Below are 115,343 nucleotides of genomic sequence, written 5' to 3'. Positions count from 1 at the left end.
AATTTGGAATTTTATGAATTTGAAGCAGAAATACTAGATGGAACTTCAGTATCGACTGTAATAGAAATGTATAAATCGAACTTCCAGTCAGCGATCGATGATGTGTATAAATAATAACTCAAGCTTAAAATTTTTTCAGAAATAATCGTTTACATTAGCTATCGACGTTCTTACTAATCAAGTCCTTGTTATTGTGTAAATAGCTATACCAATGCCTACTCTGAAACTAGCGGACAAAATAGGAGGGCCGACACCTACGGGATGAAAAGGAGTTCATTGAAAAACTATCATTATAAGATTGTGAACGTTCTTCAATTATTTAAGTCCGAACGTTAGCGGAAGGAGAACCCGAAGACTCCTGCGGAACAGAGCGAGTCTGAAGACATCGAAGTGGTGGTTTTCCACTTCGAGGGCTGAGGCCGTTCCCGCGGAAAGCGAAGGGTTCTCCTGTAGCGGCGCCATTCAGCTCATTCTTACATGACTTTTTCAGTGGTCTCGATAAAAAAGTTCATTTAGATAAAAGGGCATAGCCCGTTAGCTCAGGTACTCCCGCGGTAAGCGTGCCCCCTATTTTGGTAGCGACGGTCGAAGAAAGGAATAATGAGTCGCCCTCTATCCATAAAACCCTCAGGAACATTTACACATAAACTTGGACACATTCATTGAGCTTGTAACAATGCAACTATGTCAGATGAAATCTTGTTAAGCAAAAGGGGGTAAAAAAGTGTACATATTAAAAAAGAAATATGTACGAGTCATTATTATCATTACGATACTTTTTTCTTCCATTTACACCGTGCATGTAATGAATTCCCCAGACTCACAACTCTCGCATGCCATGGCGGAATTTGAAGCAATTACAAGTAGTGAGAGAGAAGGAGATTACGCTCACTATTTAGAAGGTTTGCCCTCATTACCTTATCCAGAAGATGTGATTAGAGTAGAAGGTGAGCATTATGTAACGGTTGATGGTGACGGATTTGAAGTCGTGGAGGATGCTGATGGAATAGATGGGAGTGCCATAATCACTCCTGAAGAAGGTTCAATAAGCTGGGAGGTATCTATCGAGAATCCCGGTTTATACAATATGAGAGTTCATTATTACCCAATGGAAGGTAAGAGCTCTGCCATTGAAAGAGAATTGGAGATAAATGGAGAAGTCCCTTTTGATGGTGCCCGCTTTATTCTATTTGATCGATTATGGGATAACGAGCATGACGATTTTAAGCGTGATAATCGAGACAACGATTTGCGGCCTCGTCAAGTAGAGAGACCAGATTGGTTAGAAGCTCCTTTCCGAGATAGTGAGGGTTATTACAATGAACCCTATTTTTTTCACTTTGAAGAAGGGGTTCAAACATTCACACTAACCTCAAAGCGGGAACCGATGATGATAGATTACATTGAATTATACCAGCATGTTCCAGCTACCAACTATCAAGAAAAGAAAGCGGAGTATGAAGCAAATGGTATTGAACCGACAGAGGGTCAATATATCAAGGTGCAGGCAGAGGATGCTGTGGCGAAATCATCCCCAACCCTTTTTCCATTAACAGATCGCTCGAGTCCAACTGTTCAGCCTTATCATGTGTCGAAATTAAGAGTGAATACGATAGGCGGCGTGAATTGGAAGCAGCCAGGACAGTGGATTGAATGGGAAGTTGATGTAGAAGAAGAAGGCTTATATCAAATTGCTCTTAAAAGTAAGCAGGATCAGCTTCGAGGGTTGTACGCATCACGAAGTATAACCATAAACGGGGAGCAGCCTTTTGAAGAGTTAAATAACATGAGGTTTAACTATAATCTAGATTGGCGAACGGACGTCCTTGGTGATGATGAGGATACGTATCTATTTCATCTTGAAGAAGGAACAAACCGCATTAGGATGACCGTTACCCTTGGGGATATTGCGCCTCTGTTACGAACGATTGAATCCAGTGTACTTGAGTTAAATGATATGTATCGAAACATTATTATGATTACTTCCAACACACCAGATCCACTAAGGGATTATCAGTTGGATCGACGAATTCCCGACATGATCGACGTGTTTGAAGAGCAAGCAAGTACGATCCAGGAAGTTGCGGAGTACCTTGAAGAATCAACGGGCGAGCGAAGTGACAAAGTGGCCGTGTTGCACTCTACAGTGACTCAATTAGAGGCGATGATAAAGGACCCTGATACGATTGCAAGAAGGTTAGAATCCTTTAAGTTAAACGTTGGGGGCTTAGGGACTTGGATCCAAACTGTTCGTGAACAACCTCTTACTCTAGATTATCTAGTTGTTTCTTCCCCTGGAGAAGAACTGCCGAGGGCTGAAGCAAACACCATTGAGAGGACGCAGCATGAAGTAGGTGCTTTCTTTGCTTCTTACACGGAAGATTATGACACGATTGGAAACGCGGAAGATGAGGAAGATTCATTGACTGTTTGGATAACCACTGGGCGTGACCAAGCACAAATATTAAAAGGGTTGATTGATGACACGTTTGCACCAGAGACTGGTATTTCAGTCAATCTGCGACTTGTTCCACCGAATATCCTTTTACCAGCAACACTAGCAAATGAAGGACCAGACGTAGCTTTACAAATGGGCGAGGATGTACCGATTAACTACGCGATGCGGAGTGCCTCGGCTGACCTTACTGTGTTTCCTGATTTTGATGAGGTGGCGACTCGGTTCAGAGAAAGTGCCCTTGTACCCTATGAGTTTGATAATGGGGTGTATGCATTACCTGAAACGCAAATGTTTCCAGTTATGTTTTATCGAACAGATATTTTAGAGGAATTAAATTTGGATGTTCCGGAAACGTGGGAAGACGTGTATAGCATGATTTCTGTTTTGCAGAGAAACAACTTAGAGTTTTACTTGCCGATTGATGATCCTATGGCGCAGGACAATCAAGTACTAGTTCCTAATCCAGCTTTTTCGATGCTTCTTTATCAGAACGAAGGAAGCTTCTATGAAGAGGATCACATGTCAAGTGCATTAAACTCGGAAACGTCAATTGAAGTCTTTAATCAATGGACCGAATTCTATACCAACTATAAATTCCCTTTAATGGCTGACTTCCCGAACCGTTTTAGAGTCGGAGAAATGCCAATCGGAATCGCTGATTACGCAACCTACAATATGCTTTCCGTGTTGGCTCCAGAAATAAGAGGATTATGGGAGTTTACGATGGTTCCTGGGACAGAGATGGAGGACGGATCCATTAGACACGACGTTTCTAGTTTTACTACTGCTGCCATGATGCTTGAGAACTCGACAAAGAAAGACGAGTCTTGGGAATTCTTAAAATGGTGGACAGATGAAGAAACGCAAATTTCATTTGGTCGTGAAATGGAAAGCTTGCTAGGAGAAGCAGCAAGATATCCAACGGCAAATATTGATGCGCTTGAGCAGCTACCTTGGCCAGTGGAAGACTATAACAACTTGGAAAGCCAGTGGCAGTGGGTTCGCGGAATCCCGCAAGTTCCTGGTGGGTATTTCACGGGCAGACATTTAGATAATGCGTTTAGAAGAGTCGTAAACGCAAGTGAAAATCCGCGTGAAGCCTTAAATGATTATATTCGCTATATTGATGATGAAATTGAAGTGAAACGAAGAGAATTTAATTTACCGTATTAGGATCGGGGGTGAGGAAGATGTCGATTCAGGCAGGGGAACAAACTGTCGATAAAGTAATCCATTCGAAGAAGGAAACACGATTAAGCAAATTGAAGCGAGAATTAAAAAGAGGGAAACATTATTATATTTTGATGGCACCATACATGATTATCTTTACATGCTTTACGATTATTCCCGTTGTCATTTCATTTGTTCTTAGTTTCTTCTCATTTAATATGTTGGAATTACCTTCGTTTGTTGGATGGGAAAACTATGCCAGATTATTTTTAAGTGATGACGTCTTTATGACCTCTTTAAAAAACACGTTAATTTTCGCTATCATAACCGGACCTGTGAGTTATGTTGCTTGTTTCCTTTTTGCTTGGATTATTAATGAACTTTCTCCTAAAGTCCGAGCTTTTATGACGGTTATCTTTTATGCACCATCTATCTCAGGAAATGTGTTTTTTATCTGGTTAATTATCTTTTCTGGTGATACGTATGGGTATTTAAATGGATTTCTGATGCAAACGGGCTTTCTACTAGAACCTATTCAATGGTTAAGGGACGAACAGTATATTCTAGGAGTCGTTATCTTAGTTCAACTCTGGTTAAGCTTAGGGACCGCTTTTTTAGCCTTCATTGCGGGACTACAAACCATTGATAAATCACTGATTGAGGCGGGAGCCGTCGATGGCATAAAGAATAGATGGCAGGAGCTTTGGTTTATCACGCTGCCATCTATGAAGCCTCAATTATTATTTGGAGCCGTATTACAAATTACCATGGCCTTTGCTGTGGCCGATATCTCCATGGCATTAGCAGGCTTTCCAAGTGTGAACTATGCTGCACACACTGTTGTTACTCACTTGATCGATTACGGTACCATTCGATTTGAAATGGGATACGCTTCAGCCATTGCAACGGTGTTGTTCATTATCATGGTAAGTACAAACTTATTAGTGCAAAAAGTACTTAGAAGGGTGGGGACGTGATTATGCAGTTAAAAGGAAAAAAGTTATTTAGAATTGAAAAAAAACTGAACCGCTCCCTACCAGTTAGTATCATGCTGTTTTTGTTTTTGGTTGTGTTCGGGATGTTTATGGCCATTCCTTTGGTCTATGCCATTAATAACGCCTTTAAACCTCTTGATGAATTATTTATATTTCCACCTAAGTTTTTTGTTAGAAATCCCACCTTGGATAATTTCTTTGATTTAGTTGCCGTTATGGGAGACTCTTGGGTGCCGCTCTCAAGATATTTTGCAAATACGATTATTATTACGTTATTTGGAACAGTAGGCCATATCCTTTTAGCTTCCATGGCCGCCTACCCTTTAGCGAAATACAAGTTCCCAGGCTCCAAGCTGATCTTTTCTGTTGTTGTATTATCCTTAATGTTCTCTCCTCACGTAACAGCGATACCAAATTATATGGTGATGTCAGGACTTGGCTGGATCGATTCTCATGCATCTCTCATTATTCCAGCAATGGCGTTTCCGCTAGGTTTGTTCTTAATGAAACAGTTTATGGAACAAATTCCCGATTCAATCTTGGAAGCGGCCAAAATAGATGGAGCAAGTGAGTACCGTATCTTCTGGTCCATTGTCATGCCCAACGTCAAACCAGCGTGGTTAACCCTTTTGATTCTTCAATTTCCGATTCTCTGGGGAACAAATGGCGGGGACTTTGTTTACAGTGAAGAATTAAAAACCTTAAATTATGCTCTAGAACAAATTACACTTGGCGGGATCGCTCGAGCTGGAGTTGGAGCTGCAGTCGCATTAATATTGATGGCGGTACCGATTACTTTATTTGTTATATCCCAAAGTAAAGTAATCCAGACGATGTCAACTTCCGGTATGAAAGATTAGAAGGGAGCTGATCACAAATTGAAAAAAATACTGAAGCAATGCACTGTTTCTCTGTTAGCTGTGCTGTTACTTTCGGTACCGATTGTGGGTGGTGTCCCTACGGCGGAAGCTACAACGTATACACCAAAATCTTATAATTACTCCTACTGGGGGGATTCGGTCCCATCTCCTGAAGCCTACTCAGCAACAAACTTAGTAGATGGCGAGAGCCTAGGAGTAGGGGCATTCGCTGAACCAAGCGACATGCATGTTACCGAGAATCTAGATATCTATATATTAGATACAGGAAATAACCGAGTCGTTGTCTTAAATGAACAGTTAGAGTTAATTCATGAAATTGATTCTTTTTCATTAGATGGGCAAAGCAGTACTTTTGCTAACCCAAGAGGAATCTTTGTAAACAACGATGATCATATATTTATCGCAGATTCTGGTAATCGCCGCGTGGTACACCTGGACCAAAATCTTGAACTGGTCAAAATAATCGACAATCCTGAGTCCGAATTGCTAGGTGAGAACTTTACGTTTACTCCCGTGAAAGTGGTCGTTGACTTTGCTGATCGAGTATTTGTTATGGCAGACGGGGTATTTGATGGGTTTATGGAATTTAGTGTGGACGGTCAATTTACAACATTTATTGGTGCAAATAGAGTAAGAGTGGATCCGATCGAATACATTTGGAAGCGTTTTGCTACAAGAGAGCAACGTAGTCAAATGGTGATGTATGTTCCTACTGAATTTACAAGTCTTGATATTGATGAGAGAGGATTTGTTTATGCAACAAATGCAGATAATTCAGAGGACGTCATCAAAAAAATAAACGCAAGAGGGGATGACATTCTCCGAAGAGAAGGCTACTTTAGCCCATTCGGCGACGTTTTATATACCCGTAGCTCGGGACCCTCTCGTTTAGTTGATATTAGTGTGGCTGACAGTGAAATCTATTCTGTGCTTGATGCGAGAAGGGGAAGGATTTTCACATACAACGGTGATGGCCATCTGATGTATGTATTCGGGGGGTTAGGAAACAAGGTTGGTGAATTCCACACACCGATAGCCATTGAAAGAAGTGGGGATCAATTTCTTGTATTAGACAGAGAGCTTGGTGAAATCTCCATCTTTGCTGCAACAGAATACGGACAGACTTTAAATGAAGCGGTCCGTAGCTATGAAAGCGGCGATGAAGAAAGAGCCCAGCAGCTCTATAGTGAAGCCGTCCAAATGAACATGAATTTAGAGTTTGCATATACGGGAATTGGTAAGGCGCTGTTACGGCAGGATGATTATGAAGCAGCGATGAATCAATTCGAGAGAAGCTTGGACCAGACGAATTATTCAAAGGCTTACTTACTTTTCAGAAACCAGGAGCTACGCCAACATTTTTCTTTCATCATGACAGGCGTATTTATTTTGGTAGTAGGCTTTACAAGCTTTGTTATCTATCGCAGGTCTACTAAAAGAAATAGGGGGGTGTCGGTTTGAATAATGAGACGATGAAATATCCATTTTATTTATCTGTTCATCCCTTTGATGGTTTTTGGGAATTAAAGTATGAACTTAACAAACGTATTAGTGTTCTTGTTTCGTTCATTATTCTGTTTTTGCTCATTGTCACAAATGTGTTGAGCAGTCAGTACAGTGGATTTGTGGTTAATTTGTACAATCCAAATGAAATGAATAGCTTAATGGAGATTGTGTATGTTGTGGTACCGGTGCTTTTCTGGTGTGTTGCGAACTGGTCATTAACCACTTTGTTGGACGGAGAAGGAAAATTTGTAGATATCTTTATTGCCACGTGTTTTGCTTTAGTTCCGTTGGTGATTATTAATTTTCCGTGGATCTGGTTAAGTAACTTCATTTCATTACAGGAAGCAACATTCTACTATTTATCACAAAGTATCGCAGTTGTTTGGTTTCTATTTTTAATGTTTGTTGGCAATATGACTGTGCACCAATTTAGCCCTTCTAAAACATTAGTAACAATCTCTTTAACGATTGTTGCAATGGGATTTATGGCGTTCCTTTGTCTCTTGTTCTTTAGTTTAATCCAAGAGGTCATCGCGTTTATTAGCGTCATCTATCAAGAAATTGTTTTTAGGTATTAGGGGAGGAGTGTAAATCCTAATGACAAACGTTTATTCAGTACGTCTACTTGCATTCTTTCTTGTGCTTATCATTCTCTCGGGTTGTTCTGAAAACACTAGCTCTGGTGAAGATGATGAAAAAGATTTGGCAGAAATAACGGTTACACAAGAAGAGCCATTACAAGGGAAGTTTGAAGATAGTCGTCTTGAACATATGAAAGGTATGGCTGAAAATGAGAGCTTACAATTGTTCGTAGAAGAAGAAACGGCAAACATGGCTGTCCACAACAAAAATAGTGGGGAAATCTGGTATAGTAACCCCCCTGAAAGAGATCAGGATTCGATTGCTTCTGGAGTGAATGCTGATTTACTATCTTCCCAGCTTCAGATGCAGTTTTTGAATCAATTTGGTCAAGGGAGTACGCTCAATACATTTTCAGATAGTATCGCACACGAACAATATCGTATTGAAGAGATTCCAGACGGCATTCGAGTCGTCTATCAATTCGGTCAAGCGGAACAATCAGCAGGGGATCTGCCTTTAATGTTAAGTCAGGAAAGATTTGAAGAACTAACAGGCTTATTAGATAGCACAGGTGAGCGAGCTTTAATGATAGCGTATACACAAAATAGAGAGACTGGTATCTATGAACGAAATGATAGTGCATTAAATGGCCTTCAGCTTCAACGAGCATTGGATGCCTTTGAACAAACGGGATACTCAGAGGAAGACCTAGAACAAGATATGGCTGAGCTAAATTTCACACAAGAATCCGAAGCTGGGAGAGTGTTTCTAGCAGCTATTGAATATACATTAGATGGCGATAGTTTATTAGTAAGAGTACCTGTTTCAGATATACAGTTTTCTGAACAATTCCCTGTGCACCAAATTGCCATGATGCGATTTTTTGGAGCAGCAGATAGTGAAGAAGAAGGCTCGATATTTGTTCCTGACGGGTCAGGAGCGTTGATTCACTTTAATAATGGGAAAACGCGACATCCATCCTATCAACAATCTGTGTTTGGCACGGACCTCTCTACTGTATTAACGACTGAAACAAGGACAGAGGAAACGGTTAGGCTCCCAGTATTCGGATTAATAAGGGATGAAAGCGAAGCCATGTTAGGAATCATTGAAGAAGGGGCTTCGGTGGCAAGAATTAATGCAGATATCAGTGGAAGATTAAACAGCTACAACTCTGTTTATCCGACATTTACTGTGGTTGGAAAAGGAGATGTAACGTTAGAGGCAGACCAACAGGAACGTACGATTCCGCGGTTCCAAGAGGAAGCCATGAAGTCAGATTTTGCGGTTCGTTATGTGTTTTTAGATGGGGAAGATGCGACATACACTGGGATGGCTTCCTATTATCGTGATTATCTCGTCCAACAAGATCAGTTGCCACTGAAAGCAGAGGCTACTGGGGAAGAGGATATTCCATTCTTCTTGCAGTTAATTGGAAGTGCTACAAAACAAAAGCATTTCGCCGGAGTGCCATACCGATCACTAGAATCACTAACAACATTTGAACAAGCGGAACATATCATTGAAGAAATGAAAGCAGAACAAATAAATAACATCCAGCTTAATTACACTGGGTGGTTTAATAAGGGTGTTCATCATAAAGTCGCTGATTCTATTAGTGTAGATCGTTCAATAGGTGGCAGACGTGGACTGGATGATTTCATTGACTTTACAGAAGCGCAAGGAGTGGAACTTTACCCAGAGGTAGCGATGTTAAATGTCCATTCAACTTCAGGGTTCAGTACTCGAAGTGAAGCTTCTAGAACGTTAACCAGTGTCCCTGCGACAATTTATCCATTAAATTTAGCATTGAATTCGAGAGATCGAACGCAAGATCCGTCTTATGTTTTGTCTCCACGTTTAGTAGAGGAATATACAGCAAGCATGTTACATGATTTTTCTAGGCACAATGCATCTGGTGTTGGTCTTCGAGACCTGGCAGATTCACTAAACAGTGATTTTAGAAGGAACGAACAGCTGGACCGAACGGAATCAGAAGCCATTTCCAAAAACGCATTAGAGCTTATCCAAAGCGAGAACCTAAACATGATGGCAAGTGGGGGGAATTCCTATGCCTTGCCTTATCTAAAAAATATTATTAATGCACCGATGAGTAATAGTGGATTCAAGCTGCAGGATGAAGCCATTCCTTTCTATCAAATGGTTATACGTGGACATATTGATTATTCTGGGGCGCCATATAATTTGTCAACAAACCTCAGTGACAGTGATTATATTTTAAAAGCATTAGAATACGGTGCAAATGTTCACTTTAAATGGATGTATGAGCCAAATGAAACGTTAAAGGATACAAGTTTCAATTATCTTTATGCTGTGAATTATAACCAATGGTTTGACCAAGCTGTGGATCTATATCATGAAGTGAATGATGTGTTAAAAAACGTGGCGAATCAATCAATCACTTCCCATCAAAAACTGGATGATGGGGTGTTTGAGACAATCTATGAGAATGGGGTCTCCATCATTGTTAACTATAACCACGAACCAGTTACTGTCGAAGGAGAAGCAATAGAAGCACAAGGCTATCTCGTTGGAGGTGATAAATAAATGAATACCTTAAAAAAAGCAGGTTTGTCATTTCAAACGTATGAAGGTCAAAAGAGATTGTGGGGTATTCTATTTGTTGCACCTTGGTTGCTTGGATTTGTATTCTTCTTCATGGTTCCATTAGTGAATTCTTTGCGATACAGCTTAAGTAATATCGAAGCTAGCTCTGAAGGAATTCAAGTAACGTATATCGGATTTTCTAATTTTATTGAAGCGTTGACGGTTAATTCCAGCTTTAATCGTCAATTGTTAGAATCGATTATGAACATTGTCATTAATGTACCACTTATTCTCATATTCAGCTTGTTCTTGGCAGTGTTGTTAAATCAACAGTTTTTTGGGAGATCGGTTGCTCGTTCGATCTTTTTCCTGCCAGTCATATTGGCGTCAGGAGTTATTTTAAGCTTAGAGCAAACAAGTCTCGTACAAGAAATTAATCAACAGAACGCGACCTCTGGAGGACTAGCAAACGTAATGGGCTCCTTTGAACTGCAACGAATCATGCTAAGAGCAGGCGTCAATGAATACATTGTCGTCTACCTTACAGGAGCGGTTGATCGAATATACGAAATCGTAAGTCAATCGGGGGTGCAGATCCTCATCTTCCTAGCAGGCATTCAGACGATTTCGCCGCAATTGTATGAAGCCTCCAAAATTGAGGGAGCTACGGGATATGAGGCATTTTGGAAGATTACACTACCCATGGTAAGTCCACTTATATTAGTGAACCTGGTCTATACAATTATTGATTCTTTTTCTCGAAGTCCAGTCACAGATCTGGTCATGTCTGTCGGATTCGATAACTTTAACTTCGGGTTAAGCTCTGCTATGGCATGGATTTACTTTCTTTCAATTATGATTATCCTGCTCACCAGCGTGTTTTTAATCTCTAAGAAGGTATTTTATCAAGAGTAGTTGACTACAGACTGTTTTCTTACGGCACCATTAGATTGCTTTTGATGGAATAAATATGAAGGGGTGAATGTATTGACCTTACTACGAATGTTTACGTTGGAAAGAATGAAGAATTGGCTATGGTCATTTGTGAGGTTTGTGTTAATAGCTGGCCTTTCGTTTATTATTCTATATCCAATCCTTCAAAAAATTTCAACAGCCATTAAACATCAAAGTGACTTATATTCCCCAATAGTTGTTTGGATTCCTGAGACGTATACACTTGAGAATTTCAGGAATGCGATGTCGATCATGAATTATTGGGACACTCTATTAAATACATTTCTTTTAGCAGGGGTAACAACCATATTAACAGCTGCTTCCTGTGCTCTTGCAGGCTATGCATTTGCAAGATTATTAAAATCAAGGTGGAGCAAACTATTATTTGCTGGTGTGATCTTAACGATCTTAGTTCCGCCTACAACGATATTAATACCGATGTACATGAATTTAAGGGAATTTAGTATGTTCGGGTTGATTCCATTATTAACAGGGGATTCTGTGAATTTATTAGATTCTTATTGGCCATTTATTTTAACTTCCATGACCGCTAATTCATTAAAGGCTGGATTGTTTATTTTTATCTTTACTCAATTTTTTAGAGGTATTCCTAAAGCAATTGAAGAGGCTGCTTACATTGATGGCGCAGGAGTTGGCACAACGTTTTTTCGGATCATGTTACCGAACGCCGTCCCAGCCATTGTTACGGTTATTTTATTCTCCTTTGTCTGGCAATGGAATGATAGCTTCTATACGACAACCTATTTAACATCTAGTAATGTCATGGCTACGCAGCTATCATCCTTACCGTATAATTTATCGATGTTTTTGGACGGTGGAGAAACGGCAAGTGCAGATCCATTTTATTTAAGTATGGTTCAAGATACGGGCATCTTATTATCAATGTTACCTCTCATCATTATGTATCTATTTGTTCAGAAATACTTCGTACAAAGTATTGAACGTACAGGAGTTGTTGGATAAGGTTTGTACAATTAAAATACAATTCTCCCTAAAGAAAGCAGGAGATTGGATCAAGAAGAAAGAAAGTATATCAAGGGAATGAAAGCGCTTTAAAATTATGAATGGGGTGTTTTTTAATATGGTACATTCGACGATTAAACAGCATCAACAATTACGTGATATGTTCGCTGACGATTTTTACATTGGAGCGGCTGTCACTCCTTTCACCATCCAAAAGCAGGAAGGGCTTATTACCCATCATTTTAATAGTGTGACGGCAGAGAATGAAATGAAATTTGTAAGTGTTCATCCTACAGAAGATGAGTACACATTTGAGAAGGCAGATAAAATTATGTCATTTGCTAAGGAAAATAATTTAAATGTAAGGGGGCATACATTAGTTTGGCATAACCAGACCTCTGATTGGATCTTTGAGAATGAGGATGGATCTACACCTACTAGGAATCAATTATTAGAACGAATGAAATCGCATATAAACACAGTAATGGGTCGATACAAAGGACAGATTTATGCTTGGGATGTCGTAAATGAAGCGATCTCTGATCAAGATGGAGAATTTTTACGACCATCTAAGTGGTTAGATATCATTGGGGAAGACTTCATTGCAAAAGCATTTGAATTTGCGAGGGAAGCGGATCCAAACGCATTGTTATTTTATAATGATTACAACGAGGTAAATCCCGAAAAGCGTGATAAGATTTATAAGCTTGTAAAGTCATTACTAGATCAAGGGGTGCCTATTGATGGCATCGGTCTCCAAGGTCATTGGAATGTGTATTCTCCTTCCATTGATCTTATTCGTGAAGCAATTGAGAAGTATGCAAGCTTAGACGTGAAGTTACATATCACAGAATTAGATATCTCCGTCTTTGCTCATGAAGATAAGCGCACAGATCTAAAAGAGCCAACAGAAGAGATGATGACACTTCAAGCGGAAAGATATAAGGAGATTTTTCAAGTATTTAAAGACTATCGAAAGCATCTTACTTCTGTGACATTCTGGGGCGTAGCTGACGATTACACGTGGCTAGACAATTTTCCAGTAAAGGGAAGAAAAAACTGGCCATTTTTATTTGACGAAAATCATTCACCAAAGCAATCATATCAGGAATTAACGAGGCTTCACGATTCATAGAGGAGAAATGTTTTGTAGGAGGAATAAGAATGAGTCCGATTACAGTAAGGAATCCAATAATATGGGCGGATGTCCCTGATATTAGCGTCATCCGAGTAGAAGATACCTATTATATGGTAAGTACAAGCATGCATTCTATGCCAGGCTGCCCCATATTAAAGTCAAATAATTTAAGAGACTGGGAGCTTCATAGCTATGTGTATGAAACCTTAGAAGCAAATGACGCTCATGAATTAAAAGGTGGTTCACACATTTACGGAAAAGGAATGTGGGCAGCTAGCTTACGTTATCACAATCATATGTTTTATGTATGTTTTTCGGCGAATGATACGAAACAGTTTTATATTTATACGACAGACGATATTGAATCTGGAAACTGGGATAGGCATGTGATAGATGGCTTAAGACATGACCCGAGTCTCTTTTTTGATGAAGAACACACATATGTCATTCATGGAAATGGTCGTATCATGATCACAGAATTAACTGCAGATGCCACGGCCTTAAAGCCTAACGGAATCAATCAACTGTTGCTTGAGACAGAAAAAGAAGGAATGGGACTTCGTGCAGAAGGCTGCCATGCATACAAAATGAATGGATATTATTATTTATTTTTTATTGAATGGCCAAGTGTTGGAAATAAAAGAAGAAGAGAAGTGTGTTATCGTTCAGAAAGCTTATTCGGACCTTATGAATCTAGAATTGTACTTGATGATGATATGAATTTCTATAATAATGGCGTCGCTCAGGGTGGTATTGTGGATACACCAGAAAGAGAATGGTATGCGGTTTTATTTCAAGATCGTGGAGCGGTAGGGCGAGTTCCTATCCTAGTTCCTATGCATTGGTCAGACGATTGGCCCGTTTTAGGGATTGATGGCAAGGTGCCAGAAGAATTTGAAGCCAAATTGCCAGAGGGAGAAAAGAAGCCGTTAACCATAAGTGATGATTTTCAGTCGGCTGAACAGCACTTACCACTTCAGTGGCAGTGGAATCATAATCCTGATCATGAGCTATGGTCATTAACGAAGAATAAAGGGTATCTCACATTAGAAGCGGGGCATGTCACAAAAAGTGTAGAGTTTGCTCGGAATACATTAACACAACGAACGGAGGGTCCGTGGTGTAGTGCATCGACTAGCTTAGATATTAGTGAAATGATACCAGGTAATCGAGCGGGGTTAGTTGCGTTACAACACGATTTTGGGGCTGTGGGAGTTGAAATCTCTTCAAATGGCAAGGCGTTTATTACATTGTATATCAGAGGAGAGGACGGTTCAGATAAATGTATCGAATCCATTCCTTATGATGGGAACACCATTGTCTTAAAAGCTGATTTTAACTTTCATCAGCTTCAGGATACAGTAGATTTTTATTACTCATCAGAAGGTAATGAATGGAATAAAATAGGAGAAAGACTACAATTGAAATACACGCTAACCCATTTCATGGGGGTTAGAATCGGGTTATATCATTTTGCAACGGAACAAATCGGTGGTGTCGCTAAATTTGAATATTTTCAATATGATACGTCCGAAACTGCAGCAGACTCAATCAATGAAAAGTAAACAATGATGATTAATGCCATTCTCATTCTTACCTATAAAGGAAAAGGGGATGGCTTTTTACTACTAGATCAATGATTGGGCAGTATTTGGAACATGGGTAACAAAAAAGATGAGGTGGATACGTTGGGTAAATGGCGTGGAAACAAGATTGTTTTTAGCGTTACGTTGCTCTTTGGCTTTTTGTTAGGGTGTTCTGAAACTCAAAACACAGATGACGAACCAATCGTCATAGAAGATGGTGGCAAATACGAAGATATAGGTTTAAGTAAATTTGATTCAAATATAGATGTCTCCTTTGTTAGAGGAACAACTGATAATGTAAGACAGCTAGAAAATCGATTTCCCAATGATACATTAGTAGAAAATCGTTGGACGGAATTATTTTATGATGTACTAGGAATAAATGTTCAATTCAAGTGGGTAGAGGAAGATATCGTTTATCATAAAAAGCTAGCGAACGATCTGATGTCTGGTGATTTAGCAGACATTGTTAGAGTCAATCGGCAGCAATTAAGAGAGCTTGAAAGAGCCAACCTCATTGAAGATTTAACGGAAGTGTACGAAACTTATGCGACCCCCTTAACTACACAAGTGATGAAACAAGATGAGGAAAATCCTTTTGAAGCAGCAATGATTAATGAGAAATTAATGGGGATTCCTGTGATAGGGTCTTCTGTAGATATAGCACAGTATATCTGGATTCGCACGGATTGGCTTGAACAGCTAGAACTAGAGCCTCCTGAGACAATGGATGATGTACTGGAAATTTCGAAAGCGTTTACACATAGGGATTTAAATCAAAATGGAAATGCAGATCATCAGTTTGGATTAGCTATCTCAAAGTTTTTATGGGATCCAATTATGAGCCTTACTGGTTTTATGGCAGGTTATCAAGCATATCCTACGATTTGGCTTGAGGATGAATCGGGCAACTTAATGTATGGAGGAATTCAGCCTGAAGTAAAAGATGCATTGCTTGTCCTCCAACAGATGTATCAAGATGGGCAGATTGATGAAGAATTTTTCTTGAAGGATGGATCAAAAATAAAAGAACAAATCAATAATGGAGAAGTAGGGATGCTCTACGGGGAGCAATGGGCACCATTTTTTGTTCAGGGAAGTAAAGAAATTGATTCTAATGCAGAGTGGAAAGCCTTCCCCATCGTTTCTAGTAATGAGGAACTCCCCTATGTCCCTATTAAAAATCAAAGCGAATATTTTTGGGTAGTAAAAAGCGGATTTGATCACCCTGAAGCTCTCGTCAAAATGATTAATTTGTATCTCGAAAAAAATTGGGGCGAGACCGCAGAGTATGAAACATATTACAGTACGCCTCATCCTATATGGCAATTGGCGCCCATTTCACAGTCCCCTCCACTGAAAAATTATCACGCATTTTTAGATATTCAAGAGGCACAGAGGAATGACACATTAGATGAGTTAGTGGGAGAGGCTAGAGCCATTCAGGGTAAAATCACTGATTATGTAGAGAACAATGACATGGATGGTTGGGGTTGGTATTTAGCTTATGGTGAAGAAGGGGCATATTCCATCCTCGATTCCTATCAAGCTAACAATCAGCTTTTACATGATCAAATGGTTCATGCACCAACAGATGCAGTCGTTGAGTACATCCCTATTTTATATAATCTACAACTGGATGCCTATAAGAGTATTATCATGGGGACTCCCATCGATAATTTTGATGAGTTTGTGGAGAATTGGAAGAGGATAGGCGGAGATAAAATGACAGACGAGTTAAACGAAGTTCATCATCAACGTTGATATGGAAAAGGTTTAGTGGATCAGGTTCTTATTATTGTGTAATGAGTCATTCTGATGTCTAGCCTAAAACAAGCGGACAAAATAGTAGGGCAACACCTGCGGGAAGTAAGTGCCCCTTATTTTGGTAGCGACGAGGAAGAACTTATCAGGAGTCGCGCTCCATCCTTAAAATCCCCGGATACACATAATCTAAGACACTGTCTAGTGGGATGGCCCCATCTTTACAACGAATTGCCGGAGGAATGTAACATGGACAACGAACCTGTTCACTCATTACGTAAGAATTTATTCGTTCGCTTATTAGTCATGTATCATATCGTCATTCTTCCCATCGTTTTATTAGGATTGTATTTATATATATGGAGTTACAACAACGCAAGTGAAGAAATATCTAAACATACGTCTATACAGCTACACTCATATCTAGAGCATTTAGATAGAGAAATAGAGTGGATTGAGGGACAAAAATATGACCTACTTCATGAGGATGCATTACGACAAATCGCCCTCATATGGAATAAGATGGATGGAGTAGAGAAGAATACACACATCAATTATATAACGAATCGATTAGTTTCTATTACAAACACTAGTCCCTATATTGAAGATATTTACATCCATATCCCCTCTATTTCTAAAACAATTTCCGCGCTAAACGGAGTAGATGATTTTAATGATGAAAATTATCGAATAAATCAACTAAATATTCAACATACAAGCAGGTACATTATTAATCAAAACGATGCCTCTTTATACTTGAACTCGGTCATTATGAATAAAGATATTGATGGTCAAGAACTCTATTCTCTGCAAATTGTATTAGATAAAGAGGAATTAGTGCATTCACTAGATTTAATCAATATGTATGAAGAAAACGAAACGGTCTTATTTTCAGGGGACAGGCAAGTGTTGTGGGCATCGAGTGAGGCATCTGAAGAGATGTTACATGAATATGTATCAAGTGTGAATGATCGATCTGATTTAGATTCTAAGGTCATCGAAATGGCAGGTGTGGAGTATCGCTTTGACGGTGTCTATTCAGAGGGTCGTGATCTTATTCTCGTTAGTTATTTGCCTGATGAAATGGTCAAAAAACCTTTGAATATCTTTCGGAATTGGGTATGGGTATTTGGTTTATTTACGGTCATTGCAATTATTATCTATTCCTATTTTACGTACAAACATGTTCATCAACCATTGTTACATCTTGTGGATGGGTTTAAGCATATTGAGAAGGGAAACCTCGATCAAACGATAGAACATAATAAAACAGATGAATTTGGGTTTATATATAATCGTTACAACGAAATGATAGTAAAGTTAAAAACGCTTATTGATCGGGATTATAAGCAGAAGCTCATGTTCCAGAAGGCAGAGCTAAAGCAGCTCCAATCTCAAATTAATCCCCATTTTTTATATAATAGTTTTTTTATCATAAATTCTTTAGCTAAAACAGAAGACACAGAAAGAATAGAAGCATTTACAAAAATGCTAGGAGAATATTATAAATTTATTACTAGAAATGAAGATAATTTAGTTCCATTAGTTGAAGAAATGAAGCATGCACGAATGTATACAGATATCCAAAACATGCGATTCTCAAGAAGAATTCAGGTTCAGTTTGATGAACTGCCTGAGTCTATTGAACAAATGCTGGTACCAAAGCTTATTGTCCAGCCAATTATAGAAAACGCATATAAATACATCTTAGAAAAAATGACGCAAAAAGGTTTTTTGAGAATTACGTTTCAACATCAACAAAATGAAGTCCTGATTGTGGTGGAAGACAACGGAAATGTCTTAAGTGATGAGAAAATAAGGTCATTGGATCTTCGAGTGAAAAACACAGACAAACAGCAGGAGCTAAGCGGTTTAATGAATATCCATAGAAGGATTGAATTGCTCTATGAAAACGGAAGTGGCCTGTTCTTATCAAAAAGTGAGCTAAATGGATTAAAAGTAACGATCCGATTGCTAGGAAAGGAGGAGAATAAGGTTGTTTAGATTATTAATTGTTGATGATGAAGAAATTATTACGGATGCCCTATATGATGTATTTTGCCAGCTAATGCCTGAGCAGCTTGATGTATGTAAAGCATATTCAGGCGAAGAAGCATTAGATTGGTTATCTAGGACAAGAATAGATATTGTGTTAACAGATATATCGATGCCGGGTTTATGCGGCTTAAAGCTGGTAGAGCGAATTCAAGATTACTGGCCCAGGTGTAAGGTGATTTTTCTGACGGGATATAATAATTTCGAGTATATTTACCAAGCGATGCAAATGAATCATGTTCGATATTTGTTAAAAACAGAAGGCTTTGAAAAAGTGACGGAGACAGTAAAAAAGGTAATAAAGGAAATCAAACAAAATCATCTCGATCAATATTTAGTAGAGCAAACGAAGGAGCAAAAGTTAGCCTATGAATTAATGGCACAGGGTGACTTTATGAGACATGTCTTAAAAAAGAGCAAATTGATATGTGATTCCAGTTTGGGTTTAACCAATGAGTTCAAACAACTTAATATTCGGTTAAATCCCATGGAGGACATCTATCTTGTTCTCGCAAAAGTAGATTATTCGCCAGAAACAACATATACAGAGCGTAGTAATATGTTATATCGTGTTCGATTAATATGGGATCATCATTTATCAAAACAACTAGATAGTATTGGGATCGTAGACCGTTATGGGGGAATCGTATGGTTTATTCAGCCAAAGCGTTATAACCAAGATCAAATCAACCAGCTAGTGAAATATATGGAAGGGTCACTAGAGCTCATTCAAGAAGAATGCTCAGATTCATTGGATTTAAAAATTCATTTTACAATAAGTACAGAGCTAAGCAAGTGGGAAGATATTACGCAAAAATATGAAAAGCTACGCCAATCTCAATTATTAAAAGTAGGGGATGACTATAGAGAGATATTAAAAGAGTACGTTGAAGCGGAGCAAGACATAAAGCGAGGATTCAACTCTAATCAAAAGGTAGAATTATTAACCTCACATTTAGAAGCCAATCGAGAAAAAGAGTTTTTCGATGAAGTGAAAGAGGTGCAATCATATGCTGAAGATAGGAATTATTCACAGCAAATGGAGGCCTATTTTTCGATTGCCCTTGTCTTACACTCATTTATTAACTTAAATGGACTGCATAAAAAAATAACAAACGCTGAAAAATTATTAAAAATGGAAGAGCATTCGTACATGAACGAAGGCTATTCCTATCTCAACAAAGTGGCAAGGGACATCTTCCGCCTGAAACGCACAGAGAATAGAGATAGAGCAGCCGTTGTCATTGATCGAATCAGCAACTATATTGAAGAGCACTTAAGCGAAGATTTATCATTAGTTCGATTAGCTGAAATTCATTTTTTTAATCCATCCTATCTGTCACACCTTTTTAAGCAAGAAAGAGGCATTAATTTATCAGAACATATTGATAAATGTCGGGTGAGAAGAGCAAAAGAATTATTGCAGGATGGAAATCTAAAAATCAGGGAAGTAAGTAAGCTCGTTGGCTACCATACAGCCCACTCGTTTACTAGATTCTTTAAAAAGACCACTGGTATGACCCCGAAAGAATATCGTGAAGTGTTATCTCAGAAGCTATAGTTAAGGAAACCCGTACTTACAGCATTCTTGAAGCCACAAAAAAACATCAGTCGAGAATATGAGAGCTGTTCCTCAGTGGAGGGCAGCTTTTTTTGCGGAAGATGACCCGAGTGGTGCGGTGTTAGAGTTAGTATACGCGAGAGCAAGAAAGCTCAGTTTAGCAAACGTAATGCTCACAGCCCCGCGTATGGCAGGAAATGCGCGATAAGATGAAAAATGCGCTAAAAGCAAAGTGCCATGCTCGAAAACATCAGGTCAATGCGCGGAAAAGCGGAGTGAGCGCGCGGAAGCAGGTGAGCGCCACGTGGTGTGACAAACCACATCGCCTCAAATCCCCTCACCCCAAAAAAGCTCCCCCACCACACGCGGGGCAGCTTCTTCTTCTTTACATCAATGATGAAATCCGCCACTCATTGAATCTAACTCAAATGAATTTAGCACTTCATCATCTGGACCTATTATTTCAATGGTGTGTGAGTCATACCAGCTTTCGTCATTAGAAATAATGGATAGGAACGTCTGATTTTCGATTGGAACGGTCACGGTTTCGCCTGAGTAGATAATTTGTGCTTCAACGGCTTCAGGGATTGGCGTGTAACCGAATGTCACGTAAGTGTATCTATAATCCGGGTCATGCCAATTTCCTGATTCAAAGCGCTGGGTTTGGGTTCCGTTTGTTCCGGAGCGGCTATAGCCATTCTCTAGAACTAGGCCACTGACCGGAATTCTAATAAATGTTTCTCCCTCTACATCCAACCTCTCAAGACCTAAATCCGTGGCATTACTGTTGTAGATGGCTAGCGCCAGCTCATCGCCAACATCCTCCCAAAGCACTTCAATTTCGGAGCCTTCAGGGTGGCTAGCAGCAATGGCTTCCTCCACTGTTGGATAAGGTGTATCATCCACATAAATTTCACCTGGAGACAGTGAGTACATGGCTCCTCCATAGGATGAAACAAACAACAGCGCTAACATTAAGGATGGGGCCCATGTGTTTCTAGTTAACAATAATATAGCTAAGCCAGCGAGTAGAAAGATAATCCCGAGGTACAGAAAAATAAACCCTACTGGACCTGGTGAAAAGGTCAATAATTGGTATTGTGATAAAGGCTCTTGGATAAAAAATGCCGTGATTGGATTAACGGGTTCATATTCCAAGGTCCTCAATACCTCATGTGGCGGCTCTGTTTCAGACATGAAACCTGTGACGGCAAAAATAAAAAATGCAATCACAGATTCAGCGCGAAAGGATCGTCGAAGCTGTGGTTCAGATAATCTCGGTTTTTTTAAGCTCAGAAGCACGAGGTGCCGCAGCCCAAAGAACAGCAAGGGCACATAGAGCAAGTGTTTTACAAATAACAAATGACCATAGGTAATTAAAATGCCATTAAAATAATCCTCGGTCACGCGGGTTACCAAAAAAATGCCCGATAATGTAAGCAAGAGCACAGCTCCTGCGGCTACGGGAGAAAACCATTTATGAAGACTTTGGCTATCAGGTAGCTTTGAAGCAAACCAGCCCATTAAGAATAGTGGACCGATCCAAGCCACAATACTGGAGAAATGAATAAATGTAGAAATAACGCCCATCCAGCCATATAAGGAGGCACCATGACTAGCCCAGCTGGCCCCGAGCATAAGTAAGATCATGCCAAAAGCCAGAAGGTAAAAACGTATGGTTTCAGACATAGCTATGCGATGAACAACTAACATAACAACTGTAATCACGCTAACAAAAACTAAGGCCTGCCCAGTTGAATAAGTTAGCAGGACGGAACTTATAGCATCTCCCCAGTTTGCATTAAATCGATTAACAAGTGTGACGACCACATTCATAGTGCTAACGGCCATTAAAATAGGGATAGAAAGCAGGACGCTCTCAATGGTTGTTTTTTGTATGGTTAAAATGGCTTGAAAACGGTTAGGAATAAGGTGGAGAATATAATAACCACCTACAATGGTTAAAGCCATATATAAAAACAGATTGGATATTTGTACGATCATTTTGAACTGCCTCCGAACGGTTAGGTCTCATCTACATTGTAACCACCTAATTTAAAAAGAGACAAGCATCAGCACAAAAGTCAGGGTGATAAGCAAATGGTTTGTGACGAGCGAGTTCACAAAGCAGCAGGTTTGTTGTAAATAGTCATCATCATGTGATGACAGCTAAAGGACAAAGAGTTATCTTATAAGAGAGCAATAAGTGGTAAGAAGGGAAGTAGATGAAACGATGGTAAATAAATATAAACGTATGGTAATGGGGATTGCTACTGCAGTACTACTCTGTTTTATATACCCTGCAACAGCGAGCGCGCACTCGCAACTTGAATCCTCTGTACCTGAAGATGGTCAAACAGTTGAGGAAAGCCTAGATACGATTACGATTCATTTTAGCGGGGGAATTGAAGCGGCAAGCACAATGTCTCTAATAAAGGATAATGAAGAAGAGATAGCGCTTGAAATAGAAGTTGATGGATCCACACTAACAGCTCGTGTGGAGCAGCCGTTGGCAAATGGTGAATATGAAGCGATGTATACGATCTTGAGTGAAGATACTCACCCTGTAGAAGGAGCATTCTCTTTTACGGTTGCTACTGAGGAAGAATCTACGATAGAAGAGAAGCCTGATCAAACAGAGGCTCCACCAGTTGAAGAAGAGCAGGAGGAAGCGGTCGAAGCGCCTGATCAGCAAGCATCAGATGCTAATACCGAATCCGCAGGCCTAGGCATTGGCTGGATCATTGCTCTTGTTGCAATAGCTGGAATTCTTTCCGGGGTTGTCATGAGATTGGTTAAGCGTAAGTCATAAGAGGTCATTAAGAGCCGAGCAATGAAGTGATTCTATCAAATCACTTCATTGCTCGGCTCTTCTACGTTAGGTAATGATATAAAGATACGTTACCCACCGGAATATATTTAAATTTTCTCCTGGAGCGGTGGAAAGAGGCCCATTTCTAGATGACTTGTTCAGTGGTCTCAATTAAAAGATTCAATGAGATAAATCGAAGCAGTTGGGTTAACTCATGACCTTCCCTTGGGTAAGTACCCCTATTTTCGGGAGCGGTAGCCGAAGAGATAAAACTACTTTACACATAAACAAGGACTTTATCAATAATCGAAACAAGATCAGAATTCAGCAGTGAACATCTGCTTCGTAATTGGTAAGCTAACGCTATCCAATTACAAATCTTTGCTCCAAAGTAATGAATGTTCGTAGAAATAGCTCCCATAGGAACAAGACTTAAATCACGTTACACCAAATGAATTAAGGAGTAAGGCTTGAATTCAAAACAATTGAACAAAAGGTTCAGATATTTCAAATTGCGTAAACAAAAACCTCCTAGTATAGTAAAATCAACTAATTAAACCGATAGAATTTGTTGGTTTAGAGGAGGCATATATGCAAAAAAGACAGATGCATTTGGGCGTTTTTCTTATGGGGTTTGGCCATCATCTTGCCTCGTGGAGACAGGCAGATACGCCAGCTGATAGCCCGGAGGATATAGATTTTTATATTGATATTGCAAAAACAGCTGAGCAAGGTAAGTTTGATCTGCTTTTTGTCAGTGATGGCTTATCCTTTAATGAAAGGTCACACCCTTCTGAGCTTGTACGATTTGAGCCATTAACCTTACTTGGGGCACTTAGTATTGCAACAAAGTCGATTGGACTAGCAGCAACCGCCACAACGACCTACAATGAACCATTTCACTTAGCTAGAAAGTTCTTGTCATTAGACCACTTGAACAAAGGCAGAACGGGCTGGAATGTAGTCACCTCATATTATCAAGGAGAAGCGAACAATTTTAACCAGAATGATCATATGAAGCATGATGAACGTTATGTTCGTGCAGATGAATTTGTAGAGGTCGTCAAAAAGCTTTGGAATAGCTGGGAGACTGACGCTCTGGTTCGTGACAAGGCAACAGGCACGTATTTTGACCAGAAGAAGCTGCATGCCCAACATCATGAGGGAAGATATTTCTCTGTAGCTGGTCCTTTAAATACATCGCGCTCTAAGCAAGGAGAACCAGTCATTATTCAAGCTGGATCATCTGAACAGGGAAGAGCATTTGCGGCTAAGCACGCAGAGGTCATCTTTACTGCGCAGCAAACAATAGAAGAGGCACTGAAATTTGCAAATGATATTCAATCTAAGGCAGTGGAGCATGGGCGTGATCCAAGCAAGGTGAAAATTTTACCAGGAGTCATTCCAATTGTTGCATTAACAGAAGAAGAAGCATGGGAAAAGTATAATGAGCTGCAGGATCTCATTGTACCTGAAGTTGGACTTGAACTCTTAAGTGAATACATGGGTGGCTTTGACTTTTCTCAATTTGATTTGGATGGCCCGTTGCCAACCGAACTCCCAGAATACAATGGAAATCAAAGTAGGAAACAGCTCATTATTGATATGGCAAAGCGTGAGCAGCTCACCGTACGCCAGCTTTATCAGAAGATAGCAGGAGGGCGTGGTCACCGATTAATTATCGGTAATCCGGAGCAGGTAGCGGATGATCTTCAGCTTTGGTTTGAGTCTGGTGCTTGTGACGGCTTTAATTTACTTTTTGCTAGATATCCTGGAGGGTTAGATGACTTTGTAGAGTTGGTTGTACCTATCCTTCAAGAACGAGGAATCTTTCGTAAGCAGTACAGTGGAGAGACGTTAAGAGATCATTTAGGCTTAGACGTTCCGAGCTTTAGAACGGAAAAACAAGTATCTAATCAAACGTTTGTTTAACAAAAAGTCCGTTAAGAAATGTAACGGCGCCGTTGCAGGATAGCGATAGATCACTTAAAATATGGCTATATCTATATATGGATATAACATCGTATAACCTTGGTAATATGGACCAAGGGTTTCTACTTAGGAGCCTTAAACTTCCTAGCTACGAGAATAGGTTTGCCCTATTTTTGTAGCTATTTTTTGTGGGCAAATCTTCTTTCATTTTGATAAAGGAGTGAAATAAGTGGGAAGCATTCTAATTAAGCAGGCTGAAATTGTTACCATGAACAAGGACGAAGACATCTTTATCGGGGATATTTTGATTGAAGACACCAGAATCAAGGGAATTGGAAGGCGTCTTGAGAATGTAAAGGCGGATAAAATCATTGATGGTCGTGGAAAAACGGTCATCCCAGGCTTTGTGCAAACACATATTCATCTCTGTCAGACGGCCTTTCGTGGCAAGGGAGACGACCTTGAATTAATGGATTGGCTCCAGAAGCGAATTTGGCCATTGGAGGCCGCACATGACGAGGAATCAGTCTATTACTCAGCCATGCTCGGCATTGGCGAACTGATTCAAAGTGGCACCACCTCCATTGTCGATATGGAAACCGTTCATCACACAGAGTCGGCTTTCCAAGCGATTGCATCGACTGGTATTAGAGCACTCGCCGGTAAGGTGATGATGGATAAAGGTACAGAGGTTCCAAAGGCACTGCAGGAGAACACACAGCAATCTATTCAACAAAGCGTGGATTTACTTGAGAAATGGCATGGCTATGATCAAGGAAGAATTCAGTATGCCTTTACGCCAAGATTTGTTGTTTCCTGCACGGAACCATTGTTAAAGGAAGTGAGCAAGTTATCTGAGCATTATCAGGTGAAGGTTCATACACACGCCTCAGAGAATCGAGGCGAGATTGAGATTGTTCAAGCGGAGACGGGTATGCGCAACGTAGTGTACCTAGATCACTTAGGCCTTGCCAATGACCGCTTAATCCTTGCACACTGTGTCTGGCTGGATGCAGAGGAAAAACGCATTTTGAAAGAACGTGGTGTAAAAGTCACACACTGCCCTGGATCTAATTTAAAGCTTGCATCTGGGATCGCAGAAATTCCGGATTTACTAAGCCAAGACATAGCTGTCAGCCTCGGAGCAGACGGGGCACCATGTAATAATAACTTAGACATGTTTAATGAGATGAGGCTAGCCGCTCTTATTCAAAAGCCAGAGCATGGACCCACAACGATGAACGCCAGAACCGTGTTCCGAATGGCTACATTAGGTGGAGCAAAAGCGATCGGGCTTGAAAAAGAAATAGGAAGTATCGAAGTCGGCAAAAAAGCAGACCTCGCGATTCTCGATCTAAATGATTTTCACACCTACCCTTCCTTTGATGTTGATACGATCTCGCGTATCGTGTATTCAGCGACACGCGCAGACGTAGAATCAACCATGATTAACGGTCGCATCGTGATGGAAAACCGCATTATGAAAACCCTAGATAAGCAGCTAGTCTTAAATGAATCAAATCGAGTGATGAAGCGGTTAATCAAAAGGTTACCCACTTTAACTTCATAGATTACGATCCCATTTGTTCTCAGAAGAGAGGAAGTGGGATTTTTTTATTATTTTATAAAGTAAACACACCTGTTTAATTGGTTATTGAGATATAATAGCTGAAAAGAGGACGAGGAGGGTGAAAATGGATCTGAGAAGCATCAAAACGTTTAGAACCATTGTGAAGCATAAAAGTTTTCAAAAAGCAGCGGAAGAGCTTGCCTATGCCCAGTCCACGATTACTATGCAGATGAAAAAGCTTGAACAAGAGCTCGGTGTGCTATTAATCGAAAGGGGGAAGAACTTCCAGCTGACAGAAGCTGGGCGGCTATTAAACGCCAAAGGAGAAGTGTTATTAAAAGACTATGACATCCTACAAGAGCTAATGGCTGACTTTATTCACGGTGAATCGGGTGACATCCGAATTGGTGTGATGGAACCCACGGCTAGTTACAGAATGCCTCATGTACTAACGCCCTTTTATGAGAAATTTCCAAAGGTAAACGTTAATATTCAAATTCAAAGCAGTAGAGCCCTTGTAGAAATGGTTAAAAAAGGTGAAATCGATCTTGCCATCTGTACAGCACCGGATGAAATATCAACCCTACACTTTTCACCGCTTTTCACGGAGGATGTTGCATTACTTATGCAGAACTCTCACCCTTTAGCCAATCGAGAATCAGTACGTTTAGAAGACATAGAGGATGAGATGATCCTTATCACAACAGCCATATGCCCGTTTAGACGCAATCTAGAAAAGCAAATGATCGATAAAGGCCTAAAGCCTAAATACCGCATGGAAATTAGCAATATGCTTGCCCTAAAGCATTACGTCGAACTTGGTTATGGTCTTGCTGCCGTACCTATCATTGCCGCTAGCCCACCACCACCCGGAACAGTATTAAAACCCCTTCAAGACTTTCAGAAGGAATTAACCGTAGGGCTCATGCGTAATGAAGAAAAATCCTACACTGGAAATGCAATGACCTACTTAATTGATTTATTTTACAAGGAATTAAAGCACCAGGACGAATCACTTCAAAAAAAGTGAAATAACGTTTCATTTTTTTCAATTATACAAATACGGTGAAGTAAGCTATATTAACTATTAATCCGATTGGTTAACTCACTATTGAACAAAGGGGGATTCAGCATGTCCAATCAAACAAACATTGTCCTATGGAGTAGAGAAGGATGCAGCGCCTGCCAAGCACTAAAAGCCGAGTTAAAAGAGGGAAACATTATCTACAAGAATCTTGATGTAGGGGAGCACCCCTATCTAAGAGATGTATTAGAAATAAAATACGGCATTCGTCACGTACCAGTAGTTGAAATCGGAAAAGATCAGCACTACGAAGCCATCCTTGACGGCGATCTCAACAAAATTCTTGAACGAAAAGCAATCTCATAACGGTTGACCAGACGACTGGAGACCCAAGAGCACATGAAGTGTTATTGGGTTTTCTTTAATTTATATGAAAGGGTGAGAATAATGGTTGAATTTATTTCAATGTTCCCAACTTCCGGTGATAGTAAGTACGTAGGTGTTCGTCCTGAGAGAGAACCAACATTTGAATATAACCAAAGAATAGCTCAAATTGCTGAGAAGTCTGGAATTTCGTCGATGTTATTACCCACAGGCAGCCCGTGTTTAGATGCGTCAATTGTTGCCGCTTCATTGATTAACTCAACCAAAAATCTAAACTTCTTATATGCAGCTAGACCAGGATTCATTAGTCCAAGCGTTTTCGCTAAACAGTTTTCTACTTTGGACTATTTGTCTAATGGTCGAGCGCAAATAAATGTTGTGACCGGGGGATCGCCCGTTGAACTAAGCAGGGATGGTGACACACTTCCTCATGACCAAAGATACAAACGTACAGCTGAGTTTGTCCATATTATAAAAAGTCTTTTTGAAGAGGACACAGTCAGTCACGAAGGAGACTTTTATACGTTAAAAGGAGCATCCTTGTTCCCTAAATCTATTCAACAACCACGACCGGAGATTTTCATAGGTGGTGCCTCAGAGGCTGGTCAGCATGTAGCTGCCGAGCATGGGGATGTATATATGCTCTGGGGTGAGTCCTATGAAGAGACAAGGAACCGAATTCAAGAAATGAAGGCTCTTGAAAAACAATATAAACGAACGCTTAAATACTCAGCTTCCTTTCAGGTGATTGTCGCTGATACGGAGGAACTTGCGTGGGAAAAGGCAAGAAATCTATTAAGTAAAGTGAATGTGGAGCAAATACAGGCAAAGTCAAAAGTCACTCAATCAAACGAATCAATTGGTGAGAAGAGGTTAGAGAAGCTGAGACAAACCTCTAAGGATAAGGATTTCATACTTGGTCCAAATGTTTGGGCTGGTTTAACTCAAGTTCTAGGTGGCAATTCAATAGCACTTGTAGGCACACCTGATCAAATTGCAGATCGTGTCATTGAGTATGCTGAATTAGGCTTTGAGAAGATATTACTAAGAGGATACCCTCATTTAGAAACAGTAGAGGCAATTGGTAGAGATATTATCCCGCGAGTAAATGCCAAATTAAAGAATACGCAGGCTGTATAAAAAGAGTAAGAGTGAGAGGGAGTTAGTCCAATCTCACTCTTTTAAGAGAAGGAGTGAAAAGAGTGAGGTTAGGTAAATGGTTGATAGCTGTATTGTTTGTTTGGGTGTTAGCAGCTTGTAATGGGGGAGCGGCAAGCTCAGGTCAATCATCTGGGGATGATTCAAATCAAGAACCTGTTTCTGGAGGAGACTTTATATTTGCCTTAGGTGGTTCTCTTGACGGTGATGTCATGGATCCGCATAAAACAGCAAATGCCCAGAATATACGAGTCATTCGCTCCATCTATGATAGCTTGGTTGTTGAAAATGAAGACCATTCAATAGAGCCTTGGCTTGCTGAGTCTTGGGAAATATCAGAGGATCAAAAGAGTTACACATTTAAGCTAAGAGAAGACGTAACCTTTCATGATGGGACTCCGTTTAATGCTGAAGCTGTAAAGTTCAACTTTGACCGGATTAACGATCCTGAGACGAATGCATATATATCAAAAAATGAGATAGGTCCGTTTGAATCTGCCGAAGTGATAGATGAGTTTACCGTAACCATTCATTTTAGTGAAACATTTGCACCATTCTTGAGCAACCTGTCTCATACTACATTAGGCATAGTTTCTCCTACAGCTGTTGAAGAACAAGGAGATCGATTTGTGCATAATCCGGTTGGAACAGGTCCGTTTGTATTTTCTGAGTTAATTGAGGGTACAGAAATTCATTTGGAGAATAACAAAGAATATGACTGGGCGCCGCCGACAGCGAATCATGAAGGCCCAGCTTACTTAGACACCGTTGTTATAAAAATGGTTCCTGAAGAGGCAACAAGAATTGGCGTTCTTGAGAGTAAGCAAGTCCACGCAGCAGATATTATTCCTCCTCAGAATCTTGCAGCTCTTGAAGCAAATGACCAGTTTCATATTTTTGAAAAAGAACTCATTCAAAATAATTACAATCTATTCTTAAATTCGAATAAAGAACCTTGGGATAAGAAGGAAATCCGAGAAGCGTTTAGATTGGCAATCGATATGGAAGCCGCAGTGAATACAAATTATTTAGGTACATTTGAAACAGCCTATTCTTCAATAAGTCCTGGCACATTGGGCTATAAAGATTTAAAGGATACGTGGAGCCACGATGCAGAAAAGGCAGCAGAAATACTTGAAGCAGAAGGCTGGGAAGTTGGAGCAGATGGCATCCGTGAGAAAAATGGAGAGAAACTGAAAGTAGAATTTATCGATACGCAAGGAAACCGCGAAAAACGGCTAGATCTTATTACAATCCTACAACAACAATTAAAGGAAGTAGGGTTTGAGTTGGATATTATCTCGCTTCCATCTGGGACCTATCGTGAACGTGCAGATGCAGGTGATTATGATCTGTTCGCTTCAAGTCAGTTTTCAGGTGAACCAGATGTTCTTAGAGTCATCTTTTCAACTAGAGGTCCTCGAGGAGAAAATACGGTATCTAAAGTAAAAGATGAAGAGTTGGATGATTGGCTCGATCAAGCAGTGGAAGAAACAGACCCTGAGAGAAGGTTAGAGCTGTACGGTGATATTCAAGAGAAAATTATATCAGACATCTATTCAATTCCGACATATGTTTTTCTCTACAATATTGGTGTTGGACAGGAAGTAAATGATATTACATTTGATTATACAGGGTTTCCGCAATTCTATGATACATGGCTAGATCAACCATAGTAGTAAGGAGGGAACTTTGTGCTCCAGTTTGTAATAAAAAGAATGCTGATTGCCATACCGGTTATTCTTGGCTGTCTAACTCTAGTCTTTTTCTTAATTCACTTTCTACCTGGTAGTGTAGCTGATTTAATCGCAGGTGAAGAAGTATCAGCTGAAACCATTAGCCAGATTGAAGAAAAACTAGGACTCAATCAGTCGCTTGGTCAACAATATGTCACGTATCTTCTTAATATTATTCAAGGGAATTTGGGACAGTCCTTTGTTACAAATGAACCGGTACTTGATAAGCTGCTGGCCCACTTTCCTGCTACCTTAACATTAACGATTGCCAGTACGATTGTAGCTATTACGCTTGGCGTTGTATTAGGAGTGTTATCGGCGGTTTATTCTAATACGTTTATCGATAATGTTGTCCGTGTAATCAGTCTATTTGGGATCTCCATGCCAAATTTTTGGATTGGCATTATCCTGATTATGATTTTCTCCGTTCAGTTTAATTGGTTTCCTTCTATAGGAAGCGGTAGTCTGAATCAGCTTGTCCTTCCAGCACTAGCACTAGGAATAAGTGGAGCTGGTGTGATTACACGACTAATAAGGAATAGCATGTTGGATGTCTTGAATAATAAATTTGTAACCACCTTACGTTCTAAGGGACTAAGTGAGCGAAAGATTATTATCAAACATGTATTACGTAATGCAATTCTTCCAACGGTTACGGTCATTGGTATCTTATTTGGAGAAATGCTTGCGGGATCCGTCGTAACGGAAACCGTGTTCTCCAGACAGGGAGTAGGTACAGTCATCATCGGGGCGATTAACCAAAAAGACATCCCGGTATTACAGGGAGCGATTCTTCTAATCTCTATTACCTACATCACAATTAATCTATTGGTAGATGTATCGTATTCAGTCATTGATCCAAGAATTAAACGCGAAGCTTAGGCATGAGGAAAAGGAGCTGAAAATACATGAGTGTTTTGTCTAAATCATACCACACAATTCTCTTAAAAAAAGAGAGAACAAATCAAAAACAATTCATAAAAGGCTGGACTAGAAAAGCACTACTTTGGGGTGGGATTGCTGTTCTCATAGGTATTACAGCTGCTGCTTTAATGCCTTCTGTCATTGCTTCGCAGTCACCACCAGTCATGCAGCCTGATCAGTTATTACAACCACCAGGTAGTACTCACTTTTTTGGGACAGATCAACTTGGTCGAGATGTGTTTAGTTTGATTGTATATGGTAGTGCACAATCCTTGTTTATCGGAGTGGCGTCGGTGCTAGTTGGAGGGTTTATTGGTACATTGATCAGCTTAATTGGTGGGTATTTTGGTGGGATTTTAGACATGTTTTTAATGAGGTGTATTGATATACTCATGACGATTCCTGGGATCCTACTCGCGATTACAGTGTCTGCCCTTCTAAGTACAAGTCTTACATCTACAATACTTGCTGTCAGTATTGCAATGATTCCAAACTTCGCCCGAGTGATGAGAAGTCAGGTAATTGCAGTTAAGAACAGATTGTTTATTAAGGCTGCTATTTCCTCTGGCGCCTCACATGCAAAGATCATTATCACTCACATTCTTCCCCACTGTATGTCTCCGTTGTTAGTGATGGCGACAATTGGTATGGGAACGTCTATATTAATTGGCGCGGGTCTGAGCTTTTTAGGTTTAAGCGAGATAAAGGAATTACCTGATTGGGGATATTTATTGTCCCAAGGGCGTTCCTATTTAAACGTAGCTTGGTGGGTGGCGACATTTCCTGGACTCGCTATCACCATTTTAGTTCTCTCAGTCAATTTAATAGGCGATGAACTGAGGGCTTACTTTGATCCAAGAGGCTAAAGATAAGTGATAAAAAGGAGTGACAACATGGTTGATGTGTTAACGGTCTCTAACTTATCTATAGATTTTAATATAAATAATGACAAGTTAAATGTGGTGAAACAATTAAGTTTCTCTATTAAGCCAAAGGAAGTTGTTTGTCTTGTTGGCGAATCTGGTAGTGGGAAGACAGTCACATCGATGGCAATTATGCGCCTCGTAGAGTATGAGAAAGGAATGATTTCAGAGGGAGACATCAAGCTTGAGGGTGAAGACATCACGCACCTTCCTCAGTCCAGACTCAGAAATATTAGAGGCTCTAAAATAGCTATGATTTTTCAAGAGCCAATGAGTGCGTTTGATCCTGTGTATACAATTGGTGCTCAGATTGAGGAGGAAATATTACAACATAAAAAGGTATCAAAAAAGGAAGCAACCAAAAGAGCAAAGTACCTTTTAGAAAAGGTAGGACTTAATGAAGTTGATTATCGAATGAATCAATACCCTCATGAGCTTTCAGGGGGGATGCTTCAGCGGGCAATGATTGCCATGGCCCTGTCCTGTAATCCTACGCTTCTCATTGCAGATGAACCGACAACAGCATTAGATGTTACCGTTCAAGCGCAAATCTTAGACCTGCTTAATCAACTAAAGGAAGAATTTAATATGTCCATTCTTTTGATTACACATGATCTAGGAGTGGCTTCAAGAATGGCAGATCGAATACTGGTTATGTACGCAGGGAAGTTAATGGAGCAAGCTGCAGCAAGGACATTGTTTTCAAACTCTAGACACCCGTATACACGGGGGCTGTTAAACTCAATCATTACGAATGAGACAAAAAGGAAAACGAGATTGTTTGCGATTAACGGAACAATTCCGTCTTTAAAGGAAATTCCAAAAGGGTGTAGGTTTGCTCCGAGATGCGAATATGCAACGGAGCTCTGCAAAGAACAGGAACCGCCCATTCAGTTTTTTGGCGAAGATCAAGTAGCATGCTGGTATAGTGAAAAGGTGCTCAACGAACAAAAGAATACGTTAGATCAACATAATAAAGATGAACGGACCTATATATTGGATGATCAACCTATTTTACTAGATGTGAAAAACCTAAAAAAGCACTTCCCTGTAAAGAAAGAGTTATTTTCTTTTAGAAGTCAACATATTCATGCTGTCGATGGAGTCAGTCTTCAAATACGTCAAGGTGAGACGTTTGGGCTTGTAGGGGAATCTGGAAGCGGTAAATCAACGCTTGGGCGTTTACTTGTACAACTTGAGAAACCGACCTCTGGAGATATTTCATTTGAGGGAGAAGCTCTTGACTCATTATCCGGAAAACAATTGAGAGATGTACGTAAGCAAATGCAGGTCATTTTTCAGGACCCCTATGGCTCTATAAATCCCAGGTGGAAGCTGGGCAAGGTTATTGGAGAGCCTTTACGTAACTTTAGTTCTGATTCAGATAGTGCAATTGAAACGAAAGTAAAAGAAGTAATGGAAATGGTTGGATTGAAGGCATCTTGGTACAATCGCTATCCGCATGAATTTTCTGGTGGCCAACGTCAAAGAATTGTCATTGCAAGGGCCATCACGATGAAACCAAAATTTATTCTAGCAGATGAAGCAGTATCCGCTCTAGACGTTTCCATTCAAGCGCAGGTTATCAATCTGTTGCAAGACTTGCAGAAAGAGTTAGGTCTTACCTTTTTATTTATTGCTCATGGTCTTCAAGTTGTAAGGCATATCTCTGATCGAATTGGTGTGATGTATCTAGGGAAGATTGTTGAGATTGCTCCAGCGGATGATCTATTCGCTCACCCTGCACATCCCTACACACAAACGCTTAATGACTCAATCTTGAATCCAGAGGCCGAGCTAAGTCAACAAGCATCTGATCAAAAAATAAATAGTACAAATGGAGAAATTCCATCTCAAATTTCTCCGCCGTCAGGCTGCCGTTTTCATACGAGGTGTGTCTTTGCCACGGACAAGTGTAAAAAGGAAGAACCAACATTGACTAACTTAAACGATAATCGAGCAGTAGCATGTCATTATCCATTGATTCATGTTAACGAACGATCCTTGCATATAGCAGGAGGGAGAGAAGGTTAATGAGTCAGAAGATGAAGCTAGGGTTATTTATGACGTCAACGGGTCATCACGCAGGAGGATGGCGGTATCCTACTGCCACTCCAGGCAGTCCGTTGGATTTTAAATTTTATGCAAATATTGTTAAGAAAGCAGAGCAAGCAAAGCTGGATATGGTCTTTTTTTCTGACAAGCTTGCTTTAGATGATATATATGGTTCAAGCTTTGCCGATTCTGTGATGTATCGCCCATCGATTACATCAGAACCAATTACACTAATTTCTTCACTAAGCGCAGTTACTAAACATATAAAACTTGCAGCAACTGCTTCTACTACCTATCACGAGCCTTATCACATTGCGAGAATGTTTGCTACGTTAAATCACCTCAGTCAGGGAAGAGTAGCTTGGAATGTTGTGACTTCAACGAGTGATGCGGAGGCTCGTAATTTTGGGGAGTCGTTGCATTTAGACCATGCCACTCGCTATGAAAGGGCAGAGGAATTCATAGAGGTTGTGAAGAAGCTATGGAGCAGTTGGGACGCGGGGACCGATCCAAAGGATAAGAAAACAGGTGTTTATTCGAATAAGGATCATGTGCATTACATTGATCATGAGAGCCACTGGTTTGATGTGAAAGGGCCATTAAACGTTCCTTTATCCGAATATGGACATCCAACCATTATACAAGCAGGCTCATCAGAGACCTTTCGTGAGTTAGCCGTGAAGAACGCAGATATCATATTCACTGTTCAACCTACGCTAGAATCTGCAAAACGATTTTATCAAGACGTACAGTCTAGAATGAAAAGGCATCATAGATCTCAAGATTCTATAAGCATTCTCCCAGGCGTGATGCCGATCATTGGTAGTACTGAAAAAGAAGCAGAGGAAAAGCGACAGTATTTAGACTCATTAATTCATCCTATGGCAGGCATTGCCTTTATGTCTGGAAGTATGAACTATGACTTATCTCAGCATGATGTAGACGACAAATTCCCTGATATAGAAAATGTAATACGAGGTAGTAAAGGAAGATTTCAAGCAGTGATAAGAAAAGCCAGGCAGGAAAATAAGACATTGGCGGAGGTGGGGAAGGCATACGCAGCCAGTCGTTCTCATCAAATTGTAGTAGGGACTCCCAATACTATCTCTGATAAATTGCAACAATGGTACGAGGAAAGAGCGTGTGACGGATTTAACTTAATGCCACCTTATATGGAGGAAGGTTTCACAGAAATCGTTGAACAGGTAGTGCCAGAATTACTAAACCGCAAACTGATAAAAGAAGAGCGTGTTTTAGAGGAACCATTAAATAAATTCACATGAATACTCCGCCCCTTCTGACAGATACTATATCTGATGCACACTGCTGGAGGGTGAACTGGAGATTATGGATGATATTCTTTTAGCGTTGTTTCGAACATTGATAGTATTTTTAATGATTCTGTTTTTCTTCCGTCTAACGGGAAAAAAAGATATTGGAGAAATTAGTGTCCTTGATATTGTCATTACGTTATTAATTGTCGATATAGCTGTCATCATGATTGAGGATACGAATATTCCAATTATGAAAGGGCTTGCCCCGGTCCTTTTACTTTTTGCCATTCAATTTACGTTCTCTCGTATTTCATTAAAGAATCAGAAATTCCGAGACGTAGTGGATGGGCGTCCTGTGCTCATCATACGAGAGGGGAAGTTACAACAAGATAATATGAAGAAGCAATCCTATAACCTTGATGATGTTCTTCTTCAGCTAAGGACCAAGGATGTATTTGATATTCGAGAAGTTGAATACGCTCTGCTGGAGACCTCTGGTGCCTTATCTGTTTACAAAAAAGGGGATGAGTTTCCTTTTACACTGCCCTTTATTCTTGATGGGGCTGTGCAAGAGGAGCATTTAACGATTCTAGGTAAATCCAGTGACTGGTTAACAGAACAGCTCAATGAACGCGGATATGATAACTTTAAGCACATATTTTACTGTGGTTTTACAAAAGAAAAGCAATTGTATATTGAGCCGAAAATCGAGCCACCAAAATCATCGTAAATGTTTTCTAATGCACGTTATGTACATGGTTCGATGCTGGTTAATAGGCAAAGAAGCTGCCTCAATTTGGGTGCATTCTGGTGAGAATGGCCTTGAAATGAGACAGCTTTCTTTGTTAGATGTCATGCTGAATACCGCCAATACATGAGGTTAAAGAATTGACGTGTAGACTCAGCTTGTTTTTTACTTATTTGCCAAAAGAAGCACCAATGATTACAAGTAGGATAAATAGAACCACGATTAACGCGAATCCATTGCCACATCCGCCGCCGTAACCACCAACTGGTCCGCCGCCATTGCCATATCCGTAACCGCCGCCGCCATAACCATAGTCACAACCGCCACCGAAGAAACCCATACTTACACCGCCTTTCGCAAGGGAATACTTTACCTTATGCATCCGCTGAAATTTGGCTACGAATGTGGGCTATTTTTTAGGTAAAGGGGCGGATGGACGATTCTTCAATGAACAATTTTAGTCGAGTGTTCAGTTGTTATATAGGTAGGGGGGTTACAAGGAGGCAAATGAAAACGCCAGATTCATAAAAGCAATTGAACCATTCTCAAAAAAGCTAAAATGAGAAGGAATTATTTCGTTTCTTTCGTCAGCTGGCTTTTTGAAAGACCTGTCACAGCACCAACAAGCTTAATATCAATCCCATAATCAAGCATACACTCAGCCACTTCAAACTTTGTTTCTTCTTTTGCGGAATATCGGACACTCTCTAATACAGCAAGAAAATCCGCATGCGATAAATTGGGATCTGCCTTCATCAGTCAACACCCTTTAGCGTTTTTTTATAGTATACCGAATGTACGTTCGTATGAAAAGAGGTAAATCATAGCAGGAGAAAAATAAAAACTTAAAAAAACACTTGTCTTATGTTGTAGGATTAGTTATAATACTTTTTGTCAGTGTTTCAGGCAGACAAGCTGGCCCGTTGGTCAAGTGGTTAAGACACCGCCCTTTCACGGCGGTATCACGGGTTCGAATCCCGTACGGGTCACCATTATTTTTTTGAATAATACCAGCAGTCAATGGACGAAGAAATTCGCAGCCATTTGATATGACAAAGAGAAACGATGAGTTCGAGGACACAAGCTTTCGAAGGATGGAGCGTACGACTGTACGTGACTGACTGAGAATAGCGCAGTGGACGAAGAAATCAGAAGTTTATCTGCAGTCAAAGGGGAGGATTAGCTCAGCTGGGAGAGCATCTGCCTTACAAGCAGAGGGTCGGCGGTTCGAGCCCGTCATCCTCCACCATTTTACTTTTTTATTTTAGCTGGAGGGGTAGCGAAGTGGCTAAACGCGGCGGACTGTAAATCCGCTCCCTACGGGTTCGGCAGTTCGAATCTGCCCCCCTCCACCATTTTTGGGCTATAGCCAAGCGGTAAGGCAACGGATTTTGATTCCGTCATTCCCTGGTTCGATCCCAGGTAGCCCAGCCATTTTACTTTTTTAAAGCTTCACAGGTATGAGCCATTAGCTCAGTTGGTAGAGCATCTGACTTTTAATCAGAGGGTCGAAGGTTCGAATCCTTCATGGCTCACTTTTATTATTTTGATATTGATTACACAAGCTGCGACTTTTTAAAAAGTGGAGCTTTTTTTGTGAGGAAAAACGCTCAAATAAATTAGACACTCTCCGAAGATTAAAGAATGCGCGGAATGAAGCTACAAGTGCGTGATAGTAGAAATGAGATGCGCGGAAATGTTGAAAATGAGCGAAAACAGAGACCGAATGCGCGCCATTGCAGAAAAACGCTCGAAAAAGTAGGAATGCGCGAATGTAGAGGCAAAATGCTCTAAAAAGTAAAAACCGCGTCCACCGATCTCTATCAATGCATCAAAGAGGTAGCGCACGCCATTTTTTGCAAAAAAAAACACATCTCTTATGTAAGAGATGTTCTAATTAGTTTGTATGATATTTATATTCATTAAGTAGTTCATCTAGTTCCTGACTTCTATGAATCATGTCAGGTGAGCTTAGGTCCAGTGAAAGTGCCATGACATTTAAATCATGACGAACTCTCTCTATATTTGATAAGAGCGTATGAGTAGTCTTGGAAGCCATTTCACATCACCCCTTTTCTGGTAAAATAGTCCGATTTTAGTTTGGACATTACTTTTATACCCTAATTTTTCTCATCCAAACGTCTTTTTTCTGATAAAATAAAAAAAGTACATAAAAAGCGAAACCTTTATTTTGCCGGAACGTAGACGGTACAGATTGAAGTAGTCAGGGGTAGTGCAATGGACACACTGATCAAGAAACTAGTCAAAGAAGTAAAAAAAGGTGACACAGAAGCCTTTGGCGAGCTTGTTGAGCTATTTAAGGACAAAGTGTATCAAGTTGCCTATCGGATGGTTGGCCATCCGCAAGAGGCACAGGATGTAGCGCAGGAAGCTTTTCTCCGAGCGTATACAAACCTTGATAAATATGATGTGAATCGAAAGTTCTCTACGTGGCTTTTTCGGATTGCGACAAATGTAGCCATTGATCGACTTCGGAAAAAAAGCCTGATTTCCACCTCGAAGATAAGGTGAAAGGGACAGAAGGACTGACCTATGAATCGCAGCTTGCGGCCGATCAGGAATTGCCTGAGGATCAGGTGGTTACACTGGAAATGCAGGAATGGATTCAATCCGAGATCAGTCAGCTCCCGCTTCAGTACCGCTCAGCCATTATTCTTAAATACATGGAGGATCTTTCACTAAAAGAGATTAGTGAGATTCTGGATATGCCTGTCTCAACTGTAAAGACAAGAATTCACAGAGGCAGAGAAGCCCTTCGAAAAAGAATGAGAAACGTCTAGATAAGGAGGCATATTATTATGTCATGCGAGTCACATGTACAAGGCTTAATTCATAAATACTTGGATGGAGACGCAACGGAAAGTGAAAAGAAAGAGCTCTATCTACATGTTGAGACCTGTGAAGAGTGTGGTTTGCATCTTCGAGAGCTAAAGAAAGTAATTGCGTTCACTCAGAGCGCATCACATATCGAAGCTCCTGCTAATTTTACAAATCAGCTTATGATGAACCTACCACCTAAGAAGCAGTCATCTCGATGGAAAAATCATTTACGGAAACACCCTATATTGGTAGCGGCGGCTATATTCATGCTGTTAATGTCGACGTCTATCTTCTCGGCTTGGTCTGGAAATTCTGATAAAGTATCAGTTTCTGGCTCAGGTAATATTCAGATTAATAAAGAAGAGGGAATTGTGACGATTCCTGAGGGCGAGACCATTCATGGTGATCTCGTTGTTCGGAATGGCGAGCTTAACGTGGAAGGCAATGTTGAAGGAAATGTCCTCCTTGTAAACAGTAAGCCTTATTACGCTTCAACTGGGGAAATAGCAGGTGAAATTGAAGAAGTAAACCAAGCATTGGAATGGGTCTGGTATAACACAAAGAACTTCTTTGCAGAAGTTGTTTCCGTGTTTGATTCAGAAGAGGAATAAAGGAAGAGTCTCACTCACTAATAATGGGTGAGACTCTTTTATGTTGGAGGCGGGATCTCAAGTAATAAGTATGTCACTATTCATTCACTCACCCCCATCACACCACAGTTTTCCATATCTTCACTTAGCTAGACTATCTCAAATCACGAAATTATATGGTATAATGAGGCAGCTAATGTTGAATGGTAAGCATTAGGAATAAGATCCATGATTAGATTGATTGTTTGGAGGAAAGGCAATGCTAGCTATGCTTCCGTTTGATTTGGCATTTGAAAATGTTGGTTGGCTACGTTATTTCGGCCAAATTATAGATATATTACTTGTGACGTATGTCATATATAAATTAATTATGATTATACGGGGAACCCGTGCCGTACAACTGGTAAAAGGTATTACGGTGATCTTAATTGTGTGGTTTATTAGTGGGTTCTTTGGACTAAGGACGCTTGAATTTATTATGTCACAAACCCTAACGTATGGTTTGTTGGCCATCATTATTATCTTTCAGCCCGAGTTGAGAAGAGGCTTGGAGCAATTGGGCAGAGGACGTTTTTTCTCAAGTCGGACAACACCTAAAAATGAGTCTGTCCAAAATTCGATTGATGCGATTATAAAGTCTTGTACATATATGGGGAAAAGACGAATTGGGGCATTGATTTCTATTGAGCGAGAGACGGGTATGAGTGATTATGTGGAAACAGGCATTCCCATGAATGCGAACTTGACGTCAGAGTTGCTTATTAATATTTTTATTCCAAATACACCTCTGCATGATGGGGCCGTCATTTTAAAAGAAGAGACGATTCTTGCTTCCGGCTGTTATCTTCCGTTATCTGAGAATCCATTTATCTCAAAGGAGCTTGGAACTCGCCACCGTGCTGCATTGGGTGTCAGTGAGGTTACAGATTGCATTACCATTATTGTGTCCGAAGAAACGGGGCACATTTCCGTGACAAAAAATTCAGAGCTTCATCGAGAATTAACAGAGGAGCAGCTGCGTGAGATTTTAGAAAATGAAATGCTATCTGATGAGAAGGTAGCACAGAATACTCGCTTTAAGTGGGGAGGCAAGAAGAATGGATAGGTTGTTCAATAGCCATTGGTTTGTGCGCGTCATTGCTTTTTTTGTCGCGTTAATGCTTTTTGCCATGGTCAATCAGGACAACCTTGGCAATCAGCCTAGTGTACTACCGACCATTAGCAACAGCTCCTACACACTTGAAGAAGTTGAATTGCAGGTTCAATATAATGAAGATGACTATGTGCTGACAAACGCGCCTAATACGGTTCAGGTCAATCTAAGTGGCTCTAGAAGTGCCTTGGCCTACTTTCAAATGATGAGGCCGAACTATGAAGTCTATATAGATGTTACGGAGCTCGCAGCTGGAGAGCACCGCGCCAGAATCCAGTACAGAGGGTTCCCGAGTGAGCTATCTGTGTCTGTTGCGCCACAAACGGCTAATATCGAGCTTCAGGAAATTCAGACCTCCTCCTTCCCCGTGCAGGTTGATTTATTAAATACAGAGGGAGTTGAAGAGGGGTACACAGTCGGTACACCTATTGTCACACCTTTAAATGTGGACGTAACCAATGCTAGTGATTGGGTTGCACAGGTTGATATGGCAAAGGTCTTTATTGATATGGACGGTGCAGATGAAACGCTTGAGAATGAATTTCCTGTGCATCTTTATAATGAAGATGGAACGGAGCTAGAAATGGATAGCAATCCTAATTTTGTGACGGTACGGGTGCCCGTAACGAGCCCTAATAAGCTGGTGCCAGTTAGTATCAAACGAATAGGATCGCTTCAGGACGGACTAAGTATAGAAAACATTGAGCTGACGCCTGGAGATGTGACGGTATATGGACCAAGTGACTTCATTGAGAGTCTTGATTCATTAAGTGGCGTTGAACTTGATTTAAGTAAAATTGAGGAGTCTACGACAGTTGAACTTGATGTCCCAGTTCCTGAAGGGGCAGAAAAAGTAGAGCCTGAAACCATTTCTGTTGAAGTGACGGTTGATCAGGAAGAAGAACGAGAGCTATCGAGTGTCCCTCTCAATATCATCGGGGTGACAGATAACAAAACAGCTGTCCTGCAGTCGGATCAGCCTGCGCTGATTAGTGTCATGGCATATGGTACAGAGGATCAACTGAACCGTATGAGCAACTCAGACTTCCAGGCATATGTTGATATTAGTGATTCATCCGCGGGAGATAAAGAATTACCAATTGAATTTAATGGACCACAGAATATTCGATTTGAAACCGAAGAGACGGACGCATTCGTTACGATCAGGGATCAATCAGAGTAGAAGAGTTGAAGGAGCGATATCAATGGGAAAATATTTTGGAACGGACGGTGTCAGGGGAGTAGCTAACACAGAGCTCACACCTGAACTGGCCTATAAACTAGGGCGAATAGGTGGCTATGTTCTAACAAAGCAAAGTGAAGGGCAGCCACGTGTCATTATAGGAAGAGATACACGAATTTCAGGAGAAATGCTTGAGAGTGCGCTTGTAGCTGGATTGCTTTCAATTGGAGCTGAAGTTATGCGCTTAGGTGTTATTTCAACACCAGGGGTCGCTTTTTTAACAAAAAATCTGAGTGCGGATGCAGGTGTCATGATTTCTGCCTCACACAATCCTGTGCCTGACAATGGAATTAAATTCTTTGGACCAGACGGCTTTAAGTTGAAGGATGAGCAGGAAGCGGAAATTGAGGCATTTCTCGATGCTGAGGAGGATACACTTCCTCGTCCGACGGGTGGAGAGCTTGGTCAAACGAACGATTATTTTGAAGGCGGACACAAATACATCCAATTTTTGAAGCAGACGGTAGAGGTAGACTTCTCGGGGATTCACGTGGCGCTTGACTGTGCAAACGGAGCAGCCTCTGCTTTAGCACGCCATGTCTTTGCAGATCTTGATGCAGACATTTCTGCCATGGGAAGTACACCGAACGGAGTCAACATAAATGAAGGATGCGGTTCTACTCATCCTGAAGGGCTCGCAGAATTTCTTTTAGAAAAGGAAGCGGACATCGGTCTTGCCTTTGATGGGGATGCTGACCGTCTCATCGCAGTTGATGAAAATGGTCAAATTGTAGATGGCGACAAAATCATGTACATCTGTGCGAAATATTTTAAAGAGCATGGTCGCTTGAATAACAGCACAGTCGTCACGACGGTTATGAGTAATCTTGGCTTCTATAAAGCATTAGAAGAAGCGGGCATTGATACTAAACAAACCAAAGTGGGCGACCGCTATGTTATGGAAGAAATGCGTAAAGGCAGCTTTAACCTTGGAGGCGAGCAATCAGGTCACATCATTTTCCTTGATTACATCACAACGGGGGACGGCATCCTATCTGCTTTACAGCTCGTGAATATCATGAAAATGACAGGCAAAACACTTTCCGAGCTGGCAGAGCCGATGCAGGTGTTTCCGCAGGAGCTAGTGAACATAAGAGTCACGGATAAGCATGCAGTCGAAGAAAATGCATTAGTGAAGGCAGCCATCGAAAAGGTCGAAGCTGACATGAATGGCAACGGGCGTGTCCTTGTGCGTCCATCAGGAACAGAGCCACTTGTGCGCGTGATGGTCGAAGCTGAAACAGAAGAGAAGTGCAATCAATACGTAGAAGACATCGCCGCGGTTGTTCGAGCTGAAATGGGATTAGAAGAATAGATATAAACAATGAACCGTTCCCCGCTAATATTGGTGAGGGAGCGGCTTTTGTGTGGGGATGTGGTGGATAGAACATAGAAACAAAGATGACCCTATTTAAGATAGGAATCATCCGTTAACGCCGATTTTAAAGCTTCTTCAATTTTTTCGACTAAATCTAGATTATTAATGATCTTTGTTTCCTCATTTGCAAGCACATCTGTACTATTTGACGAAAACCAGGTTGAAGACGACGGAGAAATGGGTATACTCGTAAATTGGAATGGAACCGTCTATCTTACGACTTCTGCGTATTCCAATGTAACATCATCAAATAACATCTTTAACGATCGGCCAGCCGTTACAAGTGATGCTAGTAACGGTGGAAAGATTAGAGTCATGATCGTTAACAGCAAAGGCGCACAGGTTGGAGGAACAAAGGATATATCTCCAGGTAAATCAGTGAAACTTGAAAAAATACCTTGGAACAGCGGAACATACACCCTAAAAGCAAAAGCCTTAAATAAAAGTGGAACATACCGTATTGGTATAGATTGATTATAAAGTACAAAGATTGGCCACGGGACTTATACCGTGGCCAATTTTATTTACTTATTCGCTAATCATATTATACTTCCTGTTTATTTGCTGGAAAATTTAAATATTGTTGTTCTTGGATTTAGGAATGGTTATGTCCTGATTATTGTTGTGATAAATTGTTATACCGTTTACAGTCTTAGAAAGATCGTTTGTCAGTGAGCCCTATAAAAAGGTTCAACTCCCAATTTTGGCTACTACGGACAAAGAAACGAATGACCTCTTTCCATCAACCCCTTATAAATCTCATTTCTACAAAATACTTTAAGAGCACCTTCTTTATGTTTCTTAAGTTTTTCTTTCCGCTTTCTTATCATTTCCTCCGTAAACTCGGTGTTAAAGGAGCTGAAGGAAATGAAAAGTTTAATGGCGGTAACTAGCTTTGGGTTCGGATTATTTTTATTTATAAATGCAACGACAACAATGTATCACGGACCAGCGTTAGTACTTGATGTGAATCAGGATAAAATTTTCATGGAACAGGACATGGATGTACCTGTTCCGGTGGCTAGTATTTCAAAGCTGATGACGGAGTATATTCTGTTTGAATATATAGAATCTGGCGAGCTGAACTGGGCTGATTCTGTAAAAGTAAGCAAGGAGGCGGCCGAAAAAGAGGGAGTCAGGGTTAATATATCAGAAGGAGACAGGATTTCTGTTCATGATCTATATATGTCGATGCTCTTACCCTCTGCTAATAATGCTACCGCTGCTGTAGCGGAACACATCGCTGGCAGTGAGACAATTTTTACCGAACGTATGAATGAGAAGGCTCAAGAACTGGGACTGTTACATTCTAGGTTTGTGAACTCAACTGGTTTAACCGAAGCAAGAGGTGAAAGCAATGTGATGAGCGCAAGGGATGTGGCGACTTTAGCTCATGCATTAATAACCGAATATCCTCAGGTCTTAAAAGATACTTCTAAGCCTTCCTACGTCTTGGAACACTTTAATGAACGGATTCAAACAACCAATCACATGCTAACTAAACCAGGTCTTGCTTTTGAAGGGCTGGATGGATTAAAGACAGGCTTCACAGATGCTGCGGGCTATTGTTTTGTTGGGACGGCTGAGCGTGAAGGTCAGCGTTACATCACAGTAGTGCTAGGAACACCACATTTTGACTCTCGCTTTGTGGAGACACAGAAGCTGATGTCTATGGCTTTTAATGAGATGTATATTCCTTCCTTAGATGCTTCCATTGTGACATTAAAGGAGGCACGACATACACTATGGAACTAATGCGAACATGGTATGATAAAGTTAATCGAAATGCCGTGGGTTTTTACAAACGAATGAGTCATGATGTACTCGTAAATATTATCGGGCGATCATATGTCACTCCGAGATCAATACGGTATATGGCTTATCGAGCAGCTGGTCTTAAGATAAAAAGTACGGAGGTTCGGAGTGGCTGTACCATTATAGGGTCAAATCTTCTCATTGAGAAAAATGTACTTATCAACCATGATGTATTTATTGATTGCAAAAAAAGAGTGGAGATAGGAGAGAATACGTATATCGCCTTTCGCTCTGTGATATGTACGTCTACTCATCAGTTTGGCCCGGATTATCAAAGAGCAGGTCTTGCTGAAACAAGGCCAATAAAAATAGGTAAAGGCTGCTGGGTTGGTGCCGGTGCTACCATCCTGCCTGGAGTGACAATAGGTGACGGCTGTATCATCGCTGCTGGATCTGTCGTTCGTTCCAATTGTATACCACATGTTTTATATGCAGGTATACCGGCTAAGCCTGTGAAGTCCCTTAAAGGAGAGGAAGAGAACATTGAATAGTCGTTATCTGGCGATTGCCTTAAAAATTATTTCACTCCTGCTGATAAGTGGGTTTTCAGCTAGTTTGGCGGTAGCTGGACTTTATTTTTTGTATCAATTCTCTGGGAATGCTTGGTATGTGAACATGTTTGATCGGATTGCAGCGTCTTTTGGAGAAGCGATTAATTTTTACACCGCTGAATTCTTTAATCTCATTAATATTCTCTTTTTTATAGGTACCATCGCAATCTTTTTATTAATGGGTCATCGCTATATTCATTACTTTGTAAAAATAGAAAAAGACGTGGAACAAATGGTGAATGGCCAGCTCACACAGCGAGTTGAAGTGAAAGGGAATCATGAATTGAGTCAACTGGCTACTCAAGTCAATCAGCTGGTGGAGAAGCTTGAACAAACTGTACATGAAGAAAGAATTGCTGAGCAATCAAAAACAGAACTGATCACCAATGTCTCTCATGACTTGCGAACCCCGCTTACCTCGATTATAGGGTATCTTGATTTGATTGAGAGAGACCAATATAAAGACGAAGTGACATTGCGTTATTATACGGATATCGCCTATGAAAAAACAAAGCAAATGAACACAATGGTCAATGACTTATTTGAATATATCCGTACCAAAAACCCAAAGCTGATTTTAAATAAGGAGTCCATTAACCTCAAAGAAGTGATAAAGCAGATGACCTCTCATTATTATCTACAAATGAGTGAAGCAGGGTTAGACTGCAGGCTGCACCTACCAGATGAAGATGTCATGCTCTCAGTAGACGGGGAGAAATTGTCACGAGTATTTGAAAATATCATCGGCAATGCCATCAAGTACGGATCGGACGCTCCGTTTATTGATATAACCCTACATCAATCTGTAGATTGGACTGAGGTTGATATCCGAAACTACGGGGAGCCTATTGCCGAGTCCGACCTGCCAAATATCTTTGAACGCTTCTATCGTGTAGACAGTTCACGCTCAAAGGATACCGGAGGCTCAGGACTAGGACTAGCCATCGCAAAAAATATTGTCGAGCTACATGAGGGTAACATTCACGTAACAAGTGACCAAGCAGGGACAGCATTTACAGTCAAGCTACCGAATGAGTGAGGTGGCTTTTAACCAGGGGAGTGATTATACCCGTATCACTGCCCCTCTTTTTGAGCGTTGTGGTAGCAATTATACTTCACCTAAGGAGCCGACGATTCCGGCTCTATTCAGGATAGGGGGATTATGATGAAACTGCAAAACAATACCATTCTTGTTACGGGCGGAGCATCAGGCATCGGGTTCGAACTAGCTACTAGACTTCTTGAAATGGGTAATCAAGTCATTATCACAGGTCGAAATCAAAATCGATTAGACGAAGCAAAAAAAAAGCTGAAAAGGGTGCACACAATTCAACATGATGTCAGCAATGCAGAGTCAATCACAAGCCTTTACATCACAGTAAAGGAGCAGTTTCCAACGCTTAATATCCTTATCAATAATGCGGGCATTATGAGAAAAATCAATTTGCATGACGCCACTAGAAGCTTGGAAGACCTAAGCCTTGAAATTGAAACAAATCTGACAGGAACTGTACGCATGAATCAACAATTTTTACCCTTGCTGAAAAGCCAAAAAAACGCAGCGATTGTCAACGTTTCCTCTGGGCTAGCGTTTGTTCCTTTCCCCATTTCACCAATCTATGGAGCGACGAAAGCAGGAGTTCACTCCTATACACGCTCGCTACGAGTTCAGCTAAAGAACACGTCAGTCAACGTATTTGAGTTGGCTCCACCGCCCGTCAATACCCCGTTGCTAAATAATTTTGAGGCGTCAGATGCAAAAGGAGTTCCAGTCATGTCGGTAGCAGATTTAGCTAAAATTGCGATTAAAGGTATCGAGCGAGATCGCTTTGAAATCAGACCAGGAGCAAGTAACCTTTTAAAGATCATTAACCGCCTTTCCCCTGCTTTAGGATTAAAAATGATGAGTGGCTCAGTAAATCGCATGATCGCACCAATCAAGTAAGTTTGAAATCGACGTCCTAGCTGAGGATACTGTATACTTAACCTTATTTTAAGCTTAGTCATTGGAGGCGCTTAACTTGTCCAAACTACCTTTAAATCGTTACAAAGAGCTCTCCCATTTTTTGCGTAGTCGACGTGAAAGACTGACGCCTAAGGAGGTAGGCCTACCCCAGACAGGATATCGGCGGACACCAGGTCTCAGACGAGGAGAAGTCGCAACGTTAGCTGGCATAAGTTTGGAATGGTATACATTTCTCGAGCAAGGACGAAGTATCAACGTATCGATAGAATTATTGGAGAATTTATCTCAAGCCCTTCGGCTCAACCCGGCCGAGCACCGTCACCTATTTTTGCTGGCGCATTGTCAACCGCCTCCGGTAAAACCTACACAGTCATCGGAAGTGAATGGTGCCATCAAACAATTTATTAAGAGTCTCGGTTATTCCCCGGCATGCCTATTGGATGAACGGATGAATATGATTGTTAGTAATGATGCGTTTAAAGCAGTGTTTGGAAAACTAGAGCAGCTCCCTAAAGAGGAACAAAATTACATCTGGGTCACCTTTATGTCAGCAGATTTCCGAGCGATGAAAGGAGATCAATGGGAGCCTCATGCCAAGCGAGTCGTTGCCCAATTCCGAGCCAAATGCGCACAGTACCTAGATGACCCATGGTGGAATGAGCAAACGGAAAACCTCATCGCCGCAAGTCCAGAATTTAAAGCATATTGGGAGCTTCATGAGGTGGAAGAAGATACAACGGAGCATAAAATCATCCACCATCCAACCGCTGGCAAGCTAGCCTTTGATTACCTCTCCTTTCGACCGCAGGAAACCGTAGCAGATATCCTCATCGCCATCCATGTACCAAAGGAAGATGGGATAACGGAAGGGAAGATCCGAGAGCTTCTAGCAGAGTAACAGGATATAGAGAGCACCGCATGTCGATAGAGGGGAGCCGCATGTAAATAGAGAGCGCCGCATGTCGATAGGAGGGAGCCGCATGTCGATAGAGGGCCCCGCATGTCGATAGGAGGGAGCCGCATGTAATGAGAGAGCGCAGCATGTAAATAGAGGGCCCCGCATGTCGATGGAGAGGAGCCGCATGTAAATAGAGAGCGCCGCATGTCGATAGAGGGGAGCCGCATGTAAATAGAGGGCACCGCGTGTCGATAGGAGGGAGCCGCATGTAATGAGAGAGCGCAGCATGTCGATAGAGGGCGGCCGCATGTAATGAAGAGTGCTCCGCACATCAATAAAAAGGAGCCCTCCCTTACCAAGAACCTGCCTATTTGCTACTCACCTTACCTGAGTGACGTGCTCTCTCGTATTTGCCTCTATATATCTTTGATAAAGCTCACGATACTGGTTACTACTCGTCATCAATTCTTCGTGTGTGCCTTGCGCAAGGATAGAGCCCTTTCCCATTAAGATGATCTTGTCGCAATAGAGTGCAGTGGACAGGCGGTGGGTGATCATAATCATTGTTTGATTCTGGTTCTTCTGCATAAGCTGATGTAAAATGGTTTCCTCAGTCTGAATGTCCAAGGCAGAGGTGGCCTCATCAAATACAACGACGGACTGATCTCCAATAAAAGCACGGGCTAGTGTGATCCTTTGGCGCTGACCACCTGAAAGCTGATTGCCTCGTTCTCCTACTTGAAACTGATACTCTTCGCTCAGGTTACGGATAAATGGGGCTGCGCTGACCTTTTGCGCCGCTGTTTTAATCTCTTCGTCGGAAGCATCTAACTTTCCATATTTAATATTTTCATAAATGGACTCATCAAATAGAAAGGCATCTTGTGGGACATAGGATGTGTAAGGATTAAGAGCCTCTAGCTTTTCTTTTTCACCACCCTCAGGCTGGATAAAAACGCCCCCCTTGGTTGGTTGATACATGCCCAGTAACAGTTTCATTAACGTACTCTTGCCTGAACCACTTTCTCCAATAATCGCCACTCGCTGGCTAGGTTGAATGTCTAAATGAATATCCTGTAAAACGTTTTCCCCGCGCTCATATGAAAAAGACACGTGTTCAAATGAAATAAACACAGGCTTCTGTTCGACGTCTATTTTTTCTAGATATGGAGTTTTGGGTAACTGTAGAAAATGATGGATACGGGTAACAGCAGATAAGGAGCGTTGCAACTCAGCCCACAGCTGGCCCATGTTTGAAAATGGTGAAATGAGCGATTGGGATAAAACAACAAACGCTAACAAATCACCGATTGTAATCTGTCCATTTGCGACAAAAAAGGAACCAATCGCAAAAATTAAGATCTGCGCTCCGTAGCCGATACCGATTGCAATCGCTTGCAATAATCCACTTAGTTTCCCTTCCTTTAGTTGGGTGCGAATCAAATCCTCGTTGATCTCTACATATTTATTGGTCAGGGTTTGGTCTAAACGAAAGATTTTGATCAGAGTATGGCCTTCAAAGGTCTCTTGCAGCTGCTTAGACATCCTAGCTACATTCTCCTGAATCACTTCTCCATTATTTCGAATGAATCCTCCGAATAGTTTGCTAGCGAGTAAAATCATAGGACCGAGTGATAAAGTAATAAAAGCTAAAGGAATATTAATAAACGAAAGATAGATTAGAGCAACCGTTCCTGAAATAGGCAGGATAATGAATTGAGCAATGTTATGCCCTAGGACACCATCCAACTGACCCGTATCTTGATGAATTTGAGATTGTAATTGACCACTATGAGTAGAGCTAATATAGCTCGTTGGTAGCTGTAATAGGTGCTTAAACAATTCCGTGCGCACATCTTTTTTAATCAAACTTGTGGTTTTAGCTATGTAGAAGGAATTAATATAGTTAGTTACCATAATAATGACAATAAGAACAATACCTATGCATAAGTAGAAGGTTAAACTGTTTTGCTGTGTCTCAAAGATACTATTTGTCATGTTTTGAAAGAACCAAGCAGAGCCTGTCTGAATAAAAATACTTACTACGATAAAAATAAATAGAATACTATAGGAACGCGGGTATTTCTTTAGATACGGCAGCATAAATAGCAAAAGCTCTTTTGTTTTCAAATCATGCCTCCTTCTCTCTATACAGAAATCTTACAGTATATGGATTTGGATGGGAAGAGTTATTTAGTCTTTTCTGCTAAAATGTCGCGGTGTCATCCCAATATATTTCCGGAACTGCTTGGTGAAGTGATTGTAATTCTGAAACCCAACGTTATCTGCCGCTTCGGTTGCATTTAGGTTGGTATGGGTAAGAAGTAAAGCAGCCTGCTTCACACGCATTCTATTAAGAGCCTCGATGATAGAGTCTCCCGTTTGCTCTTTAAATAGATGGGAGAGCCTAGACCCTGAGAGTCCTACCTTTGAAGCTAGCTCTTCAATTCGGAAGGTATGGTTCATGTTTTCTGCCAGGAGATGAAGGGTTTCTTCTACTCGGGGGTCTAAGCCACTGTTTTGTTGTCTTGCAAACAGAATGAAAATTTCCCTTAGTGCACCTAAACATAGCTCATGCCAGTTGTGGCCTTGCTCGCGAAAGTCAAAGAGAATGCGACGGAAAGCTTGTTGGATACGCTCTCGACTAGCGTGTTGCTCTACATGCTGATAATTTAATCCGGCAGTTGGGAGAAGGTTTGAGTCCATAAGTCCATTGCCAAAGTGAGCCCAAACGAAGTTCCACTTCATGCCTTCTGGTGTCCCGTACTGATGAGGTGTGTTTGCTTTTACGATTGCGACATCTCCGCTCGTCACTCGCTGTTCCTTATCTCCAACTCTAAAATATCCCTCGCCATCTATTGTGTACGTAATCAGCCAATCATCCATTCCATTTGGTCGTTTAATTGAATAGGTGTCATCCTCGTGAAAATGCCCAGCAATGATTAATTCATGAAGATGTGTATCCATTCATCATGCCCCTCCCACATAGTTGTTTCTAAAAGTATAGCAGAATCGTATGACTATTTAGCAAAATTAATCCTTCAATTAATCGATGACTCAACTGTATACTGGGGCTATCTTAACAATGATTAAGGGAGGAATGACGAATGGTGAACCATCATCATGTTCTAACTGAAGAGCAGAAAAGGCAGTTTGAGACAGAGGGGTACTTAATTCTTCAGGGATTGTTTATGGAGAATGAGTTAGTGGAGATTGATCACACGTTTGAGGACATTAGCAATCAAACCATTCCTGGTTTTTTTGAGCCTGATTTAAATCCAGAAATAAACGATCCCCTCAAACGTTATCCAAGGGTCATGCATCCGCATCGTTTTAGCGAAACAGCCAAAAAATATATGCTACATCAGCGAGTGTTGAATGTACTTAACCAACTATACGGGGAAGAGGCGTTGGCGGCCCAAAGCATGTTTTATTACAAACCCCCTGGGGCACGTGGGCAGGCGCTTCACCAGGATAATTTTTATTTAAAGGTCGAGCCGGGAAATTGTATCGCAGCTTGGACGGCCATGGATCCAACCGATCAAGAAAATGGAGCACTTTTAGTTGTGCCAAAAACAAGTGAGCATGAAATTGAATGCCCGGAATTATCAGATGCCAAAGAGTCATTTACCACGCATTACGTCAAGCCACCACACGGCAAAAAAGCAGTGCCGATAGAGATGGATCGGGGAGACGTACTCTTTTTTAATGGGAACCTTATTCATGGATCGTACCGGAATAAAACCAAGGACCGCTTCCGACGCTCGTTCATCTGTCATTACGCAAACAGCTCAGCCACTCATATCTCCTCGCACTACCACCCACTGTTCCGCGCTGACGGTACGACTGTGGAGAAAGAAGCTAATCCAGACGGAGGGCCTTGTGGTGTTGAGTATGATGTGCCTTATGTGCATTAATTAATCAAAAATACGACCGAAAACACTCCTCACTCACAATTAGACTTGCTCCGTTTTCGCCTATGAAAGCGGAGGAGTCTGACTTTAGGGGCATTTTCACTGTTTAGTAAGGATGCCTAGTGAAACTTTAGCCTCCCCTATACTGTTTGAGTCTACATGTTTACATTACCCCAAACTAGTTGTGTCTGTTTTCTAAACGATGTATAGACTTCAATTTTATTTCACAACTCCTTTTTATGATAATTAATGGTTCATTCGTTTGTTAATGATGAACAACAGGAGGAGAAGAAATGAAAAAGTGGTCAAATGCTAATATATTCTCATTTTTAGTGACATTTATTTGTTTAATCCTTTTAAGTGGATGTAATTGGGTCTATAACATGGATCTTTCCTCAAGCGAAGATCTTGAAGGTGTAAACGAGTTTAATACTGAAGTTCCCTCTTTCTCATTTACGGATCATAATGGTCATAATATGGGAACGGAGCAACTAATGGGGGAATTTTGGATTGCCAAGATGTTTTTTACTAATTGTCCTACTGTCTGTCCGATTATGACTCCCAATATGCAAACGTTACAAGAATCCACACAAGCAAAAAATTTAGATGTCTCTTATGTCTCCTTTACTGTTGACCCTGAGTATGACAATGCAGAACATCTAAAGAAATATGGTGAGAATGTAGGCGCTGACCTTAGTAATTGGACCTTTGCTACAGGGTACGAACAAAAGGAACTAGCGGAATTTTCAAAGGTAGCATTCTTATCACCAGTTGAAGAAGTGGAAGGAAGTGAGGATATCATGCACAGTACCCGTTTTTTCCTAATAAACCCTGCTGGCAAGGCGATAAAAGCATATGACGGAATGATGGTTGATCAGGATGATATATTAATGGATATTGAGAATACTGTAAATGAAGGCCTCTAATACTATGTTAAGTATAGTCATACAGCGTATGCTCTCTATATCGTAAGCCCTCCACAAGGGCTTTTTCTCGTTCCATCCTTTCTTTAAGATTCTTAAGGTTTTCTTTCCGTTTTCTTTAATGGCATTTCTTATGATGGAATCACAATCATAAGTCAGGAGAGATGTGAAGATGGAGAGAAGAACAATTGTGGTTCTATTTGGCGGGGTATCAACAGAGCATGAGGTTTCGTTACAGTCGGCAGCGGCGGTTATTGATGCTATTCCGGCTACAAAGTATGACGTGATCAAAGTTGGAATTACACGAGATGGCAGCTGGTATAAGTTTGATGGTATTAGTCAGCAAATCAAAAATCAAAGCTGGGAGAAAAGCCCGTTCCTCCAAAGAGTTGTCATTAGCCCAGACCATCAAAAGCCCGGACTCATTCTACTAGATGGTCCAGCAACCTCCTATCTTCATGTAGATTGTTATTTTCCAGTGCTTCATGGCAAAAATGGAGAGGATGGTACGATTCAAGGGCTGTTGGATATTGCTAACGTACCATATGTTGGCTGTGGAACAGTGAGCTCTGCCCTCTGCATGGACAAGGTCTATGCGCAGCAATTTGTTAAAAGCGCGGACTTTCAAACGACAGAATTTATCTATTTTCAAAAGCGAGATTATCAGTTTCATGAGGTGCAAGCGTGGGCCGAGCATGAGGTAGGGTATCCAATCTTTGTGAAGCCAGCCAATGCAGGGTCCTCCTACGGCATTACAAAAGCGACAAACGGAGAGGAGTTAGAGGCAGCGATAAACCATGCTTTTACTCACGACCATAAAGTATTGTGTGAGGGGGCTGTGGTTGGGATGGAGGTTGGCTGTGCGGTATATGGCAATGACTTTCCCGAGGTAGGTCTGGTAGGGGAAATAGAACCAAGCAAGGAGTTCCTTGATTACGATGATAAGTACCTCTTGGGAGAGATTAAGCAGTATGTACCCGCACGAAAAAATAATGATCTTCTTAAGCGGGTTCAACAGTTAGGCATTCAAATCTATCAGTTACTAGGGTGTAAAGGCTTAGCCAGAGTGGACTTTTTTATAAAGGATAATGGGGAAATCGTTTTTAATGAAATCAACACGATGCCAGGATTTACTCCATCAAGCAGATTCCCTCGTATGATGGAAGCATCAGGAATGACATATTCAGAGCTAGTGGACGAATTGATTGAGCTGGCATTGCGTGGAGGTGTGCCAGTATGACTCAGCACAGGGCGTGGACAGAGGTGAACCTAGATCATCTACTTCACAATGTGCAGGTGATCCACTCACTCATTCCTTCTAAAACAAAAATTATGGCGGTTGTGAAAGCTGATGCATATGGTCATGGAATAGAGCAAGTGACACAGAGCTTGTACCAAGCAGGGGTCACATCCTTTGCGGTTGCCACATTAGAAGAGGCTATAGAGGTCAGGGGGCTGCTTGCATCTGTTGAGATATTAATCTTAGGCAAAACATCCGTTCAGGAGGTACATCAGCTAGCCAAACACCGGCTCATTCAAACGGTTTTTTCGGTTGAGTACACACAAGCGTTAGCCTTGGTTGCTAAAGCATCTGGTGTGGAGGCGCAAGTTCATATTAAAGTGGATACAGGAATGAACCGCCTCGGTTTTGCGCACCATCAAATTAATGAGATAAAAGAGGTATTTACGTATAAGCAGCTGCGTGTTCGTGGCATCTATAGTCATTTGTCTGTAGCAGACAGTCTCCTCCCAGAGGATGTTTCATTTACCGAGCTCCAATTAAATCGATTTAATCAATGTTTAGACAAACTAAAGGGGTATCCGTATGGCCACACGCATGTACAAAACAGTGGTGGTATAATCAATCATCCTCACTTGCCATATGACTATGTTCGACCAGGGATCATGCTCTTTGGCATTCCATCTGGAGAGGTACGAGAGGTGGGCTTAAAGCCAGTTATTGAGCTAAAAGCGACCATTGCTATGGTAAAAATGATCAAAGCACATGAGTGCATTGGGTATGGAAGATCAAGCAGCTTTCCTTCGCCAAAAAGAATTGCAACCGTAACGATTGGTTACGCGGATGGGTATCCAAGAAATCTGTCTGGTCAATCCGCTCCAGTTCTTGTAAACGGGCAAGTGGCTACGCAGGTTGGGAACATTTGTATGGATCAACTAATGATTGACGTAACGAATATAGATGGTGTAATAGAAGGAGATCAAGTAATATTAATTGGTACAAGTCAAAAGCATACGATTAACATGGGTACAATAGCAAAGAAATCAGCTACCATCACCAATGAACTAGCCTGCCGTCTTTCAGCTAGAGCCCCACGAGTCTATAGATCAAGCAGCAAAAAGGAAGTGAAAACGTTTGTCCAAGCACATTCTCATTGTGGATGATGATCACGAAATTGCTCACCTCGTTAGTATCTCTCTGAATAATGAAGGATTCACAACAACAAAGGCTGTGAATGGAATCGAAGCGTTAGAACGAATGAGTAAGCATTCGTTTGACCTCATTGTTTTAGATGTGATGATGCCTGAAATGAATGGATTGGAATTCTGCCAAAAGGTTAGACAAACCCATGATATTCCTATCCTCATGATGAGTGCCAAGTCAGAGGACATGGACAAAATCACTGGCATCATGACGGGAGCAGATGATTATGTCATTAAACCCTTTAACATTCTCGAGCTAGTGGTGCGCGTAAAAGCGCTACTTCGAAGAGCCTATTATTACCGCGGCGCACCCAAGGAAGAAGGCATGCTTGAACTCGGCCATCTTAAAATTGATAAAAAACGCTATAAAGCGACAGTAGATGAAGCTGAAATCAAACTGACCTCCAAGGAATTCGAAATCCTTTACCTGCTTGCAAGCAATACGGGGCAAGTCTTTGATTCAGAAACGATCTTCCGCCAAGTGTGGCAGGAAAAATATTATGACTCGAACAACACGGTGATGGTTCATATCAGTAACCTCCGAGATAAGCTAGAGAAAGTGCTAGGTTATAAGGTGATTCAGACGGTATGGGGCGTGGGGTATAAGATTGAGTGAAATAATATATTTAAAAAAGCAGCCAATGGCTGCCTTTTTTATGGTCATTTTTTTAACACGCGAAGTAGGAAGGCCTCGAGACCTTGGCGAATCTCATCGTCATTCATATTTTCCTGGGCAGTAAGGTAATTAAGCAGATCTATACGAGTTGCTCCCAACAGGGCATGAGCAGTGAATATCACCTCAGATTCAGGCACAAGCTCACTGAGGAGTATTTTTAATTTCTCCTCGATGTAGGAATACTGTTTTGAGACAAAAGGACTGCTAGTAGAGGATGAAGCAATTGCCTCCACTGCTTGAGTGAGAGACCTATTTGTGAGTTTCAGGACAACAATGGTCTGGAGTATGGCCACTATCCTCTCGATGGGTGGAGTGTCTGGTCCAAGAGGAAATGGCCCATATTCTATGTTCTGAACTGCTCGGTCTACTTGAAGGTCGAACACGGCACGGAGTAACGATGCTCGGTCTCCAAAGCGTCGAAACACAGTACCTTTGCCGACTCCGGCCGCCTCAGCCACTGCATTCATTGTAAGTGTAGCAGGGTCATTCGTTTCGGCAAAGAGCGCCAAAGCGGCATCTAATATAGCTTGGCGATTACGAGCGGCATCCGCACGTTCATTATTTTGGTTCATGAAATACACCTCTTGACAAACGGACTGATGGTCCGTATATTAATAATTATTCGGACCGTTAGTCCGCTTATAATTATAACCTATATCAATCTATCTGTGAAATGGAGGTTCTTTTAATGGATAATTTTCTAAAAAGCAATGAAATGGTTAACTATCCCTCTGCAATTGAGGTATTTGAACAGGCATTGGCTGGGTTTCGGGCAAATGATCCGTTACCGTGGATTACGTTGCTGGATGACGATGCACTCTTAGAATTGCCGTTTAATCCACCTGGTCAACCTAAGCGTCTAAGTGGTAAGAAGGCTATTCTTTCATACTTTGAGTCTTTGCCTGCTAGCATCGATTTCGAAAGCTTTTCAGAGGTCTTCATCCACTCTTTGGATGACAGGGATTGGGTGGTTGCCGAACTTACAGCTAAAGGCACCATTCAAGCGTCAGGCAAAACGTATGACAACCGCTACGTAATCGTCATGAATACAAGTGAAGGGCAAATCCGCCTTCAACGAGACTACTTTAATCCGCTAACTGCAATAGATTCATAGGAATAAGAGGCTTAATAAGTATGAGTATATAATTGTAAATAAGGAGGAAGAGCTATGACCCCATCTGTTCTCATTACAGGTGCAACAGGCAACACCGGAAAAGAACTAACGGCCAAGCTAGTGGAGAGTGGAGTGAAAGTTCGGGCTGGCAGTCGTAATTTTCAAAAACAGACTATAAATAACAATATGACTGTCCCTATCAAATTCGATTGGTTTGACCCATCAACCCATGATGCTGCTCTAAAAGGAGTAGAGTGTATGTACCTTGTGCCACCACCTGGAGTTATTGACCCTGTGCCAATAATGAAACCCTTTCTGCACAAAGCAAAACGAACGGGAGTACGCAGAGTCATTCTACTAAGTGCCACAGTCATCCAACGCGGTGACCGCGGTTTAGGTCAGATACATGAAGAATTAACGAATCTTTTCCCAGAGTGGACTGTACTGCGTCCAAGTTGGTTTATGCAGAATTTCACTGGTGATCATCCGCATGCTACCAACATTCGGGAAAACAATCTTATCTGCACGGCTACAGAAAATGGTCGTATAGGATTTATCGATGCCTATGACATTGCAAACGTAGCGTTTCATGCACTGATCACAGAGAAACCCTTAAATCGCGATCTCATTTTAACAGGTCCTGAAGCACTTAGTTACAATGATATAGCTGAAGTAATTAGCACAGTGCGAGAGCCTGCTGTCCAACACCAACAAGTAAGCTTAGACCAGCTTCAACAGCTACACACAACTTCAGGCTTACCTGAAGAATTTGCCAATATGCTTGCACACGCTGACCAATTGATTGCGAATGGGTTCGAGGATCGAGTAACGAATGAAGTCGAAGCTATTACAGGGACACCACCCGTTTCATTTGCTCATTTTGCGTCAAAACATTGGTCGAAAATTAAAATATAAGAGACTGCAACAAAATTATAAATATATAATACGGACTGGTTAAAGTATAGATGAACATAAAGTAAAGACGAATGATCCAAGCTTGGATTATTCGTCTTTACTTTCTTCATCTTTACTTACGAGGGATTCTCCTGTTGTGGCAATGTTCGTGTTATAAGTTGGATATAATGCTTTGTCTCAGTCCCTTTTTTCGCATGTTAAACTAAGCTAGCGTAAAATCTATTATTGTAAAACCGCTTTCAATCCTTTAGACTTATATATACTAAATCGATTTATTAAATCTAACGGGTCTTGTATTCGTTTTCTTTTTTACTCTTTACTAAATCGGTTTAGTAGCTAGAGAAGAGGTGTGTGAATGAAAAAAATAACGATGGCAAATGTTGCGGAACACGCAGGTGTATCTAAAAGTACAGTTTCTCAATATCTAAATGAACGATTTCATTATATGAGTGAAGACACAAAGATACGAATTGAACTCGCGATTAAGGAACTTGGCTATAGTCCAAATAGTATTGCTAGAAGCTTACGTCAGAAGAGGACCAGTACCATTGGAGTGATTGTTTCAAATATCCTTCATGATTTTTCTACTCAAGTTGTCCGAGCCATTGAAGATATATGCAACGAGAATAGCTTCCACGTGATTATATGTAACGCGGATGACGATCCAGACAAGGAAAAGCGGTATATTGAAATGCTACAGGCAAAGCAGGTGGACGGTTTAATCGTTTTTCCAACAAGTGATAATACTGAGCTTTTTCAAGAACTCATCGCAGCTCATTATCCACTTGTGTTTGTTGATCGAGTCATTGAAGGTGTAGCAGTAGATGTTATTTTGACTGATAATGAGTCAGCCCTTCGGCTAGCTGTTGATTCGTTAGTTGAAAGGGGTTACAAGGAAATAAGTCTCATCACAGCCCCACTTATTGAGCATATTACCCCGCGTGGTGAGAGGAAGGACGGTTTCTATAAGGCGATGAATGAACAACAGATAACTATTAGAGAAGACTTGGTCCATAGTGTTCAGCTTGAAGAAGTGCAATCCGTTTTGAGCCAGATGCTAGCAGATGAAGTACCTCCGACAGCTCTGATTGCCGGTAATGATCGAATTCTTCAAGAGATCCTGAAACAGGTTCAAGCGAGGGGGATTTCTATTCCTAATGAACTGGCAGTGCTAGGCATTGATGATGTTCGTTTTGCGGAGTTCTTTAATCCGCCTCTCACAACAGTTGCTCAGCCAACGTATGAAATAGGCAAAAAGGCTGCGGAGATTTTACTTCATAAGATCAAAGAGGCACATACAAATCTAGATCATCAGATTTACCGATTACATCCTGAATTAAAGCTTAGAGCTTCTATTTGAAAAGTGAAGGGAGAGTACATCATGAACAAAACGATGATGATAGCCTTAGTAGGCGTGTTAGCTATAGTCTCTGGATGCGCTACAACAGAGGAGACAGTGGGAGACCCCGGTGATCCTAAGAAATTGATTCTTGCCACACAGCTTGATGAGAATAGCCCGTATGCAGTTGGATTCAATACGTTCAAAGAACAAATTGAACTTGAAACAGAAGGAGCGATTACAGCTGAGATTCACACGAATGGGTCACTTGGTGGAAACGAAGATACCTTGCTGCAAAGCATTGCAACAGGTGGAGTAGACATGACCGTGGTATCACCTGGTTTTATGACACAGGTCTTACGAGAGGTCGATTTATTTTCCATGCCGTATTTATTTTCAAGCTATGATCACTGGTTACGAGTCGTAGATGGAGATGTAGGAAATGAAATGAGTGCGATGGTAGAAGAGGATACCAATTTACAGGTACTTGGTTACTGGTCTGCAGGTGTTCGTCAATATTATGGCTTACAACCAGTAAATGAAGTGGATGATCTGAGAAATGTAAGCATCCGTACACAGGATTCCCCAGGCATTCAGGATAGTTGGTCTGCGTTAGGAGCCATCCCAACAAGTGTCGCTTGGGATGAGATGTACCAGGCACTACAAAATAGAGTCGTAGATGCCTCGGAGAATGATTTCACGAATATCTACCAATCTAGTCATCATGAAGTCACCCCTTATCTGTCTCTCACAGACCATGACTTTACCACACGCTTCTTTTTAACATCTGATGTCGTGATGGAGAGATTTAATGAAGAAGAACAGTTAGCCATCCAACGAGCAGCAGAGGTGGCAACAGAAGCAGCACGAGAAGCAGATCTCGAGCTTGCTGAAACCTCAATTGAACGATTAGAGGAAGAGGGCGCGATTGTAAATGAGGTAGACATTGAACCATTTATTGAACAAACCGAGCCTGTAAGAGAGCGAATGGCAGATGAACTCGAGGCAAGAGAAATCTTCGAAGCTATACGCAGTTTAGCTGATTAAGGAGGAATGAAAATGAAAGCCATTTCAATAAAAATTGAGTATGTGTTTATGCGCGTCGCAGCCTTGTTTTTTCTAGCATTTGTGGTCTGTATATTTCTACAGCTCTTATCAAGATATGTGCCGGCAGTGACACTGCTTTGGCCAGCTGAAATTGCAACCTATGCCTTTATTTGGACGATGTTCTTAGGTGCTGCGGTGATGGTTCATCATCAAGAGCACTTTAAAATTGATTATTTATTTGAAAAGCTGACGCATGGTCGGCTTCTAGCTGTAAAAATGATCAGCCATCTCTTAATTGGTGGCTTTGGTTTAATGATGACCATTTTTGGATTTCAGCTGGTGCACCTGTTCTGGGAATGGACGGTGAACACACTGCCTCAGCTACAGCAAGGATACCTTTGGCTTGCACTGCCAGTTTCAGGACTAGCGATGGTGTGGTTCTCCATTAGTAATGCTGTAGATGATTTGCAGGAGTACCAGCTTGAAAGAGGGGGGCGTACAGAATGACAGGTGTGATACTCGTCGCATTATTTATCCTATTGTTATTTCTAGGTGTGCCTATTGCGTTTACCTTAGGAATTGTGGCCTTTGTTGGGATCTGGATGCTCGATTCCTTGCCACTAATGGTTGTTATGCAGAGCATGTTTTCTGGACTTGAATCCTTTATCCTTCTTGCTGTTCCGTTATTTATTCTCGCAGCGAATATCATGAATCAAGGAAAGATATCAGAGCGGTTAATTACATTAGCTGTATCGATTGTTGGCCATATTCGTGGTGGTTTAGCGCAGGCTAACATCGTGGTTTCGATGTTTTTTGGAGGGATTTCAGGTTCGGCTCAAGCGGATACAGCTGGAGTTGGTAAGATTCTTATTCCAAGTATGTTAAGGGAAGGATATAGCAAAAGTACGGCTGTAGGCACAACGGCAGCTTCATCAACAATGGGTATGCTCATTCCACCCAGTATTCCAATGGTTGTCTACGGAAGTGTAACGAGCGTATCTGTTGGACAGATGTTTATGGGTGGTGTCATTCCTGGTTTATTAATGGGTGTGGCGATGATGGCGCTGGTTGGCTTTATTGCTAAACGACAAAATTACCCTCGCCATGATCGCGTTTCGATGAAGGATATTGGAAGACAGTTTTGGCGTTGTGTACCGCCACTTTTAACACCTGTGATTATTCTTGGTGGAATTGTAGGAGGCTTTGTTACACCAACTGAGGCAGCGATTCTCGCCTGCGTGTATGCCCTCTTCCTAGCAATGATTGTGTACAAAACGATCACATTTAAAGACATTCCAAATATCTTATTTGATACGATACGATTAAGTTCTTTAACATTATTTGCGCTTGCAACAGCGACAGCCCTTGGTCACTTATTTAGTTATTATCGTGTGCCAAATTTGATTGCAGGGTTCTTTGAGGACAACTTCTCAAGTATCGGTGTCTTTTTACTGGCAGTCATTTTACTCTTCTTGTTTGTTGGCATGTTCCTTGATGCCATTCCAGCGATGATTCTTTTTGTACCGATTGTCCTACCAGCTTCTCAAGCATTAGGGGTCGATCCGGTTCACTTTGGTATCGTGATTGTCATGTGTTTGGCGGTTGGTATGATTACACCGCCTTATGGTTTATGTATGCTGCTTGCAAGTTCAATTGCAAAGCTCTCAGTCAGCCGTTCAATTGTTGCGTTGCTTCCTTATGTGGCTGTGATCATCGTCACGATTGTCATTGTAGCCTTTGTACCGAATCTAGCGTTATGGCTACCAGGATTCTTAGAATAAGAGAGGAGTTTTCAGATGGAAAGCTATAGAGAAACAGCTCTTGCGTGTATAGCAGAGGTGGAAACGGTGATTTCAAAAGTAGACGAGACGGATTTAGATCGCACAGCACAAGCACTGACAAAGGCACGCCGGATTTTTGTGAGTGGAGAGGGACGCTCAGGTCTGATGGGTAAAGCCATTGCGATGCGACTGATGCACGCCAATTACTCCGTCTTTGTTACGGGTGAAACGATTACGCCAAGTATTTCCGAGGGCGATCTTCTGCTACTCATTTCTGGTTCAGCATCGGGCACGGAATCCTTTATTGAAAAGGCGAATAAGGCAGGTGCACAGGTTGTGCTAGTCACAGCTAACCCTGAAATCCAGAAACAAGAAGGGCAGCATACCTTATTTATTCCGGCTGCGACAAAGTACAGGAAAGCGCACGAACCAGAAACCATTCAACCCCTTGGCAATCAATTTGATCAAAGTGTGCACCTGCTCCTTGATGCGATCATCGTGAAACTGGTCGCTGGCGAACAAGAGACGATGCGAGCACGTCACGCTAATTTAGAATAAGGGAGTGCAAACATGAAGTCTCAGAAGCAGCAAGCCGCGGAAGAAACATTAAAGCTGGTGAAGGACGGAACAAAGATTGGCATTGGATCAGGCTCAACCGTAAATGAATTCATTGTTTTGCTAGGAGAGGCAGTTAAAGATGGTTTACAGATTCAAGCTGTGACTGCCTCCCAACAGTCTAAGAGATTAGCGAAACAGCATGGAATTCCGATTATTGATTTCCCTGAACATGAGAAGCTGTCTATTGTGATAGATGGTGCAGATGAAGTGGAGCTATCTTCATTCCAAGCTTTAAAAGGTGGAGGTGGATCGTTAGTAAGAGAAAAGCTAGTAGCTGCAGCAGGAGAGACATTTGTACTCATGGTGGATGAACATAAAATCGTTCAACAGCTCGGTCATTTTACTTTACCTGTCGAAGTCATTCCATTTGGTTGGCAGAAAACAGCCGAACGGATTAAACAGCTTGGTGGAAAACCTCAAATGCGTAAAGGTGAAGAGGGATTTTTTATCAGTGACAATCACAACTATATTCTAGACTGCGACTTCGGCTTGATTAAGGATCCAAACGCACTGCACCAATCGTTAAAGCAGCTAGTTGGTGTGGTTGAGACTGGGCTCTTTATAGATATGGTGGATGGAGTGTATGTGGCCGGAGGAACAGGGGTCCGCTATATCCAAAGGTAAAGGAGATTATGATGAAATTACAGCTTGCACTTGATAGACTTTCCTGGGATCGCTGCTTTCAGCTAACAGAAGACGTACAGGAAAGCATAGATATTATCGAAATCGGAACAGGAGTTATTAAAGAGTATGGGATGGCTATTGTGCGTGAGATGCGCAAGCGATATCCACATCATATCATTTTGGCAGATATGAAAATCTGTGATGCCGGAAAACACGAGGCTGCGCAAGCTTTTGAAGCAGGAGCAGACATAGCCACAGTTATGGCGTTTGCCCCCCAAGCCACCATCATTGAAACGCTTGAAACCGCACGTTCACTTCAAAAAGAGATGATGGTTGATCTTCTGGGAGTAACAGAACCACAACTCGTGCAGGAGCTTGTCCAACTAGGAGTGACATTTGTCGGGCTACACCTAGGCAAAGATCAACAAAAACAGCAGCAAATCGGAAGCGAACTGTTTGATTTGGTTGAAGGTTTATCCGTTCGAACCGCTGTGGCAGGTGGAGTTACACTGAAGAGTCTTCCCGACATAATTGCTTATCAGCCTAATGTGATAATTGTGGGCAGTGGCCTAACCAAGGCAGAAGACCCCCATACCATGGCGAAACAATTTAAAGAGGAGATAACAAGGAACGTATAGAATGACCTAGTAGGAAGCGAGCAGTGGGTGCTCTTTTTAAATGAGACCATTGGTGATCCTGATGTCGAGTATTGGATAGAAGGCTCAAGCCAGGGTGTGTTTGATCTTAACCACAAAGCAGTAGAAGATTTGAGATAAGACACAGCCCCATCATCACTATGATCATGGGGCGTTATCTTATCTGTTTATTAGGAAGGGTCTCCATTCCACTTATTAAGGGAAGGGACGGTGATAATAAATAGAACTTCGGTTTTGATAGATTTCGTACTCTAAATCTCTGATTCAATCTTTCTTTTATTAATTTCCTTATACAATTTTTCGATGAGTTCTTTATCTGTGCCTTTCTCACAAGCATCAATATACGCTTGTTTGATGATTGAATCAGGTAAATGCTTCAGCTCCATATAAAAAACTCCTCTGTTTAGAGAGAGTACCCTCGACATATAAATGTAAACTAAAAAATGATTGGGGATTTTTGGTGAGCTAAAACATTCTTGTTAAAATATATTTTCTTCTTGATAAAACAACCACATCTCTTGATAAACCTCATGCTTATATTGGTAAACGTCTGCGTCTTGATAGCGTCCAAGAGTAAGAGTTAACATACGGATATTTTATGGACAAAGGGTTGCTCATCATTCATTTCTTCGTTTGTCGCTCCCGAAATGGGGGGGGCACTCATATCGCGGGAGTACATGAGCTAACGGGCGAGGTCCTTTCTCTCAATGAACTCCTGTAGCGGTGCACATGAGCTTAGTTCTACATGACTATTTCATCGACCTCCTATTTACCCCGCAAGTGTCTCTAATTATGTTCGCTTCTTTTTTTATTCCATTAACACCCAATATGCTATGAATATGTTAAATTATATAAAGGAGGAGGGAGTGCGTCGCGAGTTATTCGACTGTTATGTTTCTATAGTATCTTGTTAATAGGAGCATTAATATTATGTTCATTCATATTCGGAATGGCAGACATAAGAAGCAATTACATGCAATATGCTATTCTTGCTTGCGGCGTTCTGTCCGCGATCCATGTTGTTTTACCAACGGATCAGAAGGCTAAGGGTACAAGTTAGAAAAGAAGGATTAGTTCTAATTATGAAGTCTCCACACCTAATGATAAAAAGGGAAAGGAAGCTCTCATGAAAAAAACAGAGGCTCTCACACTAGGTTTTTTTATCAGTGCATTTATATTTATCATCCTCAGGGGGATTGATACGCTAAGCGCAGAGCCAAGTGGTGCTTTAAATCTTTGGTACGCTGTACTCGCGAATGTATTCTTTGCAGTAGCCGTTTGTTTCGTCATTGTAAGAATGCTAGAAACGGAAAAAAAGAAAAAGTTCGTATGGGTCATATATGGGCTTTGGCTTCTACCTGTTTCCCTAGTGGCAACGGCTGTAGTAGATCTACTGACTATTTTGAGTTAAAGGAGTGAATCGAATGAAATATAAAGCAGTCCTGTTGCCAGTAGCCATGACAAAAAAGAGAACCGCATTAATTGAAGAAACACTGAACGAGCTAGCGAGTGATGGCTGGGAGCTGGTTTCCATGCAAGCGCAGCAGTCTCTTGGTGGCACAGACGGGAATTTAGCTGTTTTTAAAAGGAATCATGGTGACACTGACTAATGTGTAAGGTGCTAGTCGTCATTTATTCATACCATGTAGGTCTACATCTATCAAAATAATCATGATCGTCTAAATATGTATACACTTTATTCAACATCTCTTCCATATTGTTTGGAGTAAACTTTAGCGTCCAGACTACGGTTGAGAACACACACATGGCTAAATAAAGGGAATATAACCTCCAGAAGCTCTCGTCAGGCTCACCTCCAGCAAAATATCCTTGGATTTGTCCTTTAGAAAATGGGATGCTTAGTTGGCGACTGAATATGCCAATCTTAATAAATTCATGATATGGATCGCCCCAATCATATCTGTTAAAGTCTATAACGCCTGCGAATTCTTTATTTCTCAAAATGATGTTTCCGAGATGATAGTCATCATGCTGAAATAGGTTAGGTCGCTCCTGCATAAGATGAATGTTCTCATTAATAAAGTTGATGATTTTTAAGTCATTTTTAATCTTGATCCCACATGCTGCGTAAGCGTCTATGTATTTATTATGCTTCTCTAGTTTTCTCAAAGACCAGGGTGCAATACTAGCGGGTGCTGAAACTTGATGCATCTTCTTTAATTCTTTTCCGGCCTCAAAACCAATGTCAAACTGTTCCTGCTCAGTGCACGTTAAGATCTTCTCTTCAGCATCCTCACCCTCCAAGTATGACGTGACCATATATCCTTGGTTTTCTATTTCACCAATCGAGATGGGCCTGGTGCAGCGAATCGAAAGGGCATTCATCTTTTCTAATATAAGAAATTCAGACCTTTTGTGAGCCACTTCATCCATATGGAAAAGTCGTAATAAAAACGTAGACCGATCAGGCATTTTCACTAAAAATTTCTTATCTGTTGAAAAGCCCTTTTTCACTTCGACCACTTCCGTACATTGACTAAGTATAGGAATGTTTTTAACCAAAGATTTCTTCACATCCGCACGCTCCTTTATAAATATCATCTTACCCTTATAGTAACTCAACTGTTTACGCTATGAGTATAACCTCTTCCAAAATCGCCTTCCAATTGCCACAAAATTAGACAATTCCCCGAAACCCTCACCACTCGCGAACTTGCCGCATACATTACACGGTACACCCCACTCTACATTAACAAACCCCGATTGACGACACCATCTTGATCGGGTATGATTATCTGGATTGAAACGAGAGGAGGATCGCGAGCGTATATAGCAGTACAAAGCGCCTGAACTGCCCCATGGACGGAATGAGGGACAGTTGACGAGGAGAGGGTTTATCGATTTATCGGCGGATGCCCTCCGGCTGAGCATGACAGCCGCCAAGCTTCTGTAAAAAACACCAGGGTGACCTAGTGGACAAAATCAGACGCGCCATGCCCATAAAAAAACTAAAATCGATAAGAGTGGGGGCGAGTATGCCCTCAGGTTGCTTGCCCCCGACTATGGGAGGTAACCATTTATGTGTGGAATTGTAGGTTATGTAGGAACGGAAGATGCGAAGGAAATCTTGTTGCAAGGACTGGAAAGACTTGAATACCGTGGCTATGACTCAGCCGGTATCGCTCTAACAAATGAAGAGGGTGTACACGTATTCAAGGAAAAAGGACGTATTGCTACCCTGCGTGACGCAGTGGACCATGATACCAGCGCAACCGTTGGAATTGGACACACTCGTTGGGCTACGCATGGCGTACCAAGCCAGTTGAATGCACACCCGCATCAAAGCACAAGTGCCCGTTTCACCCTCGTGCACAATGGTGTCATTGAGAACTACAAAGAACTAAAAGCAAATTATTTAAATAACAAAGAGCTAACAAGTGATACAGACACAGAAGTCATTGTTCAAGTGATTGAGCACTTTGTAGAGCAAGGTCATAGCACAGAACAAGCCTTCCGTGAGACACTATCTCTTCTAAAAGGCTCTTACGCTCTAGCGTTAATCGACCAAGAAAACAAAGAAACTGTTTTTGTTGGTAAAAATAAAAGCCCACTCCTTATTGGTGTAGGCGAAGATGTTAATGTTATCGCATCTGACGCAATGGCGATGCTTGCTGTCACGGATCAATTTGTGGAAATTATGGACCAAGAGATCGTGATTGTAAAACGTGATTCTGTCCAAATTGAAACACTAGCTGGTGAGAAAGTAGAGCGTGCGCCTTATACAGCTGAGCTTGATATGAGCGACATCGAAAAAGGCACATACCCTCACTTTATGCTCAAGGAAATTGATGAGCAGCCATTTGTGATGCGTAACATCATTCAGAAGTACCAAAACGAAGATGGCGGACTACGCATTGATGCAGATATTCGTGAAGCTGTAAAAACAAGCGACCGAATCTACATCATTGCAGCAGGAACAAGCTATCACGCAGGACTTGTAGGGAAGCAGCTTGTTGAAAAGCTTGCCAACCGTCCAGTTGAAGTGCATATTTCCAGTGAATTCCTTTACAATATGCCATTATTATCAGAGAACCCACTCTTTATCTTCATCTCTCAAAGTGGCGAAACTGCCGACTCAAGAGGTGTATTAGTCGAAGTGAAAAAACAAGGCCACAAAGCCTTAACGATCACAAACGTACCAGGATCCACGCTTTCCCGTGAAGCAGACTTCACCCTTCACACATATGCTGGACCTGAAATCGCTGTAGCTTCCACAAAAGCATACACAGCTCAAATCGCTGTATTTGCCATCCTTGCAGTAGACGTTGCCCGTTCTGCTGGTATCGAGTTAGACTTCGATCCCCTACAAGAACTAGGTATCGTAGCCAACGCAATGGAAGTCCTCACAGCACAAAAAGAAGAAATGGAGAAAGTCGCACGTGACTTCCTATCTGTCACACGCAACGCATTCTTCATCGGCCGTGCCGCTGACTACTTTGTCGTCGTAGAAGGCGCACTTAAATTAAAAGAAATCTCCTACATCCAAGCAGAAGGCTTTGCCGGAGGAGAGCTAAAGCACGGAACCATCGCCCTCATCGAAGAAGGCACACCAGTCTTTGCTTTAGCCACACAAGAACACGTCAACCTAAGCATCCGCGGCAATGCCCAAGAAGTAGAAGCACGCGGCGCCCACGTCTGCACTATCAGCATGGAAGGCATGAACGAACCAGAAGACCAAATCGTTCTACCACGTGTGCATGAGCATTTGACTGCGTTAGCATCTGTGATTCCGATGCAGTTGATCTCTTATTATGCAGCGTTGCATAGAGAGTGTGATGTGGATAAACCACGCAATCTTGCAAAGAGTGTGACGGTGGAGTAGGGTTATAAAAAGTTTATTAACAGTGATGATGAAACAAAGATTATAGCTTTTTAAGCAGTGTGTTTTACCCCTTTGAATTTTAATTGCAAAGGGGTTTTTTGGTTTTTAAAATAAATAGCCGTGCGCGATAGAAGAGTGAGAGGTAGGAGTTGATAGTAAAGCTTTATTGAATCCGACTCAAGCTCAATCTGATCATCTAGATGATAACAATCGACGCTCTTATTAGGAACGTCGGATGTAAGGGAAAAGAAGGCGAAGTTGAATACTAATAAGATGTGTTTCAAAGGGAATGGAAAGGGGAAGCTCAGGTTGTAAAAGGAGTGTTTTTTGTGATGGAACCTAGAAGGGGAAAGAAATCAGATTCAAAAACGAAAATTCTTGTTTTAAGTGCGTTGGGTGCAGCTGTCGGGGTAACAATATCTGCGTTATTTCTTTAAAAGTAAATAACTATCTGATTACTTGTGGAGGCATGTTTGTAGTCTACTTTGACCAATAAGGATTCTTTAAGTTCCGGGGAATGGAATGGACGCAATCAAATGAACAAGAAATGGAAAAGGCGTAACAGTGGAAATTTACAGAAAGTAGTTAATTATAGAAATGGTTAGGGTATGGACCTCTAGAAACAAAACTTTTCTGGGGGTCATCTTATGACAAAAATGAGATTATATTTAACGACATTTCTATTATTAATTATTTTAATGGGATGCAACCAACTTGAAAATGAAGTAGAAGAACTTGAAAAAGAATATGGCATTGATATACACATTGATGATATTGGTGATCGAGATACTAACAGGATTGCTACCCTAGAAAGGGAGAAAGTTGAAGCAATTTTGTCATACGTAAGGGAATTCAAAGAAGAGGAGCTAGAGGAGGGGCATAGTAGCTTTGAGATTATTCATGCTCGTCACGGAGTATATACAGATTCAGATGCTGAGGAACCAATCGATCTATATGTACTACATTTAGACTCTGAATATCAAGGTACAGAAGACTATGGGTTACATCGTAATATTTGGCTATCTCTCTATTCAGAGAGTGATGTCATGCATGTGGAAGACATATCTTCTGGGTATGAGAGAGGTGGCGGAATCTTTTGGGAGAAAGCTGAAGAAAGGGTTGTGGAAGCTAATCAAGAACGAGCTGAATTTCATATTGAAGGAGAATGGTTTAGTGAATTTATTTATCAGGGGAAAGTGCTATCCATTAACGAACCAAACATCTGGACATTTGTAGTCAATAAAGAGGATTTACCGGATCAGGATATTGAAGGCTTTTAAAAACAGTCTTTAACATTATGCCGACTAACGAATAGTAAAATAACGTACGTAACAAAGAGGGGGATAATTACCTCTCTTTTTTTCTGCTTCTTAATCTAATGCATTTGAGCCTAATCAAGGTCGGATATGCTATATATAAAGACAACGTTGTTTAGAGTTTTATTTCATTAAATTCTGGTTTTAAGTATTTATAATTATAAATAAATTGACTATCCCCTTAAGGTGATTGTTTATACTATTCTTGTGGAGGGTGCACATATGATTAGAATTGGAGAGTTAGCCAGTAAGATAGGTGTAAGTAAAAAGACACTTTATCATTATGAAAGTTTAGGAATTCTAAAGCCTTCATTAATTAATGATAAGGGGTACAGGTATTATGATGAACATGCTATTTCTAAACTGCAAAAAATTCTACTATTAAAATCAATTGGTTATACGTTAAAAAAAATTAAGGTACTTTTTGATTCGGAGGTTCAGACAGAGGAAAATCAAACCTGGATTCATTCGCTTTCAGAGCAAGTGAGTTTAATTGAAGCTGAAAAAGATCGATTAAGTAGACTACAATATTATTTAAAAGCGACTATGCAAGTCATTAAGTTAAAAGATCAATTAAGGCCTAAGGAAATGCTTGATGTAATAGAAGATTTAAATAAAAGGGCGCTAGTTAATGGTGTGATTCCAGCGCGTTTTGATGAACCATTAAATATTTCAAAAGAGCAAAGAGAGATACTTGAGAGGCTGCCTGTTATCGGGAGTGATGATCCTAGATTGGAAGAAATACTGTCTATTTTTTCAAAAATTCGTAGCATAATGCACATGGAACCGAACTCAATTTACGTTCAAGAAATAACACATACTCTTTATACAAAAGCCATCGAGTTATTTGAAGGTGATGAGGAGCTCATGAACTTTTATTGGGGGCTATTAACCCAAACTAGCGATGATGAGAAAGTACTTGGTATGAAAACTGAAGTAACAGTGTTTATAGATGAAATGTTTTACCATTATTTCGATAAAAAGGAGCAGGGATGAGAGGAGAAAAAGTATGATAAAGCTTAAGTGGTTTCCCTTTTTACTCATAGGTGTTAGTATTTCTCTTATTTCATGTGAAGTAGCTAACGACGCAGAGAATGATAACTTGAATAGCGAAACTGAAGAATATGAGGAATTAAGTATTGAAATAATTATCGAAAGTAATGCCACGTACGCAACTGATTTGGAAGTGAATGTTAATAGTAGAAAAGACCCTCAATCTATTATCGAGCCCACCATAGAGGTTCCGTACTCAGAGAAATTTATCATTTCTACCGATACAATGTTTCCAATAACATCGACTAATGTTAAAGCCTCAGTTGGTGAAGATGGGGATGAGATATCCTGTAAGATTGTATATGATGATACTGTAGTTGCTACCCATAGCAGTAAAGGCAAATTTGCTACAGTATTATGCGAAAATAAATTTATTGATAATATCCTGTCTTTTAAGGTTGGGCACTTAGGTACAAGGCTTCAGAATCCGGCTTCCCTTCATGATTGAGAGCAACAACTTCCCTATCCACTTGGGTCCCTCTCAGTGGATTGGCAGTTTGACTCAACAAGAGATTGATTACTGATAATTTCCGTTCAATAAGAAAGGACCTTGATGAATTCATCAAAACCCTTTCTTGCAGTGTACCCCAAACATATTGGTAGTACTAATATTATGTTGGGATTTCTTGTTATTATTTTGTATCTTTATGATGAGGGATTCCCTTACTGTGAAGCAGCTCATAAATAACCTTCTCTACAAATTCCTCTTCCTCTTTAGTAAAAGAGTTAGGAAATAAATAAGGATCCGGATCAGAAAAAGAACCTTCATTCTTCTCCAATTGTTTCATCGCTAATTCATCTAAGATAGGTTCAACTACTGGTTTCATAAATGATACCATGGTTTGGGTATGTGCAAGGACTTCAGGGTCATTCGTTGCTTTTCCTTCTTTAATAAACCGTTTCATCTTACTACTCCACGCAGTCATTTCTTCATCCAGCTCAATTTGAGCTGTTTGAGCGTGCAGCCTATTGTATACTGAGTCAAACTCATGCTCATTTATCCAGAGGTTTCGTAATTCATCATTTTTTAAAGCATGAATGAGTACAAGTAATGAATCTGGATGAACAGGGTCTGATTCTGAAACGGTACTTTGAACGCGGGCAATAGTTTGTATAATCACTTCAATCCTTTTTTGTTTCTCTACTAGCATTTTGGTCTGATCGACCAGGGTCTGTGATAAATCTTGCTCCGGTTGCTTTAGGTATGCAGAGATTTCTCCCAGTGACAAATCTAAAAACTTTAATACTAATATTTTCTGAAGCAAGGTAATAGATTGATTATCATACATTCGGTGGCCATGCTCGGTGTATTGGGCAGGTTTCAAAATGCCTGTTTGATCGTAATGACGCAGTGTTCGTTCAGTAATTCCTGTCAGTTTTGCAAATTCTCCAATAGAATATTTTTTCTCCATTTTCTTATTCACTCCCTTTCTTTTTACTTTAACGGTTGACGTTACGTCAATTGCAAGCTCTTATTTTTATACCATTTTGTTTTAATGGAGAAGGGAGGATCTTCAAAGGACATTGAAATACATTTTTCATTATCTTTTCTGCTAAATCTCGTGTTATTGCGCCCCAGAAAATATTAGTTGTTATTTTATCTTCCTTTCATCTTCAACCATTAAAATTGAAATTCCCCTTCCTTCATTAGTAAGACCTTAGTTCCATCTTTTTTAATACCTACCACTTCCATATCTTCAGTTCCAAAAACTACATTTACTAATATGAGTGAAGAATTAAGTCCCAATTCATTTAATTCTTTTACAGATAATTTTCTACCGTTTTCTAGATTTGAGGGGGACGCGTTTCCTATACCAATATGGCAAGCAGTATTTTCATCAAATAAGGTATTGTAGAAGAGTGTATTTGTTTTAGAAAGAGGAGAGTGGTTCGACACTAAAGATATTTCACCTAAGTATTTCGAACCTTCATCTGTTTCAATAAGATTCTTTAAAGCTTCGTGACCAGTGGCGGCATAATAGTTAGTAATTTGCCCCTCTTTAAAAATTAGATAAAAGTCATCAATGATAGTTCCATCATAAATAAGTGGTTTAGAGGGAGTTAATTTGCCATTCACTTTATCTCTATGGGGGGCTGAAAAAATTTCCTCCGTAGGAATATTAGGAAAGAACGGTTTCCCTTCTAAATCTTTTACAGCTCCACCCAAAAATAAGTGATCATTAGGCATACCGACTGATAAATCTGTACCTTGATTACTTATGAAATGTAAGGTATCAAACTGATTATTATTTATAAACTTTTTTCGAGACTCAAAGAATCTATTATGATCTTCCCAATCCTTTATCGGGTCATCACCATTTGCCCGAGATCCACATAAGATTAACTCCCATAGAGTTTGCACGGCTTTTTCTTCACTTAAGTGAGGAGATACTTTTGTTGCCCATTCAAAGGAAGGAACAGCAAGAAGACAGCAGCGTACCTCATGGGATCTAATCTTTGCGTGGTGCTCCTTAAGCTTAGTACGGTAGGCCTTTTGAAAGCGATTCATTCGTTCTATCTGAATACCTTTAGAAACTTCTAGGTTTTCAGATATGATATGAATATAAGCGGCGCCTGCATCATCCCACTCTTTAAATTGATCATACTTCCAGTTAGGAAAGTAATCAAATGTATCTTCTAAAGCGTGAGTATAGAACTCTTTGGTGGATTTTTCATCAAACCAATCTATAACCACATTAGATGCTCCAACTTCATAGGCTGCCTTTTGAATAGTATGAGCGAGAGTTGCATTTTTAATGTCACTGTGAATGATTACAAGTTGATTTTTTTGTACATTTATACCTGATCGTACAGCAAGATCTGCATATTTTTTTAATTGTTTTTCACTAACAAATTTATAGATATCTTCCATACTCAACTCCTAGCTTTCATTTTAAAAAAGTATTATACCAATAGAAACCCATTGAAGAAAATAAGGCTATCACTTCTCCAAGGTAATGGAAAGAGACAGCCTTATTTAATCATTTTCATATCATTGTTTTACTGACTAATGTTTAATGCAAATACCCTTCAATATATAGTACTTTATATGTGGTTGGTTTATTAGAAGAACCTATATTAATACCAAAATTAAATGTTCTTGGACTAACTGAAATAAGCGGAGTAGAAGAGGTGAAAATCTTCTTTTCTAACTTATATTATGCGTGCTATTACCACAACAAATTAAAACTATTTTTGAATGAATACAAAGAAACGCTCAGGCTAAAATAATCCAAGCGTTCTTTGTGTATATTTAAAAAATTTAGGGCATCTTTCGTGAATAATATTACCTCTCAAAAAACTCTACCTTCTCACCCTCAGGTCCATCAATAAAAAACAGACGATACCCATTCGATAACGTTTTTATTTCTTCTTCAATAAAGCTTGCATTCTTCTTTTGGCAATGCGCGAAAGTGTCTTCAACGCTCTCAACCGCAATCGCAACATGATTTACTTTTCCTTCAATAATGAAATCGTCCTTGTGCTCAATCAGCTCCAATTCTGTTTCAGGACCGTCTTGAAATCCTAAGAACGCTAATACTCTCTTCCCATCGTTTTGGGTAACTTTTTGTTTTAATGTCATTCCACAAATGTCTTCGTAAAAAGCAATTGATTTTTCGATATCCTTTGTCATGACTCCCACGTGATCTAATCTCATTGAACATCCTCCATTTTTAATTATCAGAGAGGTTGAAAGCGCCTCCAATAACTTTTTTGACTTGCTATGGTCATCTCCACTTTTAAGAACTGACTTATGCATAGTTTAATTGATTTGTAAGATAAAGCAAGAAACATATAGATATTTTATACATAGATAACTACCTAGTTACTGAAGATCTCCATATAAATCTATTAGAATGTGATGACATATTTTAAGAGGTTTTAATGTAGGGGCCATGTTTCAATTTCGTTTTTAAAATAAAAAAACCACTCATAGAGTGGCTCTACGCAGGTTTCTCTGCGATGGTGATATCAGGTTTATTGTTTTTTTTGTTTTTCACCCACTGAGTGAGCTTATGAGTAAAGCTGTCTAGACCTAAGAGTCCAGCGTTCTTTTTACTTACGAGGATCGGTATGACTAGTAGTAGCATGAATGGGTTGGTAGAGACGGTACCGGCTAGTAGGAAAGAGGTATTCATGACTCCTCCGAAGAATCCGGCAGTTTTAGTGAAGAGACCAACCATTAGTGCGATTCCGATTAGAACCTCACCCCACATGACCATGAAACTAAACACATCAGCATAAGGGATTGCCACATTTTCTAGGAAGGCGGTGTACAATGGATACGCGACGATCTCTCCGCCACCGCCTTTTAGTACTGGGTTATCAACGGCCGCTTGAAGGAAGCCGCCTGCATTAAATTCTCCTCCCATAACTTTTCCTATACCTGAACTAAACCACATCCACCCTAAAGCGATTCGACAAATTGACAACAGGACCATAGCGATTTTAGATGATTGCAAGAAGTTTAACATTGATTGTTCCTCCTTTGTGATATATTTCACATTCTCTTTACACTCTTAGTATATCCGATTTTTTGCTTTTGTGAACCATTTCACATGAGGTTTCACAAATTAGACATATGTATCCAGGTTTTTCCTGACTCTGCATATCATTCGTGACAAAAACGTGAGATTTACGATAGAGAAATGAAAGACTGACTCTCTATACTAAATTTTATAAGAATTATATCTATCGTAAAGGAGAACAAAATATCATGAAAAAAATAACATTACTAATGCTAGCATGGTTGATATTATCTATTCATTCACCTAAAGGATACGCGGAGGGCATAGTTACTCCATCAGGAATCCCTATATCAGATATGGAAGAAACGGTGGATCAAATCATGAACAAATATATAGGGGATGACGTGCCGGGGGCGTCTGTTTCCATCGTTCAAGATGGAGAGATCGTTTTAGAAAAGGGATATGGATTAGCGAATCTTGAGGAGAATATCCAGGTTGATGCCGCGTCGACTTATATGGAAGCAGGGTCCGTGTCAAAATTATTTACGTGGACGGCGATTATGCAATTGGTGGAGGAGGGTCAAATCTCTTTAGATACAGATATTCGTGAGTATCTTGGGGATGGCCAGTCAAACCTCACCTATGATAAGCCGATCACACTTAACCATTTAATGACTCATACGGCAGGTTTTGAAGAGCGTGTCGAGCACCTGACTGTTTATGATACAGAGCATATTTATGAATTGGAGGATTATCTTTCACCTGAAAGACAGCCGAAACAAATTTATTCACCGGGAGAAATCGTGGCTTACTCCAATTTTAGTACAAATCTTGCGGGTTATATTGTGGAGCAGCTAACAGGTATGCCTTTTAAGGATTACATTCAACAATCTATCTTTGAACCTTTGGAGATGAATGACTCTACGTTTGATTTACGTGATGATCTAATTCCAGGTCTAATGGAAGATAAGGCAATTGGTTACAAGCGGGCAGGCGATGAATGGGTGGCTAACCCAACCGCTTATATTAATGATGTTCCGGCTGGTGGATTAACAACAACCGCTCGTGATATGGCTCATTTTATGATGGCTCATTTAAACAACGATGGATCTGGTCCTTACTCGTTATTCAGCGATCAAGAAACATTGGATCAGATGCACGAAACATTATACACGTCTCACCCTGAGCTTTCCGGTAATGCTCATGGCTTCTGGGAACGCCAGGCAGGGGCTTATCGTATCATTGAACATGGTGGGAATACGGATGCATTTAGTGCGCTTGTTTCCATTGTGCCAGATGAACAGTTTGGTATTGCTGTCATGACAAATATGGACGGGGAAATGGCAGGGGCTAGGCGTGAACTCACCGATGTTCTAATTGGTCCATCTGAAGAGGTACCTGAGGCCACAACTGAGTATAATCATAGTGAAGAGGTAGAAGGGCGTTATCGATCTGCTCGTTCAGTTGAAACAGGTCCAATGAAAATCATGCCATTTCTATCTGACGCTGATTCAGTCATATCAGCCAATGAAGACGGAAGCATTCAATTATCCATAGCTGCACTTGGTGTAGACGTAACATATGTAGAGACCTCACCTTATCTTTTTGAAAGAGTGACTTCAGAGAACACATTATTAGATAACGCAGGAATGCATACAAGTAAGATGTTCTTTCAGACCAATGAGGATGGCGATGTTGTAAAGCTATCGTACGGTGTGATAGCTGATGAGCTACCTGTACCGTTCGCAGAATCACATGAGTTGATCTATTCATTGATTGGTTTTGCAGCCGTGTTATCAATAGCAGGTATAGGTTGGAGCATTGTTCGATTTGTGATCAATCGTAGAAGAGCTAAGAAGAACAAACCTCTCATAAAATCTCTTCTATATAGAGGAGCGACTTTGTGGTCATTGGTTGGTATCCTGACAATGATTAATACGGGGGCGATCATACTGAAATACGCGAGTAATCCATTTCAAGCATGGTCAGACTTCACCATACATGTGATAGCATATTGGATCCTACTTATAGCTGCCATAGTATTACTTTATCCTGTTGTGAAAGGATGGAGTGCTCAAAAAGGATCATACATGTTAAAAGCCTATATTTTATTATTAGGTTGTTCACTTGTAGGATTATTTTATATTCTCTACTTTGTTAATTTTCTTACCTTAGCTGGCTAAAGGAACATACATCCCGGACCGCTTTTCATAGTGGTCCGGGATTTTGTGTTATCCTGAAAAGGGGATATATGACCGGTAAAAACGTAAAAGGAGTGATAGTAAATGGATATGGATAAGTTACAAAAAACAACGACTATTATTAGAATTATATTTATTACCATTATCATTATAATACTGATGCTACAGTTAAAGGGGCTCATAGATTCTACTACAGCACTTACTACGGCTATTGTATTTGCAACCGTTACGCTCGTCTCTATTGCTTTTCTCCAATATAAAAGGGATCAGAAACTACAAGCGACGATAACTCTCATTTCGGGTTTCATTATTATTGTTGTAAGTATTGTTCTAATCAATGTTTAAGTACTCAGGGATTTTGTTTAACCATTTTCACAATTTCTTTATGATAGCCCAAATGCTCATACATTTTAACCGCTCTCTCATTAGCAACGAATACATCTAAAATCAATTCGCTTAATCCAAGATTGCTTGCCCATAGCTCTGCTTGTTTCATAAGCGCCTTTCCAATACCTTTTCCTTCTCCTTGAACTGAAACAGCTATCGCTGATATATATGCCTGCTTTCTTTCTGTGAAATAATCCTTCTGTATAGTTAGCTCAATATAACCTAAAATATGACCACTATCATCAGCAACATATATATTATCCGTATTATTAGTAACGGCTTGATAAGCTAAATCCATTTGCTTTTCACTCATGATTCGGTTGTCTCTAAATTCCATATACTCAACATGATTAAACCTTTTAGCTAAGTCTAGTACTTGATGACGGTCAGCTTCTTTGAATTTTCTAATATTCATTCTTGAACGCCTCTCTTCATAACTTGAATAACTTGACATTACCTGAATTGAATTAATTTCGCAAGATTATGAAAGCGACTAAATAAACCTAAAATTGTCTAATGAAAAAGGCTAACATAATTAGAAAAGGAGCACCTTCTATTTATGGGTGTTCCTTTTATATGCTTCATTATATTAAAAATAATATATGTTTATCCATATAGTCTACGGACGGAATGTGAGGGAGCTCATTCCTTGTGTATTAATTTAATTTAATTCCAAACGATTAATATTACGCAGGGCCAGTCCAATGATCAAAATCGCAATGATTGCTAAACCAAGCGGCATGTATAAAAGATTGATTAAAGAATATTCAGGTCCGTAGGAAGAGTTTGTCACTAGGGCAATAATAATAGCTGACACAATGGTAGCTGGGGTTGAGTACTTTAACATTCCAAAGTAAAGAGGAACGAGGGATGCGCCAGCAGCTACTAGGTTAAACATCATCATACTCATTAGTTCAGGAAGAATCGACTGTGCACTAAAGTTTAGATTGACAGATAATTGAAACATCTCATTTAAGCCAATAAAACTTAACACGACGAAGCAAGTAGAAATCAACATTGAACAAAAAGTTAAGATAAAAATGAGTAGTAATTTGGACATCATTATTTTTTTTCGATCGATTGGATAGGAGAACATAACCAGGCTTGTTCGGTTTTTAAATTCATCAATGATGAATTTGGAGATAAGAACCGCAGCAAATATAATAAATGTGGCTCTTATAAGAATGCCGCTTATCGTAAAAAAGTCAGTCGTTGTTCTAAAAAGTATTTCATTTTCAATTTTTTCTATGATTGTGAAGAAATAGAGCAACGCCAGGATAATAATGTTCGAAAGAATGGCTCCTTTTACAAACCACCCAATTTTGTGCTTCTGTAATTCTAACTTCATAAGATGGTACATGCCAAGCCTCCTTTACTTCTTGATTTTGTTTAACCCTATCTTTTGAATGAAATATTCCTCTAAAGTTGTTTGTTTTGTATTAATGGAAGTGATCTGAATATCATTTAAAATCAGTGCCTTTGAAATATGAGTGTGCGGCACTTCCGTCGAAAAAATTCGAATCGCTTGTCCATCAACTAACTTAAAATTCTCTATGTTTAATTGGTCATGTAAAATAACGGATGCTTTCTTGGGGTCGTTAGTGACGAGCTCAAAAAATTCCGTATTTTTTTCTTTAAGCGAAGCCATAGAAGTTTCTTCTATGAGATTTCCTTGTTTAATCATGCTAACCGTATCAGCAATCTGTTCAATTTCACCAATTATATGGCTTGAGATTAGAAGAGTCATTCCATATTCTTTATTTAATCGTTGAAATAATCTCCTCATGGATTGAATGCCTTCAGGATCAAGTCCATTGATGGGTTCATCTAAGATTACCAATTCAGGCTTTGTTATAATTGCACGCGCGACACAGAGGCGCTGTCTCATTCCGAGTGAGAAGTCTTGGGGGCGTTTATGTTCTACGTTCGTAAGACCAACCCAATCTAGCGCATCAGAAATGGCTTGTTTGTTGTGATAGCCCATATACTCGCAGTGCAGCTCTAAATTCTCCCACGCCGTCAATTTTTCATAGAAGATCGGATATTCAATCATACTTCCAATTCGTTTTAAATAATCAAATGAGTGCTCTTTAATAGGTTCACCAAACAGTTCAATTTCCCCGCTAGTAGGTTTAATTAAGTTCATAAGGAGTTTCATAATGGTTGATTTTCCTGCTCCGTTAGAACCTAAGAAGCCATAGATCTCGCCTTTTTTTATATTCATGGATACATCGGATACGACATCATGTTCATCGTAGGTCTTGGTCAAATGTCTGGTTTGCACAATATACTCCATATCGTTCCTCCTTTTTCTATCTGCTTTCATTTTAACGAGAGAAGATTTCTTTTCTCTATCTTAAATCTCACATAAGTCTCACGAAAAAAGATTAATCATGTTCACGCTTCAATGTGCAAATAAAAGAGGTTTTTTCATAAGGCTTAGAATAGACAGAGATTCTGCCATGCATCTTCTCCATTAGTCTTTTGGTAATGGTTAATCCCAATCCACTTCCTTGAAATTCCTTGTTTCTTGATTCATCAAGCGTATACATCCGTTCAAAGATTTTTTCTTGGTTGTATTCATGGATGCCAGTTCCTTTATCGTAAACCTCAAAAGAAACAGTGGCGTCATCATAGGTGAGACGTAAGCCTACTACATTCCCACCTGATCCGTAGCGCAACGCGTTTGAAAATAGGTTAGAGAGGACACGGTTTAATGCCTCTTCGTTAGCTAACGCGTAGATCGGGGTGTCTGGTAAATCAATGTTCACGTCCAACCTCTGAGACTCAATCATTTCATAAAACATGAGAATATTTCTTTTACAAATCTCAGTTAAATTCACTCGATCTAACGGTACATGATGGTCACCCGCTTCAAGCTTAGCTAAATCAAAAAAAGAATGAATTAAGGTAGTGATCTCATCCGTCTTTTCATTCACTTTATGGAGAATACGCCTCCATTCCTTTTCGGGCAAATTTGTTTGATCTTTAAGTATTTCCGTGTAACCTGCTATCACTGTTAACGGCGTCTTTAAATCATGCGAGATATTTGAAAGCATTCGCCTCATGGATTGTTCCGTTCGAATAAATTGACTTGAATGCTCACGGTTTTGCTCAATCAGTTTATTTAGCCAAACAAGTAGCTCAGCCATCTCTTTATTTTCCGTAACAATAAGTACTGGGCCACTCGCATGATCATCAACGATTTGTGTTAACTGATCTTTTATAGAAAGTATTTGCTTATGGATGGTTCGTTTCTGCTGGAATTGAAAGGCGATTACACATAGTAGGAAGATTAAAAGTAAAATTAAAAAAATGATCATACAAATTCACCTAGCTTATAACCGATGCCCCATACGGTCTTAATATATTTTGGTTTAGCCGGGTCATCTTCAATTTTCTCGCGCAGACGACTCATATGAACATTAATCACATGGTCATCCCCATAATAATGATCTTCCCAGACAGAATGATAAATTTGTTCCTTCGTCATCACTTTTTTAGGGTTCTCCAAAAACAGCTTTAATATCTTCCATTCTTTTGAGGTTAGATTGATTTCAAGCCCATTCTTTTTTACGATGAAGTTATGTAGATCCATTTCTAATTCATGTATGTATATCATAGGTGAAGCTTCTTCTTGAGAAGGTACCTTATATTGGGTAGATCTTCGAATGGCTGCTTTCACTCTTGCCAAAAGCTCGATCATTGAGAATGGCTTCGTCATGTAGTCATCGGCTCCAAAGCCTAAACCAATTGCCTTATCAGCCTCGCCATCCTTAGCCGATATGATGATGACGGGAACATAGCTATTCTGTCTAAGCGCCTGCAGAAAATCCATGCCATTGATCTCAGGTAACATGAGATCAAGTAAAACTAAATCATAGCTGTCATTAGCAAAACGGTTCGATGCTTCCTTTCCGGTAAATACAGCATCAACCTTAAAGCCTTCTTTTATTAAAAAGGTACGTACCATATCACTAATCGCTAAATCATCTTCAACAAGTAAAATTCTCTCCACTCCAAGCAACGCCTCTCGTATAAATTATCGTTAACTCCTATTAAAGCATATAAAAGGACAAGGATTGAAGCTAGATTTGTGGCTTGGCCATGAGAGAATATAATGAAGCGAAGCCATGGAAGTTTCTTCAATCCGTTCAATCGTTAATATGGATTGAGATTAGAAAAGTTATTCTACATCTTGTTTTTCTATATGTATTTGCCTTAGCAATAGGAAAAAAGGCAACCCTAGAGATACACCGACAGTACATGTTGCAATAATAGGTAACCAAAGATGGTTCATCCCTTTTTGCTTACCTTCGTACAATATGAATCCAATCAATACGATAATAGAGATGATGACATCCCACCAAGCGAAAGCTCCCATTTTTGAATGACTTATCTCACTTATAAATTGCTGCAAGTTAAAGCCATAATTATAAAGCCAAGGTAACAATTGTGAGTAGGGAAGTATTGTGCCTACTATACATAACAAACCATAAAAAATTTTCATCTTATTCCCTCCAATTTAAATTAATGAAATTAATTTGAATTGCTTTAGATAAGTTTAAAGCAATGAAGACATGATATAAACTATTATTTACTAATAAAGGGTAATATAGAGATAATAGATTACTTTAAGTTTCTTTTTAAATGGGAGCCGAAATAAAAAGAGAACTTAACGATCTAAGTTCTCTTTTATGTTGCTGCCATATCTACAGGCTATTCTTTTTTAATTTCACTCACTATGATTACCTTCGCCTTCATTTCGACCTATTTGTCTAACTCCTTCCAGCTCATTATAAATATATTCATATTCATATTCTTCTTCATCTGAGAAGGTAACAAAGGCTTGATAAGCGCCTCTTTCATCATCCCTATCATTTCGCCAATCATATTCTGTACGGATAGAATCGATCTCTTCATCTGTGTAATTTCTTTCTTCCATTAAATACTCGTACACCCTATTCTCCGTCATTTCTAGCTGCTCCTGACTTCCGTTAAAGAAATTAAAGAGTAAGATTCCTCCCCCCGTTAAGGTCATTAGAGAAAGGATTGTGAGTAAGACCATTCTTTTTTTCATGTTCATTCACCTCTTTTAATGAAATGCTATTTGTGGCAATCATTTACGGATATGAAGATGAGAATAATAGTAGAAAGATTAATTGTTAATGCCTCCAGTTAAAGGGTTTATACCCTGATTTAGTTACTCGTAAAACTGAAAATTGCTTTTATACAAAGGGTCTTACGTGGAAGAGGCGCTCTTGAATTGAGTACTATTGCAGGAGAGAGAATACGTCAGGGCTGATAAGCAGCTATGTTAGAGGAAGATGAGGATCGTTACTTTACTAGTGATGGAAGAGGATAGACAAAAAGAAAAAAGGACTTAACTCTAGTTAGTTGAAGTCCTTTCCGTTGTTACTAGAGTATATTCCAGCTTAGTTTAATGCCCATTCCGTGCTCATCAATGAAAAGATCAAAGCATCATGAGTCGAGTCATTTTGATAAAGATAGCCCCTCAATAACCCTTCCTGAACAAAACCTAATCGTTTTAATAGTTGGATAGAGGGCTCATTTTGAGGAAATGTGACAGCGCCAATTCTAAACAAAGCTAAATCTTTAAATGAATAACGTAATACTTCTTTTGCTGCTTCGGTCATCAATCCTTTGTTCCAATGTGATGGATGTAGTTCAAATCCAAGTTCAGCCTTTTTAGTAGGAATGCTAAGATTGTTTAATCCCACTGTACCAATAAATGTGCCTGTCTCTTTTACGATTATTCCCCAGCGTATACCTCTGTTGCTTTCATGTGATCTTTGGAAAAACGTTACTATTTTTGAGGCTTCCTCGATATCTTTCAACGCATCCATTCCATAATATTTCGTCACTTCATCGTTGGACATGATCTCGAAAAAGCTACCGGTATGCTCCTCATTTACTTGAACTAATTTCAATCGATTTGTTTCTAATTCAGGAAATTCCATTAACTATTCTCCCTCTTTGATATTCCTGGTATTGTAATATCAAGGTCATTTTTAAATGTTTATTCCATTTTATATTAAATTCAGAAATAATATAGAAAAATATTGGCAAGATGAATCTTTTTAGACGCCTAAAACACTCTAAGTAATGAGGGGAGGGAACAACGACACGATGAAACATGATGTGGATATTGTGAAGAAAGCCATTAATGGAGATGAGGAAGCCTTTGAACAATTGCTTTATAAAGAAAGGAAACCGCTTTACTACAAGGCTCTTTCTTTAGTGGGTAAAAATGATGATGCTTTGGATGCGATTCAGGAAACAGCCTATTCCGCTTTCGTAGCGATCAGTACATTGAAGAACCCGGAGTATTTCTCAACATGGCTTTTTAGGATTCTATTAAGAGAATGCTATAAGTTATTAAGAGAGCGGGACAAGGTCATACCTTACGAAGAGAGTGAATTATTTAATAAAGTAGATCTTAAGGTTGATAAAGCGATTGATACTTTTACTTTAAGCGAGGCCTTATACAACTTAAATTCAGCTTACCAGACGTCCATCATTTTATATTACTATCATGATCTTTCAATTAAGGACATTGCTGAAGTTATGGATAAGCCAGTTGGTACAGTGAAAACAAACTTACGTCGAGCAAAGAAAATATTAAGAAATGAGCTAGAAAGGAGTTATCAATTAAATGAAAAAGCCACTTGAGGAATTCCCAGAAGATCAAGTAGTTGCAGCTATTCGAACTGGAATAGATCGGGCGAAGAATCAACCAAAACACTCTCATTCAAATAAAACTAAGGGTAGAAGGAAAATCATCTACGCTTTGTCGAGTGTGGCAGCTATCTTCGGGATATTAGTTGGCTCTTCTTACTATTCCCCGGCACTTGCCAGTAGCTTGTCGCAAATTCCTATTATTGGATCTGTATTTGGAGATTCAGATTTAATGACTTTACAACAAGCTCAAAAGAATGGTCTAACTAGTGAGGTTGGGGAGACACAAACGGTTAATGGAATTTCCGTGACATTAGATGAACTGTTATTTGATCAAAATAACATTACGCTGGGACTCTTCATAGAATCTGAAAAAGAACTGACAGATTTCTATTTTGGGGCAGGGATGGATTTTACGATAAACGGTAAAAATCCACCCTTTGCATCTGGGACATATGATGAGAGTGTGATCTCTCCGACTACACGGACTGCTATCCAAGAAATTAATGTAACGGAAAATACACCTGAACAGTTTGAAATGGGTTTAATCCTTTATGGAGAGAGTGGCGAGGAATGGTACTTCTCAGTCCCGGTCGAGAAGATTAGCGACATTCAAACAATTCCTGTTCATCATACACAGACAGTCGAAAATCTAACGATTAACGTACCTGAGATATCAATTAGTCAAACCGGTTTAAGTTTATCTTATACCGGTACTGAAATGGAAACAGACTTCGAACTGGCTCGCGGACAAAACGTTGAATTTACAATCACTGATCAAAACGGAAATAAAATTGAGGGCACTTCAGGTGGCGTTATAGGAGAATTGGTTTCTGATAGAATTGAGTTTAAAAGTAACAAACCATTTGACCCGATTGATTCAAGTGTCACTGAATTAACAATTACTCCTCACGTAGTCATTCCAGAGTCAGGTGGAGGAGTGGAGATAGATAAGGACGGAAATGAAAAAGAGATTCCAGTTAAAGAAATGTCTTTGGAGCCAATAGAATTTGAATCATTTAAAGTGAAGATCCCTCAGTAAATCGATCCATCAATAAGAGGTAGATAAATAGAAAAACAAAAAAATGACTTCCTATAATTAGGGAGTCGTTTTTGTTTATTTCTACAGTCAACCAATGCTATGAACGGTTCCTTGTGTAAACAATAACTTATATGCAATGATTTTCTCAGCATATGGTATCATTCTTTAGCATCTGTCATAAGCTCAAACAGGCATCCATCTTGAAACCAGAAAAGACCTCTTTCGGCAAATGGATGATCGGTTTGTTGATTTGTTGTATTGGTAGGACTATTTCCGAAGCTTAGCTTCTGTTCTAGCATACGGTCCATCACTAGATTAAACGTATCTCCATCCACTTCAAAAGCCAAATGCTGTAGGGGATAGTTTTCCTCTACCTTCTGAAAGAAAATGGCTGATTCTTCATTGACACCCACTTTAACGAACTTATTATCAAAGCCCTCGTATCCATCTATGGTTAAGCCCATCACATCAGCAAACTGTTTGGCTGATGCTTCGTTATCCTTTGTAAAACAAACGACATGATTTAGAGAAATCGCCATGTTCAAACACTCCTATTTAGTTAGTTACTCTTTTTTTCTTTTCCATCTGACAGTTGCGCCAACTGTTGTTTTGTATCTTTTAATAGTTGAAGGAATGCCGCCTTTTTCTCTTCGTCCATCATGCTTTGACGTCCTACTTTAAATAACTCTTCTGACACAGATTGAATCTCATCACGTATTATCGTGATCTCTTCTACGTTTGACGTTTTAAACATATTAAGTCTTGTCATAATGGGATCACTGTCCTGATGTTCTTCCAAATAGGTTTGACCCTCTTTTGTAATGGAGAAGACCTTTTTCCTGCCTTCTTTGGTATGGGTTACATGCCTCTGATCCTCTAACAATTGAAGTAACGGATATATGGACCCAGGGCTGGGTGAATAGAAGCCGTTGAATTTTTCTTTTAAGCCTTTAATTAAATCATATCCATGCCTTGGTTGTTCATTTAGAAGAAGTAATAGAACAACCTTAAGATCACCCCTTCCAAAAACGCGTTTGCCTTGATTTGGATGATTTTTATAGTCCACCATAAGCACTCCTTTTAGATAACGATATATCGTAAACTTATAATAAACGATATATCGTTAAAAGGCAACTATATAAAACTAAAATTTATGTTGGTAGTAATAAAGAATTTATTTAAGGAGGATTCCGGTGTGGAATGAACGGGTTAACATAAAAATGCCCTGTTACAATTAACAGGACACCTTTTAAATAAAATTACAATGGTTTAGGAAGATTTAATTTTGGTGGTACATACCCAAGATGGCTGCCTATTTTTACGATTTGACCTCGATGATGATATTCGTGAGTAGTGGTATGAGTAAATAGCCATAATTCGGTTTGCTCTGCGCTGCTACTATGCCAAGAGGCTTTAGTGGTGGGGTCCCAACGATCTTTAAATTCTTTTAGAAATTCATACACAAGCTCATCTGTATCTTTAAATACTTCGCGCATGTTTTCTACATTCACAATGGATCGTGAATTTACTTTAGGGATGGATTTACCTAAAGCACGGTTACCAAGCCAAACACGATAGCCATCTGCCACATGAGTATGCAAAGCTGGGATTGATATACCGCCAAAAGGATCAATCTTTTTTAGATAGTCTTCACTCGACATCGATTCGCAATAGGTGAATAAGGACTCCCTAGAGCGACGAATCAGTTCATATTGAGTTTCAAATATATTCATCTAGAATCTCCTTAGATATAGTGCCGATAAATAATTACAGACTTAATATGTCTATAATAGCTATTATGTGAGTGTACGTCAATATTCTGTGAGGAGCTGAATGTCTATGAAGATGAGAGGGAGGATTAGTTCACTCTATACATGGGCAACTCTCTTGCATGATTTGAATAATCGGTTTAAACTATGCATATAATGAAAACAAGACGTAGAGTGCGCTAACACCTACGCCTTGCACGTTGCCCGCTAGAAGAGCGGCCAGCCCATCAGGGATATTAAGAAGAAATAACCACCCGATTTAAGCTAGGGACAGCTGCGGGTGGTTACTTTTTTACGTCAATGATCATAATGACCACGACGACCAGTGTCAGTGTAAACATTCCGAATTGAAGAATGACTTTAAAGACATCGGTAGTAATCATGGGCCTCACCTCCCTCTTTATGACGGGAAGGTATTGACCACTCACCCTGCTGTAGCAACTACTAGTAATATTTCGTGAAAAGGAGCTCCTTCTTAATAGAAAGGGCTCCATTTTTTATGCGCTATATTAAATAAATGAATCCTAACTGCTCTCATTTTATAAACCATATGATAAACTGTTATTGTAAAAATATAGATGATTCATACAGAGTTAGTGGACATTTAGATGCCGGATATAACTTATAAGATCTGGACTGTGGTTATGATACAAGATGGTGATAAAGTCTTGTTACTTGATAGAAAACACGATGATTTTAAAGGTTTTTTACCACCTGGAGGAAGAGTTGACTTCCCAGAGAGTTTTGTAGAGGGTGCTATAAGAGAAGTTAAGGAAGAAACAGGGTTGGAAGTAAGTAATCTTGTGTTTAAAGGAATATCAGAATTTGTAAATCTTTCTACAAATAAAAGATATATGATGATGAACTATTGGACAAAGGATTTTAAAGGTGAATTATTAGATAACCCGCCTGAAGGTGAAATTCATTGGATTAATATCAATAAAGCTAAAGAATTACCAATGCAAGAAGACACCAAATTAAGATTTGATCTATTTTTTGAACCTGGAACCTTTGAAATTCAAACCATATGGAATAACGAAGAAAATGCTCCCGAGGATATAAAGATTAAAAAAATATAGTTAGATTTTTGTCCCTATACACCATTTGAACGCATTCTCACCATTGTTTGAACTTATACTGTAAAAAACATAACCAGGAGGACAACCATTTGAAAAGATCATCAATTCTCACAGTCTTACTTGCTTTACTTGGTATTCATTTTTCGATTGCTGCCGCAGCAGCTACAGGTCATGAATATGACGAAAAGGAATTCCGGGCGTACCTAGTAGATATGTTTCAAGCAGATGATGTGGGTGAATTTGGCTTTACTACGGAGGACATTGAGCAAATGACTTTTGGTGAACCCGTTCCAATTTATGACCTTAATCCTGCTTTTGCTTTTGGTAAAAGTGATGAACTGATTGAGGAAGAGTTTGATGAATGGATCTCTGTCGTGTTCGAGAATGGTAAGCCTATCAATGGTTTGAAATTACGAGAATATAGTGAAGGTAAATTGAGTGTATCTGGTTTTGGCTATCCACTAACACTTACTGCTGATGTAACAGATCTTGAAGAAGACGAAATCCTCTTTTATGAATTTCCTACGGGTTATTATTACGCGTTTAATCAAAATGAGGACTCTATAAGACTTCTAGAAGAAGAAGTTATAGCAAATCAACCGGATGATGAACGAGTAGAAGGGTCATCTGTAGAGGAGTTTCAAACAATACTCGAAAAACGATACGAGGATTATGAAAATATATCCGGTGATGAAACCTTAAGCAGCGGTCTTGGGGGGAGCGAGCCAGCCCAGCCACAATCGATTCTGCTTTATTCATCCATTGGAATAGGTGTTGTTTTATTATCATCACTTTCATTAATTCTTTGGAAGAGAAAAAGGGCATGACGATAGAACGAAAAATTGTGTTGCTCACAAGTAATGTGGCCAGCCGAATAAAATAAATGACTACCCTATTAAAGCTAGACTCAGCTAGGGGTGGTATTTTTTTGTTCAGTGATTTGGTGAATGGCCTTCTTAATAATCCTGAAAATGCTTAAATACTATCCGATAAAAATAGATAGGGTGGATGATCGAGTAAGAGAAAGATTAAATGGGGGTAACTATGAGACAAACTAGTAAATCAGTTCAATGTTTTTTCGTTTTTATTCTACTTATAATGTTAACAGTGACTAGTACAAGTCAAAAAGCTCATGCATCATCAGAAACAGATCCTATCATTGATGACTTTGAAAGCTATTCATCAGATGAGGAATTTAAAAGTGCATATAGGCTTTGGTCATCTGAAGGGAGTCCAATTGATTGGTCTCTAAGTCAAGAGCGTGTGAATGACGGAGCATATTCTATGAAAATTGTTGCAAATGAACCTTATGATTCTTCTTGGGTATCCCTATTTCACAATTTTCCAGTGAGTGACTGGACAGATTCTACGGGTATTTCATTTTGGATACATAATGATGCAGATAAACCGTTAGCATTTAACTTTGATGTTAAATCTGGTGCAATAGCATTTGGGCAAGAAGGAACGTTTACGGCTTCCTTAAAAGAAGATGACAGTTCTTCATGGGAAGAGCATTCTTTTGAAAGCATGCTCCGGGTTCCAGAAGGTTTCACGGGGCTTGTCCATATTGCGTGGGACCAATTTTCAGAGAAGGCATGGCAATGTCCACAGGGCTGTGACACGGATCTTAATCTAGCCTCAGTGACCGGAATTGAATTTGGCTATAATCCACAGTCGCATTCGGCGAATGACATTTATATAGATTCTATTAGTCTATGGGGCGTTGGGGGACAAGCTTTAGCTCCTGAATGGGCAACTCATGCTAACACATTTCAACTTAATTTTGCATCAGCACCCATTGATAACCCGTTAAAAGGATTTTTACCTTTTAGTGAATCGGTAGTCTGGCGCACTGAGCCGAATCAAATTCCATATAGTTTGGAGTATTTCTATATCCCTCTGAATGATATTATGCTGGATTTTGATGAATATGATTGGAGCAAGCTCGAAGCTGATCTCGATGATATCGCATCAAGAGGAAATCAGGCGATTTTCAGGGTGTATCTTGATTACCCGCATAGGCCCTCGGGAATCCCACAGTTTCTACTAGATTTGGGGTTGGAAACGAAAGACTATCATTACGAGAGTAACGGGGGGCGTAATGGAACGAGTGTATCCCCTGATTATAATGATGAGAATCTAAAGCTTGCCTTATTACAATTTATCGAAGCCCTTGGAGATCGATATGATGGCGACCCAAGAATTGGCTTCATTCAAGCTGGATTAATAGGATTCTGGGGTGAATGGCATACTCATCCACAGGATGGCTGGACTCCAGCTGGTAGCTGGGACGGTGGATTGGTTGAAGAAAAAGATGGTCGTGCAACCGATTGGATGCCAAGCCTAGCTAACCAAGAAGCGATTGTCCAAGGATTTGATACGTCGTTTGATCAAACAAAAATCCTTGTACGCTATCCAACCGGATATAATCAAAACGTAAATATTGGCTATCACGATGATTCGTTTGCTTTTCAGACGTTACCTTCTAGCTTGGGTGGAGAAGACTGGCACTTTGTCGGTCGATTACAAGCAAATCAAGTGATGGATAAATGGAAAACAGAACCAATCGGGGGAGAAATGCGTCCCGAGATTCAACTTAAAATGTGGGATAACGATCCACCCCGATATATAGGTGAACCCATTGGTGGAGCACAAGGAGAAGATTATTACAAAAGCCTAGAATTAACGCATGCGTCATGGCTGAAAATCCAAGAGGTTTTCCAAACGCCACTGGTAGGAGATGCTGTGAAACGAGCCCAGGAAGGTTCAAGGAGTTTGGGTTACGAATACTTTGTCCCAACTGCTTATGTGAATGCAACGGATGGTCAATTGCAAGCAGCCATCAACATTCAAAATACAGGTGTGGCCCCTTTCTACTATGATTGGGATATCGAAATTGCCGCAAGAGATAAGGACGGCAATTTGGAAGCATGGACAACCGATTGGGATCTAACACCCATCCTACCAAACGACAAAGACACAGAAGAACAGGATGAGACTCTACTGGAGTGGTCTAGTGACACTTCGACACTAAGTGAAGGTCAGTATGATATTTTAGTTAGAGTGGTTAATCCTTTATCGGAACATCACACTAACGCTAAGGCATTCCATTTCGCTAACGTGGAACAGGAAGAAAACGGATGGCTGAAAATTGGCCAAGTGGAGATAAAAGATCCTCAATAGAAAAAGGAAGGTCAAAAATTTTATATATCAACGAAAAAAGACCTCCAATTGGAGGAGGTCACTGAAAAAGAAGCTTTATATGAAAGTGAATCTTCTTATAAACAAAAAACAGCCTTTATTTCCTAAAATAGAAACGTTCGTCATTTGTTTGTTCAGAAAAGTAGCGGAAGGAGAAACCGAAGACTCCTACGGAACAGAACGAGTCTGAAGACATTGAAGTGGTGCACTTCCACTTCAAGGGCTGAGGCCGTTCCCGTGGAAAGCGTAGGTTTCTCCTGGAGCGGTGCATATGAGCTTAATTCTGGATGACTTTTTCAGTGGCCTCAATTTGAGGTCTTTTTTGATGCTCAAAAAAGAAATTAACTTTTAACTCTTTGGATGGAAGGGTATGGAAGTGAAAAAGGGGGCGCTGTGTATGGGAAAAATCTCTCGGATAGCTGGAACTGCATCAATAGCTTTTCTCCTCATTGGATGCCAAACTTCAGAGGATGAGACAGAAGCACTGGAGACAGAGCAAGTAGAAGATCTTACACCAGATGAGCATAACAATGGAGATGTTCAAGAAGATGCCAATGATGGAACTGAGGAGACCCAAGAAAATACTAATGACCTAGATGCTTATGCAGAAACTGAAGAGACGCCAAATTACTTCATCGATACAAACTCTATAGACGGTGAAATCGATGGTGTTTTCGATTTCTATACCGCCTTCTCCATTAGACGCGATGCAGAACAAGACTTGTTAGCTGAAGATCGCTTAGAGATGTCACTGATCGACAATGATCCTTCTGAACAAGAACTTCTTAGCTCATTTGCTGATTTGTCAGTAGAGGGGTCAATTCTTTATGTGAATTTTAATGTTGATGATAATCAATTAGCAGCCACCTCCGCACAAAGTAGTTTATTCTATAATTCGTTGATTGGAATAAGTGATTTATACGGGATTGAAGAGATCATATTTCTAAATCCTGATGGAGAGGAAGATATTATTGTAGCTGAAAGGGGAGTAGATAAGCCCATTAAAGTTGAAGATGAAAGAGGTCTTTCACGTGGCTATTATACAATCTACGATGAAGGATTAGAGCAGACCTTGTTTCTTTCTGGTGGAGAGATAGGGGAACAGTTGGAAAATGAAGACGGAGAGCCGTTATCCTTTCCAGAAACGGTTGAGGTGATGCAGATGGTTGATGATGAGGGAGCATTCTATTCTTCCGCGGTTGTTGAAGGAATTGAAATTGTTGATGCATCGTTTGAGGACGGTCATGCTGTTGTTCAATACACAATGGACGAAGCTATCGTCACAGATTCAGACCGCATTGTGTTTGAGAACGCAATACAGCTGACAGCGCTTGATTTTCATGCGAAAGAAGTCCGTTTGATTAATAATACTGCTCAAGAGATTATCACATATCCTTTAATGGGATAATTATCATATATAAATACAAGAAAGGACAGGTATGTAGCGCCCTGTCCTTCCTTAGTACGTTTATAGATCAACCTTAAGCGTGCCCAACATCTTGGCAAATTTCGGATCGTGATACGATAAGAAAAGACTTTCTCCTGTATCAAGGGAGGTAATTTGTTCGATATCATTTTGGCTCAACTCAAAGTTAAAAATGTCGAAGTTTTCGACGATCCGCTCTTTACGCACCGATTTTGGTATAGCTACGACATTACGCTGAACAAGCCAGCGTAACACAACCTGGGCAACAGACTTGTTGTGTTTTTCTGCAATGGAGGTTAGTACCTCATTGCCAAACATGTTGTTGAGCCCCTCAGCAAACGGTGCCCATGATTGGTGCTGCACTCCTTCTTCCTTCATAAAAGCAGCGCTATCGTTCTGTTGATAGAATGGGTGTGTTTCAATCTGATTGATGGCAGGAACGATTTCGTTGTGCACGATGAGGTCCATCAAGCGGTCAGGCAAAAAGTTGCTGACACCGATGGCCTTTATCTTTCCTTCACGGTAAAGGTCTTCCATTGCACGCCAAGCACCATAGTAATCGCAAAACGGCTGATGAATAAGATACAGGTCGAGATAGTCGAGTTGAAGCTTATTTAAGGATTTTTCAAATGCTAGCTTAGCACTTTCATAACCAGCATCCTGAATCCAGAGCTTCGTTGTGATAAACAGCTCCTCACGCGGTACGCCACTCCGTTTGATCGCCTGCCCGACTGCTTCTTCGTTCATGTAACCCGCAGCAGTATCAATCAGGCGATAACCAGCCATTAATGCTTCATATACCGCATTCTCACACTCTTGTGCATCGGGAACTTGATAAACACCGAAGCCAAGGATTGGCATTTTTACTCCATTATTCAATGTCACAGTTTGCATTGTTCATCCTCCCAAAATTTAAAATGTAAAGTGGCAAGCGACCGCTGAAAATGCACCATAATGGGGCATTTCTTTTATGGCCGACTTGCATTACAATAAGCGTATCTCCTTCGTGTAACACGAAGGCAAGCGGTTACTAAATAATTATTTGAATAATTTTCTTATTATTGTATAGTTATGAACCCCAATACCTATTTAAACCAAGCGAACGAAAATGGATGCCGACACCTGCGGGATAAGAAGGTTCAATGAGATGAATCGACGTAGTCGAATTAGCTCATTACCTTCCCGCGGTAAGCGTGCCCCCATTTTCGGGAGCGGCAGCCAAAGAAACAAAACTAAGTTACACATAAGCACGGACTATAAATTTTACATGCATACCGTCAAAGAAGCTGCCCTGTTAACAGGACTTACTGAGCACGCTGTACGCTATTATACTGATAAAGGGCTGGTGCCAAGTATACAGCGCAACGACCAGAATATTCGATTGTTCGATGCCGAGTCCATCAACTGGCTGTATGGTGTCAAATGGCAAACAGGAATGCCGATTGAAGTCATCAAAAAGTACGTTGATCTCTGCATGGAAGGGGATTCAACCATTCCAGAGCGATCCGAAATAATGATGGAACATAAAAAAGCAGCGCTCGTTCAGCTCGAAGAAGCCAAACAGCGCGTCGCCCACTTAGAAGAGAAAACCATTTTATATCAAGCGATCCTAGAAGAACGTACCCCAGATACCACCAACCCCGGAAAGTGGGACAAATTTCGGCATACTCATCGTGATGTTTTTTATAAGCTATCGTAAAAGAAATTCGAAGTTACACAAATCCGAATAGAAGGAAGAGGTGTTCTACATGATTCAAGGAAAAGTGAATATTAAACAACTCACAGATAAAATCGAGAAGCAACATGAGAACTTTTTGTTGGCAAGTACCAACGATCATTGTGTTCGTGTTGCGGTATTTGAAGGTGTATATGGATGGCATAGTCACCCAAATTCAGATGAAAGCTTTTTAGTTCTTGAAGGAGAATTAATCATTGATATCGAGGGTGAAGATGAACCAGTTGTGTTAAAACCCAATGACTTTTACAGCATTTATGCAGGTACAGTGCATAGAACACGTTCTACATGTCGAACGGTTAACTTGTGTTTCGAGAAGGAAGAGGCAGAAACGGTTTTTATGAAATAATGATACCAAGAGTTTAACTAATGAGAGATATAGTGTTTTCATAAAAAGCACTCTTTTATATGGTACAATAAATAACATATAATCCATTTAAAAGAAGGTGCATGATGAATCAACTAAGGACAGCTACTAAGATAATGGTAGAAACAAAGACTAGTATACTTGATGAATTTTCTGTACAAATCCAAACGAATACACCTGATACAGAATATAAAATCACTTTAAGTGCAGAAGATGATCATAATAAAGGCTTCGAATCCCACGCAATGTTTAAAAGCGACCAGACTGGTTTCATCGACTTAACCACACAAGCGCCTACCAGCGGAAGTTATCAAAAGATAGACGCCAAGGGTTTGCTCTATTCTATGAAGGCTAAGGATCAAAAAGAAAGAATGTTTGTTAAACATGCTTCGGAACCTATTCGATTCACCATAAAGGTGCGGGATACAGAAAATCATGTGTTAGATGAAAAAACATTTATTCGAACCTTCAAACCAGACCATATAGTAAGAGAAGAAATTAGGGGAGAAGTAATTGGTACGTTGTTCTACCCAGCGCATAAAAATGCTTTACCTGCGATTGTTATCTTAGGAGGTTCGGATGCCTCTGTACATGAAGCAGCCGCAGCCATTCTTGCTTCCCAAGGGTATGCCGTGTTGGCTTTAGCATACTTTGGGAAGGACGGTTTGCCTAAGGGCATTGAACACATTCCTCTTGAATACGTAGATAAAGCATTCCAGCTATTAGAGAAAAAAACGTATGTCGATCCATTAAGATTAGGGATCATTGGTCATTCTAGGGGTTCTGAGCTTGCCCTTTTATATGCTTCTCACTATTCAAAAGTGAAAGCCGTTATTGCTACGGCTCCAAGTGGGGCTATTTTTTCAGGAATGGTTAACTTCCAGCTAACCTCAAATCCTGCTTGGACATATAAAGACATGCCTTTTGAGTTCTTTCCAGTAAAAAATACATTAAAAGATTCATTAGCTCTCATTCATCATATGTTGTTTAGAAAGCCATACTCTGGGATAGAAGCAATGAAAAAGAATATAGACGATGAAGAAAAACTGGACTTATACGCTATTCCAGTTCAGGATATTAATGCTCCGATTATGTTCTTTGCAGGGTCAGATGATCATATTCAGCCAGCAGAATTATTTACTGAAAGAATGAGGAAAGCTCTAATTGAGCATGAATATAAAGAGAAACATAAATTTATGATCCATGCAGGTGCAGGACACTTCTCCGCTTACCCAAGTAGTTTGCCAAACATGCCTCAAACCGTAGCAGACACAAACTTTATGACTTTTGTTTATGGAGGAACAAAACAAGCAAATAGTAAAGCAGCCCATCAGTCCTGGCAGGAGACAATTGAGTTTTTATCTGAGCATTTAGGAGCGGTGGAAAAAGTCTAGAATGGTTATAAGACGAATGAAAAGATGAAAGGTTGCTACAATTTGCTAGCAGTAGATTCTTTACAATAGGAATGCAGAAGCTTATGCTTGGATTGGAAAGATGATATATGTATATAAAAAGAGCTAATTTAGCTCTTTTTTTGTTTGATAGAGGAGGTTACTATGAAAAACGTGATCCTTATGATATCTGGAACACTCATTATAGCGTTAAGTATTACATTGCTGGCGATGCCGCATTCAATTGCTGATGGGGGCATTCTTGGATTAGCTTTATTAATTTACTATGCCATAGGGGTATCACCCTCCATTGTAGTTTTTGGATTGTTCGTGGTGATTACGTTATTTAGTTATAAATATTTATCTAAATCGGTTGTTTTAAAAACGATCGTGACCGTGCCGATGCTTTCTTTCTTCACCTATCTAACTGAACCATACGGCATTGTTTTGGAGGATCCTTTGGTTGCGGCTATTTTCTTTGGTCTTTTGTCTGGGGTTGGCTTTGGCTTAGTGATCTATTCTGGAAGTTCTATCGGAGGCACTTCGACCATTGCGTTATTACTAAAGAAGAAATTTGGTTGGGATGTGATCTTTACCGCCTTCATCATGGATGTGATCATTGTTTTAGCGGGGGTATTCATCATCGGTGTCCTAAATACGTTGTATACGGTCATCGCCTTATTTATAGGTAAAGTAGCGAGTGATTATGTCATTGGAGGCTTAGATAGTAAAAAAGCATTTGTCATTGTCTCAAGTAAACATGATGAGATTGCCAAAAGGGTAGTAACAAATCTTGCTTCAAGTGCTACCTATATAAATGGAAAGGGCGTCTATGCGAATCAGGAGCAAAAGATGCTGTATGTCCTTATCAAAAATCATAAAGTGATGCAGCTCAGAAGAATTATTAATGAGATCGATCCAGATGCATTCGTTGTGGTGAATAATGTGAAAGACGTTTCTGGGGGAACTTTTTTTGGTAGCAATTGAATAATGACAAAAGTACAATAAAAAAAGCTATCTATACAAATAGATAGCTTTTTAAGATGATTTATTAAGCTTTTCAAGTATATCCTGGACGGTACTTGCTGTTTGCAAATTAGTACGACTATATTGCTTAGAATCAAGTGTGTTTAAAATTAATTCTGAAGACATTCCGGTCACATATAATTCTGCTCCCTGCAATTTAATTACATCTCTTAAGCGAACTAAGTCTGGTAAGAGCAGCTCATTAAAAGTAACGACACCTGACAGGTCAACAATAATCGTTTGTAGCCGCTTAGATACAATTTCCTCTGTTGTACATGTTAGAATGTTCATGAAACGTTCTTGACTCATGGTTCCTATGAGGGGGAGTACAGCCACCCCTTTTGTTAATGGAACAATGGGACAGGCTAACGTCTGCACTTCCTTTTGAGCTTCTTTTAAGCTAGCTTCAAGGTTCTTTTCAATCGTGACATCCTTCTGAACCCCGATGAAGTAATGCTTTTCTTCTGCCTCAATATAAAGGTGATCAACAGTCAAACTATTCCAGAAGCCTTTCCCGCATTTCTTATAATTATAAAGCGTCACAGTAATAGAAGCATTCGCTTCAATCGCTTGTTTTAACGCATGAACTTGATGTTTATCTGTATCTTCTCCTTGAAGGAAACGGCAGTTCTGCCCGATAATCTCACCAGAATCATATCCAGTCATATCATAAAAGCCATAATTGGCATAAATAATTGGATTGTCTTCGAGTTGGGGATCCGTAATAAGTACTCCAGCCCTTGTTTGATCTAATGCCTCGAAAAGAAGTTCTTTAGTTGCAATTGTGCGCTCCATTAGCACCTCCACTATTTGTTGACCAAGCGTAACACAATGGTTACGGGAATGATATGGTTTTATTTACATATATAAAGCAAGCACACATCAAAGTGTGCTTGCTTTACTGAACACTTAGAGCAAGATTTGATTAGATACCTACCCTACAGTGAGAAGAATATCTTTTCACTAAACATAGGGTATGTAGGATGGGGAGACCCCCACCCTTAAAACTAATCAAGATTTCGCAGTTTCTGTTTCCTCGAGAACTTGTTCTAGATGATGAATCTCCTCCTCAATTGCCGCTGAAAAGGGACTATCTTCTTTAGTCGCTTTTCCCTGTAGCATTTTGAGGAACTCTAGCTCTCGTTGAAACAGTTCTCGCTCTAAGCGATGAATCATAGATATCCTCCTCACTATTAGTTGGTAGATACCTATATTCTCTGCTTACCCTACCTAGAGTGGTTGTAACCTTATATGAGGATAATAATTAAAGTGTAGTAAAATCACCATTCTCTACATCCCAATGACATATGCTAAACTAAAGATATTCTCTACATAAAGGGGGCATTCATTTGACGATTCAACAGTTAACAGATCAAGAGTTTGAACAAGCCTTTCAATTAAGCTGTTACGCATTCCATGCCATTGACCCAGAGGCCTCACGTCCAGTTGCAGAACTTGAATGGAAGGAGGTAACAAGCTTTGGAGAGGTATCGGATGGGCAGGTACTTGCTAAGTTGGAGCTGTTACCTTTTAGTGTGAATATCTACGGGAAAGCGATGAAAATGGCCGGAGTTGGGGGAGTGGCAACCTATCCAGAGCAACGCAGAAAAGGTCTTATCAAGCAATTATTAATCCATTCGCTTAAGGACATGCGTAGCAAAGGACAGCTTCTTTCATACCTTGCCCCATTCTCGGTTGGTTTTTATCGAAAGTATGGCTGGGAAATGGCTTTTGATGAAGTCACGTATACCCTTGAAAAAACACAGCTTCCAAAGCCCAACCCACTCGTTGAAGGGCAAATAGAACGTGTCTCATACTCGGACAAACGCATTCGTACAGTCTATGAAAACGCACAAAGCCACGGAAAGCTGAACCGCGAAGAGTGGTGGTGGAAAAGCCTTGAATATAGGTACAGAAAACATAACATCGCACTCTACACGGATCAATCAGGGTCGCCGCTTGCTTATATGGTTTACCAATTCAAGGATCGTCAGCTTGAAACGGAAGAGCTCCTCTATACAGAGCCAGCTGGCTTAGACGCTCTTCTTGCGTTCATCGGACAGCATGACTCCATGATTCAATCTGCTGAAATTACGGTACCAGCATCGGATCATTTGAATTATGTTTTGCCAGATCCTAAAACCAAAGCTGAAATTATGCCTTACTTTATGGCCAGGGTTGTTGATGTGCAAGCGTTTTTATTAGCATTTCCATTTCTTAAATCCGAAGGCGGAAACTATACCATTCAAGTTGAAGACCCTTGTGCAGAGTGGAACAACAAGACCTTCTCTCTTTCTATAACAAATGAAGAGATAAGCTGTGAAGTCACAAGCGATATGGAAGCGCCTTCAATGAAGATGAGCATCCAAACCCTCAGTGGGTTGATGCTCGGTTACCGACGTCCTTCTCTTTATATCAAACAAGGTTTGATCAAAGGAGATAAACAGAAAATAGAAGCGTTTGTAAGTCATATTCCCGATGAAGAGCCTGCTCTTGTTGATTTCTTTTGAGATAGGACCCCAGCTATTTGCTGGGGTCTTATTTAGTGCATATCATCTTTTCTATTGAGAATTATTATCAATTAATGTAGACTAAATGATAATGTTGCACGCATATGAGGGGAGAGATTACGCAATGCAAATATACTGGACTAAAATCAATAAGATCATTGACGAAACGCGTGAGGTAAAGACTTACTTGCTCGACTGCCCGCAAGATTTCACATGGGAGGAAGGCTCCCACACTCACTTTGCACTAAAAGGTTTTAATGCGGGAGAGAAACCAAACCGCAGCCTGATTCGTCACATGTCCATTTCTACGTTGCCGAACGAGAAATCCATTGGGATTACAACACGTATTAGAGAGCAGTGCTCTGAATTTAAAACGATTTTAAGAAACCTTGGTGTTGGTGATGAAGTGGCCATTTTCAAAACACATTCGAATGTACCACTTAAAAGAGAAGACAAAAATGTGTATCTGCTGTCATCAGGTGTTGGGCTGGCAACATTCAGACCACTTGTCCTTAATTATTTAGAACGTGCTGACAACGTTCATCAGATTCATTCCTTAAATATTGATTCATCCAAAGATTATTTATTTACGACTATATTTAATTCTGTCCCAGACAAGAAGTTCACATCACGGTTTGTCTCTACCCGTAAAGACTACTATGAAGAAGTGAATAATCTTTCTGCAGACAAGGATGGACTCTTTTATGTTGTTGGTAGCGACGAATTTCTCATGCAGAATATTGCCATATTGCGTGAGCAGGGCATTAAACCAGAACAAATCATGCTCGACAAGCATGAACAACAGCTACCTGAATTTTTGTCGTAACGGCTGCGATATGTAAATCTTCATCTTTCTTTTTGTTAAAAGAGAGATGAGGATTTTTTTGTTAAAAAATGAAATCCTATCATTACTTTGTATATGTATTAAAAAACTGGTTTGGTTTTTTATGGGTGAAGGGAAAGGGGTAATAGAGAACAAGAAAAGGGGCGTACTAATGAAAAAAATGAGTGTAGTTACAGGAGCTGTATGTACCGTATTTCTGCTCGCTGCTTGTCAGAGTGGGGAGATGGATGATTCCGCACCTGATTCAGCCAATGGAACAGCAGATTCTCCAACAGAAAATGAAGAAGTGGAGAATACAGATGATATGAATGAAACGGAGAGCGATGTGAACGAAGAAGAAGGGACGGAAACAGAAGACATAGAAACAGATTCAGAGACCGATGCAGTTGAGACAGAGAATGAACCTAGCTATGAAGAACAGGTTGTCCAAGAAGGAGAGGAACAAGAGGCGACGACATCAAAAGAAAACAATTATATGCAGAATGGCACATTTACCGGCGGGGAAATAACAGATGGAAGAAGTGTAGGGGATATTGACTCTGGAATACATGACGAGTATGAGAGGTTGGTTCTTGATATTTATGAAGGGTCATATCAAGAGCTTGAGGGTCCTGCAGTCATACCCAATCACTTTGAAGTCACAAAAGAAGCATACCCTTCTCGACTTGTTTATACGTTGCGCGGAATTCGTGGGATGCCAGAAGAGATACCCGATTTCTCAAGCATGGATCTTTTTTCATACATGGAAATCGTTCCGTACTTTGATGATGCCACGATACAATTAGCGGTTTATATGCAAGAATCTGTTGAGTTTGAGGTGTTTGAGATGCATGATCCCGCTAAGATTGTGACGGATGTCAGTAGGGTGGAAAGAGAAGATGAAGCTGCTACCATTTTTTCCGTTAGAACGGCATCTACTCCACAGGGGGAGTCAACTATTAATATTGAAGGCGCAGGATCAGAGTTTACAGAACGTGGCGCAGAGCAGGTGAGAACCTTGCACTCAGATGGCTTCACGGTATTTGTAGAAGAGGGGTACTATCATACTATGGAAGAAGCTGAAGAGAGAAAAACAGAACTGGAGAATGACGGGGTTGAACATGAACTTCACATTGAAGAACGTGGAATGTTGGACATACCTGAGAATATTGATGAATGATGGTTTAAGACGAAACGTAGGCATCTGATGAGACACTTAGATATAAACGAAAACATTCGAGTATCTTCTAAGGGCACGTTCCTATAACAAGGACCAGTGCTCTTTTTTATTTTATACAAAGGATTTTGGATAAAATTGTAGAAAGATAGTGTGAACGTAGTAAACGGCTATGCTCATGACTAGGAGGGTTACATGGCTATTTATTTGGTTCGTCATGGTAGGGACGATGAAGGATATCGAGGCGGTTGGAGCCAAAGAGGTCTCATTGAAGAAGGCAAACAACAGGCAAAGAAGTTAGCTGCATTTTTAAAGAGGGAAGAACATACGTTTAAAGTTAATCGAGTCATGAGCAGCGACTTAGCAAGAGCTTTGGAAACCGCAGAGAAGATTGGTCGGGAACTTAATGTCGATGTAGTTGAGACTGATCACTGGAGAGAGACGAATAATGGGGTCTTAGCGGGTATGCCGAATGAGGAAGCGGATCAAAAATATCCCGGATTATATTATAACAGCTTAGAGATGGATGAACGGTTTCCAGGTGGGGAAAGTCCAAATGAAAATTTCACAAGAATAAAAGAGGCATTTGAGATGGAATGTAGGGGACAGATTGAATCCAATCACCAAGATGACGTATTCATTGTCACTCACGGTGGAGTGATCAACATCATCTACCACATTCTAAAAGACAAAACATGGTCAAACAAAAATAAGAAATTCCCTATTAACTATACGAGCCTACACAAAATAGAATACGTAAAAGGTAAGTGGGTTTTGACGATGGAAAATATGACGGAACATTTAGAATAAGGAAAGGTGGTTCTCTTCTTGGATGGTCAATATGCTGTGGGGTGGGGTACACTTGCATTAATCAATGCAGGTTTAGCACAAGGTAAAAATAGAACGGGACTTAACTGGTTTTTGCTTTCTTTATTACTCGGACCAGTGGCAACATTTATTTTGTTGTTTGTAGAGAAAAGGGAAACGTAGTCCTAAAACGAGATACATATAATTGATTAAAAGAAGGGGTGAAAGATGCCAGATAACGACAGTAGACCTTTATTAACTAAAACTAAAAGGAGCTAATCTTCAGCATCAAAGTATAGTTCTTCTGATTCCAGGGCTTCAATTCCTTCTCTAACTTTTCTTTCATCATAATTAACGTATAAATGACGATTTATGTAGCAGCGTAGTTGATATTCTATATCTTTTAGTTCATGTGATTTCTCTTCTACTTCTTCTAGGAGTTGTGTACCTTCAGTAATATTACCTAAACGTAAATTTATAAAAGCTAATTCACCTTTAGATTTATTTCCTAAAATAGAATCTCTATGACCTTCAGTTGTGAGCGCTTCGATTATGTAATGTTCCGCTTCATCTTGCAGATCTTGTCTAAGTCGATTAAAAGCGTACCCTTGATAGATTAAAGCCCGGGCAAATGGACTACTGGCTGAATCAGTAATTAATGCTTCATATAATGTATCCGCTTCTTCGTATTTTATTCCATAAATTCTTCCAATCCTTCTCTGCTCTCTTCAATTTGATCCATCCTATAAATAATCCAGTTAATCCATGAAACGCAAATTTGATATTTATTGATAGACCAAACTTTTTTAGAAATATACTCTTTCTTATTAATATCATGTATTTCTAATTCTACCTCGTAACCATCAATTATAATTGGTAGTCCGTAAAAGAAAAAATAATCTCTTGATTGTTAATGTTAATTTGATAAATGGTAGTGAACATATATTTAGCCCCTTTTCCTTTTATTTTTTGGACTGCTGAAGCAATGAATCAGTCCCCTTAAGGGGAACTTTTTTCCCCTTTTGCACGAAGTCTCGAAGTAAGAGGATAAGGAGCTTGTCAAAGGTGATCTAAGGTGTAAAGTTTTTGCGCTTGCCCTTTAATCAAAAGTTTACTCCTTTTACACATATCTCCTTTTTGGTTTATTGATTTCTGTTTGTCAGTTCCCAATACTTAGCTAGGTCAAACTCTTTTTTAAGAATAGTTTGATTTTTATGAAATGAAGGTAGAGTATGTTAAGTGAATTTTAAACGGAGGTGAAAATTCATGAGTGCCACGACTATTGACATCTTTATCTATTTTATTATTGGAGTTGTAACATTTTCCTTAGGCATGTTGACTTACGCAACAATTAAGAAAAAAAATAGTGAAAACAGCTGAATGGTTATCTAAAGTCATATATTAAAAAGGCGCTAACTCCTTACTTAAAGAGTTGCGCTTTTTTAATTCTATCCCCGCCCAAAATTTATGCCTTTTGGATTAAATCTGTCTATTAATTTATATGGGTTTAGAGAGCTTCAAAAGGTTGTTTTTTATTTTTTGAACGTCACAAAAATAAGTCATACCTTTAGGTAGGATCTGATTCACAAATTATTAAAATAGGAGAAAATGGAATAGAAAAGAATAGAGGTAAAAACTTTAAAAGACCTAAATATGAATTATGATTCCTAATCAAGAACTCAATAATACCGAATATTATATGTGAAAAAATTTAGTTAAACTTTACGCACCTAAGAATCTACGTTATAGTGAAAATAAGAAGAAGTAATACCTGAAAATACCAAATAACAATTAAATCATTTAAAACACTAGGGGTGTTATTTAACTGAGATGAGTACAAACTCAAACCCTTTGAACCTGAACTAGTTAGAACTAGCGTAGGAAAGTGTAAGCACGAATACATATTTGAAGTGTTTTTATTTACTATGTATTTACTTGTTTGCGCAACGTTCCTACGGAATGTTGCGCTTTTTATTTTTCAAAAAAATAATAGGAGTGGTTATGATGACGAGAACAGTATTAGTTACAGGCGGTAGTAGAGGTTTAGGAGCAACGATTGTAAAAACATTGGCGCACCAAAGGTTTCAAGTAGTGGTTAACTATAATAAAAGTAAAGATGCTGCTGAACAGCTTGTCTCTGAGATTGGTGAAGATAAAGCTATTGCCATACAAGCTGATGTCACAAACCGGGCCGAAGTAGACCAGATGATAAAAGTAGCGACAGAATATTTTGGGCAAATAGATGTTGTGGTCAATAATGCCTTAGTAGATTTTAAATTTGATCCAAGTAAACAAAAGTCCTTCACAGAACTGACGTGGGACGATTATCAAAAGCAAGTGGATGGTACCTTAAGAGCCGCATTTAATGTCGTTCAAAGTGTCATACCTCAATTCATCGATAGGAAAGATGGGACGATTATAAGCATAGGAACCAATCTATATCAAAATCCAGTCGTACCCTACCATGAATACACCACAGCAAAAGCTGGATTAATAGGCTTCACGCGTAATATCGCTTCTGAACTAGGTGTGCATGGGATAAAAGCGAATGTCGTTTCAGGTGGATTACTGAAAACAACCGATGCCAGTGCAGTTACTACACCAGAAGTTTTTGACTTAATTGCTCAGTCAACACCATTAAAGAAGGTAACCTCGACTCAAGATGTAGCCAATATGGTTGCTTATTTAGCCTCAGAGCATGCAACTGGGATAACCGGGCAAAATTTCACGGTGGATGGCGGGTTAACAATGAACTAATGACTTAAATGTGGGGGTGTAAGCAAATGACACAATCGAAAGAAAAGCAACTGCATCTAGGTGTTTTACTATATGGTTGTGGACACCATCAAGCGGCCTGGTTAATGCCAGATTCAAGCATTGAACAAATTGGAGATATCTCTTATTATCAATCCTTAGCGCAGATAGCAGAGAAAGGATGTTTTGACGCTGTGTTCTTTGCAGATAATCAATCCTTTCAAGCTAAAGATTCTAGTGTGATGCCTGCTTTTTGGTTTGATCCCATAGTGAATTTAACGGCTATTTCACAAGTGACCAATCATATAGGATTAGTCACAACCATCTCAAGCACGTTCTCTAATCCTTTTACAGCTTCACGACAACTATTAAGTTTAGATCATCTAACAAAAGGGCGTGTGGGGTGGAATCTTGTGACATCCATGACGGATGCAGAGGCATTAAATCATAGCATGGATGAGCTACCACCTCATGATAAACGTTATAAGAAGGCGGATGAATTTGCGGCTCTTATGAATAAGCTATTTCTTTCCTGGGAGCCTGAGGAGTTTCTACATAACCGACAAGAAAGAGCATTAATAAATGCATCTAACATTGAGCCGTTTAATCATAGGGGTACATATTTTAACGTAAATGGTCCGTCTACAACACCAAGAAGTCCACAAGGAAAACCTGTATCCATGCAAGCAGGTGCATCAAAACAAGGCATTAAATTAGCCGCAAAATACGCCGATGCAGTCTATTCAGTGTCATGGAATCTAAAGCAAGCCAAAGCCTTCCGCAAAAAATTAGATGACCAAATAAAACAAAGCGAGAACAGTGACAGATATATAAAAGTATTACCGGGCTTAGTCACATATGTGGGTCTTACCCATGAAGAAGCGTTACAAAAGAAAGCAGCATTAGATGAGCAATTACCAATTGAAACGGCTCTAAAACAGTTGAGCTTCTTTATCCAACAAGACTGTACGAATTGGGAACTAGATAAAGCAGTGCCGCGATTACCCCCAGTAGAAGAATTTACGGGGCCAGTTGGACGGTACGAAACCATATTAGAAATCATTCATGATACACAACCAACCGTAAGAGAATTATTAGGATATCTCAATGCAGGCGGCGGACATCACACTTTGATAGGAACGCCTGAAGAAATAGTCGATCAGATGCAAGTTTGGTTTGAAGCTGGTGTCGCCGATGGATTTAACCTTATGCCGCCCACGTTACCTGGAAGTTTAGAAGACTTTGTTGAGTTGATTGTACCTGAAATGCAAAGGAGAGGGATTTTTAGAGAAGAATATGAAGGTCAGAGCTTTCGGGAGCATTTAGGGTTGAATAAATAATATAATAAAGGTTTCTTCACACTAAAAAGAGGTTGTCCCCGTATAAGTAGCAGGAGTGGGCAAGTAGAGCCCACTTCCTGTTGAATGTATGCAAGAGGAAAGCCAACTGTTTATTAACAGTCATGCAAACCCACCGTTTGTGAAAATAACTTGCCCGTTAATCCAACGTCCTGAAGTGGCTAAAAATAGGACTGTTTCAGCAATATCCTTTGGTGACCCTAAACGTTCAGATGGGGAATAATTAGCGATATTAGTAATGGTTTGTTCATCTTTTCCATCTAAAAATAATGGAGTGGCTGTTGGACCTGGTGCCACAGTATTGACGGTAATGTCTTTACCGCGTAATTCACGGGCCAATATCAAAGTGATTGATTCAACTGCGGCTTTACTGGCAACATATGCACCATATGTTGGTAATTGTGTGCGTGTAACGGTTGTAGAAAAGTTAATAATGGCACCCCCTTTTCTAACACGACGTGAGGCTTGCTGGGCGATTACAAATGTTCCTCTAATATTTGTGCGGTGCATTTTGTCTAAATCATCTAAACTGACCTCTGCGATCGGACTAAGTAACATGATGCCTGCTGTATTTATTACAACATCAATCCCACCGAAATGCTCCTCAACGAAAGTAAAAGCTTTTACCATATCAACTTCGTCTGCTACATCTCCACCAATACTGATTGCTTTGCCGCCTTGATTTACGATTTGATTTACTAAGCTATCTGCTTTAGATTTATTTCCAGAGTAATGTACTGCTACCGCAAATCCATTATCGGCTAGTCTTTCAACGATTTCGGCCCCTATACCGCCAGATCCCCCCAAAACAAATGCAACTCGTGATTCATGTTGATTAGTAGATATATTTTGCATGAATTTTCTCCTTTGCTTGCGTAAAATTAAATGATTTTAGTGAGATTACCACGACTTATCAGGTTATAAGAGCTATGAATGCATAGATGCGATTCTATCAAAGTCGACATGTGTCAGCTGGTTTGATATATCCCACAGCTTAGAGGAGACTGTGGTATCCAGAGCTTGCGGTGCCATTTTACCCGGTTTTGGTAAGCCCCTCGTTTCACTAAGTCGACTGGGTCCGTAATAGGCGCCGCTCTTTACATGTGGTGACGTGGCAGCAAAGAGTGTTGGTAGTGCTCCTTGAGCAGATGGTTGGAACAGAACGGCTAAAAACCTTCGAGTTATTCCTGCAAAACTATTTGGGCCAGCTCCATTAATAAGTAAATCAGTACGGGAAATCCCAGGATGGACGGGAATGCTTAGTACACCCCAACCCTCTTTGTCACTACGCCGCTGAAGTTCCAGAGCAAACATGATCATGGCAATTTTGGATTGAGCATAGGCTTTAGAAGCGTCATATTTTTCAAATTGCAAATCATCAAAATGTATTTGGCCATTTCGGTGCGCAACACTGCTGAGATGAATCACTCGTGGTTTTTCCCCTTTGCGTAGTAAAGGCATTAAATAAGCCGTCAATGCAAAATGGCCAAGATAATTCGTACCAAATTGAAGCTCAAATCCATCTTTTGTAAGTTTTCGTGACGGAGGGGTCATCACCGCAGCATTGTTAATTAAAAGATCAAGATGTTGCAACTCCTTGTTCATCCGGTCACCGAATGATTTTACCGAGTCTAAGTCGGCAAGATCTAATTCCTCAAAACGTATATTGGCTGTGGGGACTAAATTACGAATTCTTTTAACTGCTTCTGTTCCTTTTATAGCGTTGCGACCAGCCAATATAACATCTGCCCCATTTTTGGCTAGCTCCAAAGCCGTTTCAAAGCCCAAACCTCCTGTGCCAGTAACTATAGATAAACGACCATTCTGAGGTGGAATGTCCGCAGCTGTCCATTTAGGAAAATCTTTCATACCTTTCTCACTCCTTTATTTGTTTGCGAAGAAAAAATACGCAAGTTTCATATTTTGGTAATTGTAAATTATGAAAAAATTCAATATAGTAATGCTATCAGTTAGAGTTTTATCGAAGTCAAGTGGTTATTTAAACTTTAAATTATGAGGTGAGAAACAATGTACAGCATTAATGAAGTGGCAAAGATTTGTGATATGACGGCTCATACTCTCCGCTTTTATGACAAAGAAGGGTTGTTGCCTTTTGTGGGACGTAATGATGCGGGAAACCGAGTGTTCACTGAACAGGATGTGGGACTAATAAAGTTTATATGTTGCCTAAAAAATACGGGTATGCCAATTAAAGAGATAAAACTGTATATTGAAAAGGCTTTAGAGGGCGAAAACACTGCGGAAATGAGGAGAGACATGATACTCAAACACCGTAAAGAAGTCCAAAGGCAAATTGATGAATTAAAAAAGAGCATGACGATCATTGATTTAAAGGTTGCTTTTTATGATTCCTACAAAGTAAATTTCAAACGTGAAAGTTAACTGTTTGGTCATGAGATAGTGTAGGTCCTACCAAGAAACTGGTTTAATTAATGGTGAAGATCACTTCACTTGCTTAGAGTTATCTCTAACTCTATTTTGTTCATGGTTCTTCAGGTTCATTAAATATACTGAACATAACTAGTTGTTGATGATCAAAAAAGATCTCCATCACCTGTGAAATGGTAATGGGGATCTTTTTTGATTCTCTATGATAAATCTGTCGGTTAAATGTTTACTGCTAACTATTTTAGCGACTCTACATATGATTTGCATAATCATTGGCTGTAATGCCATAAACCTTTTTGAACTGACGATTGAGATGCGTAAGGTCAACAAAATCAAACTCATTAACAGCCATAAATACATCTTTTTCTTGCTCAATGATCTTTCTAGCTCCATCTATTTTGCCATTAAGATAATATTGGTAGGGCGTGACACCTGTTTGGGCTTTAAAATATCGAATGAACTGAAACTTAGAAAGCCCAAATTGTTCAGAAATCGTGTCCAACCGTAGCTGGTCTTTTAGATGTAAGTGAATTTCTTCTTTCATTGTTTGAATAATACTATCCTGATGCGGACTGTATGTTTGGTGGAAGCCAGTTAAATGATCAGCTAATTTAATGAGACGCTCATCGCAAATGCACTCGTTTTTATCATGTAGGACAGCATTTGCTAAATGAAGAACGTGTTTAGAGAGCGTTTGATTGTAGATAATGGGCTCAGTGAATTGAATAGACTCTTTATGCTGAGTGGCTTCTAATAACAAACTTGGTTCAAAATAAAGCATAGCATATTCAAGTCCTGTTTCGTCATAGGCTGACCCGTCATGAACCTGCTCAGGGTTAAAAAACATAACACCACCCTGATGAGAGAGCTGATGACTCCCATCTAGTTGATATTGTTGAATACCTCGTAGTGTTACACCAATGGCATATTCACCATGAGAATGTTTTTTATATGAGAAATCTGACATTCTTGCAGACAATGCTTTAATGCGTTTATGTTTCTTATAGATAAATTCATTCATCTAGATCCCTCGCAATCTTTAAAACCATATCATCGTAGCCGCATACATCAAGAAAATAGCCATCATAAGATTTGTAATTCGATGGTATTTCCTTAATAACTCTTTGAACACTGCTCCAAACGAGACCCAAATCAAAAAAGAAATAAATCCTATGAGCGTTACGGTTATAACCGTGACAGACAGTATAAATATACTATCGTTATAAGGTAACACAAAACTAGGAAATAAAGTTAATGTAAATAAAACAGCCTTCGGATTAACAATTTGTAAAAGAACGCCTTGCCCAAATGATGAGATAGGGTGTGATTGCGTTTGGTCAGGGACACTCATGTTATACACCTGATACGCTAAATAAAGCAAATACATGGTCCCAATTACTTGAATATAAATCATGACATGTGGAACGGTTTGAGCGAAAAAAACGTTTAGCATAGCAGAACTCATCAGAAGGATCCCAAACCCACAGATCGAACCATATGTAAATACCATGGCCGGCCTAACCCCTACGTTCTGCACTGTAGAAAGAATGATAATATTGGTTGGTCCTGGAGTGACCGTAACGATAAAACAGTAAATAAGAAATGTCCAAATCATATGATACGCTCTCCTCGATGTGAATATTTATACACTGTACATCACATCTAGGAATGGATATAGTACATTATTGCAGGAGCAAGTTTAGCGTTTAAATGTAACCCGGAACGTTTGTAGAAGGGGGCAAAAGAAATAGAGACTGACCGTAGAAAAATGAAGGCAGTAATAATACCGGTAACTCGGCCATACATTTAAAGACATACTCTAATTAAAGAAGTCGCTTTTTCTATTGGAGTCTTGTATGATTACAAATTTTAAGAAATCAAGTGAAGGAGACAAAAACGATGCTTTGGACTGTACTCATTGTAGTCATTGTTTTGTGGTTACTTGGATTCATTGGGGAAGTTGGGGGAAATTTAGTGCACATTTTATTAGTAGTTGCACTCGTTGTTTTAATTCTTCAACTTGTTTCAGGCCGACGGAGATTATAGCTTAAGTCCCCTATTATACGTAAAAAGGTAAGGTCCGTACTTATGTGAGGGCTTTACCTTTTTACAATAGAAGAGCTTTTGAAACAAGCTGAGCGGGTCTTAAATCTATATTTACTATGTCTATCATCTAAATTAATCATCCCAATGGTTTGTTTCCATATCGATTAACCAATGGCTTCGCAACATCAGCGTTCTCTCGACACCAGCTAACATGCCAGCCCCTATCATGGCATAGTTAATCATGCTTGGCATGACAATTGGTGATTCGAATGTCCCAATGTTCTCAGCAACCCAAGGTATATCAGAGAGAGTTTCAACTAGCTGAGGCAGTCCTATAACAATTGATGTGAGTAGAATTACAATGGCCGATACAGCAATAAAAGAGCTGATTTTTGGAAAGCGTTTATGTATCCACAGCCTTCCCCCTCTAATTGATCGTTTATCTGGATAAATTGAGTAAATCCCTTCTTTTTCCGTCTCATAATGAATGCGATTTATTCCGTATCCTCCATTCTCCATTTCGATAAAACCATCCTCCACCGGGAAAGCAGCAGGGAGCTTAGAGTAAGCTATATGAATTCCATCCTTGTATAAATCTGCTCTAGGTTCTTCTACAAAGTATTTACATACGATCGTATATAAGATTTTCTTATCATCTTTATTCGTTATTTCAACATGAAAAAGGGAACGTGTAAACATATTCAGTAACCAAGGTTTCTTTAATCGGTGACCATCTCCTTCTTTCACCTTTTTAATTTTTGAAAGTCGCTTCTTCCTACGAATCAATTGAATTACCATATTAAATCAGTCTCCTTTACAAGAATTCTGATAAACCAACACTTATTAATCTTATTATCTGTACGTGTTATTTTTTCATGGGTTTCAACGTAGAGTGTGTTGAATGTATCCTCATTGATTTAAGAATAGGCTAGATTATTAGATATACAAAATACTATAGCTTTACTAAGAAAATATTTAGCTTCCGCCAAAAAGAAGAATGAGAAGCTACTCTTCTTTAGGAGATCGAATCATTGTAATGTATTACGGTAACTTATTTGTTGATGCTTTTAACGATGGCTCCTTAGGATCAAGATATATGTCTAAGTACGTGTTGTCCTCAAACCTGACGACCACAGCCACATCTGTCACTTCTACATCAGCAACAATTTTGCCTTTCAGTTTTTCGGTTGTTACTTTACATTCTTCGTTGTCCATTGGTTTACCCTCGCTTTCCTTTGTTACGACCATTTTCTCATAAGGAGCTCAATAGGTCCTCTGTTATATTTACGTCTCCATAACACTGAGAAGATAATGCTTCCTGTGAAGAAGAAACACGCGTATAAAAAGGTAAAGGAAAGGGGTTGGCTTACAGCGCCGTTAAAGAGAATGACTTTATTAAAGAGAAGCAATATGCCAATTCCAATTACTACATGACTGACATAATGAGTTAAGGTTAGTTGCCCTGTATAGATGAGAGAACGAACCACAAAGTTATTTGCCCATTTTTCAGCTAGATAGATGGATAGAATAATGATTAGAAGCGCGGATGCTGTGTTAGAGACTAAATAGAATAGATTTGGCGGGATGGGTCCTGTTTCAAATAAAAAGGCTGCGCTTTCTGCGTCTAGAATGGATGATGAGAATGAAAGAATTAAGATCCTAGATAGGAGTTCCGTTGCAACAAGTGTAATCGTACTTACGATGAGTATGCTTTTCCTTACACCTCTATCCACTAAGTTCAATCTTCCAATTAGCATTCCAATCAGTAAGAAGCCAAGCCATGGGAAAACGGGGTGATACCCATTCAAGAACAAATTCCTCAGAAACCCTGTCACTGTCCAGAAATCAAGATATTCTAAAAAGGGCTGAGTTGGACTCCATCCGCTCATATAATCAAAGATCACTTGATAGAATTGAGCCACAAATGCCGTTAGTGCGATGATGAGGATCATTAATTTTGGCGATGCCAGCATAACGAGGGCCGCAAATGCCATATAGAAGCCATAATAGTGTAAGATGTCGCCGGACCAACCAATGGTATATAACAGCATACCGAGTATAAACAAGAAGAGAGATCGTTTTAACAAAGAGACTCTAACATTAGTAGTGATAGTCTTTTCCGAGGTTAAGCGTGCCTTCCTGGTCATCAGTGATATCCCGATCCCCGCCAAGGTGACAAAGGTGGCTGCGGCTCTTCCTTCAAATAAGTTGGTGAACCAGACTAATGCA

General features: G+C 40.0%; 112 protein-coding genes, 5 tRNA genes, 1 pseudogene and 2 riboswitches (2 of these 120 running past the window's edge). Of the genes and pseudogenes, 83 read left to right on the top strand and 35 right to left on the bottom strand.

Features of this window, described 5'->3' with window-relative positions:
• The 14 genes from FN960_RS05000 to FN960_RS04935 all read left to right on the top strand — a co-directional run.
• On the top strand, window positions 1-114 hold the 3' portion of the coding sequence (locus FN960_RS05000; protein ID WP_143847496.1) for an ABC transporter substrate-binding protein. 1,254 nt of this gene lie to the left of the window's left edge; the window shows 114 of its 1,368 coding nt (coding positions 1,255-1,368); the start codon falls outside the window, past its left edge; it ends in the stop codon at window positions 112-114.
• 610 nt (window positions 115-724) lie between these two features.
• A complete protein-coding gene (locus FN960_RS04995; RefSeq protein ID WP_260681923.1) occupies window positions 725-3,631 on the top strand; it encodes an extracellular solute-binding protein in 2,907 nt (968 codons plus the stop codon).
• A 17-nt stretch (window positions 3,632-3,648) separates the two neighbouring features.
• Window positions 3,649-4,605: a carbohydrate ABC transporter permease gene (locus FN960_RS04990; protein WP_143847495.1), complete on the top strand. Its 957-nt coding sequence runs from the start codon at window positions 3,649-3,651 to the stop codon at window positions 4,603-4,605.
• Between the two features lie 2 nt (window positions 4,606-4,607).
• Window positions 4,608-5,483, top strand: a complete 876-nt coding sequence (locus FN960_RS04985; protein WP_143847493.1) for a carbohydrate ABC transporter permease — start codon at window positions 4,608-4,610, stop codon at window positions 5,481-5,483.
• A gap of 18 nt (window positions 5,484-5,501) precedes the next feature.
• Window positions 5,502-6,965, top strand: coding sequence for a hypothetical protein (locus FN960_RS04980; RefSeq protein WP_438799679.1), 1,464 nt, complete (start codon window positions 5,502-5,504; stop codon window positions 6,963-6,965).
• 11 nt (window positions 6,966-6,976) lie between these two features.
• A complete protein-coding gene (locus FN960_RS04975) occupies window positions 6,977-7,588 on the top strand; it encodes a YIP1 family protein (RefSeq protein WP_438799722.1) in 612 nt (203 codons plus the stop codon).
• Between the two features lie 19 nt (window positions 7,589-7,607).
• The gene (locus FN960_RS04970; RefSeq protein WP_143847489.1) at window positions 7,608-10,160 is read left to right on the top strand and encodes a DUF5696 domain-containing protein; all 2,553 of its coding nucleotides are present in this window, start codon (window positions 7,608-7,610) and stop codon (window positions 10,158-10,160) included.
• Window positions 10,161-11,075, top strand: coding sequence for a carbohydrate ABC transporter permease (locus FN960_RS04965; RefSeq protein WP_143847487.1), 915 nt, complete (start codon window positions 10,161-10,163; stop codon window positions 11,073-11,075).
• Between the two features lie 87 nt (window positions 11,076-11,162).
• Complete coding sequence (locus FN960_RS04960) at window positions 11,163-12,098, top strand: carbohydrate ABC transporter permease (RefSeq protein ID WP_438799720.1); 936 nt, start codon at window positions 11,163-11,165, stop codon at window positions 12,096-12,098.
• 118 nt (window positions 12,099-12,216) lie between these two features.
• Window positions 12,217-13,233 carry an endo-1,4-beta-xylanase gene (locus FN960_RS04955; RefSeq protein ID WP_143847483.1) on the top strand — a complete coding sequence of 339 codons (1,017 nt, stop codon included), beginning with the start codon at window positions 12,217-12,219 and terminating at the stop codon, window positions 13,231-13,233.
• 29 nt (window positions 13,234-13,262) lie between these two features.
• Window positions 13,263-14,801, top strand: a complete 1,539-nt coding sequence (locus FN960_RS04950) for a glycoside hydrolase family 43 protein (protein WP_143847481.1) — start codon at window positions 13,263-13,265, stop codon at window positions 14,799-14,801.
• A 93-nt stretch (window positions 14,802-14,894) separates the two neighbouring features.
• Window positions 14,895-16,586, top strand: a complete 1,692-nt coding sequence (locus FN960_RS04945) for a type 2 periplasmic-binding domain-containing protein (RefSeq protein ID WP_143847479.1) — start codon at window positions 14,895-14,897, stop codon at window positions 16,584-16,586.
• A 249-nt stretch (window positions 16,587-16,835) separates the two neighbouring features.
• Window positions 16,836-18,590 (top strand): sensor histidine kinase, encoded by a 1,755-nt coding sequence (locus tag FN960_RS04940; protein ID WP_143847478.1) that lies wholly within the window; start codon window positions 16,836-16,838, stop codon window positions 18,588-18,590.
• A complete protein-coding gene (locus FN960_RS04935) occupies window positions 18,583-20,202 on the top strand; it encodes a response regulator transcription factor (RefSeq protein ID WP_143847476.1) in 1,620 nt (539 codons plus the stop codon). The genes FN960_RS04940 and FN960_RS04935 overlap by 8 nt, the downstream gene beginning before the upstream one ends.
• A 390-nt stretch (window positions 20,203-20,592) precedes the next feature.
• On the opposite strand, the gene FN960_RS04930 is transcribed toward FN960_RS04935, so the two are convergent.
• Window positions 20,593-22,206 carry a CopD family protein gene (locus tag FN960_RS04930; protein ID WP_143847474.1) on the bottom strand — a complete coding sequence of 538 codons (1,614 nt, stop codon included), beginning with the start codon at window positions 22,204-22,206 and terminating at the stop codon, window positions 20,593-20,595.
• A gap of 202 nt (window positions 22,207-22,408) precedes the next feature.
• Here FN960_RS04930 and FN960_RS04925 point away from each other — a divergent pair, with 202 nt between their 5' ends.
• The 12 genes from FN960_RS04925 to FN960_RS04870 all read left to right on the top strand — a co-directional run bounded on the left by FN960_RS04925 (window position 22,409) and on the right by FN960_RS04870 (window position 36,724).
• Window positions 22,409-23,014 carry a copper resistance CopC family protein gene (locus tag FN960_RS04925; protein ID WP_143847472.1) on the top strand — a complete coding sequence of 202 codons (606 nt, stop codon included), beginning with the start codon at window positions 22,409-22,411 and terminating at the stop codon, window positions 23,012-23,014.
• A gap of 591 nt (window positions 23,015-23,605) precedes the next feature.
• Complete coding sequence (locus FN960_RS04920; protein ID WP_143847470.1) at window positions 23,606-24,946, top strand: LLM class flavin-dependent oxidoreductase; 1,341 nt, start codon at window positions 23,606-23,608, stop codon at window positions 24,944-24,946.
• A gap of 69 nt (window positions 24,947-25,015) precedes the next feature.
• Window positions 25,016-25,117, top strand: a riboswitch (purine riboswitch).
• A 58-nt stretch (window positions 25,118-25,175) separates the two neighbouring features.
• Window positions 25,176-26,516: a 5'-deoxyadenosine deaminase gene (locus FN960_RS04915; RefSeq protein WP_143847468.1), complete on the top strand. Its 1,341-nt coding sequence runs from the start codon at window positions 25,176-25,178 to the stop codon at window positions 26,514-26,516.
• Between the two features lie 124 nt (window positions 26,517-26,640).
• The gene (locus FN960_RS04910) at window positions 26,641-27,546 is read left to right on the top strand and encodes a LysR family transcriptional regulator (protein ID WP_143847466.1); all 906 of its coding nucleotides are present in this window, start codon (window positions 26,641-26,643) and stop codon (window positions 27,544-27,546) included.
• Window positions 27,547-27,648: 102 nt separating this feature from the next.
• Window positions 27,649-27,906, top strand: a complete 258-nt coding sequence (locus tag FN960_RS04905; RefSeq protein ID WP_143847464.1) for a glutaredoxin family protein — start codon at window positions 27,649-27,651, stop codon at window positions 27,904-27,906.
• Window positions 27,907-27,987: 81 nt separating this feature from the next.
• Entirely contained in the window at window positions 27,988-29,064 is a 1,077-nt protein-coding gene (locus FN960_RS04900; protein ID WP_143847462.1) for an LLM class flavin-dependent oxidoreductase, read from the top strand.
• 62 nt (window positions 29,065-29,126) lie between these two features.
• Complete coding sequence (locus FN960_RS04895) at window positions 29,127-30,758, top strand: ABC transporter substrate-binding protein (protein WP_143847460.1); 1,632 nt, start codon at window positions 29,127-29,129, stop codon at window positions 30,756-30,758.
• 18 nt (window positions 30,759-30,776) lie between these two features.
• A complete protein-coding gene (locus tag FN960_RS04890; protein ID WP_143847458.1) occupies window positions 30,777-31,700 on the top strand; it encodes an ABC transporter permease in 924 nt (307 codons plus the stop codon).
• 26 nt (window positions 31,701-31,726) lie between these two features.
• Entirely contained in the window at window positions 31,727-32,608 is an 882-nt protein-coding gene (locus FN960_RS04885) for an ABC transporter permease (protein WP_143847456.1), read from the top strand.
• 27 nt (window positions 32,609-32,635) lie between these two features.
• Entirely contained in the window at window positions 32,636-34,699 is a 2,064-nt protein-coding gene (locus FN960_RS04880) for an ABC transporter ATP-binding protein (protein WP_143847454.1), read from the top strand.
• Window positions 34,699-36,003 (top strand): LLM class flavin-dependent oxidoreductase, encoded by a 1,305-nt coding sequence (locus FN960_RS04875; protein ID WP_143847452.1) that lies wholly within the window; start codon window positions 34,699-34,701, stop codon window positions 36,001-36,003. The genes FN960_RS04880 and FN960_RS04875 overlap by 1 nt, the downstream gene beginning before the upstream one ends.
• A 64-nt stretch (window positions 36,004-36,067) precedes the next feature.
• Complete coding sequence (locus tag FN960_RS04870; protein WP_143847450.1) at window positions 36,068-36,724, top strand: DUF421 domain-containing protein; 657 nt, start codon at window positions 36,068-36,070, stop codon at window positions 36,722-36,724.
• 187 nt (window positions 36,725-36,911) lie between these two features.
• On the opposite strand, the gene FN960_RS04865 is transcribed toward FN960_RS04870, so the two are convergent.
• Window positions 36,912-37,082 (bottom strand): YjcZ family sporulation protein, encoded by a 171-nt coding sequence (locus tag FN960_RS04865; RefSeq protein WP_143847449.1) that lies wholly within the window; start codon window positions 37,080-37,082, stop codon window positions 36,912-36,914.
• Between the two features lie 230 nt (window positions 37,083-37,312).
• Window positions 37,313-37,498: a hypothetical protein gene (locus FN960_RS04860; protein WP_143847447.1), complete on the bottom strand. Its 186-nt coding sequence runs from the start codon at window positions 37,496-37,498 to the stop codon at window positions 37,313-37,315.
• Between the two features lie 161 nt (window positions 37,499-37,659).
• On the opposite strand from FN960_RS04860, the gene FN960_RS04855 reads away from it, so the two are divergent.
• From FN960_RS04855 to FN960_RS04835, 5 genes are all read left to right on the top strand, one after another.
• A tRNA-Glu gene (locus tag FN960_RS04855) sits at window positions 37,660-37,734 on the top strand.
• 181 nt (window positions 37,735-37,915) lie between these two features.
• Window positions 37,916-37,991, top strand: a tRNA-Val gene (locus FN960_RS04850).
• Window positions 37,992-38,012: 21 nt separating this feature from the next.
• A tRNA-Tyr gene (locus FN960_RS04845) sits at window positions 38,013-38,097 on the top strand.
• 4 nt (window positions 38,098-38,101) lie between these two features.
• Window positions 38,102-38,176, top strand: a tRNA-Gln gene (locus FN960_RS04840).
• Window positions 38,177-38,204: 28 nt separating this feature from the next.
• A tRNA-Lys gene (locus FN960_RS04835) sits at window positions 38,205-38,277 on the top strand.
• A gap of 362 nt (window positions 38,278-38,639) precedes the next feature.
• Here FN960_RS04835 and FN960_RS04830 read toward each other — a convergent pair.
• Window positions 38,640-38,801, bottom strand: a complete 162-nt coding sequence (locus FN960_RS04830; protein ID WP_143847445.1) for an aspartyl-phosphate phosphatase Spo0E family protein — start codon at window positions 38,799-38,801, stop codon at window positions 38,640-38,642.
• 179 nt (window positions 38,802-38,980) lie between these two features.
• Between FN960_RS04830 and sigW the strand changes: the two are divergent.
• From sigW to FN960_RS04775, 11 genes and pseudogenes are all read left to right on the top strand, one after another.
• Window positions 38,981-39,543 (top strand): annotated as a pseudogene (sigW, locus tag FN960_RS04825) (RNA polymerase sigma factor SigW).
• An 18-nt stretch (window positions 39,544-39,561) separates the two neighbouring features.
• On the top strand, window positions 39,562-40,194 hold the full coding sequence (locus FN960_RS04820; RefSeq protein WP_143847443.1) for an anti-sigma factor family protein: 633 nt from the start codon (window positions 39,562-39,564) through the stop codon (window positions 40,192-40,194).
• 262 nt (window positions 40,195-40,456) lie between these two features.
• Window positions 40,457-41,278 (top strand): diadenylate cyclase CdaA, encoded by an 822-nt coding sequence (gene cdaA / locus FN960_RS04815; RefSeq protein WP_185970934.1) that lies wholly within the window; start codon window positions 40,457-40,459, stop codon window positions 41,276-41,278.
• Complete coding sequence (locus FN960_RS04810; RefSeq protein ID WP_143847442.1) at window positions 41,271-42,509, top strand: CdaR family protein; 1,239 nt, start codon at window positions 41,271-41,273, stop codon at window positions 42,507-42,509. Before cdaA ends, FN960_RS04810 begins: the two co-directional genes overlap by 8 nt.
• Window positions 42,510-42,531: 22 nt before the next feature.
• Window positions 42,532-43,884: a phosphoglucosamine mutase gene (gene glmM / locus FN960_RS04805; RefSeq protein ID WP_143847440.1), complete on the top strand. Its 1,353-nt coding sequence runs from the start codon at window positions 42,532-42,534 to the stop codon at window positions 43,882-43,884.
• 240 nt (window positions 43,885-44,124) lie between these two features.
• Window positions 44,125-44,421 (top strand): hypothetical protein, encoded by a 297-nt coding sequence (locus FN960_RS04800; protein WP_143847438.1) that lies wholly within the window; start codon window positions 44,125-44,127, stop codon window positions 44,419-44,421.
• Window positions 44,422-44,814: 393 nt separating this feature from the next.
• Entirely contained in the window at window positions 44,815-45,702 is an 888-nt protein-coding gene (locus FN960_RS04795; protein WP_143847436.1) for a D-alanyl-D-alanine carboxypeptidase family protein, read from the top strand.
• On the top strand, window positions 45,693-46,253 hold the full coding sequence (locus tag FN960_RS04790) for an acyltransferase (protein WP_143847435.1): 561 nt from the start codon (window positions 45,693-45,695) through the stop codon (window positions 46,251-46,253). The genes FN960_RS04795 and FN960_RS04790 overlap by 10 nt, the downstream gene beginning before the upstream one ends.
• Window positions 46,246-47,352, top strand: a complete 1,107-nt coding sequence (locus tag FN960_RS04785; RefSeq protein WP_260681922.1) for a sensor histidine kinase — start codon at window positions 46,246-46,248, stop codon at window positions 47,350-47,352. The genes FN960_RS04790 and FN960_RS04785 overlap by 8 nt, the downstream gene beginning before the upstream one ends.
• A gap of 123 nt (window positions 47,353-47,475) precedes the next feature.
• A complete protein-coding gene (locus FN960_RS04780) occupies window positions 47,476-48,258 on the top strand; it encodes an SDR family oxidoreductase (RefSeq protein WP_260681921.1) in 783 nt (260 codons plus the stop codon).
• Window positions 48,259-48,334: 76 nt separating this feature from the next.
• Window positions 48,335-49,177 (top strand): helix-turn-helix transcriptional regulator, encoded by an 843-nt coding sequence (locus tag FN960_RS04775; RefSeq protein WP_185970925.1) that lies wholly within the window; start codon window positions 48,335-48,337, stop codon window positions 49,175-49,177.
• Window positions 49,178-49,555: 378 nt separating this feature from the next.
• Here the strand turns inward: FN960_RS04775 and FN960_RS04770 are convergent, their stop codons facing one another.
• On the bottom strand, window positions 49,556-51,307 hold the full coding sequence (locus tag FN960_RS04770; RefSeq protein WP_143847431.1) for an ABC transporter ATP-binding protein: 1,752 nt from the start codon (window positions 51,305-51,307) through the stop codon (window positions 49,556-49,558).
• Between the two features lie 63 nt (window positions 51,308-51,370).
• A complete protein-coding gene (locus tag FN960_RS04765) occupies window positions 51,371-52,144 on the bottom strand; it encodes a helix-turn-helix domain-containing protein (protein WP_143847429.1) in 774 nt (257 codons plus the stop codon).
• 140 nt (window positions 52,145-52,284) lie between these two features.
• Between FN960_RS04765 and FN960_RS04760 the strand changes: the two genes are divergently transcribed.
• From FN960_RS04760 to FN960_RS04740, 5 genes are all read left to right on the top strand, one after another.
• Window positions 52,285-53,094 (top strand): phytanoyl-CoA dioxygenase family protein, encoded by an 810-nt coding sequence (locus FN960_RS04760; protein WP_143847427.1) that lies wholly within the window; start codon window positions 52,285-52,287, stop codon window positions 53,092-53,094.
• Between the two features lie 290 nt (window positions 53,095-53,384).
• On the top strand, window positions 53,385-54,017 hold the full coding sequence (locus FN960_RS04755; protein ID WP_143847425.1) for an SCO family protein: 633 nt from the start codon (window positions 53,385-53,387) through the stop codon (window positions 54,015-54,017).
• Window positions 54,018-54,186: 169 nt separating this feature from the next.
• Window positions 54,187-55,254 (top strand): D-alanine--D-alanine ligase family protein, encoded by a 1,068-nt coding sequence (locus FN960_RS04750; RefSeq protein WP_143847423.1) that lies wholly within the window; start codon window positions 54,187-54,189, stop codon window positions 55,252-55,254.
• Window positions 55,251-56,417, top strand: a complete 1,167-nt coding sequence (alr, locus tag FN960_RS04745; RefSeq protein ID WP_143847421.1) for an alanine racemase — start codon at window positions 55,251-55,253, stop codon at window positions 56,415-56,417. The genes FN960_RS04750 and alr overlap by 4 nt, the downstream gene beginning before the upstream one ends.
• The gene (locus FN960_RS04740) at window positions 56,389-57,072 is read left to right on the top strand and encodes a response regulator transcription factor (protein WP_143847419.1); all 684 of its coding nucleotides are present in this window, start codon (window positions 56,389-56,391) and stop codon (window positions 57,070-57,072) included. Before alr ends, FN960_RS04740 begins: the two co-directional genes overlap by 29 nt.
• Before the next feature lie 44 nt (window positions 57,073-57,116).
• Here FN960_RS04740 and FN960_RS04735 read toward each other — a convergent pair whose 3' ends face one another.
• Window positions 57,117-57,704, bottom strand: coding sequence for a TetR/AcrR family transcriptional regulator (locus FN960_RS04735; protein ID WP_143847417.1), 588 nt, complete (start codon window positions 57,702-57,704; stop codon window positions 57,117-57,119).
• 116 nt (window positions 57,705-57,820) lie between these two features.
• Here FN960_RS04735 and FN960_RS04730 point away from each other — a divergent pair, with 116 nt between their 5' ends.
• The 9 genes from FN960_RS04730 (at window position 57,821) to hxlA (ending at window position 65,208) form a co-directional block, all read left to right on the top strand.
• On the top strand, window positions 57,821-58,246 hold the full coding sequence (locus FN960_RS04730) for a nuclear transport factor 2 family protein (protein ID WP_185970924.1): 426 nt from the start codon (window positions 57,821-57,823) through the stop codon (window positions 58,244-58,246).
• A gap of 54 nt (window positions 58,247-58,300) precedes the next feature.
• Window positions 58,301-59,161 carry an NmrA family NAD(P)-binding protein gene (locus FN960_RS04725; RefSeq protein WP_143847414.1) on the top strand — a complete coding sequence of 287 codons (861 nt, stop codon included), beginning with the start codon at window positions 58,301-58,303 and terminating at the stop codon, window positions 59,159-59,161.
• Between the two features lie 355 nt (window positions 59,162-59,516).
• Entirely contained in the window at window positions 59,517-60,521 is a 1,005-nt protein-coding gene (locus FN960_RS04720; protein ID WP_143847412.1) for a LacI family DNA-binding transcriptional regulator, read from the top strand.
• A gap of 21 nt (window positions 60,522-60,542) precedes the next feature.
• The gene (locus FN960_RS04715; RefSeq protein WP_143847410.1) at window positions 60,543-61,547 is read left to right on the top strand and encodes a TRAP transporter substrate-binding protein; all 1,005 of its coding nucleotides are present in this window, start codon (window positions 60,543-60,545) and stop codon (window positions 61,545-61,547) included.
• 12 nt (window positions 61,548-61,559) lie between these two features.
• Entirely contained in the window at window positions 61,560-62,054 is a 495-nt protein-coding gene (locus FN960_RS04710; protein ID WP_185970923.1) for a TRAP transporter small permease, read from the top strand.
• Window positions 62,051-63,328, top strand: coding sequence for a TRAP transporter large permease (locus tag FN960_RS04705; RefSeq protein WP_143847407.1), 1,278 nt, complete (start codon window positions 62,051-62,053; stop codon window positions 63,326-63,328). Before FN960_RS04710 ends, FN960_RS04705 begins: the two co-directional genes overlap by 4 nt.
• Before the next feature lie 15 nt (window positions 63,329-63,343).
• Window positions 63,344-63,886 carry a 6-phospho-3-hexuloisomerase gene (gene hxlB / locus FN960_RS04700; protein WP_143847405.1) on the top strand — a complete coding sequence of 181 codons (543 nt, stop codon included), beginning with the start codon at window positions 63,344-63,346 and terminating at the stop codon, window positions 63,884-63,886.
• Window positions 63,887-63,898: 12 nt separating this feature from the next.
• Window positions 63,899-64,570 carry a ribose-5-phosphate isomerase RpiA gene (gene rpiA, locus FN960_RS04695; RefSeq protein WP_143847403.1) on the top strand — a complete coding sequence of 224 codons (672 nt, stop codon included), beginning with the start codon at window positions 63,899-63,901 and terminating at the stop codon, window positions 64,568-64,570.
• Window positions 64,571-64,578: 8 nt separating this feature from the next.
• Entirely contained in the window at window positions 64,579-65,208 is a 630-nt protein-coding gene (gene hxlA, locus FN960_RS04690; protein WP_306461602.1) for a 3-hexulose-6-phosphate synthase, read from the top strand.
• Between the two features lie 269 nt (window positions 65,209-65,477).
• On the opposite strand, the gene FN960_RS23140 is transcribed toward hxlA, so the two are convergent.
• Window positions 65,478-65,612, bottom strand: a complete 135-nt coding sequence (locus FN960_RS23140) for a hypothetical protein (RefSeq protein WP_260681920.1) — start codon at window positions 65,610-65,612, stop codon at window positions 65,478-65,480.
• A 740-nt stretch (window positions 65,613-66,352) separates the two neighbouring features.
• Here FN960_RS23140 and FN960_RS04685 point away from each other — a divergent pair.
• Together FN960_RS04685 and FN960_RS04680 are read left to right on the top strand one after the other, a co-directional pair.
• A complete protein-coding gene (locus FN960_RS04685; protein ID WP_143847401.1) occupies window positions 66,353-66,637 on the top strand; it encodes a hypothetical protein in 285 nt (94 codons plus the stop codon).
• A 13-nt stretch (window positions 66,638-66,650) separates the two neighbouring features.
• Entirely contained in the window at window positions 66,651-66,836 is a 186-nt protein-coding gene (locus FN960_RS04680; RefSeq protein WP_143847399.1) for a DUF4177 domain-containing protein, read from the top strand.
• A gap of 22 nt (window positions 66,837-66,858) precedes the next feature.
• Here FN960_RS04680 and FN960_RS04675 read toward each other — a convergent pair whose 3' ends face one another.
• Window positions 66,859-67,761: an aminoglycoside phosphotransferase family protein gene (locus tag FN960_RS04675; RefSeq protein ID WP_260681919.1), complete on the bottom strand. Its 903-nt coding sequence runs from the start codon at window positions 67,759-67,761 to the stop codon at window positions 66,859-66,861.
• Window positions 67,762-68,266: 505 nt separating this feature from the next.
• Here FN960_RS04675 and glmS point away from each other — a divergent pair.
• The 4 genes from glmS to FN960_RS04655 all read left to right on the top strand — a co-directional run bounded on the left by glmS (window position 68,267) and on the right by FN960_RS04655 (window position 72,886).
• Window positions 68,267-70,069 carry a glutamine--fructose-6-phosphate transaminase (isomerizing) gene (gene glmS, locus FN960_RS04670; RefSeq protein ID WP_143847395.1) on the top strand — a complete coding sequence of 601 codons (1,803 nt, stop codon included), beginning with the start codon at window positions 68,267-68,269 and terminating at the stop codon, window positions 70,067-70,069.
• 647 nt (window positions 70,070-70,716) lie between these two features.
• Entirely contained in the window at window positions 70,717-71,349 is a 633-nt protein-coding gene (locus FN960_RS04665) for a hypothetical protein (RefSeq protein WP_143847393.1), read from the top strand.
• A gap of 258 nt (window positions 71,350-71,607) precedes the next feature.
• Window positions 71,608-72,381, top strand: coding sequence for a MerR family transcriptional regulator (locus FN960_RS04660; protein WP_143847391.1), 774 nt, complete (start codon window positions 71,608-71,610; stop codon window positions 72,379-72,381).
• Window positions 72,382-72,394: 13 nt separating this feature from the next.
• Window positions 72,395-72,886, top strand: a complete 492-nt coding sequence (locus FN960_RS04655; protein WP_143847390.1) for a hypothetical protein — start codon at window positions 72,395-72,397, stop codon at window positions 72,884-72,886.
• Between the two features lie 184 nt (window positions 72,887-73,070).
• Here FN960_RS04655 and FN960_RS04650 read toward each other — a convergent pair whose 3' ends face one another.
• The 4 genes from FN960_RS04650 to FN960_RS04635 form a co-directional block, all read right to left on the bottom strand.
• Window positions 73,071-73,850, bottom strand: a complete 780-nt coding sequence (locus FN960_RS04650) for a MerR family transcriptional regulator (RefSeq protein ID WP_143847388.1) — start codon at window positions 73,848-73,850, stop codon at window positions 73,071-73,073.
• 209 nt (window positions 73,851-74,059) lie between these two features.
• Window positions 74,060-75,310: an aminopeptidase gene (locus FN960_RS04645; RefSeq protein WP_143847386.1), complete on the bottom strand. Its 1,251-nt coding sequence runs from the start codon at window positions 75,308-75,310 to the stop codon at window positions 74,060-74,062.
• 414 nt (window positions 75,311-75,724) lie between these two features.
• Window positions 75,725-76,096: a VOC family protein gene (locus tag FN960_RS04640; RefSeq protein ID WP_143847384.1), complete on the bottom strand. Its 372-nt coding sequence runs from the start codon at window positions 76,094-76,096 to the stop codon at window positions 75,725-75,727.
• Between the two features lie 286 nt (window positions 76,097-76,382).
• Window positions 76,383-76,913: a DoxX family protein gene (locus tag FN960_RS04635; RefSeq protein WP_143847382.1), complete on the bottom strand. Its 531-nt coding sequence runs from the start codon at window positions 76,911-76,913 to the stop codon at window positions 76,383-76,385.
• Window positions 76,914-77,155: 242 nt separating this feature from the next.
• Here FN960_RS04635 and FN960_RS04630 point away from each other — a divergent pair, with 242 nt between their 5' ends.
• Both FN960_RS04630 and FN960_RS04625 read left to right on the top strand, forming a co-directional pair.
• Window positions 77,156-79,090 carry a serine hydrolase domain-containing protein gene (locus tag FN960_RS04630; RefSeq protein ID WP_143847381.1) on the top strand — a complete coding sequence of 645 codons (1,935 nt, stop codon included), beginning with the start codon at window positions 77,156-77,158 and terminating at the stop codon, window positions 79,088-79,090.
• Between the two features lie 102 nt (window positions 79,091-79,192).
• Window positions 79,193-79,453: a hypothetical protein gene (locus tag FN960_RS04625; RefSeq protein ID WP_143847379.1), complete on the top strand. Its 261-nt coding sequence runs from the start codon at window positions 79,193-79,195 to the stop codon at window positions 79,451-79,453.
• A 4-nt stretch (window positions 79,454-79,457) separates the two neighbouring features.
• On the opposite strand, the gene FN960_RS04620 is transcribed toward FN960_RS04625, so the two are convergent.
• The 8 genes from FN960_RS04620 to FN960_RS04585 form a co-directional block, all read right to left on the bottom strand.
• Window positions 79,458-79,910 carry a GNAT family N-acetyltransferase gene (locus FN960_RS04620; protein WP_185970922.1) on the bottom strand — a complete coding sequence of 151 codons (453 nt, stop codon included), beginning with the start codon at window positions 79,908-79,910 and terminating at the stop codon, window positions 79,458-79,460.
• Between the two features lie 246 nt (window positions 79,911-80,156).
• Window positions 80,157-80,855: an ABC transporter permease gene (locus FN960_RS04615; protein WP_143847375.1), complete on the bottom strand. Its 699-nt coding sequence runs from the start codon at window positions 80,853-80,855 to the stop codon at window positions 80,157-80,159.
• 12 nt (window positions 80,856-80,867) lie between these two features.
• Window positions 80,868-81,791, bottom strand: a complete 924-nt coding sequence (locus FN960_RS04610) for an ABC transporter ATP-binding protein (RefSeq protein ID WP_143847373.1) — start codon at window positions 81,789-81,791, stop codon at window positions 80,868-80,870.
• A gap of 91 nt (window positions 81,792-81,882) precedes the next feature.
• Window positions 81,883-82,818 carry a sensor histidine kinase gene (locus FN960_RS04605; RefSeq protein ID WP_143847371.1) on the bottom strand — a complete coding sequence of 312 codons (936 nt, stop codon included), beginning with the start codon at window positions 82,816-82,818 and terminating at the stop codon, window positions 81,883-81,885.
• Window positions 82,815-83,513 (bottom strand): response regulator transcription factor, encoded by a 699-nt coding sequence (locus tag FN960_RS04600; protein ID WP_143847369.1) that lies wholly within the window; start codon window positions 83,511-83,513, stop codon window positions 82,815-82,817. Before FN960_RS04600 ends, FN960_RS04605 begins: the two co-directional genes overlap by 4 nt.
• A gap of 168 nt (window positions 83,514-83,681) precedes the next feature.
• Complete coding sequence (locus FN960_RS04595; protein WP_143847367.1) at window positions 83,682-84,005, bottom strand: DUF2834 domain-containing protein; 324 nt, start codon at window positions 84,003-84,005, stop codon at window positions 83,682-83,684.
• Between the two features lie 225 nt (window positions 84,006-84,230).
• Entirely contained in the window at window positions 84,231-84,575 is a 345-nt protein-coding gene (locus FN960_RS04590) for a DUF3139 domain-containing protein (RefSeq protein WP_185970921.1), read from the bottom strand.
• 355 nt (window positions 84,576-84,930) lie between these two features.
• Entirely contained in the window at window positions 84,931-85,476 is a 546-nt protein-coding gene (locus FN960_RS04585) for a GNAT family N-acetyltransferase (RefSeq protein WP_143847364.1), read from the bottom strand.
• A gap of 169 nt (window positions 85,477-85,645) precedes the next feature.
• Here FN960_RS04585 and FN960_RS04580 point away from each other — a divergent pair, with 169 nt between their 5' ends.
• Together FN960_RS04580 and FN960_RS04575 are read left to right on the top strand one after the other, a co-directional pair.
• Window positions 85,646-86,188, top strand: coding sequence for a sigma-70 family RNA polymerase sigma factor (locus FN960_RS04580; RefSeq protein ID WP_143847362.1), 543 nt, complete (start codon window positions 85,646-85,648; stop codon window positions 86,186-86,188).
• Window positions 86,172-87,236: a DUF4179 domain-containing protein gene (locus FN960_RS04575; protein WP_143847360.1), complete on the top strand. Its 1,065-nt coding sequence runs from the start codon at window positions 86,172-86,174 to the stop codon at window positions 87,234-87,236. The genes FN960_RS04580 and FN960_RS04575 overlap by 17 nt, the downstream gene beginning before the upstream one ends.
• 158 nt (window positions 87,237-87,394) lie before the next feature.
• On the opposite strand, the gene FN960_RS04570 is transcribed toward FN960_RS04575, so the two are convergent.
• From FN960_RS04570 to FN960_RS23370, 4 genes are all read right to left on the bottom strand, one after another.
• Complete coding sequence (locus tag FN960_RS04570; protein ID WP_143847358.1) at window positions 87,395-87,775, bottom strand: VOC family protein; 381 nt, start codon at window positions 87,773-87,775, stop codon at window positions 87,395-87,397.
• A gap of 20 nt (window positions 87,776-87,795) precedes the next feature.
• Window positions 87,796-88,305 (bottom strand): PadR family transcriptional regulator, encoded by a 510-nt coding sequence (locus FN960_RS04565; RefSeq protein WP_143847356.1) that lies wholly within the window; start codon window positions 88,303-88,305, stop codon window positions 87,796-87,798.
• A gap of 190 nt (window positions 88,306-88,495) precedes the next feature.
• Window positions 88,496-88,969: a DinB family protein gene (locus FN960_RS04560; RefSeq protein WP_143847354.1), complete on the bottom strand. Its 474-nt coding sequence runs from the start codon at window positions 88,967-88,969 to the stop codon at window positions 88,496-88,498.
• 320 nt (window positions 88,970-89,289) lie between these two features.
• Entirely contained in the window at window positions 89,290-89,388 is a 99-nt protein-coding gene (locus FN960_RS23370) for a putative holin-like toxin (RefSeq protein WP_368854044.1), read from the bottom strand.
• A gap of 261 nt (window positions 89,389-89,649) precedes the next feature.
• Between FN960_RS23370 and FN960_RS04555 the strand changes: the two genes are divergently transcribed.
• The 4 genes from FN960_RS04555 (at window position 89,650) to FN960_RS04540 (ending at window position 94,693) form a co-directional block, all read left to right on the top strand.
• Window positions 89,650-90,084: an 8-oxo-dGTP diphosphatase gene (locus tag FN960_RS04555; protein WP_438799650.1), complete on the top strand. Its 435-nt coding sequence runs from the start codon at window positions 89,650-89,652 to the stop codon at window positions 90,082-90,084.
• 89 nt (window positions 90,085-90,173) lie between these two features.
• Window positions 90,174-90,911 carry a hypothetical protein gene (locus FN960_RS04550; protein WP_143847352.1) on the top strand — a complete coding sequence of 246 codons (738 nt, stop codon included), beginning with the start codon at window positions 90,174-90,176 and terminating at the stop codon, window positions 90,909-90,911.
• A 217-nt stretch (window positions 90,912-91,128) separates the two neighbouring features.
• The gene (locus tag FN960_RS04545) at window positions 91,129-93,267 is read left to right on the top strand and encodes a DUF4832 domain-containing protein (protein WP_185970919.1); all 2,139 of its coding nucleotides are present in this window, start codon (window positions 91,129-91,131) and stop codon (window positions 93,265-93,267) included.
• A 415-nt stretch (window positions 93,268-93,682) separates the two neighbouring features.
• Window positions 93,683-94,693, top strand: a complete 1,011-nt coding sequence (locus FN960_RS04540) for a hypothetical protein (RefSeq protein ID WP_143847348.1) — start codon at window positions 93,683-93,685, stop codon at window positions 94,691-94,693.
• Between the two features lie 60 nt (window positions 94,694-94,753).
• On the opposite strand, the gene FN960_RS04535 is transcribed toward FN960_RS04540, so the two are convergent.
• Entirely contained in the window at window positions 94,754-95,605 is an 852-nt protein-coding gene (locus tag FN960_RS04535) for an aldo/keto reductase (RefSeq protein ID WP_143847346.1), read from the bottom strand.
• Between the two features lie 373 nt (window positions 95,606-95,978).
• On the opposite strand from FN960_RS04535, the gene FN960_RS04530 reads away from it, so the two are divergent.
• The 4 genes from FN960_RS04530 (at window position 95,979) to FN960_RS04515 (ending at window position 99,191) form a co-directional block, all read left to right on the top strand.
• On the top strand, window positions 95,979-96,410 hold the full coding sequence (locus FN960_RS04530) for a MerR family transcriptional regulator (protein ID WP_143847672.1): 432 nt from the start codon (window positions 95,979-95,981) through the stop codon (window positions 96,408-96,410).
• Window positions 96,411-96,459: 49 nt separating this feature from the next.
• Entirely contained in the window at window positions 96,460-96,795 is a 336-nt protein-coding gene (locus FN960_RS04525) for a cupin domain-containing protein (protein WP_143847344.1), read from the top strand.
• Between the two features lie 101 nt (window positions 96,796-96,896).
• Window positions 96,897-98,207, top strand: coding sequence for an acyl-CoA thioesterase/bile acid-CoA:amino acid N-acyltransferase family protein (locus FN960_RS04520; protein WP_143847342.1), 1,311 nt, complete (start codon window positions 96,897-96,899; stop codon window positions 98,205-98,207).
• 162 nt (window positions 98,208-98,369) lie between these two features.
• Window positions 98,370-99,191: a YitT family protein gene (locus tag FN960_RS04515; RefSeq protein WP_143847340.1), complete on the top strand. Its 822-nt coding sequence runs from the start codon at window positions 98,370-98,372 to the stop codon at window positions 99,189-99,191.
• A 51-nt stretch (window positions 99,192-99,242) separates the two neighbouring features.
• On the opposite strand, the gene ytvA is transcribed toward FN960_RS04515, so the two are convergent.
• A complete protein-coding gene (gene ytvA / locus FN960_RS04510) occupies window positions 99,243-100,025 on the bottom strand; it encodes a YtvA family blue-light photoreceptor (RefSeq protein WP_143847338.1) in 783 nt (260 codons plus the stop codon).
• 216 nt (window positions 100,026-100,241) lie between these two features.
• Window positions 100,242-100,406: a hypothetical protein gene (locus FN960_RS22735; protein ID WP_185970917.1), complete on the bottom strand. Its 165-nt coding sequence runs from the start codon at window positions 100,404-100,406 to the stop codon at window positions 100,242-100,244.
• A gap of 173 nt (window positions 100,407-100,579) precedes the next feature.
• Between FN960_RS22735 and FN960_RS04505 the strand changes: the two genes are divergently transcribed.
• The 7 genes from FN960_RS04505 to FN960_RS04480 all read left to right on the top strand — a co-directional run bounded on the left by FN960_RS04505 (window position 100,580) and on the right by FN960_RS04480 (window position 108,641).
• Window positions 100,580-101,740, top strand: a complete 1,161-nt coding sequence (locus FN960_RS04505; RefSeq protein WP_143847336.1) for a GNAT family N-acetyltransferase — start codon at window positions 100,580-100,582, stop codon at window positions 101,738-101,740.
• 124 nt (window positions 101,741-101,864) lie between these two features.
• On the top strand, window positions 101,865-102,566 hold the full coding sequence (locus tag FN960_RS04500; RefSeq protein WP_143847334.1) for a ferredoxin reductase domain-containing protein: 702 nt from the start codon (window positions 101,865-101,867) through the stop codon (window positions 102,564-102,566).
• 169 nt (window positions 102,567-102,735) lie between these two features.
• The gene (locus FN960_RS04495) at window positions 102,736-103,743 is read left to right on the top strand and encodes a hypothetical protein (RefSeq protein WP_143847333.1); all 1,008 of its coding nucleotides are present in this window, start codon (window positions 102,736-102,738) and stop codon (window positions 103,741-103,743) included.
• Between the two features lie 192 nt (window positions 103,744-103,935).
• Window positions 103,936-104,550 carry a histidine phosphatase family protein gene (locus tag FN960_RS04490; protein WP_143847331.1) on the top strand — a complete coding sequence of 205 codons (615 nt, stop codon included), beginning with the start codon at window positions 103,936-103,938 and terminating at the stop codon, window positions 104,548-104,550.
• 18 nt (window positions 104,551-104,568) lie between these two features.
• Entirely contained in the window at window positions 104,569-104,730 is a 162-nt protein-coding gene (locus FN960_RS22730) for a hypothetical protein (protein ID WP_185970916.1), read from the top strand.
• A 1,617-nt stretch (window positions 104,731-106,347) separates the two neighbouring features.
• A riboswitch (TPP riboswitch) is annotated at window positions 106,348-106,448 on the top strand.
• 103 nt (window positions 106,449-106,551) lie between these two features.
• Entirely contained in the window at window positions 106,552-107,304 is a 753-nt protein-coding gene (locus FN960_RS04485; RefSeq protein ID WP_143847670.1) for a 3-oxoacyl-ACP reductase, read from the top strand.
• 26 nt (window positions 107,305-107,330) lie between these two features.
• Entirely contained in the window at window positions 107,331-108,641 is a 1,311-nt protein-coding gene (locus tag FN960_RS04480; protein ID WP_143847329.1) for an LLM class flavin-dependent oxidoreductase, read from the top strand.
• Window positions 108,642-108,761: 120 nt separating this feature from the next.
• On the opposite strand, the gene FN960_RS04475 is transcribed toward FN960_RS04480, so the two are convergent.
• Both FN960_RS04475 and FN960_RS04470 read right to left on the bottom strand, forming a co-directional pair.
• Window positions 108,762-109,514, bottom strand: a complete 753-nt coding sequence (locus FN960_RS04475; RefSeq protein ID WP_143847327.1) for an SDR family oxidoreductase — start codon at window positions 109,512-109,514, stop codon at window positions 108,762-108,764.
• Between the two features lie 72 nt (window positions 109,515-109,586).
• Entirely contained in the window at window positions 109,587-110,528 is a 942-nt protein-coding gene (locus tag FN960_RS04470; protein ID WP_143847325.1) for an oxidoreductase, read from the bottom strand.
• Between the two features lie 159 nt (window positions 110,529-110,687).
• Between FN960_RS04470 and FN960_RS04465 the strand changes: the two genes are divergently transcribed.
• Window positions 110,688-111,062, top strand: a complete 375-nt coding sequence (locus FN960_RS04465) for a MerR family transcriptional regulator (RefSeq protein WP_143847323.1) — start codon at window positions 110,688-110,690, stop codon at window positions 111,060-111,062.
• A gap of 256 nt (window positions 111,063-111,318) precedes the next feature.
• Here the strand turns inward: FN960_RS04465 and FN960_RS04460 are convergent, their stop codons facing one another.
• Both FN960_RS04460 and FN960_RS04455 read right to left on the bottom strand, forming a co-directional pair.
• Entirely contained in the window at window positions 111,319-112,089 is a 771-nt protein-coding gene (locus FN960_RS04460) for an AraC family transcriptional regulator (protein WP_143847321.1), read from the bottom strand.
• Window positions 112,090-112,107: 18 nt separating this feature from the next.
• Window positions 112,108-112,683: a LysE family translocator gene (locus tag FN960_RS04455; RefSeq protein WP_143847319.1), complete on the bottom strand. Its 576-nt coding sequence runs from the start codon at window positions 112,681-112,683 to the stop codon at window positions 112,108-112,110.
• Between the two features lie 284 nt (window positions 112,684-112,967).
• Here FN960_RS04455 and FN960_RS04450 point away from each other — a divergent pair, with 284 nt between their 5' ends.
• Window positions 112,968-113,114, top strand: coding sequence for a lmo0937 family membrane protein (locus FN960_RS04450; RefSeq protein ID WP_143847317.1), 147 nt, complete (start codon window positions 112,968-112,970; stop codon window positions 113,112-113,114).
• A 132-nt stretch (window positions 113,115-113,246) separates the two neighbouring features.
• On the opposite strand, the gene FN960_RS04445 is transcribed toward FN960_RS04450, so the two are convergent.
• From FN960_RS04445 to FN960_RS04440, 3 genes are all read right to left on the bottom strand, one after another.
• Entirely contained in the window at window positions 113,247-113,912 is a 666-nt protein-coding gene (locus tag FN960_RS04445; RefSeq protein ID WP_143847315.1) for a hypothetical protein, read from the bottom strand.
• Between the two features lie 243 nt (window positions 113,913-114,155).
• The gene (locus FN960_RS22725; protein WP_185970915.1) at window positions 114,156-114,329 is read right to left on the bottom strand and encodes a hypothetical protein; all 174 of its coding nucleotides are present in this window, start codon (window positions 114,327-114,329) and stop codon (window positions 114,156-114,158) included.
• Window positions 114,330-114,352: 23 nt separating this feature from the next.
• A protein-coding gene (locus tag FN960_RS04440) for a DUF418 domain-containing protein (protein WP_143847313.1) crosses the window boundary here: on the bottom strand, window positions 114,353-115,343 show its 3' portion. 122 nt of this gene lie beyond the right edge of the window; 991 of the gene's 1,113 nt are visible here — the last part of the coding sequence; its start codon lies off the right edge, out of view; it ends in the stop codon at window positions 114,353-114,355.

The organism is Alkalicoccobacillus porphyridii (assembly GCF_007293315.1).
Classification (GTDB): domain Bacteria; phylum Bacillota; class Bacilli; order Bacillales; family Bacillaceae_D; genus Alkalicoccobacillus; species Alkalicoccobacillus porphyridii.
Note: the sequence above shows the minus strand (reverse complement) of the source record. Positions and strands in the feature narration are given on the sequence as shown.

Coding starts and splice junctions, on each gene's coding strand:
- FN960_RS04990 (WP_143847495.1), top strand. CDS start 3,649: ATGTCGATTCAGGCAGGGGAACAAACTGTCGATAAAGTAATCCATTCG.
- FN960_RS04985 (WP_143847493.1), top strand. CDS start 4,608: ATGCAGTTAAAAGGAAAAAAGTTATTTAGAATTGAAAAAAAACTGAAC.
- FN960_RS04975 (WP_438799722.1), top strand. CDS start 6,977: ATGAAATATCCATTTTATTTATCTGTTCATCCCTTTGATGGTTTTTGG.
- FN960_RS04970 (WP_143847489.1), top strand. CDS start 7,608: ATGACAAACGTTTATTCAGTACGTCTACTTGCATTCTTTCTTGTGCTT.
- FN960_RS04965 (WP_143847487.1), top strand. CDS start 10,161: ATGAATACCTTAAAAAAAGCAGGTTTGTCATTTCAAACGTATGAAGGT.
- FN960_RS04960 (WP_438799720.1), top strand. CDS start 11,163: ATGTTTACGTTGGAAAGAATGAAGAATTGGCTATGGTCATTTGTGAGG.
- FN960_RS04955 (WP_143847483.1), top strand. CDS start 12,217: ATGGTACATTCGACGATTAAACAGCATCAACAATTACGTGATATGTTC.
- FN960_RS04950 (WP_143847481.1), top strand. CDS start 13,263: ATGAGTCCGATTACAGTAAGGAATCCAATAATATGGGCGGATGTCCCT.
- FN960_RS04945 (WP_143847479.1), top strand. CDS start 14,895: ATGGGTAACAAAAAAGATGAGGTGGATACGTTGGGTAAATGGCGTGGA.
- FN960_RS04940 (WP_143847478.1), top strand. CDS start 16,836: ATGGACAACGAACCTGTTCACTCATTACGTAAGAATTTATTCGTTCGC.
- FN960_RS04930 (WP_143847474.1), bottom strand. CDS start 22,206: ATGATCGTACAAATATCCAATCTGTTTTTATATATGGCTTTAACCATT.
- FN960_RS04920 (WP_143847470.1), top strand. CDS start 23,606: ATGCAAAAAAGACAGATGCATTTGGGCGTTTTTCTTATGGGGTTTGGC.
- FN960_RS04910 (WP_143847466.1), top strand. CDS start 26,641: ATGGATCTGAGAAGCATCAAAACGTTTAGAACCATTGTGAAGCATAAA.
- FN960_RS04905 (WP_143847464.1), top strand. CDS start 27,649: ATGTCCAATCAAACAAACATTGTCCTATGGAGTAGAGAAGGATGCAGC.
- FN960_RS04900 (WP_143847462.1), top strand. CDS start 27,988: ATGGTTGAATTTATTTCAATGTTCCCAACTTCCGGTGATAGTAAGTAC.
- FN960_RS04885 (WP_143847456.1), top strand. CDS start 31,727: ATGAGTGTTTTGTCTAAATCATACCACACAATTCTCTTAAAAAAAGAG.
- FN960_RS04880 (WP_143847454.1), top strand. CDS start 32,636: ATGGTTGATGTGTTAACGGTCTCTAACTTATCTATAGATTTTAATATA.
- FN960_RS04875 (WP_143847452.1), top strand. CDS start 34,699: ATGAGTCAGAAGATGAAGCTAGGGTTATTTATGACGTCAACGGGTCAT.
- FN960_RS04870 (WP_143847450.1), top strand. CDS start 36,068: ATGGATGATATTCTTTTAGCGTTGTTTCGAACATTGATAGTATTTTTA.
- FN960_RS04865 (WP_143847449.1), bottom strand. CDS start 37,082: ATGGGTTTCTTCGGTGGCGGTTGTGACTATGGTTATGGCGGCGGCGGT.
- FN960_RS04860 (WP_143847447.1), bottom strand. CDS start 37,498: ATGAAGGCAGATCCCAATTTATCGCATGCGGATTTTCTTGCTGTATTA.
- FN960_RS04830 (WP_143847445.1), bottom strand. CDS start 38,801: ATGGCTTCCAAGACTACTCATACGCTCTTATCAAATATAGAGAGAGTT.
- FN960_RS04820 (WP_143847443.1), top strand. CDS start 39,562: ATGTCATGCGAGTCACATGTACAAGGCTTAATTCATAAATACTTGGAT.
- FN960_RS04810 (WP_143847442.1), top strand. CDS start 41,271: ATGGATAGGTTGTTCAATAGCCATTGGTTTGTGCGCGTCATTGCTTTT.
- glmM (WP_143847440.1), top strand. CDS start 42,532: ATGGGAAAATATTTTGGAACGGACGGTGTCAGGGGAGTAGCTAACACA.
- FN960_RS04800 (WP_143847438.1), top strand. CDS start 44,125: ATGGGTATACTCGTAAATTGGAATGGAACCGTCTATCTTACGACTTCT.
- FN960_RS04795 (WP_143847436.1), top strand. CDS start 44,815: ATGAAAAGTTTAATGGCGGTAACTAGCTTTGGGTTCGGATTATTTTTA.
- FN960_RS04790 (WP_143847435.1), top strand. CDS start 45,693: ATGGAACTAATGCGAACATGGTATGATAAAGTTAATCGAAATGCCGTG.
- FN960_RS04780 (WP_260681921.1), top strand. CDS start 47,476: ATGATGAAACTGCAAAACAATACCATTCTTGTTACGGGCGGAGCATCA.
- FN960_RS04765 (WP_143847429.1), bottom strand. CDS start 52,144: ATGGATACACATCTTCATGAATTAATCATTGCTGGGCATTTTCACGAG.
- FN960_RS04760 (WP_143847427.1), top strand. CDS start 52,285: ATGGTGAACCATCATCATGTTCTAACTGAAGAGCAGAAAAGGCAGTTT.
- FN960_RS04755 (WP_143847425.1), top strand. CDS start 53,385: ATGAAAAAGTGGTCAAATGCTAATATATTCTCATTTTTAGTGACATTT.
- FN960_RS04750 (WP_143847423.1), top strand. CDS start 54,187: ATGGAGAGAAGAACAATTGTGGTTCTATTTGGCGGGGTATCAACAGAG.
- alr (WP_143847421.1), top strand. CDS start 55,251: ATGACTCAGCACAGGGCGTGGACAGAGGTGAACCTAGATCATCTACTT.
- FN960_RS04735 (WP_143847417.1), bottom strand. CDS start 57,704: ATGAACCAAAATAATGAACGTGCGGATGCCGCTCGTAATCGCCAAGCT.
- FN960_RS04730 (WP_185970924.1), top strand. CDS start 57,821: ATGGATAATTTTCTAAAAAGCAATGAAATGGTTAACTATCCCTCTGCA.
- FN960_RS04725 (WP_143847414.1), top strand. CDS start 58,301: ATGACCCCATCTGTTCTCATTACAGGTGCAACAGGCAACACCGGAAAA.
- FN960_RS04720 (WP_143847412.1), top strand. CDS start 59,517: ATGAAAAAAATAACGATGGCAAATGTTGCGGAACACGCAGGTGTATCT.
- FN960_RS04715 (WP_143847410.1), top strand. CDS start 60,543: ATGAACAAAACGATGATGATAGCCTTAGTAGGCGTGTTAGCTATAGTC.
- FN960_RS04710 (WP_185970923.1), top strand. CDS start 61,560: ATGAAAGCCATTTCAATAAAAATTGAGTATGTGTTTATGCGCGTCGCA.
- FN960_RS04705 (WP_143847407.1), top strand. CDS start 62,051: ATGACAGGTGTGATACTCGTCGCATTATTTATCCTATTGTTATTTCTA.
- hxlB (WP_143847405.1), top strand. CDS start 63,344: ATGGAAAGCTATAGAGAAACAGCTCTTGCGTGTATAGCAGAGGTGGAA.
- rpiA (WP_143847403.1), top strand. CDS start 63,899: ATGAAGTCTCAGAAGCAGCAAGCCGCGGAAGAAACATTAAAGCTGGTG.
- hxlA (WP_306461602.1), top strand. CDS start 64,579: ATGATGAAATTACAGCTTGCACTTGATAGACTTTCCTGGGATCGCTGC.
- FN960_RS23140 (WP_260681920.1), bottom strand. CDS start 65,612: ATGGAGCTGAAGCATTTACCTGATTCAATCATCAAACAAGCGTATATT.
- FN960_RS04685 (WP_143847401.1), top strand. CDS start 66,353: ATGAAAAAAACAGAGGCTCTCACACTAGGTTTTTTTATCAGTGCATTT.
- FN960_RS04680 (WP_143847399.1), top strand. CDS start 66,651: ATGAAATATAAAGCAGTCCTGTTGCCAGTAGCCATGACAAAAAAGAGA.
- glmS (WP_143847395.1), top strand. CDS start 68,267: ATGTGTGGAATTGTAGGTTATGTAGGAACGGAAGATGCGAAGGAAATC.
- FN960_RS04665 (WP_143847393.1), top strand. CDS start 70,717: ATGACAAAAATGAGATTATATTTAACGACATTTCTATTATTAATTATT.
- FN960_RS04660 (WP_143847391.1), top strand. CDS start 71,608: ATGATTAGAATTGGAGAGTTAGCCAGTAAGATAGGTGTAAGTAAAAAG.
- FN960_RS04655 (WP_143847390.1), top strand. CDS start 72,395: ATGATAAAGCTTAAGTGGTTTCCCTTTTTACTCATAGGTGTTAGTATT.
- FN960_RS04650 (WP_143847388.1), bottom strand. CDS start 73,850: ATGGAGAAAAAATATTCTATTGGAGAATTTGCAAAACTGACAGGAATT.
- FN960_RS04645 (WP_143847386.1), bottom strand. CDS start 75,310: ATGGAAGATATCTATAAATTTGTTAGTGAAAAACAATTAAAAAAATAT.
- FN960_RS04640 (WP_143847384.1), bottom strand. CDS start 76,096: ATGAGATTAGATCACGTGGGAGTCATGACAAAGGATATCGAAAAATCA.
- FN960_RS04635 (WP_143847382.1), bottom strand. CDS start 76,913: ATGTTAAACTTCTTGCAATCATCTAAAATCGCTATGGTCCTGTTGTCA.
- FN960_RS04630 (WP_143847381.1), top strand. CDS start 77,156: ATGAAAAAAATAACATTACTAATGCTAGCATGGTTGATATTATCTATT.
- FN960_RS04625 (WP_143847379.1), top strand. CDS start 79,193: ATGGATATGGATAAGTTACAAAAAACAACGACTATTATTAGAATTATA.
- FN960_RS04620 (WP_185970922.1), bottom strand. CDS start 79,910: ATGAATATTAGAAAATTCAAAGAAGCTGACCGTCATCAAGTACTAGAC.
- FN960_RS04615 (WP_143847375.1), bottom strand. CDS start 80,855: ATGTACCATCTTATGAAGTTAGAATTACAGAAGCACAAAATTGGGTGG.
- FN960_RS04610 (WP_143847373.1), bottom strand. CDS start 81,791: ATGGAGTATATTGTGCAAACCAGACATTTGACCAAGACCTACGATGAA.
- FN960_RS04605 (WP_143847371.1), bottom strand. CDS start 82,818: ATGATCATTTTTTTAATTTTACTTTTAATCTTCCTACTATGTGTAATC.
- FN960_RS04595 (WP_143847367.1), bottom strand. CDS start 84,005: ATGAAAATTTTTTATGGTTTGTTATGTATAGTAGGCACAATACTTCCC.
- FN960_RS04590 (WP_185970921.1), bottom strand. CDS start 84,575: ATGAAAAAAAGAATGGTCTTACTCACAATCCTTTCTCTAATGACCTTA.
- FN960_RS04585 (WP_143847364.1), bottom strand. CDS start 85,476: ATGGAATTTCCTGAATTAGAAACAAATCGATTGAAATTAGTTCAAGTA.
- FN960_RS04580 (WP_143847362.1), top strand. CDS start 85,646: ATGAAACATGATGTGGATATTGTGAAGAAAGCCATTAATGGAGATGAG.
- FN960_RS04575 (WP_143847360.1), top strand. CDS start 86,172: ATGAAAAAGCCACTTGAGGAATTCCCAGAAGATCAAGTAGTTGCAGCT.
- FN960_RS04570 (WP_143847358.1), bottom strand. CDS start 87,775: ATGGCGATTTCTCTAAATCATGTCGTTTGTTTTACAAAGGATAACGAA.
- FN960_RS04565 (WP_143847356.1), bottom strand. CDS start 88,305: ATGGTGGACTATAAAAATCATCCAAATCAAGGCAAACGCGTTTTTGGA.
- FN960_RS04560 (WP_143847354.1), bottom strand. CDS start 88,969: ATGAATATATTTGAAACTCAATATGAACTGATTCGTCGCTCTAGGGAG.
- FN960_RS23370 (WP_368854044.1), bottom strand. CDS start 89,388: ATGATTACTACCGATGTCTTTAAAGTCATTCTTCAATTCGGAATGTTT.
- FN960_RS04555 (WP_438799650.1), top strand. CDS start 89,650: ATGATACAAGATGGTGATAAAGTCTTGTTACTTGATAGAAAACACGAT.
- FN960_RS04545 (WP_185970919.1), top strand. CDS start 91,129: ATGAGACAAACTAGTAAATCAGTTCAATGTTTTTTCGTTTTTATTCTA.
- FN960_RS04540 (WP_143847348.1), top strand. CDS start 93,683: ATGGGAAAAATCTCTCGGATAGCTGGAACTGCATCAATAGCTTTTCTC.
- FN960_RS04535 (WP_143847346.1), bottom strand. CDS start 95,605: ATGCAAACTGTGACATTGAATAATGGAGTAAAAATGCCAATCCTTGGC.
- FN960_RS04530 (WP_143847672.1), top strand. CDS start 95,979: ATGCATACCGTCAAAGAAGCTGCCCTGTTAACAGGACTTACTGAGCAC.
- FN960_RS04525 (WP_143847344.1), top strand. CDS start 96,460: ATGATTCAAGGAAAAGTGAATATTAAACAACTCACAGATAAAATCGAG.
- FN960_RS04520 (WP_143847342.1), top strand. CDS start 96,897: ATGATGAATCAACTAAGGACAGCTACTAAGATAATGGTAGAAACAAAG.
- FN960_RS04515 (WP_143847340.1), top strand. CDS start 98,370: ATGAAAAACGTGATCCTTATGATATCTGGAACACTCATTATAGCGTTA.
- ytvA (WP_143847338.1), bottom strand. CDS start 100,025: ATGGAGCGCACAATTGCAACTAAAGAACTTCTTTTCGAGGCATTAGAT.
- FN960_RS22735 (WP_185970917.1), bottom strand. CDS start 100,406: ATGATTCATCGCTTAGAGCGAGAACTGTTTCAACGAGAGCTAGAGTTC.
- FN960_RS04500 (WP_143847334.1), top strand. CDS start 101,865: ATGCAAATATACTGGACTAAAATCAATAAGATCATTGACGAAACGCGT.
- FN960_RS04495 (WP_143847333.1), top strand. CDS start 102,736: ATGAAAAAAATGAGTGTAGTTACAGGAGCTGTATGTACCGTATTTCTG.
- FN960_RS04490 (WP_143847331.1), top strand. CDS start 103,936: ATGGCTATTTATTTGGTTCGTCATGGTAGGGACGATGAAGGATATCGA.
- FN960_RS04485 (WP_143847670.1), top strand. CDS start 106,552: ATGACGAGAACAGTATTAGTTACAGGCGGTAGTAGAGGTTTAGGAGCA.
- FN960_RS04480 (WP_143847329.1), top strand. CDS start 107,331: ATGACACAATCGAAAGAAAAGCAACTGCATCTAGGTGTTTTACTATAT.
- FN960_RS04475 (WP_143847327.1), bottom strand. CDS start 109,514: ATGCAAAATATATCTACTAATCAACATGAATCACGAGTTGCATTTGTT.
- FN960_RS04470 (WP_143847325.1), bottom strand. CDS start 110,528: ATGAAAGATTTTCCTAAATGGACAGCTGCGGACATTCCACCTCAGAAT.
- FN960_RS04465 (WP_143847323.1), top strand. CDS start 110,688: ATGTACAGCATTAATGAAGTGGCAAAGATTTGTGATATGACGGCTCAT.
- FN960_RS04460 (WP_143847321.1), bottom strand. CDS start 112,089: ATGAATGAATTTATCTATAAGAAACATAAACGCATTAAAGCATTGTCT.
- FN960_RS04455 (WP_143847319.1), bottom strand. CDS start 112,683: ATGATTTGGACATTTCTTATTTACTGTTTTATCGTTACGGTCACTCCA.
- FN960_RS04450 (WP_143847317.1), top strand. CDS start 112,968: ATGCTTTGGACTGTACTCATTGTAGTCATTGTTTTGTGGTTACTTGGA.
- FN960_RS04445 (WP_143847315.1), bottom strand. CDS start 113,912: ATGGTAATTCAATTGATTCGTAGGAAGAAGCGACTTTCAAAAATTAAA.
- FN960_RS22725 (WP_185970915.1), bottom strand. CDS start 114,329: ATGGACAACGAAGAATGTAAAGTAACAACCGAAAAACTGAAAGGCAAA.